Source organism: Rubinisphaera margarita, from assembly GCF_022267515.1.
GTDB lineage: Bacteria > Planctomycetota > Planctomycetia > Planctomycetales > Planctomycetaceae > Rubinisphaera > Rubinisphaera margarita.
On the sequence record NZ_JAKFGB010000014.1, the window covers coordinates 115,343 to 230,685 of the forward strand.

Annotated in this window: 103 protein-coding genes and 1 tRNA gene (2 of these 104 running past the window's edge); 64 read left to right on the forward strand and 40 right to left on the reverse strand. The window is 58.7% G+C overall.

Features of this window, described 5'->3' with window-relative positions:
- Both L1A08_RS13310 and L1A08_RS13315 read right to left on the reverse strand, forming a co-directional pair.
- Window positions 1–131, reverse strand: partial view of a substrate-binding domain-containing protein gene (locus L1A08_RS13310; RefSeq protein ID WP_238756930.1) — the beginning only. It extends 976 nt beyond the left edge of the window; the window shows 131 of its 1,107 coding nt (coding positions 1–131); the start codon lies at window positions 129–131; the stop codon falls past the left edge of the window.
- 212 nt (window positions 132–343) lie between these two features.
- The gene (locus L1A08_RS13315; protein ID WP_238756931.1) at window positions 344–1,546 is read right to left on the reverse strand and encodes a lactate racemase domain-containing protein; all 1,203 of its coding nucleotides are present in this window, start codon (window positions 1,544–1,546) and stop codon (window positions 344–346) included.
- A 206-nt stretch (window positions 1,547–1,752) separates the two neighbouring features.
- On the opposite strand from L1A08_RS13315, the gene L1A08_RS13320 reads away from it, so the two are divergent.
- Window positions 1,753–2,328, forward strand: coding sequence for an RNA polymerase sigma factor (locus tag L1A08_RS13320; protein ID WP_238756932.1), 576 nt, complete (start codon window positions 1,753–1,755; stop codon window positions 2,326–2,328).
- Window positions 2,329–2,691: 363 nt separating this feature from the next.
- Here the strand turns inward: L1A08_RS13320 and L1A08_RS13325 are convergent, their stop codons facing one another.
- Together L1A08_RS13325 and L1A08_RS13330 are read right to left on the reverse strand one after the other, a co-directional pair.
- Window positions 2,692–3,555, reverse strand: coding sequence for a fumarylacetoacetate hydrolase family protein (locus L1A08_RS13325; RefSeq protein WP_238756933.1), 864 nt, complete (start codon window positions 3,553–3,555; stop codon window positions 2,692–2,694).
- A 360-nt stretch (window positions 3,556–3,915) separates the two neighbouring features.
- Entirely contained in the window at window positions 3,916–4,728 is an 813-nt protein-coding gene (locus tag L1A08_RS13330; RefSeq protein ID WP_238756934.1) for an enoyl-ACP reductase FabI, read from the reverse strand.
- A gap of 354 nt (window positions 4,729–5,082) precedes the next feature.
- Between L1A08_RS13330 and L1A08_RS13335 the strand changes: the two genes are divergently transcribed.
- The 10 genes from L1A08_RS13335 (at window position 5,083) to ald (ending at window position 13,905) form a co-directional block, all read left to right on the forward strand.
- Window positions 5,083–5,388: a Dabb family protein gene (locus L1A08_RS13335; protein ID WP_238756935.1), complete on the forward strand. Its 306-nt coding sequence runs from the start codon at window positions 5,083–5,085 to the stop codon at window positions 5,386–5,388.
- Window positions 5,389–5,669: 281 nt separating this feature from the next.
- Window positions 5,670–6,764 carry a DUF1559 domain-containing protein gene (locus L1A08_RS13340; protein ID WP_238756936.1) on the forward strand — a complete coding sequence of 365 codons (1,095 nt, stop codon included), beginning with the start codon at window positions 5,670–5,672 and terminating at the stop codon, window positions 6,762–6,764.
- Between the two features lie 327 nt (window positions 6,765–7,091).
- Entirely contained in the window at window positions 7,092–8,180 is a 1,089-nt protein-coding gene (locus tag L1A08_RS13350) for a DUF1559 family PulG-like putative transporter (RefSeq protein ID WP_261362878.1), read from the forward strand.
- A 97-nt stretch (window positions 8,181–8,277) separates the two neighbouring features.
- Window positions 8,278–8,550: a hypothetical protein gene (locus L1A08_RS13355; protein ID WP_238756937.1), complete on the forward strand. Its 273-nt coding sequence runs from the start codon at window positions 8,278–8,280 to the stop codon at window positions 8,548–8,550.
- A gap of 26 nt (window positions 8,551–8,576) precedes the next feature.
- Entirely contained in the window at window positions 8,577–9,737 is a 1,161-nt protein-coding gene (locus L1A08_RS13360; protein WP_238756938.1) for a hypothetical protein, read from the forward strand.
- Between the two features lie 325 nt (window positions 9,738–10,062).
- Window positions 10,063–10,284, forward strand: coding sequence for a hypothetical protein (locus L1A08_RS13365; protein ID WP_238756939.1), 222 nt, complete (start codon window positions 10,063–10,065; stop codon window positions 10,282–10,284).
- A gap of 46 nt (window positions 10,285–10,330) precedes the next feature.
- Window positions 10,331–10,678, forward strand: coding sequence for a hypothetical protein (locus L1A08_RS13370; RefSeq protein ID WP_238756940.1), 348 nt, complete (start codon window positions 10,331–10,333; stop codon window positions 10,676–10,678).
- 66 nt (window positions 10,679–10,744) lie between these two features.
- Entirely contained in the window at window positions 10,745–12,001 is a 1,257-nt protein-coding gene (locus L1A08_RS13375; RefSeq protein WP_238756941.1) for a L,D-transpeptidase family protein, read from the forward strand.
- Between the two features lie 84 nt (window positions 12,002–12,085).
- The gene (locus L1A08_RS13380) at window positions 12,086–12,709 is read left to right on the forward strand and encodes an HAD family hydrolase (protein WP_238756942.1); all 624 of its coding nucleotides are present in this window, start codon (window positions 12,086–12,088) and stop codon (window positions 12,707–12,709) included.
- 86 nt (window positions 12,710–12,795) lie between these two features.
- Window positions 12,796–13,905, forward strand: coding sequence for an alanine dehydrogenase (gene ald / locus L1A08_RS13385; RefSeq protein WP_238756943.1), 1,110 nt, complete (start codon window positions 12,796–12,798; stop codon window positions 13,903–13,905).
- Window positions 13,906–13,999: 94 nt separating this feature from the next.
- Here ald and L1A08_RS13390 read toward each other — a convergent pair whose 3' ends face one another.
- The 7 genes from L1A08_RS13390 to L1A08_RS13420 form a co-directional block, all read right to left on the reverse strand.
- Window positions 14,000–15,379: a type II secretion system F family protein gene (locus L1A08_RS13390; RefSeq protein ID WP_238756944.1), complete on the reverse strand. Its 1,380-nt coding sequence runs from the start codon at window positions 15,377–15,379 to the stop codon at window positions 14,000–14,002.
- Window positions 15,380–15,502: 123 nt separating this feature from the next.
- Window positions 15,503–16,369 carry a type II secretion system F family protein gene (locus tag L1A08_RS13395; protein ID WP_238756945.1) on the reverse strand — a complete coding sequence of 289 codons (867 nt, stop codon included), beginning with the start codon at window positions 16,367–16,369 and terminating at the stop codon, window positions 15,503–15,505.
- 197 nt (window positions 16,370–16,566) lie between these two features.
- On the reverse strand, window positions 16,567–17,922 hold the full coding sequence (locus tag L1A08_RS13400; RefSeq protein ID WP_238756946.1) for a CpaF family protein: 1,356 nt from the start codon (window positions 17,920–17,922) through the stop codon (window positions 16,567–16,569).
- A gap of 86 nt (window positions 17,923–18,008) precedes the next feature.
- Window positions 18,009–19,256 (reverse strand): hypothetical protein, encoded by a 1,248-nt coding sequence (locus L1A08_RS13405; RefSeq protein WP_238756947.1) that lies wholly within the window; start codon window positions 19,254–19,256, stop codon window positions 18,009–18,011.
- A 193-nt stretch (window positions 19,257–19,449) separates the two neighbouring features.
- Complete coding sequence (gene cpaB / locus L1A08_RS13410; protein WP_238756948.1) at window positions 19,450–20,502, reverse strand: Flp pilus assembly protein CpaB; 1,053 nt, start codon at window positions 20,500–20,502, stop codon at window positions 19,450–19,452.
- A gap of 146 nt (window positions 20,503–20,648) precedes the next feature.
- The gene (locus tag L1A08_RS13415; RefSeq protein WP_238756949.1) at window positions 20,649–21,050 is read right to left on the reverse strand and encodes a TadE family protein; all 402 of its coding nucleotides are present in this window, start codon (window positions 21,048–21,050) and stop codon (window positions 20,649–20,651) included.
- Window positions 21,051–21,068: 18 nt separating this feature from the next.
- Window positions 21,069–21,641: an A24 family peptidase gene (locus L1A08_RS13420; protein WP_238756950.1), complete on the reverse strand. Its 573-nt coding sequence runs from the start codon at window positions 21,639–21,641 to the stop codon at window positions 21,069–21,071.
- A 639-nt stretch (window positions 21,642–22,280) separates the two neighbouring features.
- Between L1A08_RS13420 and L1A08_RS13425 the strand changes: the two genes are divergently transcribed.
- The gene (locus L1A08_RS13425; protein WP_238756951.1) at window positions 22,281–23,276 is read left to right on the forward strand and encodes an NAD(P)H-dependent glycerol-3-phosphate dehydrogenase; all 996 of its coding nucleotides are present in this window, start codon (window positions 22,281–22,283) and stop codon (window positions 23,274–23,276) included.
- A 357-nt stretch (window positions 23,277–23,633) separates the two neighbouring features.
- Here the strand turns inward: L1A08_RS13425 and L1A08_RS13430 are convergent, their stop codons facing one another.
- Window positions 23,634–24,437 carry a rhomboid family intramembrane serine protease gene (locus L1A08_RS13430; RefSeq protein WP_238756952.1) on the reverse strand — a complete coding sequence of 268 codons (804 nt, stop codon included), beginning with the start codon at window positions 24,435–24,437 and terminating at the stop codon, window positions 23,634–23,636.
- 261 nt (window positions 24,438–24,698) lie between these two features.
- Window positions 24,699–25,232, reverse strand: a complete 534-nt coding sequence (locus L1A08_RS13435) for a hypothetical protein (protein WP_238756953.1) — start codon at window positions 25,230–25,232, stop codon at window positions 24,699–24,701.
- Window positions 25,233–25,498: 266 nt separating this feature from the next.
- Here L1A08_RS13435 and L1A08_RS13440 point away from each other — a divergent pair, with 266 nt between their 5' ends.
- From L1A08_RS13440 to L1A08_RS13465, 6 genes are all read left to right on the forward strand, one after another.
- Window positions 25,499–25,777 (forward strand): RNA polymerase subunit sigma, encoded by a 279-nt coding sequence (locus L1A08_RS13440; RefSeq protein ID WP_238756954.1) that lies wholly within the window; start codon window positions 25,499–25,501, stop codon window positions 25,775–25,777.
- 64 nt (window positions 25,778–25,841) lie between these two features.
- Window positions 25,842–27,479, forward strand: a complete 1,638-nt coding sequence (locus tag L1A08_RS13445) for a DUF6798 domain-containing protein (RefSeq protein WP_238756955.1) — start codon at window positions 25,842–25,844, stop codon at window positions 27,477–27,479.
- A gap of 127 nt (window positions 27,480–27,606) precedes the next feature.
- Window positions 27,607–27,679 (forward strand) — tRNA-Lys (locus tag L1A08_RS13450).
- A 270-nt stretch (window positions 27,680–27,949) separates the two neighbouring features.
- The gene (locus L1A08_RS13455; protein ID WP_238756956.1) at window positions 27,950–28,873 is read left to right on the forward strand and encodes a DUF1559 domain-containing protein; all 924 of its coding nucleotides are present in this window, start codon (window positions 27,950–27,952) and stop codon (window positions 28,871–28,873) included.
- Window positions 28,874–28,875: 2 nt separating this feature from the next.
- Window positions 28,876–29,400, forward strand: coding sequence for a hypothetical protein (locus L1A08_RS13460; protein WP_238756957.1), 525 nt, complete (start codon window positions 28,876–28,878; stop codon window positions 29,398–29,400).
- Window positions 29,401–29,406: 6 nt separating this feature from the next.
- Window positions 29,407–30,636, forward strand: a complete 1,230-nt coding sequence (locus tag L1A08_RS13465; RefSeq protein WP_238756958.1) for a PepSY-associated TM helix domain-containing protein — start codon at window positions 29,407–29,409, stop codon at window positions 30,634–30,636.
- 24 nt (window positions 30,637–30,660) lie between these two features.
- Here the strand turns inward: L1A08_RS13465 and L1A08_RS13470 are convergent, their stop codons facing one another.
- The 6 genes from L1A08_RS13470 to L1A08_RS13495 form a co-directional block, all read right to left on the reverse strand.
- The gene (locus tag L1A08_RS13470; protein WP_238756959.1) at window positions 30,661–32,052 is read right to left on the reverse strand and encodes a hypothetical protein; all 1,392 of its coding nucleotides are present in this window, start codon (window positions 32,050–32,052) and stop codon (window positions 30,661–30,663) included.
- A gap of 280 nt (window positions 32,053–32,332) precedes the next feature.
- A complete protein-coding gene (gene bshB1, locus L1A08_RS13475) occupies window positions 32,333–33,022 on the reverse strand; it encodes a bacillithiol biosynthesis deacetylase BshB1 (protein WP_238756960.1) in 690 nt (229 codons plus the stop codon).
- A 68-nt stretch (window positions 33,023–33,090) separates the two neighbouring features.
- Window positions 33,091–33,594, reverse strand: a complete 504-nt coding sequence (locus tag L1A08_RS13480; RefSeq protein ID WP_238756961.1) for a DinB family protein — start codon at window positions 33,592–33,594, stop codon at window positions 33,091–33,093.
- 133 nt (window positions 33,595–33,727) lie between these two features.
- A complete protein-coding gene (locus tag L1A08_RS13485) occupies window positions 33,728–35,062 on the reverse strand; it encodes a dihydroorotase (protein ID WP_238756962.1) in 1,335 nt (444 codons plus the stop codon).
- A gap of 303 nt (window positions 35,063–35,365) precedes the next feature.
- A complete protein-coding gene (locus L1A08_RS13490; RefSeq protein WP_238756963.1) occupies window positions 35,366–37,096 on the reverse strand; it encodes an NADPH-dependent assimilatory sulfite reductase hemoprotein subunit in 1,731 nt (576 codons plus the stop codon).
- A 604-nt stretch (window positions 37,097–37,700) separates the two neighbouring features.
- Window positions 37,701–38,147, reverse strand: a complete 447-nt coding sequence (locus tag L1A08_RS13495; RefSeq protein ID WP_238756964.1) for a MarR family winged helix-turn-helix transcriptional regulator — start codon at window positions 38,145–38,147, stop codon at window positions 37,701–37,703.
- Window positions 38,148–38,288: 141 nt separating this feature from the next.
- On the opposite strand from L1A08_RS13495, the gene L1A08_RS13500 reads away from it, so the two are divergent.
- Both L1A08_RS13500 and L1A08_RS13505 read left to right on the forward strand, forming a co-directional pair.
- A complete protein-coding gene (locus L1A08_RS13500) occupies window positions 38,289–39,146 on the forward strand; it encodes an SDR family oxidoreductase (protein WP_238756965.1) in 858 nt (285 codons plus the stop codon).
- Between the two features lie 26 nt (window positions 39,147–39,172).
- Window positions 39,173–40,546 carry an alkyl/aryl-sulfatase gene (locus L1A08_RS13505; RefSeq protein WP_238756966.1) on the forward strand — a complete coding sequence of 458 codons (1,374 nt, stop codon included), beginning with the start codon at window positions 39,173–39,175 and terminating at the stop codon, window positions 40,544–40,546.
- A gap of 7 nt (window positions 40,547–40,553) precedes the next feature.
- Here the strand turns inward: L1A08_RS13505 and L1A08_RS13510 are convergent, their stop codons facing one another.
- Together L1A08_RS13510 and L1A08_RS13515 are read right to left on the reverse strand one after the other, a co-directional pair.
- On the reverse strand, window positions 40,554–41,246 hold the full coding sequence (locus tag L1A08_RS13510; protein ID WP_238756967.1) for an NAD(P)-dependent oxidoreductase: 693 nt from the start codon (window positions 41,244–41,246) through the stop codon (window positions 40,554–40,556).
- Between the two features lie 276 nt (window positions 41,247–41,522).
- A complete protein-coding gene (locus L1A08_RS13515) occupies window positions 41,523–42,530 on the reverse strand; it encodes a threonine ammonia-lyase (protein WP_238756968.1) in 1,008 nt (335 codons plus the stop codon).
- A 55-nt stretch (window positions 42,531–42,585) separates the two neighbouring features.
- Between L1A08_RS13515 and L1A08_RS13520 the strand changes: the two genes are divergently transcribed.
- The 3 genes from L1A08_RS13520 (at window position 42,586) to hflX (ending at window position 46,472) form a co-directional block, all read left to right on the forward strand.
- On the forward strand, window positions 42,586–43,752 hold the full coding sequence (locus L1A08_RS13520; RefSeq protein ID WP_238756969.1) for a hypothetical protein: 1,167 nt from the start codon (window positions 42,586–42,588) through the stop codon (window positions 43,750–43,752).
- A gap of 129 nt (window positions 43,753–43,881) precedes the next feature.
- Window positions 43,882–44,748 (forward strand): endonuclease/exonuclease/phosphatase family protein, encoded by an 867-nt coding sequence (locus L1A08_RS13525; protein ID WP_238756970.1) that lies wholly within the window; start codon window positions 43,882–43,884, stop codon window positions 44,746–44,748.
- Window positions 44,749–45,086: 338 nt separating this feature from the next.
- Window positions 45,087–46,472: a GTPase HflX gene (hflX, locus tag L1A08_RS13530; RefSeq protein WP_238756971.1), complete on the forward strand. Its 1,386-nt coding sequence runs from the start codon at window positions 45,087–45,089 to the stop codon at window positions 46,470–46,472.
- Window positions 46,473–46,616: 144 nt separating this feature from the next.
- Here the strand turns inward: hflX and L1A08_RS13535 are convergent, their stop codons facing one another.
- From L1A08_RS13535 to L1A08_RS13555, 5 genes are all read right to left on the reverse strand, one after another.
- Window positions 46,617–48,755 carry a hypothetical protein gene (locus tag L1A08_RS13535; protein WP_238756972.1) on the reverse strand — a complete coding sequence of 713 codons (2,139 nt, stop codon included), beginning with the start codon at window positions 48,753–48,755 and terminating at the stop codon, window positions 46,617–46,619.
- Between the two features lie 70 nt (window positions 48,756–48,825).
- Window positions 48,826–50,364, reverse strand: a complete 1,539-nt coding sequence (locus L1A08_RS13540) for a hypothetical protein (RefSeq protein WP_238756973.1) — start codon at window positions 50,362–50,364, stop codon at window positions 48,826–48,828.
- Between the two features lie 70 nt (window positions 50,365–50,434).
- Window positions 50,435–52,564 carry a type IV pilus assembly protein PilM gene (gene pilM / locus L1A08_RS13545; RefSeq protein WP_238756974.1) on the reverse strand — a complete coding sequence of 710 codons (2,130 nt, stop codon included), beginning with the start codon at window positions 52,562–52,564 and terminating at the stop codon, window positions 50,435–50,437.
- Between the two features lie 378 nt (window positions 52,565–52,942).
- The gene (locus tag L1A08_RS13550; protein WP_238756975.1) at window positions 52,943–54,034 is read right to left on the reverse strand and encodes a thiamine phosphate synthase; all 1,092 of its coding nucleotides are present in this window, start codon (window positions 54,032–54,034) and stop codon (window positions 52,943–52,945) included.
- 178 nt (window positions 54,035–54,212) lie between these two features.
- On the reverse strand, window positions 54,213–55,133 hold the full coding sequence (locus L1A08_RS13555) for an alpha/beta hydrolase (protein WP_238756976.1): 921 nt from the start codon (window positions 55,131–55,133) through the stop codon (window positions 54,213–54,215).
- A 461-nt stretch (window positions 55,134–55,594) separates the two neighbouring features.
- On the opposite strand from L1A08_RS13555, the gene L1A08_RS13560 reads away from it, so the two are divergent.
- Both L1A08_RS13560 and L1A08_RS13565 read left to right on the forward strand, forming a co-directional pair.
- The gene (locus L1A08_RS13560) at window positions 55,595–57,085 is read left to right on the forward strand and encodes a hypothetical protein (protein WP_238756977.1); all 1,491 of its coding nucleotides are present in this window, start codon (window positions 55,595–55,597) and stop codon (window positions 57,083–57,085) included.
- A 220-nt stretch (window positions 57,086–57,305) separates the two neighbouring features.
- Window positions 57,306–58,268, forward strand: coding sequence for a sugar phosphate isomerase/epimerase family protein (locus L1A08_RS13565; RefSeq protein ID WP_238756978.1), 963 nt, complete (start codon window positions 57,306–57,308; stop codon window positions 58,266–58,268).
- Between the two features lie 66 nt (window positions 58,269–58,334).
- On the opposite strand, the gene L1A08_RS13570 is transcribed toward L1A08_RS13565, so the two are convergent.
- Window positions 58,335–58,985 carry a hypothetical protein gene (locus tag L1A08_RS13570; RefSeq protein WP_238756979.1) on the reverse strand — a complete coding sequence of 217 codons (651 nt, stop codon included), beginning with the start codon at window positions 58,983–58,985 and terminating at the stop codon, window positions 58,335–58,337.
- A 187-nt stretch (window positions 58,986–59,172) separates the two neighbouring features.
- On the opposite strand from L1A08_RS13570, the gene L1A08_RS13575 reads away from it, so the two are divergent.
- The gene (locus L1A08_RS13575) at window positions 59,173–60,081 is read left to right on the forward strand and encodes an SAM-dependent methyltransferase (protein WP_238756980.1); all 909 of its coding nucleotides are present in this window, start codon (window positions 59,173–59,175) and stop codon (window positions 60,079–60,081) included.
- A gap of 7 nt (window positions 60,082–60,088) precedes the next feature.
- Here the strand turns inward: L1A08_RS13575 and L1A08_RS13580 are convergent, their stop codons facing one another.
- Both L1A08_RS13580 and L1A08_RS13585 read right to left on the reverse strand, forming a co-directional pair.
- Complete coding sequence (locus L1A08_RS13580; RefSeq protein ID WP_238756981.1) at window positions 60,089–61,123, reverse strand: WD40 repeat domain-containing protein; 1,035 nt, start codon at window positions 61,121–61,123, stop codon at window positions 60,089–60,091.
- An 18-nt stretch (window positions 61,124–61,141) separates the two neighbouring features.
- Window positions 61,142–61,633: a MarR family winged helix-turn-helix transcriptional regulator gene (locus L1A08_RS13585; RefSeq protein WP_238756982.1), complete on the reverse strand. Its 492-nt coding sequence runs from the start codon at window positions 61,631–61,633 to the stop codon at window positions 61,142–61,144.
- A 321-nt stretch (window positions 61,634–61,954) separates the two neighbouring features.
- Between L1A08_RS13585 and L1A08_RS13590 the strand changes: the two genes are divergently transcribed.
- From L1A08_RS13590 to L1A08_RS13680, 18 genes are all read left to right on the forward strand, one after another.
- A complete protein-coding gene (locus L1A08_RS13590) occupies window positions 61,955–63,952 on the forward strand; it encodes a DUF2079 domain-containing protein (RefSeq protein ID WP_238756983.1) in 1,998 nt (665 codons plus the stop codon).
- 260 nt (window positions 63,953–64,212) lie between these two features.
- Entirely contained in the window at window positions 64,213–64,959 is a 747-nt protein-coding gene (locus L1A08_RS13600; RefSeq protein ID WP_315860593.1) for a DeoR/GlpR family DNA-binding transcription regulator, read from the forward strand.
- A gap of 341 nt (window positions 64,960–65,300) precedes the next feature.
- Complete coding sequence (gene pduL / locus L1A08_RS13605) at window positions 65,301–66,011, forward strand: PduL/EutD family phosphate acyltransferase (RefSeq protein ID WP_238756984.1); 711 nt, start codon at window positions 65,301–65,303, stop codon at window positions 66,009–66,011.
- 164 nt (window positions 66,012–66,175) lie between these two features.
- On the forward strand, window positions 66,176–66,478 hold the full coding sequence (locus tag L1A08_RS13610; RefSeq protein WP_315860585.1) for a BMC domain-containing protein: 303 nt from the start codon (window positions 66,176–66,178) through the stop codon (window positions 66,476–66,478).
- Window positions 66,479–66,555: 77 nt separating this feature from the next.
- Window positions 66,556–66,828 (forward strand): BMC domain-containing protein, encoded by a 273-nt coding sequence (locus L1A08_RS13615; protein ID WP_238756985.1) that lies wholly within the window; start codon window positions 66,556–66,558, stop codon window positions 66,826–66,828.
- Window positions 66,829–66,888: 60 nt separating this feature from the next.
- Window positions 66,889–68,088, forward strand: coding sequence for an acetate/propionate family kinase (locus tag L1A08_RS13620; RefSeq protein WP_238756986.1), 1,200 nt, complete (start codon window positions 66,889–66,891; stop codon window positions 68,086–68,088).
- Between the two features lie 163 nt (window positions 68,089–68,251).
- Window positions 68,252–68,569 carry a EutN/CcmL family microcompartment protein gene (locus L1A08_RS13625; RefSeq protein WP_238756987.1) on the forward strand — a complete coding sequence of 106 codons (318 nt, stop codon included), beginning with the start codon at window positions 68,252–68,254 and terminating at the stop codon, window positions 68,567–68,569.
- A complete protein-coding gene (locus L1A08_RS13630; RefSeq protein WP_238756988.1) occupies window positions 68,569–69,063 on the forward strand; it encodes a hypothetical protein in 495 nt (164 codons plus the stop codon). Before L1A08_RS13625 ends, L1A08_RS13630 begins: the two co-directional genes overlap by 1 nt.
- A gap of 49 nt (window positions 69,064–69,112) precedes the next feature.
- A complete protein-coding gene (locus L1A08_RS13635) occupies window positions 69,113–70,540 on the forward strand; it encodes an aldehyde dehydrogenase family protein (protein ID WP_238756989.1) in 1,428 nt (475 codons plus the stop codon).
- 202 nt (window positions 70,541–70,742) lie between these two features.
- Window positions 70,743–70,997: a EutN/CcmL family microcompartment protein gene (locus L1A08_RS13640; RefSeq protein ID WP_238756990.1), complete on the forward strand. Its 255-nt coding sequence runs from the start codon at window positions 70,743–70,745 to the stop codon at window positions 70,995–70,997.
- 8 nt (window positions 70,998–71,005) lie between these two features.
- Window positions 71,006–71,680, forward strand: a complete 675-nt coding sequence (locus L1A08_RS13645) for a hypothetical protein (RefSeq protein WP_238756991.1) — start codon at window positions 71,006–71,008, stop codon at window positions 71,678–71,680.
- A 147-nt stretch (window positions 71,681–71,827) separates the two neighbouring features.
- Entirely contained in the window at window positions 71,828–72,115 is a 288-nt protein-coding gene (locus L1A08_RS13650) for a EutN/CcmL family microcompartment protein (RefSeq protein ID WP_238756992.1), read from the forward strand.
- 97 nt (window positions 72,116–72,212) lie between these two features.
- Window positions 72,213–73,163, forward strand: a complete 951-nt coding sequence (locus L1A08_RS13655; RefSeq protein ID WP_238756993.1) for a class II aldolase/adducin family protein — start codon at window positions 72,213–72,215, stop codon at window positions 73,161–73,163.
- Between the two features lie 301 nt (window positions 73,164–73,464).
- Window positions 73,465–74,400 (forward strand): malate dehydrogenase, encoded by a 936-nt coding sequence (locus L1A08_RS13660; RefSeq protein ID WP_238756994.1) that lies wholly within the window; start codon window positions 73,465–73,467, stop codon window positions 74,398–74,400.
- Between the two features lie 302 nt (window positions 74,401–74,702).
- Complete coding sequence (locus tag L1A08_RS13665) at window positions 74,703–75,206, forward strand: hypothetical protein (protein WP_238756995.1); 504 nt, start codon at window positions 74,703–74,705, stop codon at window positions 75,204–75,206.
- 311 nt (window positions 75,207–75,517) lie between these two features.
- Window positions 75,518–76,459 carry an AAA family ATPase gene (locus L1A08_RS13670; protein ID WP_238756996.1) on the forward strand — a complete coding sequence of 314 codons (942 nt, stop codon included), beginning with the start codon at window positions 75,518–75,520 and terminating at the stop codon, window positions 76,457–76,459.
- Between the two features lie 421 nt (window positions 76,460–76,880).
- Window positions 76,881–78,281: a hypothetical protein gene (locus L1A08_RS13675; RefSeq protein WP_238756997.1), complete on the forward strand. Its 1,401-nt coding sequence runs from the start codon at window positions 76,881–76,883 to the stop codon at window positions 78,279–78,281.
- A gap of 50 nt (window positions 78,282–78,331) precedes the next feature.
- Window positions 78,332–78,811, forward strand: a complete 480-nt coding sequence (locus L1A08_RS13680; RefSeq protein WP_238756998.1) for a hypothetical protein — start codon at window positions 78,332–78,334, stop codon at window positions 78,809–78,811.
- A gap of 288 nt (window positions 78,812–79,099) precedes the next feature.
- Here L1A08_RS13680 and L1A08_RS13685 read toward each other — a convergent pair whose 3' ends face one another.
- The 4 genes from L1A08_RS13685 to L1A08_RS13700 all read right to left on the reverse strand — a co-directional run bounded on the left by L1A08_RS13685 (window position 79,100) and on the right by L1A08_RS13700 (window position 82,723).
- Window positions 79,100–80,362, reverse strand: a complete 1,263-nt coding sequence (locus L1A08_RS13685) for a hemolysin family protein (protein WP_238756999.1) — start codon at window positions 80,360–80,362, stop codon at window positions 79,100–79,102.
- A gap of 158 nt (window positions 80,363–80,520) precedes the next feature.
- Window positions 80,521–81,315 carry a hypothetical protein gene (locus L1A08_RS13690; RefSeq protein WP_238757000.1) on the reverse strand — a complete coding sequence of 265 codons (795 nt, stop codon included), beginning with the start codon at window positions 81,313–81,315 and terminating at the stop codon, window positions 80,521–80,523.
- Between the two features lie 72 nt (window positions 81,316–81,387).
- Complete coding sequence (gene clpP, locus L1A08_RS13695) at window positions 81,388–81,987, reverse strand: ATP-dependent Clp endopeptidase proteolytic subunit ClpP (protein ID WP_238757001.1); 600 nt, start codon at window positions 81,985–81,987, stop codon at window positions 81,388–81,390.
- Between the two features lie 85 nt (window positions 81,988–82,072).
- The gene (locus L1A08_RS13700; protein ID WP_238757002.1) at window positions 82,073–82,723 is read right to left on the reverse strand and encodes a ClpP family protease; all 651 of its coding nucleotides are present in this window, start codon (window positions 82,721–82,723) and stop codon (window positions 82,073–82,075) included.
- 305 nt (window positions 82,724–83,028) lie between these two features.
- On the opposite strand from L1A08_RS13700, the gene xylB reads away from it, so the two are divergent.
- Window positions 83,029–84,570: a xylulokinase gene (gene xylB / locus L1A08_RS13705; protein ID WP_238757003.1), complete on the forward strand. Its 1,542-nt coding sequence runs from the start codon at window positions 83,029–83,031 to the stop codon at window positions 84,568–84,570.
- Between the two features lie 618 nt (window positions 84,571–85,188).
- Here xylB and L1A08_RS13710 read toward each other — a convergent pair.
- Together L1A08_RS13710 and L1A08_RS13715 are read right to left on the reverse strand one after the other, a co-directional pair.
- Window positions 85,189–86,427, reverse strand: coding sequence for a Gfo/Idh/MocA family protein (locus tag L1A08_RS13710; protein WP_238757004.1), 1,239 nt, complete (start codon window positions 86,425–86,427; stop codon window positions 85,189–85,191).
- A 5-nt stretch (window positions 86,428–86,432) separates the two neighbouring features.
- Window positions 86,433–86,873: a universal stress protein gene (locus tag L1A08_RS13715; protein WP_238757005.1), complete on the reverse strand. Its 441-nt coding sequence runs from the start codon at window positions 86,871–86,873 to the stop codon at window positions 86,433–86,435.
- Between the two features lie 136 nt (window positions 86,874–87,009).
- Between L1A08_RS13715 and L1A08_RS13720 the strand changes: the two genes are divergently transcribed.
- Window positions 87,010–88,032 (forward strand): D-2-hydroxyacid dehydrogenase, encoded by a 1,023-nt coding sequence (locus tag L1A08_RS13720; RefSeq protein WP_238757006.1) that lies wholly within the window; start codon window positions 87,010–87,012, stop codon window positions 88,030–88,032.
- A 592-nt stretch (window positions 88,033–88,624) separates the two neighbouring features.
- Here the strand turns inward: L1A08_RS13720 and L1A08_RS13725 are convergent.
- Entirely contained in the window at window positions 88,625–89,272 is a 648-nt protein-coding gene (locus L1A08_RS13725) for a hypothetical protein (protein WP_238757007.1), read from the reverse strand.
- Window positions 89,273–89,791: 519 nt separating this feature from the next.
- Here L1A08_RS13725 and L1A08_RS13730 point away from each other — a divergent pair.
- The 14 genes from L1A08_RS13730 to L1A08_RS13795 all read left to right on the forward strand — a co-directional run bounded on the left by L1A08_RS13730 (window position 89,792) and on the right by L1A08_RS13795 (window position 105,382).
- The gene (locus L1A08_RS13730; RefSeq protein ID WP_238757008.1) at window positions 89,792–90,565 is read left to right on the forward strand and encodes a flagellar hook-basal body protein; all 774 of its coding nucleotides are present in this window, start codon (window positions 89,792–89,794) and stop codon (window positions 90,563–90,565) included.
- 52 nt (window positions 90,566–90,617) lie between these two features.
- A complete protein-coding gene (gene flgG, locus L1A08_RS13735; protein ID WP_238757009.1) occupies window positions 90,618–91,424 on the forward strand; it encodes a flagellar basal-body rod protein FlgG in 807 nt (268 codons plus the stop codon).
- A 64-nt stretch (window positions 91,425–91,488) separates the two neighbouring features.
- A complete protein-coding gene (flgA, locus tag L1A08_RS13740) occupies window positions 91,489–92,697 on the forward strand; it encodes a flagellar basal body P-ring formation chaperone FlgA (protein ID WP_238757010.1) in 1,209 nt (402 codons plus the stop codon).
- A gap of 36 nt (window positions 92,698–92,733) precedes the next feature.
- Window positions 92,734–93,546 (forward strand): flagellar basal body L-ring protein FlgH, encoded by an 813-nt coding sequence (locus L1A08_RS13745; protein WP_238757011.1) that lies wholly within the window; start codon window positions 92,734–92,736, stop codon window positions 93,544–93,546.
- Window positions 93,547–93,666: 120 nt separating this feature from the next.
- Window positions 93,667–94,770 carry a flagellar basal body P-ring protein FlgI gene (locus L1A08_RS13750; RefSeq protein WP_238757012.1) on the forward strand — a complete coding sequence of 368 codons (1,104 nt, stop codon included), beginning with the start codon at window positions 93,667–93,669 and terminating at the stop codon, window positions 94,768–94,770.
- 65 nt (window positions 94,771–94,835) lie between these two features.
- Window positions 94,836–95,192 carry a rod-binding protein gene (locus tag L1A08_RS13755; RefSeq protein WP_238757013.1) on the forward strand — a complete coding sequence of 119 codons (357 nt, stop codon included), beginning with the start codon at window positions 94,836–94,838 and terminating at the stop codon, window positions 95,190–95,192.
- A 178-nt stretch (window positions 95,193–95,370) separates the two neighbouring features.
- Window positions 95,371–95,886: a flagellar export chaperone FlgN gene (locus tag L1A08_RS13760; RefSeq protein ID WP_238757014.1), complete on the forward strand. Its 516-nt coding sequence runs from the start codon at window positions 95,371–95,373 to the stop codon at window positions 95,884–95,886.
- Between the two features lie 12 nt (window positions 95,887–95,898).
- Entirely contained in the window at window positions 95,899–97,596 is a 1,698-nt protein-coding gene (flgK, locus tag L1A08_RS13765) for a flagellar hook-associated protein FlgK (protein ID WP_238757015.1), read from the forward strand.
- A gap of 52 nt (window positions 97,597–97,648) precedes the next feature.
- Window positions 97,649–99,880: a flagellin N-terminal helical domain-containing protein gene (locus L1A08_RS13770; protein ID WP_238757016.1), complete on the forward strand. Its 2,232-nt coding sequence runs from the start codon at window positions 97,649–97,651 to the stop codon at window positions 99,878–99,880.
- 109 nt (window positions 99,881–99,989) lie between these two features.
- On the forward strand, window positions 99,990–100,850 hold the full coding sequence (gene panC, locus L1A08_RS13775) for a pantoate--beta-alanine ligase (protein WP_238757017.1): 861 nt from the start codon (window positions 99,990–99,992) through the stop codon (window positions 100,848–100,850).
- A gap of 10 nt (window positions 100,851–100,860) precedes the next feature.
- The gene (locus L1A08_RS13780) at window positions 100,861–101,964 is read left to right on the forward strand and encodes a prolipoprotein diacylglyceryl transferase (RefSeq protein WP_238757018.1); all 1,104 of its coding nucleotides are present in this window, start codon (window positions 100,861–100,863) and stop codon (window positions 101,962–101,964) included.
- Between the two features lie 121 nt (window positions 101,965–102,085).
- A complete protein-coding gene (locus tag L1A08_RS13785) occupies window positions 102,086–102,691 on the forward strand; it encodes an RNA polymerase sigma factor (RefSeq protein ID WP_238757019.1) in 606 nt (201 codons plus the stop codon).
- Between the two features lie 59 nt (window positions 102,692–102,750).
- Window positions 102,751–104,481 (forward strand): anti-sigma factor family protein, encoded by a 1,731-nt coding sequence (locus L1A08_RS13790; protein ID WP_238757020.1) that lies wholly within the window; start codon window positions 102,751–102,753, stop codon window positions 104,479–104,481.
- Window positions 104,482–104,644: 163 nt separating this feature from the next.
- Window positions 104,645–105,382 carry a DUF3891 family protein gene (locus L1A08_RS13795; RefSeq protein WP_238757021.1) on the forward strand — a complete coding sequence of 246 codons (738 nt, stop codon included), beginning with the start codon at window positions 104,645–104,647 and terminating at the stop codon, window positions 105,380–105,382.
- A gap of 577 nt (window positions 105,383–105,959) precedes the next feature.
- Here L1A08_RS13795 and L1A08_RS13800 read toward each other — a convergent pair.
- From L1A08_RS13800 to L1A08_RS13815, 4 genes are all read right to left on the reverse strand, one after another.
- The gene (locus L1A08_RS13800) at window positions 105,960–107,183 is read right to left on the reverse strand and encodes a DUF1501 domain-containing protein (protein ID WP_238757022.1); all 1,224 of its coding nucleotides are present in this window, start codon (window positions 107,181–107,183) and stop codon (window positions 105,960–105,962) included.
- A 13-nt stretch (window positions 107,184–107,196) separates the two neighbouring features.
- On the reverse strand, window positions 107,197–108,564 hold the full coding sequence (locus tag L1A08_RS13805) for a DUF1800 domain-containing protein (protein WP_238757023.1): 1,368 nt from the start codon (window positions 108,562–108,564) through the stop codon (window positions 107,197–107,199).
- A 150-nt stretch (window positions 108,565–108,714) separates the two neighbouring features.
- Window positions 108,715–110,493, reverse strand: coding sequence for a hypothetical protein (locus tag L1A08_RS13810; RefSeq protein ID WP_238757024.1), 1,779 nt, complete (start codon window positions 110,491–110,493; stop codon window positions 108,715–108,717).
- Between the two features lie 207 nt (window positions 110,494–110,700).
- Window positions 110,701–111,726, reverse strand: a complete 1,026-nt coding sequence (locus tag L1A08_RS13815; protein WP_238757025.1) for a DUF1559 domain-containing protein — start codon at window positions 111,724–111,726, stop codon at window positions 110,701–110,703.
- 450 nt (window positions 111,727–112,176) lie between these two features.
- On the opposite strand from L1A08_RS13815, the gene rpsB reads away from it, so the two are divergent.
- The 4 genes from rpsB to frr form a co-directional block, all read left to right on the forward strand.
- The gene (gene rpsB, locus L1A08_RS13820) at window positions 112,177–112,923 is read left to right on the forward strand and encodes a 30S ribosomal protein S2 (protein ID WP_238757026.1); all 747 of its coding nucleotides are present in this window, start codon (window positions 112,177–112,179) and stop codon (window positions 112,921–112,923) included.
- 223 nt (window positions 112,924–113,146) lie between these two features.
- On the forward strand, window positions 113,147–113,980 hold the full coding sequence (gene tsf / locus L1A08_RS13825; protein ID WP_238757027.1) for a translation elongation factor Ts: 834 nt from the start codon (window positions 113,147–113,149) through the stop codon (window positions 113,978–113,980).
- A 200-nt stretch (window positions 113,981–114,180) separates the two neighbouring features.
- Entirely contained in the window at window positions 114,181–114,930 is a 750-nt protein-coding gene (pyrH, locus tag L1A08_RS13830) for a UMP kinase (protein ID WP_238757028.1), read from the forward strand.
- A 116-nt stretch (window positions 114,931–115,046) separates the two neighbouring features.
- Window positions 115,047–115,343, forward strand: partial view of a ribosome recycling factor gene (gene frr / locus L1A08_RS13835; RefSeq protein WP_238757029.1) — the 5' portion only. 264 nt of this gene lie beyond the right edge of the window; only the first 297 of its 561 coding nucleotides appear in the window; its start codon is at window positions 115,047–115,049; the stop codon falls past the right edge of the window.

A 115,343-nucleotide genomic window follows, 5' to 3' on the forward strand; every position in this document is an offset into this window, starting at 1 on the left:
TCGTCAGCCGCCTTCGTCGTTCCGCCAGAGCTGCCCGGACCAGGTTCACTGCATCCCGACAGAGACAACGACATTAGCGTGCAGGAAACGAAACAGCAGGCTATGAAACCGCGAACGGACGGAAACCGCATGGGACAGGACCTTGAATCAGAGAAGCCTCTTCGAGAACGACCGGACAGAACGTCCATCAATTTCAGTTGATGCAACGTACCAGAAGCGCAGGCGGATTTCCCGCGTGAACGGGAAAAATCTGTTGGAGAGGGCGTCACAACCTCAAAGTCCGGTGCCCTGCCTGCTTCGCGATGCAAGCATGGCACCGGGGATGATCCGCTGAAGCAATCAATCAGTTCTCGGTGTCGACCCAGGCGAACTGGCCGCCATCGAGAACGGCGTAGGTGGTTCCGCCCTGCAGGGCACTTCTGAGTTCGTCGGTATCAGCGAGCGGAATGCAGAACAGATTCTCGACGATGTCCTGTTCGAGTCGACTCAGCAGGTACACCCGATACCGGCTCGCCAGACCGGCCAGGGTAGCCACGGCTCGGCTCGCAGGGGACTTGCTGCGATTCAGATTCCGCATCACCTCGTCGCTGTCGCCGGACGATTGAATCGTCTCCTGCAGACCTTCCGGGAAGTCCTTGAGATCCGTCACGAGCAGTACGCGGCCATCCTCGGAGACCAGCTTTTCAGCCGCGCGACAGGCCCGAGCGGTGGAGAACCACGCGTCGCCGGCTTCGAGACTCGGTACGGAAACGATGACTGTTTCCGCAGGGGTGGAAATCGACGAACGCCAACTGGAGTTGAGTCGCGACACAGATTCGCGATACACAGAATCGCTCGCACCCGCAATCACGTGAGCCAGCTTGCCAGAGCCGGACGGGATGACCTGCACTGAAAACTGCAGGCCGAGCAGCCAGCCGATTTCATCGATCATCTGTCGCACACCGAACGATTCATCAGGCGAGAGTTCCTGACTTCCCGGTCCACTGAATCGGGTTTGAGCTTCCTCACCGCCAAAGGCCGGGTAAACGGTCGAGTTGGTGCCGCGATAGCCCCAGCGATCATCGAAGCCGAACCGTCCGATCGTGACGACATAGTCGGCTTCGCCAATCTCTTCGGGCAGATAAATTCGCTGTCCTTCGGCCGTCGAAGCCAGATAAACCGATCGGCCCTGCATCGCTTCGTCGAAGGCGATCACCTTATACGGCAACGAAGAGCTTTCCGCCGCGGCTGTTTCCGTGCCGACACCGTTAAGGACCACGTGCAGCTTGTCGGCTTCGACGCCGCGTGATTCGAGCTGGCGTCCCAGAGCGCGAATGATCTCGTCCCAGGCCGGAGTGCCGGCGTCGATGACAAGCGTGACCTTATCGCCCGGGACCACGGCATCGCCGACCGGGGGATAGTCGAGCGGCGTCGCCAGAGCCTCTTCAATCGCCCGGACTGCGTCGTCCTGAGCTTCCGGGCCGGACTGCTTCCAGAGAACATGTTCCTCGGGAAGTTCAAACTGAAACGACTCCCCAGTGCCATAATGAATTTCGAACTGTGCCACTCTTCGTTCCTGACTCTCTCTACACGTCGATGCGACCAAATACCGTGCCTTACCTGCAAGTGTGTGCACGGATTTTCGGGCTTCAATCGCAATTGTACTGAATTTCTGCGACACTGTCGTTTTAGCTCCGATCCGTGCACTACCGGCGTCTCCGAACCGATCTTTCAGCTCGCTGTTCTTCCATGACCGACGAAAACGATGAACTCATGATACGCCTCCAGGGCGGAGATAACTCCGCTTTCGAGGAGCTCGTTGAGCTGCATCAACGGCCGCTCATCGGCTACTTCATGCGGAACGTGAGGGACTGGCAACTGGCCGAGGACCTGTCACAGGAAACGCTGTTGCGGGTCTACAATCAGGCGTGGGACTACTTGCCCGTTGGCCGCTTCAAACCGTGGATGTACCGCGTCGCCCGGAACCTGCTGATCGACAACGTCCGCAAGCGATCGCACGATGCCCTGGTCCGTGCGTATCAGAGTCGCTCCGAAGATAACGACGCCGGCATCTCCCGCATTGCCGGGGAGTTTACCTCGCCGGAAGACAAGCTCGACGAACGCGAGTTCTGCAACATCGTCGACCGACTGCTTGATGACATCCCGGACGATCAGCGGCAGACATTCGTGCTGCATCACTACGTCGGCCTCAATCTGGCCGAAGTCGCCGAGATCCTCGAAGCCAACGTCGCGACGACCAAGAGTCGCCTGCGTCTGGCCCGGGAAAAACTGCAGGAGAAACTCCGCCCCTTCGGGATTCAACCGTCGCAGGACTCTGCCAGCGTGTAGGTGGGGATAGCGAAGCGTATCCCAGTAAATGCGAGCGGCTTCAGAAACCTCCCATGCCCGGGGGTGGCCCCGAAAGATTCTTTCGGGGCGGCGCAGCCGTGGGCGAAGTGCGATTTGACGCCTGATATAAGGGACGGTGTGGTTGCCGAAAGACAATGGATGGCCGCAAGTTGGAGGCTCGCGGCAGCTGCATTCTCCCATGGCTTCGCCGCCCTGATAGCAGAGCTATCACGGCCACCCCAAAGGGTCGGGGTGGGCGTTTCAGCGATTCACTTCGGGGCCACGTCACGCTTGAGACGGTCAACCAATTGCTGGGATACGCGTCGCTATCTCAGCCTACTACTGAGCCCTTGTAACACCGGCTTAGTCGATGATTGGGTTTCGCAGGGTGCCGAGTTTTTCGATGGTCACTTCGACCACATCGCCCGGCTTCAGGAAGACCTGCGGGTTGCGGGCCATGCCGACACCAGACGGCGTGCCGGTGAAGATAATATCGCCCGGCTCCAGGGTCATCAGCTGGGTTAGGTGAGCCATGATCTGGCCGATGTTGAAGATCAGCTCTTTGGTCGAGCTGTCCTGCATCACTTCGCCGTTCAGCTTGAGCGAAATCGACAGGTCGTGCGGGTCGCCGACTTCTTCGCTGGTCACAATCCAGGGACCGATCGGAGCGAAGGTATCGGGCGACTTGCCGAGCAGCCACTGACCGCCGGGACGGCCTTTCTGCCAGTCGCGAGCCGAGACATCGTTGCCGACCATGTAACCGGCGACGTAGTTGAGAGCCTCATCGGCAGAGACGTTGCTGGCCGACTTGCCAATCACGACGACCAGTTCGGCTTCGTAGTCGACCTTCTTCGCGACCGCTGGGAGACGCACCGGTTCATCGGGGCCGGTGATCGTGTTCGGGTACTTGCCGAAGCAGACCGGCTCGCTCGGAATCTCGGCTTTGGTTTCACGGGCATGGTCGCCGTAGTTGAGACCGATGCAGATGATCTTGCTCGGCTTCGCGATCGGAGCCCGCAGGGCCCCGTCGATGAACCGTTCCTGAGACACGCCGGTCTGAGCGGCTCGTTCGGCGCGGTCGACCAGTCCCTGTTCCAGGATCTCGTGAATCGTACACGGCAGTGAGTCATCGACGGCACACAGATCGACATAGCGAGATTCTCCGCCAGACAGTTCCACCGCGACCGGCTTCAGTTCTCCACCCGTTTCCAGCATCGCCAGTTTCATCGTTCACCTGTTCTCTAGTCTGGACCGATTCAAAACCGGTTGTTCAACCAATGTCTTCGCAGTCGCAGGCTGGGATCGCGAAGCGAATCTCAGCAAATGTGCTTGTGACTTCTTCCGACTCCGCCCCCGACAGGGGTGGCCCCGAAAGATTCTTTCGGGGCGGCGCAGCCGTGGGCGAAGTGGTATCTGACGTCTAATTCAGAAACGCTGTGGTTACCAGGAAGGCAGGCTGCAAGTTGAGGCCAGCGGAAGGTGCATTCTCCTACGGCTGCGCCGCCCTGGTGTTTCACCTACGCTGAAGACAAGCCTCTCGTTGCGATGCAACACAGAGATGAATCTCTGTGCCATCCCGTCTTCTGATTACTGATTGGCGATCTGCACATCGTGCGGCGGAGCGCCCATGATGTGGTAGCCGCCGTCGACGTGCAGGGTTTCCCCGCTGATGCCGCTGGCCTGATCGCTCATCAGCCACATCCCGGCTTTGCCGACTTCGTCCGGCGTCACATTGCGACGCAGCGGTGAGAACGCCGTGTAGAGCTTCATCATCTGGTCGAACTCGCCGACAGCCGAGGAGCTCAGCGTCTTCAGCGGACCGGCGCTCAGGGCGTTGACGCGGAATCCTTCCGGGCCGAGCTCGTTGGCCAGATATTCCACAGTGCTTTCGAGAGCCGACTTGCAGACGCCCATGATGTTGTACCCGGGAATGACCTTCTCGCCGCCGAGGTAGGTCAACGAGAGCAGGTTGCCGCCGGGAGCCAGGATTTCGCGACCACGATGCGCCAGCGAGATCAGGCTGTAGCAGCTGATTTCCATGGAGAGCTTGAAGCCATCGCGACTCACGGCGTGAACCGGGCCCTTGAGATCGTCCATCGGAGCGTAGGCGATCGAGTGCAGAATGAAGTCGACCTGACCGAATTCTTCCTTCGCCTTCGCGAAGACAGCGTCGAGATTTTCATCGTTCTGGACATCGCAGGGCATGATGAACTTGGCGAAGTCATCGACGAGCTTTCGCAGACGACGCTCCATACGGGGCCGTTCCGGATCCTTGTCGGGCAGGTGCGTGAAGGCCATCTCGGCTCCTTCGGCCTGCAGCTGCTGGGTAATCGCCCAGGCAATGCTGTGATCGTTGGCGATTCCGAAAACCAACCCTTTTTTGCCCGAAAACAGGCCCATGCTCGACTCCTTAAGTTCTGGCAGAAACCGCCCGCTGCGGTGCATTCAATTCGACAGGGTGCCATGCCCACGCTGGCCGTGGGCGTGCAATCGACTTCGACCCGTCGACCGCGATGATTTGTGATTCGTCCACTGGAAGCATGCCCACGCGAGCGTCGGCATGGCCCCCGATCATTCAGGATCAGGTCCGGATGCGAATCAGCCCAGAGTATCTGGCCACGTGCGGGCGTTCAAGGTTCGGAGACCTTTTCGAGCCGTGCATCAATGCGGTCCGATTGAAGATCGCCGTGAAACCGGGCAGAATGCGAATCACAATTCCATTTTTCACCACTTCGAATGACTCCGAGGATGCTCATGCTGGCTCACATCGTCTATTTCACACTCCACGACAACTCCGAAGCTGCCCGGACCAAACTGGTCGATGCGTGCCACAAGTACCTGAAGGATCACCCGGGGGTCGAGTTCTTCGCAGCCGGCACTCTGGGTGATGAATTCAGCCGTCCGGTGAACGACAAAACTTACGACGTCTCCCTGCACGTCTACTTCACTGACAAAGCCGCGCACGACGCCTACCAGACAATTGACGATCATCTGACCTTTATTGCGGAAAATAAGGAAAACTGGAAGCAGGTTCGGGTGTTTGATTCCTGGGTCAGCTGATTCGGCGGCCCCTCCATCTGGCGAAAGCCCCGGAAGCTTGCCAGCGAGACGACGGAGAGCGCCGGTTTTGTGCCACATTGCGCTCTGATCGTATGTTCTCGTTTGAAGAAATGGGGGGGTATACGCATTGACATTCTTCGATGTGGGCCTTATTCTGCTGAGTCCGATCGCCTCCGTAGTATTTGCAGTGACGATGTGTTCTCTATGTGTTTCCCCTATGACGTGATTTCACGTCTTTTTTAATTGCTTTCCCTTTTCTCTGTGAAGGAAGGACCGTCGTTATGTCTGCTCCAAGTCCCGAGGGCAACAGCAACCATGCGCGCGTCGGCTTTACGCTGATCGAGCTGCTCGTTGTTATTGCCATCATTGCTATTCTTGTTGCTCTGCTGCTTCCAGCCGTGCAGCAGGCGCGCGAAGCCGCCCGCCGTAGTGCCTGTAAGAACAACCTGAAACAGGTCGGTCTGGCTTTGCAAAACTACCACGATACGCACAGCGTCTTCCCTCCAGGGCGCGGTGGGCCCGGACACGGAAGCGGCGATCGCTGGAGTGCTCACGTTCACCTGCTCCCCTACATCGAACAGCCCGCCCTGTACGATGCCTGGATGGCACAGGCTGAAAACCCGGCTTATCCGACACTGGCCCCATGGTCGGAATGGACCGTGAACGGCATCGTTCCTACCGGGGCTGATATCAAGACCATCATCTGCCCTTCCGATCCGTACCAGAAAAACCTTTTCAACGGGCAGGGCGGAACGAACTACGCGTTCTGTGCGGGAGACAATGGGGACCGGCTGGACGACCCCGATGGACGCGGTTGCTTCTGTCGTATCAGCAGCATCAAGATGCGCGACATTCTCGATGGAACCAGCAATACCATTGTGGTGGGTGAAATCGTCCGGCCGAAGGGTGGCAGGGCGCTCGGAGACATTGCACGTCCCAGTTCTGGTGACTGGAACGCCATCGTTGTCAGCAACCCGTCTGCCTGTGCGGCGATGTACAATCGTTCGACTGGCCTGTATGTCAGTCCGCTTCCTTCCAGCGGGCATCACGGCGGTGGCGATCAGAAGCAGGGGTATCGTTATGGTGACGGCGGATCTGTCTTCACCCTCTTCACGACAATTCTCCCTCCGAACTCGGCCAGCTGCATGCGACTGAACAACGACAGCGGAGACGGCATCCTCAGTGCGGGAAGTCGACACTCCGGGGGAGCCCAGTTCTGTCTGGCTGACGGAAGCGTTCGGTTCATCAGCGAGAACATCGACACCGGTGATCTGACGGCTCCCGTTCCTCCGGCCAACTCGGCAGTTCCGTCGCCTTACGGCGTATTCGGTGCTCTCGGAACCCGTGCCAATGGCGAAGTGATCGGCGAGTTCTAGAAGCAAACTCAGCATGGCCGAGGATTCGTCCAAGGACTGCAGGAGAAGCATGAAAATGCTCTAAGCCTGAATTCAGGTTGTTGAAGATTGAAATCTGCACCCCGGTTGTCCATACAGCCGGGGTGCTTTTTTTCGTTGAAGCCCCCTCACGAAATTACTCTGCGGTACCGCATACGCATTGACATCTGTGGATGCTGGGTTTATTCTGAAAATTCACGGAATTCTCCGTCGATTTCTTAAGAGTGATACGTTTTCCGCGCGTTCGCGCGTGACGTGATTCCACGTCTCTATCTATTTTTCTCTAATCCAGAGAAGGAAGGACCGCCCATGTCTACTCCACAACATGTGGATCCCATCACCACGCGCCGAGGTTTTACGCTCATCGAGCTGCTGGTGGTGATCGCGATCATCGCTATTCTGGTCGCATTGCTCCTCCCAGCCGTGCAACAGGCTCGGGAAGCCGCCCGCCGCAGTGCCTGCAAAAACAACCTGAAACAGATCGGGCTGGGTCTGCAAAACTATCACGATACGCACAAGGTCTTTCCCCCGGGTCGCGGTGGCCCCGGACACCAGGGTGGTGACCGCTGGAGTGCTCACGTCCATCTGCTGCCCTATATCGAACAGGGCGCCCTGTACGATGCGTGGATGGCTCAGGCTGAGGCGACCGGGTATCCCAATATCCGTCCCTGGAACGAATGGACCAGCGCTGGCGTTCGTCCGACAGGTGCCGACATCAAGACAATTATCTGCCCGTCCGATCCCTACCAGAAGAACCTCTTCGGCGGCCAGGGCGGAACGAACTACGCCTTCTGCGGCGGGGACAATCCGCATCGCCTCGATGACGCCGACGCCCGCGGGACCTTCTGTCGCAACAGTAGCGTGAGAATGCGGGACATTCTCGACGGCACCAGCAACACAATCGTTGTCGGTGAAATCGTCCGGCCCAAGGGCGGCCAGGCACTCGGCGATGTTGTGCGACCGTCTTCGGGAAACTGGAACTCCATTATGGACAATCCGTCCCAATGTCAGGCGATGTTCAACAAGTCGACCGGCCTGTATGTCACTCCCGTCCCCTCCAGTGGCGAGTTCACAGGCGGCGATCAGAAGCAGGGTTATCGCTACGGGGATGGAGGAACGGTCTTCACCTTCTTCACGACCATTCTCCCGCCCAACTCGCCGAGTTGTATGCGTGCGCGGAACGACAGCGGTGACGGGATCCTCAGTTCCGGCAGCCGCCACTCCGGCGGTGCTCAGTTCTGCCTGGCTGACGGAAGCGTCCGCTTCATCAGCGAGAACATCGACACCGGCGATCTGACTCAGCCGCCGGGAGCAGCTAACTCCGCCGTGCCGTCTCCGTACGGTATCTTCGGTGCACTCGGAACCCGAGCTAATGGCGAAGTCATCGGCGAGTTCTAAGCCTGAGCTGACTCCACTGAGAATCTGAAAAATATCACCCCGGCTGGTCAAACAGTCGGGGTGATTTTCTGCGCGGCGAGCCATTGTCAGAACATGCGTGAAACTCGCCCGCTCGATTCGCTTCTCCCGCTCCCGCCGCCCGATTAAGATCAAACTCTGTTCCGTCCAATCCGGAGTCGATCTCATACAGCAGCCATCGCGGTTGTATTACTGGGAAACGGAAGCTCCTCCGACTCGTTGCGGCGGGTGTCGCTGGTTCTTTACGTATGTACTGAAATGCCTCAACGACGACTGCACGGCGACGTACCGGTGCCGACGTTGTCAGCATGAGGTGATCCGCCGCGTCCGTGATGACCACAATCTGTATTAAGCCGCTGTTTGACACCGAGACCAGCCATGACCACGGCTTCGCCTGAAGAGCCCGCCCTTCCGGAGGGGAATTTCGATTCCCGAACCGCGGAGGCGCATCGCAGTCAGGCGGAAGGACGGATCTTTCCCTGCGAAGCCTGCGGGGCGGATGTCGTTTTTCATATCGGCACGCAGCAGCTGAAATGCCCCTATTGCGGGCACGCTCAGGCCTTGACGCTCGGCGAAACCGAGCTGCAGGAACGCGATTACGAAGCGCAGCTGAAGTCGCTTCGCGAGCATCACGAGACCTTCGACTTCGAGACGGGCCTGAAGGAAGTTCGCTGCGACGGTTGTGGCGGGACAGTCGTCTTCGAGGGGAACCTCGCCAGCACCGACTGTCCCTATTGCACATCGCCGATTCAGCTTGAACACGTTCACGAAGTCGAGACACGGATCCGTCCCGATGGCGTGCTGCCGTTTCAGGTGGATGAGAAACGGGCCCGAAAATCGCTTCGCGACTGGGTGCAGGGACTCTGGTTCGCTCCCACCGATTTCCGGGCGGCTGATCTGTCGGGCCGTTTCAGTGGCGTCTATCTGCCTTTCTGGACGTTCGATTCCATGACTTACACGGTGTATTCCGGTCAGCGTGGCGAGACCTACACCGTTCGCGTTGGCACAGGAAAAGACCGACGAACGAAGACCAAGGTCCGCTGGTATCCGGCTTCGGGTGATTTCCAGCGGTTCTTCGATGATGTACTCGTGATCGCCTGCCGGGAGATGTCGCCCGACCTCATCGCCGGAATGGAACCCTGGCCCCTGTGTCGGGCGATTCCATTTACGCGGGAAGTCCTTGCCGGCTATCTGGCGCGGACGTACGACACGGAACTCGACGAAGGGTTCCGGGAAGCCCGTCCGCGGATCGAACGGGCCATCGAAAGCGATGTTCGCCGACGCATTGGCGGGGATCGGCAGAGGATTCACGAGATGAAGGTCGGCTATTCAGCCGTGACGTTCAAATACATGTTCCTGCCGGTCTGGCTGCTTTCCTACAAGTACAAGGACAAGGTGTATCAGGTGATGATCAACGCCGCGACCGGCCGCGTTTCCGGGCGTCGCCCCTGGTCGATGGCGAAAATTATTCTCACCGTGCTCCTGAACCTCGTCATCGTGCTGACTCTCTGGGGCCTGCTGAGCGCCTTCGCCAGTTGACCGACGAAAAGTCGCAGGCAGGGATTGTCGCGAGCCGAAGGCAGCCAGGCTCACGCGAGCGTGGGCATCGCATCGCCGAAAATTCATTGCGATGAGGGGACGTTCCGGTTGCTTTGGGCCCGAGACCTGGAGCCGAGTTTTCGCTGCTCGTTTCGAGCCGGAACGCCTCGGAATTGTCATTTTTTCCATCGGGCAACACGCATGGCGGAATCGGTGCGCTCCGCTTAAACTCCCGCCCTCGTCAAATTGCGGCCGCCTGCGCCGTCCTTTCGTATTGAATTCGTTCTCTTCTCCGATCCCCTCTGATTCGATGGAGAGTTTCTTCATGTCTTGGCTGAAACGCTATCCCCGACTTCTGGTAGCGACGCTGACGGTCTCCCTGACCGGCTGCCAGTTGATGCCTCATGCGCTGCAGGGGAACCAACTCCGCAAACTCAATCGCGGTCCCGCACTGGGGCGCGACGCCTATAACTTTTCGGTGCCCGATCCGCCGACCTACACGCACAAAGTCGATGGGCTGATTTCGCATGATCCGTTTGAAGAATAATCACTCGCGATCGTTGAGTTCGTGAACATCAAGAATGGATGCCGACATGTTCCCGTTAAAACCTCGCTGCTGGAGTGGACTCGTTCTTGCTTCCGCCATTGGCGTGAATACCGTGGTGACGATCGCCGCCGAGCCTCCCGTTCGGGATGCTCTATACCGGCCGCAGGAAGCACCGGTGCGAATTATGCATCTCCCTTCGCAGGGACCGGCTCCGGTCGATTACGCCATCATCCGCGGTTCAGAATCACGACCGAAGTCAGGGGCTCGCTGGTGGAGTGGACCGAAACCGATTCGCGTCCAGACCGTCACAACACAACGAGAGTTGAGTCCTGTCACGGCCGAGTCAAACCATTCGCTGGTCACCCGGCCCATCATGCCGCTGTTCGCCGAATAAGCGATTGCCAGAATGATCCCACAGTTCCCATTGTTCCCTTCGGGTGAAGACAGAACGGAAGCTCCCATGTTCGATGAACGTCCCTACCGTCAGCAGCCTAAGTCTGTCTGGTCGATCTGGTGGTTCGTGGCCATTATGGCTGCCGGGTTGACCGCCTGGCATCTGGAACTGGTGCCGTTCAATCCGTTCAAAGCCGAGCAGATCGCCCTGCGGGACCATCCCGTTGAGGAATTCCCGGACAGCTACTCCGAAGAAGAACTCGCCGCGAAATCGACCGACCGAAGGGCGGGCTACTCTCCAGACACGCCGGACTTCCGCCTCGAGCTCTCCGAATTCCAGCAGGAACCGCCGTCTGAATCCGTCGAGCCGCCAGCGGTGATGATCGACTCGGGAGCGGCTACTCAACTCGCGCTGCATCAGTCCGAACCGGACCAGGGCGCGCCGCCCCTTCAGCAGTATCGTCGCGATGAAACTCCGGCCAGTTCCCGGCTTCCGATGCGAACCGCCGCCGCTCCTCAACAGACCGCGATGCTCGAACCTCAGCAGAACAGCGGCGTCGTGAATGCAGCGGGAACCGTGACGCAGTCTCCGGAGCAGACACCACAGCCGATCGTGACCACCTCGGCTGCCGCCCGCGAACCGAATCAGCTTCCGTCCGCGTTCCAGTTGGCCCCGGAAGCCGAGCAGGATGTACTGCGATTGCGGGAACTTTCCTCGCTCTACTGGCAGAATCCCGATCAGCGAGCCGCGATTGAAGACGAGCTGATGGTGCTCTCGCACAAGATCTACTTCACCGATGCGGCTCATTATCTCCCGCCGCACACGGTGCAGCCGAATCAACATCTCGAAACCATTGCCGGCCAGTACGATGTCTCCTGGCAGTACCTGTCCAGCCTCAACGGTGTCTCTCCTGAGAAGCTGCGAGCCGGTCAGGAGATCAAGATCATTCAGGGCCCTTTCGACGCCGTGGTGGAACTGAGCCAGATGCGACTCACGATTCACGCTCACGGCTATGTCGTCGCGCACTACCCGATCGGCATCGGCACCAATGGCAGCACGCCAGCCGGCCAGTTCGCGGTTCTCAACAAGCAGGATAACCCGACTTATTACGGTCCCGAAGGAGTGATCAGCTGCGACGATCCCCAGAACCCGCTGGGTGAGTACTGGATCGACCTCGGCGACAGCATCGGCATCCACGGCACGAATGATCCGTCCTCGATCGGAAAAGCCGCCTCCAAAGGCTGCATCCGCATGTACGACGGCGACGTCGCCCAGGTGTTCGACCTGCTGACAACCTCCAGCCGCGTAGCAATTCGCCCGTAAGCCGCGACATGGCCGTCGCTCACGCTTTGGGTTGGGATGCTGTTCGCGACGCGAGTTGACGTTTTGAGGATCGAACCAGTTTCCATGCCTGATATCAAAGCCTGTATCTTCGACATGGGAAAGGTGCTCGTACATTTTTCTCACGATCAGATGCTCGACCAGATGGCGGCTCTCTGCAACTGCGAAGCCGCCTATCTGCGAACCGTGCTGTTCGATTCCGGTCTGCTGCTCGAATACGAACGCGGCGCACACACCGAAGAACAGATTCACGAACTGATTCAATCACGGCTCGGCTGCACGGTGGATCGCGATCATCTGGAAGATGCGGCGGCGAGAATCTTCAGCGAGAACGAAGACATCGTTCCGCTCATCCGCGAACTGAAGGCGGCTGGCTTTCCGCTCGTGCTGCTGTCGAACACGAGCCGGATTCATTTCGAGTTCATCCGTCGCGAGTTCTCGATTCTGCACGAGTTCGATCACTACGTCCTTTCGTACGAAGCGAAAATGCTCAAGCCCGATCCGGGCATCTACGAACTCGCCGTCGCCGCGACAGGCTACGCGGCAGAGAATTGCTTCTTCACCGATGACATTGCCGAGAATGTAATCGCTGCACGAGAGACTGGACTGCAGTCTGAAGTTTTCACCGACGCGGCGGCTCTCAGAAGTCACCTTCGATCGTTGGGACTTCCGCTCTCCTCCGGAATGTGAGAACATGAGGCTCTGGAATCGACGTTGTAGATTCAACGTCGGACTTTCATGATGAGTCGGGCCTCAGCTCAACCGATGGAGTGCACATGATTGTTGGCGTCCCCCGTGAAGTGAAGACCGACGAGTACCGTGTGGCGATGCTGCCGGTCGGTGTGCAGGAGTTGACCCGCCGCGGACATCAGGTCCTGGTGCAGAGCGGTGCGGGAGCCGGAAGCGGCCTGCCCGACGAAGCCTACGCCACCAACGGAGCCGAGATTGTTCCGACCGCGAAAGAAGTCTTCGCGAACGCGGAACTGATCGTGAAGGTCAAGGAGCCGCTCCAGGAAGAGTGGCCGCTGCTTCGCGAAGGACAGATCGTCTTCACGTATTTCCATCTGGCTTCGAGTCGCAAGCTGACCGACGCGCTGCTTGAGACAGGCTCGATCGCCGTTGCCTACGAAACACTGAAGGGGCCAAACGGAAACCTCCCTCTGCTCACGCCCATGAGCGAAGTCGCCGGACGGATGAGCGTTCAGGAAGGAGCCAAGTACCTCGAACGCCCCCAGGAAGGCCGCGGAATACTCTTGGGCGGAGTGCCCGGGGTGGCCCCCGCTCATATCGTGATTCTTGGTGGCGGCGTCGTGGGCAAGAACGCGGCTCAGATTGCCGCCGGCTTTCAGGCTGACGTGGTGATTCTCGACGTGAACGTCGACCGGTTGCGGTATCTCGAAGATATCATGCCGCCTAACGTGAACACGCTCTTCAGTGATCGGCACAACCTTCAGGAGCAGATTCAACGGGCCGACCTGATCATCGGCTGCGTTCTCATTCCGGGAGCGAAAGCTCCGCAACTTGTGCTGGCCGATGACCTGAAGCGAATGAAAGCGGGAGCCGTAATTATCGATGTCGCCATCGATCAGGGCGGCTGCATTGAAACGTCCCGTCCGACCACGCATTCCGAACCAACTTACATTATCGACGATGTGGTCCACTACTGTGTGGCCAACATGCCGGGCGCGGTGGGGCGTACGAGCACCTATGCGCTCTGCAACGTGACATTCCCCTACGTCGCCCAGATCGCCGACGGCGGCCTGCAGCGACCAGGCGAACTGTCACCAGAGATGAAATCGGCCGTCAACATCTGGCAGGGCAAGCTGACCAACCAGGCCGTCGCCGACGCCTTCGACCTTCCCTGCCAGGAGATTACCCGCCTGTAAGGGTTCCCTCGCGCCGGCATCCCGCCGTCGATGCCGGCGCATAGAAAAGCTCACGCGGTTGCGTGAGCTTTTTTCATGAATTCGTGGGCCGTCGTTACGGGGTAAACCGCTGGCCTTCCTGGACGCCCTCGACGTCCTGCTGGAACTGCTGGATTCCGCCCCCTTCGAAGAAGTCGGAGAGTTCAACCACGGCCGGGCCGAGCAGGAACAGGTACACAGCCGGCATCAAACAGAGCACGGTTGGGAACAGCAGTTTGAAGGTCGCGGCATTGGCCTTCTGGTCGGCTCGCTGCTGCAGGGTGGCCCGCATGGCGTCGGAGTACTCGGTCAGCGAGTCGCTCACGTTCGTTCCCATGCGTTCGGTCTGAATCAGCAGGGTTGAGAGCGAATGCAGTTCCGGCACGTTGACGCGATTGTTCAGGTTCACCAGGGCGTGCTCGGTCGTGCTCAAGTCGGCCTGTTGGGCCACGATGCGCAGTTCTTCCGCCATCGCCGGGTAGGTTTCCGAGATTTCCCACGAAACACGCCCCAGAGCGGCTCGCAAAGTCATTCCCTGACTCACGCACATGTTGAGCAGGTCAATCACGTCCGGCAGAGCCTGTTCGATCTCGCGGCGACGCTTAGCGGCTTTCGAACGAATATAGATTCGAGGAAGGGCCCATCCCAGGATTGCGCCAACAATCAGCAGGATCAGGAACACCGGTTCCAGAGCCGGCGGCCCGAGAACGAACAACGCACCGAAGAAGAGGATCGGAGCGATCAACGAGACGTACCGCAGAGCGGCGAAGTTTTCGTAGGCATGAGGCGTGTAGTGACCCGCTTCCATCAGGTCGTTCTTCAGCGACTTCTTCCGCTCTTCCGTTTCCGGCATCATTGCGGCCAGAGTCGGTGTGAGGTTGGAACCCCAGCGATAGTCCCCACGATCGGCGAAAGGAACATCACCCGGCTCGACCTGCGGCAGATCAACCTGTTGTCCAGTGATCGGCTTGCCGAACAAGGAACGAGAGGTCCAACTCCGCTGTTTGTCGGTATAACGATGAGCGGCTTCCGAGGACCGGACCACGAACTGTTCCTGACCGGAGGGCTGAGCCTCGGCTCGCATTGCTTCCTGCTGCTCGCGTTGAGCGTCGACGCGAGCGGGAGATTCCGCATCATCGCGTTCATCGTGAAAGACAGAGTCGACCGCGGGAGCGAGCGGATCGGTCGTCGACTCATCCCGCAGCAGAGACTTGCCACGATTCACGGCTGAGTCTTCTGACGACAGAACCAGCGAAGGTTTGTCCGTTTCGGTCGCCCGATCGGGTTTCGATCGTTTGCGATCGTCCTTCGATCCCGTTCCCAGCAGAGCCCGGAAAAGCCGGACTGCAAGCAGGATCGCGAGCAGGACGCTGGCGGCAATGAAGAGCCAGACCACGATCTGGAACAGGGAAACCCCGCCGATGATTGTGTCTCGCAGAAATTGTTGAATATCCATTGTCGTTCATCCGTCGGCTAAGCCGGTCAGTGTCGATTGAACTGGAGTTGACTGTCTTGGTATCGCTTCGGGTCACTCTCAGATCGAGTACTTCAAACCTGAGAGCTTGTGACCCGGATTCTATCAGGTGTTCTGTGTGTTCCCGAGGACTCGCCAGATCCAGATGGCCCCCACGATCTCAAGAACAATGCCGCTCATGGTGATGAAGAAGCCCCAGTTGGAGGCCATCAGCCGCGAGAGGTAGGTCGGATCGCGGAAGATAAAGAACGCCAGGATCGCGGGCGGCAGCAGAATCATCAGTACGGCTGTCGCACGGCTACCAGCCGTAATGGCTCGCAGGCGTCCCAGGAACATCGATCGATCGCGAAGGGTTTTGGCCAGACGTTCGAGCACGCGGACCAGGTCACCCCCGGTCTGCTGGTGCACGCTCAGAGCGGTCGCGAGAATTCGCAGGCCGTTCACGCCGGTTCGCTCCGGTAATTCGTAAAGAGCTTCGTTCATCGTCACGCCCATCTGCAGCTTGCGGACGCAGTTCTCCATCTCGGTTCCGAGCGGGGCAGGGGTGTCCTCGGCAACCATCGCGAGACACTGATCCAGACTGCGACCAGTACGGGCGGCCCGGGCCAGCTCGTCGATCATCGGCGGCAACTGATTCAGAATCTGCGACTGACGACGAGACCGCATGAACATCAGGATGCCGATCGGAATCCCGAATCCCAGCACGACGCCGATGGCGGTTGCCAGAGGATCTTCCAGAAGGACGAAGATCAGGCCGCCGACCAGGAGGGCGAACAGCATGCAGGACATGAGAGCCGCAACCGGCGACATCTCCACCCCCGACTGCACCATCAGCCGGTCGAACCAGCCGTTGACGCTGTTCGCGGCATTGGGCGGGGCATCGGGTTCGGCGAACCGGTCCTGAGGTTTCAGGATGTCGGCGAATTCCGGCCGGGGTGAAATTGTTGTCCGTTGTGGATATCCAGTGGCCATCGCGGCACCTTTTTGATTTTAAGAAGACCGGTTTCCCAGTCAGTTCAATCCATTCTGTCCGCTGTCAACTGTCGTTGAGTTCTCAGTCCGTCGGTCCGTCGGGAGCCGCTGGCTTCGCCAGTGCCCGACTTATGGGCGACGTGTAATCGCTTTCGAGAACGCACTGGCAGAGCCAGTGGCACCCTTTGTGGTCGTAATTACTTGCGGTCGTGAATCGTGTATTCGCCGCCGGCGATGAGTTCGCGGGCGGTGAACAGTTCCATCGGCACTTCGTGGCCAATCGTGGCCATGCGACGGATACATTCCGGTTCGTAACCTGTGGCGTAAAAGGCTCCCTCGGCGTAACCGTCGGAGCTGACGCCCGTCATCCGATAGACGAAGATGTCTTCCACGTTGTATTCCCCTTCACGGGTTCCGGCGACTTCCGAGATACGCATCACTTTACGCTCGCCCGTGCTGAGACGGGAGACGTGAACCAGGATGTGCAGAGCCGAAGCGATGTAGCGTCGGGCGACATCGGGAGTCAGATCTGCTCCGGACAGAGCGATCATCAATTCGAGTCGTTCCAGGGCATCGCGTGTATCGTTGGCGTGAACGGTGCTCATAGAACCGTCGTGCCCGGTGTTCATGGCCTGGAGCATGTCGAGGACTTCGCTACCACGCGCTTCGCCGACGATGATCCGGTCCGGCCGCATACGCAGACTGTTTCGGAGCAGCTCACGCTGGGTGATGGCTCCGCGACCTTCAACGTTCGGCAGTCGCGTTTCCAGTCCGACGACATCGGCCTGACGCAGCTGAAGTTCCTGAGTTTCTTCAATCGTGATCACACGCTCGGTCAGCGGGATGAAGCGGCTCAGCTGGTTGAGGAGTGTCGTTTTACCGGCACCCGTTCCCCCGCTCAGCAGGACGTTCATGCGACCTTTGACACAGGCGATGAGGAAGTCGGCCATCTCGCGAGTCAGCGAGCGACTGCGAACCATGTCTTCAAACTCGACGGCGACCGAACTGAATCGACGAATGGAAAGCGTTGGGCCCCGGTTCGTCAGCGGCGGAATGACCGCGTGCAGACGAGAGCCATCCGGCAGCTTGGCGTCGACCATCGGCGAGACTTCGTCGATACGACGACCGGCTCGACCGACGAGTCGCTGAATCAGGTGCAGCAGGTGATTGTCATCGGCGAAGCGAACGTCGGTTCGTTCCAGGCGACCGCGGCGTTCAACGAACACCGTGTCGGCTCCGTTAACGAGCACGTCGCTCACTTCCGGATCGTTCATCAACGGTTCGAGCGGACCGAAGCCGTACATCTCGTCCATAATCTCGTTGACCATCTGCTCCCGTTCCGATTCCGGAAGGTAAGCCGAGTGCATGTCGCAGAGATGAGCGGCGAGTGCCCGCAGCTGCTTGCGGAGTTCGTGCTCGGGCAGCTGACCGGCTTTGGAGAGATCCATCGCGTCGATCATCTGACGGTGCAGACGAGTCTTCAGCTGCTGAAATGCGCGCTTCGATTCGGCATTTGAATCCTGGTCGTAACCGGTGTCAGTCGCGAAGGCCATGATGAAAAATCCTCAAAAGTTCCTGGACTTCCCGTCATCTCGACAGGAGGACATGGGAGATATGGGGCGGCGAAATGCCGGGTCCCCTATCGACTGATATATAACTTGTAAACGTATGGGTTCGGTTGATACAGCACGGGTTCGCTGGCCTCAGTTGCCATTGTACCCAGTCCCGTCGTGGGAGAGTGGGCAAATTCCGCAGGAACAGCCGTCTTGGTCGTCATGACGGTTGGCTGCAAAATCACGGTTGCCGACTCTCCATCGGCTGGGAGAACCTTCAGAATCCGCACGGCGACGACGCCTTCACACTGAAGTGTCGTCCAGCCCGGAACGGTCATCGGTGCAGCGGAATTATACAGCAGACACAGTCTCTGTTGCCCGATCTGCGACTCAAGCGCCAGCTGGACCGGGGTTGTCACATTGCCCAGGGCGGTCATCTCGAAGGGAGACTGAGCCGGCAGGCGGTTGTTCAGCAAACGGAGATCATCCTGAGTGAGTCCCTGGCGGATCTGCCGATTGATGTTGTCTTCGTGGAGGTCGTTATTGAAGTCGAGCAGCTGCACGTTCGAGAGCAGCGGATCCTGCTTCAGGGGAGACGACTGCAGAACGACTTCCGGAATTCCGTCCGGCTGTTCGACGACAACATGGTTGATTTCATCGTAGCTGTAGTTGTCTGGTCCGAGTTTCTCTTCGATCATCGACGACCAGGTATCGAGTCGCTTCCCGGTCGGATCGTTGGCGAGAATGGCCAGAGGCAGCGCCGGAATCGGACGAGCCGGGGCGGCTGCGAAGTGATCGATCTCGTTGTTGAAGGCTGCCTCGACGATCGTCATGGCATCAGCCGTCGCACGGCCGGTCACTCCAGGATAGAACAACGTCACCGGGTTTCCCTGCTCGCGGGACCGACGGGTCCGCACTTCGACAACGGTGGGATTGTCGTTGGTGAGCAGAAAGGTTGTTTCTCCGCCGGCTCCACCAGGGACGCGTCGACCAAAGACGATATCGGTATCGTCTCCATCGACAACGAGTTCGACCCGATGGGTTCCGACGCGGTTCATATAGGCCACTTCCGCGGCCCGCACCTTGGCTTTGTAGACAGTCTCATCGGCATCGAAACCGGGGCGGAGCATGTCGTCGCTCAGATAGGCCCCCGCTGCAGCGAGCGCCGAAGCTTCGGCTGCGGTCTGCAGTTCGACTTCGGCGGCTTCGATCCAGAGTTTGTTCATCACCAGGGCCGAGGCGGCACCAACGACCAGGAGCGCGAAGGCGATGGCGGGCATCAGGGAGCCGCGTCGCCGTGCGTCTTTCAACTGGTAGGGTACGATCGATTTCACGTTCGCCTCGTGGTTGTCTGCTTGGATAAGTCTGATCCCGACTCTGCCATTACGAACGGCTTCGGGCCTTGCTCTCGACGAATGTCTCCAGACATCGCCTCTCTACTTCGGTAGACCCTCTTCCAACGCACTGCGGAAGGAAGGGGGGGATCGTGACGGCCGCCGAGATGACGGCCGTCACTGAGAACTCACGCTACGTGGCCGAGTTGAATCGACCCCGACTGTTCGGCGAAGGAGCCGCGTTCGGGTTTCCCTGGAACTCGGGGTTGTCGCTCGTCGGCGGACTCACCTGGGTTCCGCGATAGCCACCCCAGCCCCGTCCACCGTAGCCGCGACCGTAGCCCCGACCATAGTTTCCGTTGTTGCGAGGAGGTGCCCAACCCGGCGTTTCGATCCACGGAGTGGCTCCGTCCCAGTCGTTATCCCAGTCGTCGCGTTCATCACCATAATCGATGACCGAACGGGCACTGCCACGCCAGATCTCGGTAAGGAACGGCTTTTCGGCTTCCGGCGGTTCCGGCAGGCCGAGGATTTCGTCGAAGTAAGCCCGATCGGCTTCAGCAACATCGACTCCACCCGAGCCGGGTCCGTTCGGGGTGTAGGTCACCACGATCTCGCCATGCTTCTTGGCTTCGAGCAGAATGTTCGACTGTTCCGGGCTCAACTCGAAGGTAATCGTGTTGCTGCCACGCGACAGGTCGGTCTGCTGGGTCATCCGATTGATGGCCAGGACCCGCACACCTTTGAACATGGTCATTGTAAAGCCGCCACGATAGCGGCGATCGGCTCCGTTGTCGGCGATCGACAGATGAACGTCGACGAAGTCTTCCGGCTTGATCAGCCCGTCGACCAGGTCGGTGCTGTTCCCCAGTCCGATCGTCACAGCCCGCATGCCCGGATTGATTTCGAGCGGCGGACGAGTGTTCGGAGCATACAGCTGAGCCGTGCGGAACGGCTGAGCCTGAGTGATGTCTTCCAGAGCGTAACGTCCGACCACGGTATCGCGGTTCAGGATCGTGTCACGTTCGAGCTTCGATTCGTCGAGACGACCGGTCACGACGTGTTCCGAAGTAATCAGGGTTCCAGCCGGAATATCTCCGGCGGCCATCGGCACAAGACGGGTCGTTGCCGCCCGTTCCGGTTCTGGCTCCACCCAGAAGAATGACTTAAACAGGTAGAAGATTACCAGGCCGCCGATGACAAACAGCATCAGCAGCGTCAACAAGGCAGGTGTTAGAATTCTCACGATCCCCTCTCCGATTCCAAAAAGATCATCCGATCAGATTGCCGGACATTGTCCCCAGCGTGTTGCCGTTCGACGGCACGTTCACACAATTCCGTCCCTGCCTGAAATCTTCTCCACGTCCGTGGTGAAGAAGCCCTGTGTTCTCTCTACTCCCGCTGCATCACTGTTTCTGCAACAAGGTGCTTATCTTTCAAACCGAAACCGATCGGCCAGAGCATGTCCGGCGAAGCGGCTCGCATCGGAACCTTCACCACGACCAGAACAGGGTCGCCGGCAAAGGTGCCGATTTCCGTGATTACTTCCGCGTTCCGTGAAAGCTTCGGTCCCAAGGCTGTCAGGACCGACTCTTCGATGTATTCCTGCGAGGTTCCCGGATGGGTGGCGGCTCGCGCTCCCAGGCGGCTCGCCTCGACCACGGTCCCGCGGGCGAAGAACAGCATGGAAAACTCAAAGACCGCGAACAGCATCAGCAGTAGAATTGGCAATGTCATTGCCAGTTCCATGCTGGTGAAGCCCTTTCGGCGCGTCTGTTTTGGCTGTGTGATCATGCCTGCTTCCGGTCTGAGTTATGTCAAAGTCCACGGGAGTGGGGGCCAGTTGCCAAAGTAGGCAGAGGCCAGCAGTCCCCATGTCGACAATGCGATAGGTAGTGCGTAGGCCATAATTCGTCGCTGCTTCCGTTGTTCCACGGTTTCCGCAGCTGGTTTCTCTCCCGCCTTGCCCGGCTTCCCGGTGGCCAGAAGTTTCTTCTTCATTCGTTTCGGACCAATCGTGAGCACGTTGGCGAGCACGATTCCCATCGTCACGAGGATCACGATCAGCGTGCTGATCCCGAGGATGTAGAGCGTCCACTGGAATCCGATCCAGACAGACAGTCCGCCCAACAGTTTCACGTCTCCGCCGCCGGCCGTTCCGACCATCCACAGCAGAAACAGGATTCCGAATCCGACCAGAAATCCGAGTCCGCCCGTTGCCAGGCCGGCCCATTGATCGAAGACTCCCTGATAGATCCAGCCGGCGAAAAACATCGGCAGCGTGAGCTTGTTGGGAATCTTGTAAAACTTCTGATCCCAGATCGCCGCGGTGAGTGTGTACCCGATCACGGCAACAAGAAATACGATTGGCTGAATCTGATCCATCGCCGGCCTTCGATTCCGAGCGTGACCCGGCGTCAGCCGCGTTCACTGGTCCATCTGTTAATTAATGTTGAGCTTAAACCCCGGCAGATGCAGCCGGAAAAGTGTGAAATCTCAACCTGAATTCAAGATACTACGTTGAAATCATAACACACGTTTTCGTTGTCAAACGGAACTGTCTCCATTTTGATACACATCTCCACGAGGCCGCATCACCACCAGACTTCGCGACTCCCCGAGATGGATTTTCGTGATCAATCTGCGTCGCCGGCACAATCCGATCAGGTAAACCTCTGCAGCCTCATCCGGAGGAAGCCGACGGTCTTGTTCACGACGCTCGCTCTCTCTGCTCATGAATATTTCGAAGGTCAATAGGGTCCCCGGTTCGCTCCACGCGGGAAACCGACACGGTGACTTCTCCGGATTGCTTCCCGTTCACGAACCATCTATAAGTTAGACAGAGGCCGAAACAGTCGTTGAAGGCCCTCAGGAGCAGTTGCCGTGAAGGTCGAACTGCTCTGTCCGCGTCCGAAGGCAGCGTTCCAGATAACGTTCGCTCAAACGCGGACACACGGTCGGGCAATTTGCTCGAACAAGCTGACAGCATCAGTTGAATTCACGCTTACAGGGAGGAGTCTGCACATGGCCACGAAAATCGCGATTCTCGGCGGAGGAGCCATGGCAACGGCCTGCGCGATCCTGTTGGATGAATCGAGCGATCAACAGGTCGCCATGTGGCTTCGCAGTCCCGACCTGGCCAGGGAGATCGCGCAGACCCGGGAGAACCGCCGCCTGCTCGCTGGCGTGCACATCCCCGAGCGGATCGGCATTACCAGCGACATTGAAGAAGCGGTCGATGACGCCGAGTTTCTTGTCGTCGCCATCCCGTCGGCATTCCTGCGTGCTTCGCTCGAACAACTCGCCCCGGCGCTGAATCGGAATCGGCCGGTCATCAGTGTCGTCAAAGGCCTCGAACCGGAAACGCATCAGCGTCCCAGCGAGATCATCACTGAAGTGCTCGGCACCCGCGCCGTGGTCGCTGTCGGGGGACCGAGTCACGCCGAAGAAATCTCCCGGCGTCTTCCCGCCACTGTTGTCGCCGCCTGCGGAGATCTTTCGCTCGCCAAGCGGGTGCAGAACATCTTCGCGACCGATCGCTTCCGCGTGTACGCCAATGTCGATCTGATCGGCGTCGAGATCGCTGGGGCGGTGAAGAATGTCATCGCCATCGCAGCCGGAATCTGTGATGGGCTCGGCTTCGGCGACAATGCGAAGTCAGCCCTGATGACCCGCGGCATCGTCGAGATGTCCCGCTTCGGCAATTACTTCGGAGCCGAAGATGCCACGTTTGCCGGACTGGCCGGGATTGGCGACCTGATCACCACCTGCATCAGCCCCTACGGCCGGAATCGCCTCGTGGGCGAACGTTTGGGACAGGGCGAAAAGCTCAGCTCGATTCTCGAATCAATGGACTCGGTCGCCGAAGGGGTGAAGACAACCCAGGCGGTAATGGAGATTTCCGAAAAGCACGACATCGAAATGCCGATCGCCCAGGAAGTCTACCGCGTGCTCTTCGAAGACAAGTCGCCACTCGAAGCAACACAAACCCTGATGAATCGCCCGTTCAAGATCGAGTAACGCAAGGGGTGGCCCAGACGTGTACGTCGGGGTGACGAACTCACAAGAGGTCGGTATCCAGCAGAGATGAGTTGAGCCGCAACTTCTTCGGAGGGTGGCTCGGATCGCTCCGCGATCTGGGCGGCGAAGCCATAGGATGACGCGATCAGACGATCGATCAACCGCACCAGGGTTTTCCACTTATTGCGCTACCCCCGAGATGTGCACAAACAGGAATGTCGGTGCCACTCTGTCGGAGCTGCGAGTGTTACTCTCGGAGGATCACCGTCCGTTCTTGAACAGGGGCTGAAGACAGGCATCCTGTTGCTTTCGCAACACAGAGAGGAATCTCTGTGCCATCCTGTGATGCGGGCGGCTCTACGACTTCCGGTTCTTATAGCGTTCGCTGGCCTGTGTGAGTGTTTTTCGTTCCTTGCTCGTCAGGCTGGCTTCGCCCTTTTCGGCGATTTTCTGCAGGATGCGGTCGACTTCCTGTTCCATCACCTGCGGGTCTTCGTCGCGGTAGATCTTCAGCTTGGGGTTTCGGCGAGCACCGGATGAGCCGAACGATGTCGTCAGGGGAGCCAGGCGAAGGCGGAACTTGAAGTAGAGAAACGCGAACAGGATGCCGCCCAGGTGAGCCATGTGGGCAATCTGATCGGTGCTGCCCCGTCCGCCGAGTTCCGACAGAACCGGAAGCAGGTCGACGAGAAGAATGAACCCGGCCAGCCACCGCATCTGCACGGCAATCAGCCCCCAGAGCATGACCTGCTCTCGCGGAAAGTGCAGGGCATACAGGAACACCAGCGCCACCGCGGCTCCCGATGCACCGACCGCGGGAGTGAGATCCGCCATGGCCATCGACCAGGCGACATAGCAAAGCCCGGCGAAAATGGCGGCTGCGCAATAGAAGAGACCAAACTCCCGGCTGCCGTACATCGACTCCAGCCGGCGGCCGAAGAAGTAGATCAGCAGCATGTTGAAGAGCAGATGGAACAGGTTCCCGGGATCGTGCAGGAACGCATAAGTCAGCAGCCGCCAGATCTGTCCCTGCAGCACGGCTTCCGAAGCCAGATCGAACCAGATGTTGACCAGCGGAAAGAACAGCTGACCGACGAAGGCAATCACGGTGATCAGGATCAGCTTCTTCCAGACCGGCCAGTCTCCGCCACCTGATCCCATTCCGGAAAATCCGCCTGGAGGATCGTCGCGAATATAGTCCCGATTATGGATTCCCATCCTGACACCAATCTCTGCTGATCAACAAAAAGCCTCTGTTACCGCGCGCCAGCCGCGGATGCGTATCCCATTGTAGGGAGAACCGAAATGTCCCACGAGATGAAATTTTCGACTTCTCAGGCGTTTGAGCGGCCACGAGATCGACAATAAACAGGCTGGGATAAGCGGAGCTGTATCGCAGCACGACCACGCAAAGCGACACCCTTACGGCAAGAACCCCTTCTCGCGGAGTTCGGTCAGGTTCTCCGGGGCACTGCTGACGATTCGTTCCATGGCGTAGCGGATGAGAGCGACGCCGGCGAGTCGTTCCGGAGCGACCAGAATCGCGACGCGATCTTCGTCTTCCTGATCGAGCCGGCGGTTCAGTTTGTCGACCACTTCTTCGACTTCATCACTGATCAGTTCTTCCCGCAGAGCCGTGTTGGCCAGTTTCAAATTCGAGAACGCCGCGGTTCGGGCCATCAGGAACTGCACCAGTTGACTGTCTTCTTCCGACTCGAAGAAGTCCTGAAACTCCGGCGACTGATCGCCCGGCTGAATAATGACCGGACGGGTGATTTTGATCTCTCCGCGTCGAACCTTCACCGGCGCGGCGTCTTCTTCCGGCGGCAGCACGAGGTAATAAGCCAGATCGGAAGTGCCGAACGTGAACAGCGAATAGGGGACCGAACGGGCGATGGAAACGGAATTCCAGACCTGTTGCAGGAACCTCTCCTCACTGAAATCGTAAAAGTCCATAAGGCTGATTGCCGATTGTGTGAAGGTACGGGTTGGCGGACCCGGATGGTGAGCCGGCTGATTGCTGGCGGGCATGCGAATGGATGACTCGCTGGAGTCGTCTCTCCTCATTCTCAGGCATTGTGAGGCATCGCAGGGCCGGGAACAAGGTTGACAAATCATTGTCGCATTGAAATAGTGCGGCTCCTGCATGAAATCGCAGACTTTCCGGCATCCACGACGGATGCTGTTGCACGATTTATAAGACAGACACAGAGGATGGTTGTATGAGCGGACCAATTATCAGAACCGGCGCGACACCTGAGTTTTCAAAAGGGTGGGATCGCATCTTCGGCGATGGCAAGCCGGCCCGGAAGAAGTCGAGCAAGAAGAGCACGAAGAAGTCGACCAAGACCGCAGCCAAAAAGACGACGACCAAAAAGGCCGCGACGAAGAAAGCCTCCAGTCCCGCTGTGAAAGCGACCGCGAAGAAAGCCGCTAAGAAAGCGACCGCGAAGAAGTCGACCGCTGCCGGGTCGAGCGCCCGCAAGACGAAGAAGAAGTAGTCGGCTACGCTCGTTGATTTCCGAGCAACCCGCTGGTCTCACTATGAAACGGTGAACTCCTGCCGTGACCGACCTCAGCTCTTCATCGGTATCAGAAGACAATCACGAAACCGCCAGTCAGTCTTCGCACTGGCTGGCGATCCTCATTTTATGGGGACTGTTGATTGCCTGGTCACTGCTCCGATCGCCCATTCCCTCGGTTAACGAACCCCACTACCTGTGCAAGGCCCGGCACTTCTGGGACCCCACGTGGTGCGCGAACGATTTCTTCCTCACTTCGTCGAATCCGCACTGGGTCTACTACTTCACCGTCGGCTGGATGACGCAGTTTCTGTCGCTGGGCACAACCGCTCTCATCGCGCGGCTCGCTTCCCTGCTTATCTTCGCGACCGGCTGGATTCGCATGACCCGGGCCCTCCTGCCGCATCGACTCGCCCCCTTTCTTTCGCTGTCCGTCTTTCTCCTTCTTCAGGCGGTGGTGAATTTCTCCGGGGAGTGGGTGATTGGCGGGACAGAATCGAAAGTCTTTTCCTACGGTCTCGGCTTCTGGAGCCTGGGTTGCTTTCTGAATCGTCGCTGGAACGCGGCGGGAGTCCTGATGGGGCTCGCAATCGCCTTTCATCCTCTCGTTGGCATCTGGCTGACCGGCTGCCTGGTTCTCGGCGCGGTCCCCGTGCTCTATCAGCATCGAACAGAACTCCGCTCGATCGCGAAACGGGCTCTCGTACCGCTCGCCCTGTTGGTCCTTGCCTCGCTGCCGGGCATGATTCCGGCTCTGGGCATCATTTTCGATTCCGCCTCGCCGGCCGATCGTTTCGCGGGCGATTACCTGCAGGTCTTTTTTCGCCTGAAGCACCATCTCGATCCGATGCAGTTCAAGCCGTTGAATTACATTGTCTACCTGGGGCTGATGATCCTTTCCGTCGCGGGGTATCAGCGGCTGCGAAACGGCGGCGAGCGGATTGAAGGCTGGCGACTGTTGCTGGGCCTGATGTTCGCCTCGGCTCTGGTCGCCTTCATCGGGATTCTGATCGGACTGCGATTTACCGAACCCAACGAAATGCCGGCTCTGGCGTTGCGGGCCAAGCTGCTCAAATTCTACCCGTTCCGGCTGTACGACATGATGGTGCCGGTCTTCTTCAGCCTGATCATTGCCGCGATGACCGTTCGCTGGGCGTCCCGGGCTTCGAAGACGACACTCGCCTTGTTCTCAGCGGCCATCTTTCTGCTCGGAATGTCGTTCCCCTTTGTCGACCGGAATCCGTCCCGCCTGCCGAACGAGCGACTTTCAGACTGGTACGAAGCCTGCGAATGGGCTCGGACAGAAACGCCTCCCGAAACCCTGTTCGCCACACCCCGCAGCGGCTGGGCCTTCAAATGGTACTCCCACCGAGCGGAGTACGTGACCTTCAAAGACTGCCCTCAGGATGCCCGGGGCATTCTGGAATGGAACGAACGTCTGACGGTTATGGCCGACTGGAGAACGGCGAGCTACGAAGACAGCTTCATTTCCCGGGAGGAACTCGCCCGACTGCGTGAGTTAACAGGAGCAGAATACCTGATCGCCCGGCATGCGTATCTGTTCGACAGTGAACCGGTCTTTGAGAACGAGTTTTACCGGATTGACCGCCTTCCGGAGCCGAAAGTCGTGCCTGTCCCCTCGGCCAGACGTTCTGACAGTCAGGCAGCGAGTTTCCGCTGAATCCGGTAGAATCGGTCCCTGCGAACGCGAACAGAACTTCGGTTGGCCGTGTCCTCCGAGGGTTGCTTGCTTTTCAGGCCTGTGCCTGTAGAATTCGAAACGTCCGGCCTGCGGTCGCGACCAGTACGCCCCTATAGCTCAATTGGCAGAGCAACTGACTCTTAATCAGTAGGTTCAAGGTTCAAGTCCTTGTGGGGGCACTTGATCAGAGGCGAAAAGCCCTCGGAATCGCAAAGGCGGTGAGATGCATTTCTCACCGCCTTCCTTCATGCGCGCTGCGAAATCTCCATTCCCTCGAAGTTTCTTCTTCCTCCGTTGCAATCGATCAGAACGGAGACTAAACTGTGGAACCGTATTGAGATTGAGTCTCAATCGCATAACTGCCCCGGTAGTCCCGCCGTTTCGTTCCCGCCGTCCAGGCACTGTCCCAGCAGGCGGCCGAACTTCTCCTCCTTGCATAAAGGTGAACCATGCCTCACCGTACTCAACAACGACTGCGTCGAGCATTTACTCTTATTGAACTTCTGGTCGTGATCGCGATCATCGCCATTCTGGTCGCGTTGCTGCTGCCGGCCGTCCAGCAGGCCCGTGAGGCGGCTCGTCGTTCATCCTGCAAGAACAACCTGAAGCAGATCGGTCTCGCGATCCACAACTACCACGATACCCACAATCGTCTCGCTCCGGCCTGGGCCGATTGGGACGGGCTCTGGTCCGATGCGAATCAAACGGCTCACATCAACGTGTCGATCCTCCCCTTCCTCGAAGCGGGCAACACTGAAGAGCTGTTCGACTACAACGTCCGCTGGGATCATGCGAACAACGCCGACATGGCCACGCTGATGCCCGCCGCCTACCAGTGCCCGTCGACCCCCGGATCAGGCGATCCCGAACCGACCAGCGGATTTCAGACATCCGATTACACTTACCTGCGTAGTGACACGGGCTGGCTCACCGATTCGGCTCCCGGCAACTCGATGTTCGATCAGAACCAGTTCCGCCGCTTTCGCGACGTGACTGATGGGCTGACAAATACGATGATGCTCTACGAGTCGGCCGGGCGGGCTTCGCTTTACGTCGGCAACCAGACCACAACCGCCCCCGCCGGCTGGACGGGCGAGTACCGCAGCTGGGCCGGACACTTCAACTCCGGTTGGCTTTATAACTTCCAGGTCACCATCGATTCCGGCGGGGGACCTCCGACGGTCGATTACTACGTCGGCAACCAGGTGATCAACGTCAGCAACCTGTACGGGGCCTCCTTCTCCTTCCATACGGGCGGCGTGCAGTTCTGCCTGGCCGACGGTTCGGTCCGTTTTCTCAGCGAGAACATCGACCTGAACACGCTCAGTGCATTGACTTCGATCAACGGTTCCGAAGTTGTCGGGGAGTTCTAAGAATGAACCTGCGATGCTTCCAGAAAGACCGCTTCTCCCGTTCCACGCTGGCCTCTCTCCTGCTGGCGATCGCGATTTGCCCGCTCTGCATTGGATGCGGAGGAGAAGACTGGCAAGCCGAGACTTATCCGGCGCGGGGATCGATCACCATTAACGGGGAACCGCCAGCCGGGGCCTACATTCAGCTTCACCCAACGGGAGAAGCCACCGATGTCCGTGACTCCCGTTCCTGGGCCCTTGTAAAAGAGGACGGCACCTTCACGCTCACGACGTACGAGTCGGGCGATGGCGCTCCGGTCGGGAATTATGCGGTCACAATCCGCTGGTCTCCCGACGTGAATTCGCCGTCGATGGCGGATCGGCTCAATAACGCCTACTCCAACCCGGACCAATCGGAATGGAAGGTCGACATTGTTGAGGGTGAAAACGAGCTTCCCCCGATCGTGATCGAGGGAGCCACCGTCCTGGACAATGACAAAGCCAGCAAGTCGAAGAAACTACCTCCCGGGCCAGAGATGGGAAACTAGCCACCAATGAATCCGACGACCGGACAGGCAAGCAGCACTCCTTCGAGTGGTACGCGTTTTCGACTGCGGACGCTCTGGCTGAAGACGCACCGCTGGCTCGGCCTGACGGTCGGGCTGCTGCTCGTGTTGATCGGTCTGACCGGCAGCGTTCTCGTCTTTGACCACGCGATCGATGAATGGCTGAATCCGGAGCTGCTGCTGACCGAAGAAAGTGGGTCGCGACAAAGCCTTCAGAACGTAATCGAAGCCGCCGAGCAGTCGCAATCTGCCGATGCGATGTCGGTCACGAAGCCGCGGGTTGAAAACGGCGTCTGGTCAGTCTGGTTTTCGACCGGCACAAAGGAAGATCCGAAATTCACCGCCGTGTACGTCGATCCTTACACTGCCGAGGTCAAAGGCCAGCGGACGTGGGGCGAAGACTTAATGACCTGGATTTATCGGCTGCATTTCCGTCTGGTCGCCGGCTGGGTCGGAGGAGTGATCGTAGGAATCTGTGGTTTGATTCTGATGATCTCCGTCGCCACCGGAGTTTACCTGTGGTGGCCCCTCTGGATGAACAGCTGGCGAGCAGCGTTCGCTGTCCGGGGCGGACCACGCTTCAACTACGATCTCCACAAAACGGTCGGAATCGTGAGCACTGTCTTCCTGTTCGTGCTCGCCTTCACCGGGGTCTACATGGAGTTCCCCCAGTATGTGAAGCCGATTTTCACCGTGTTCTCGGAAGAAACGAAACATCCTCGGGGCCTGAAATCGGATGTGGTCGAGGACCGCGAAGCCCTCACCGCCGATGAAGCGATCGCGATTGCTCAGCGTGAGTTTCCGGATGCGATCTTCGACCATCTGCATCCCCCCGAAGACGAAGAGGGGACTTACGAGGTCGCATTCCGTCAGGAAGGAGAGGTTCAGAAAACCTTCGGCAGAGCACAGGTCTTTCTCGACCAGTACACCGGAGAGGTCCTCACTATCCGCGATCCCCGGCAATTTACAGCCGCCGATACGCTGCTCGCCTGGCAATTTCCCCTGCACAGTGGCGAAGCATTCGGTCTGGTCGGCCGCTGGCTGGTCTTCTTCAGCGGTTTGACTCCCGCCGCCCTGTACGCAACGGGAACCTTGATGTGGTGGCGGCGACATCGCTCCCGCAAACGAAAAAAGCTGGTTCAAACGTCAAAGACGCAAGAACCAGCTGAGACTCCAGAACTCGTTGCCGCCGCGACAATGGCGAGCTGCGAGACATAGTGTTTCGGGCTAACTACCCGGCAATCAATTCGCGAACCGCTCCAGTACGCGCAGGTTCTGTTCGGTGTCCCGGATGGGCTGGACGAATTGATGGCCATCGAGACCGCCGCGGATGGCGGCCCAGGAGTCGAGGGTCTGCCGAACCTGCCGGTGGAAACTGGCCTGGCTGCTCGACAACGCCAGTTCCAGATCCTGACAGTCCTGCGCGAACATCCACGCGTTGTATTCGTTGCGACGCCCTCCCTGCTGACGGACCAGCTGCAGAATCGTCTGAGCCTGGCCCTGCAGTTCGCTGATAAGCCGCGCGAGCTGAGTCGGCTGCTGCTGTTGCGGGGCCACCCGCAGTTCGTGCCGTAGATCGTGAATCACCTGGTGAATCATTCGGCCGGTCTGCCAGTCTCGGTACATCAAATCGGACCGATAAATCGCGTTGCTGACTTCCGCCCAGTGGGCATCGACTTTCCCGAACGACTCCACAACGTCGCTGTGGTCACCATCGCGGCGGACTGTCTGCGAAAATCGCTGCGTTTCTCGAGCGAGCTGCTCGACGGCCCGTCCCGGCTGGAAGCGAGGCAGATTCCCGCGGCGAATCTCGTCGGCCAGCCGCTCGGTCAACTGCACGAGACGTCCGGCCAGTTCAGCCACTTCGTTTCTGTTGTAAACGTCGGCCTGCTCGAAGTTCATCTCGGCATGAAAAAGATTGTCGAGCTGGTTAATCGATTGCACGACAGCGAGTGTCCGGTTCGAGAACTGCCCCTCGGCGAACAGGTAAGCCGCCGGGTGCCAGGCTTCATCGAACGCCGAGTACTCCGCGCGAACGCGATTGTAATCGCCCCCTTGAATGATCAGGTCGGCAAAGTGCGAAGCATGGGTACGGGCTTCCTGAAGCAGTTCCTGGTGTTCTCGAGTGATATTCTCGCGGCTCGTCAGTGCGTAGAGGTAGTTCAGCTCCGAACGGAATGATTCAGCCAGCCGCTGATACCGATTGTCGCCGCCATGTCGCGGAGGCCCCGGATCATTCGGATAGTAACCCTGCTGCGGGGGCAGACCAGGTGTCGGCAACGTCGGTGCCGGTTTGCGGGTTCCCCAGTCAAAATTCGGCGGATCGTATTCATCCGAGAACCCCGGCCCTCCGGGAAACACGGGACCTGCGACCGGGGGTGTCAGGACTGGACCATAACCCGGTGGAACCGGCTGAAAGCCCGGCTCATCGTAGACCCAGCGGTTCGTCTGTTCGTCGTACCGCAATCCCTTCGAAGGCTGATCTCGCGGAGCAGGCTTCTCATCGGCTCGATCTTTCAGCCGACCGCGAAAGCGATCCGAGTCGGACTGAGCCTGGCTGACTGCGATTGGCATCAGGCCGATCGCCAGCAGACAGAAAAATGGAACGATAAGTCGTCGGGTTGAATTGAACATCTACTTGTTTTCCTGAATCAAGTCGCGACTGCAGCCCACTGATGAGCCCCCTGTCGAATGCAGAGACTCCTGCAGACTTCGTGCCCTCTCTTGAGTATCCGCGATTCCAGACGCCCTTCAACAGAATTTCCGTCGGGACGGTGGAACAAACCGAACGGGCCGCCTGAGAACGCGGCGCAGTCAGTGCTTTAGTCCAAGCGGGACAAAGCCGCAGCGAGGGACGTGCGATTTCCAGTAACTGAGTTCGATCTTCCCGTCGAAGCCGTTTCAAACGGCACGATCAGAACAATCCCTTGACCGAACTGATGCGGATCTCTTCGCGGGAAAGCAGTGGTTCGCCGTATGCCGAGTGAATGGACCAGCCCCAGTAACGGGCCCGATCGCGTATGTCATCGAGCGGAGTCGGGAACGACGGATCACGGCCGGTCGTCACCTGAGATTCGTAACAGGCAATGGAGGCCATCTTCTGATCGATATAGTCGCTGACATCAATCACCACGCTCGGCTTGGGGTGAATCCGCAGATGCACGCTGAAGTAGTAGAACATCTGCGACGGCCAGTAGGGCTCGCCTTCGAGATCGGTTCGAGACAGCTTCGACCAGAACCGGGCGTCGTCGCAGAGCTGACTGGCCCGCACATGATCGGGATGGGCATCTTCCGGCCAGGGGGCCAGAATCATCTTCGGCCGCTGCGTGCGAAACACGTTCGTCAGTGCCCGCCGCGCGTCGAGCGTGTCTTCCAGCTGGCGATTCGGCAGGCCCAGATTGTCGCGCCAGTGGACGCCGAGCACCTTCGTCGCCGTCGCCGTTTCCTGACGACGAAGTTCGTTCGTTCCATGCGGGGTCGGTTCGCCGCTCGTCAGATCGAGAATGCCCACCTGCAGTCCCTCGGCAATCGCCTTGAGCATCGTGCCGCCGACACTGATCTCGGCATCATCGGGATGAGTCGCAACAACAAGCAGGTCGAGCATGATTCAAGATTTCGAGAACGAAAGGTGCCACGTGTGTGAAAGCGTGTCGGCTGGGACATCAACCAGTTCTACCCGCGGTCGGTCAGCGGGCGGTTCCCGAGGATGCGGTGAATGGTCGACAGCTGGCCGGTGTGAATGCCTTCGTGCCAGGCCGCCATCTGGAAGACGTGGCCAACATTCTTGAAGAACGGCGGCACCCCATCCGGCGTCGGCTCAACGAATCGCTCTTCCGGACATTCTTCCAGGGCGCGAAGGAACATCGCACGCATATCTCGCATCAGCTGACGAACTTCTTCGATCGGTGGATAGTCCGAAAGGTTGTCGAGCGGCGTGGTGCTCTTTGCGAACAGCGGGAGATACTTGGAGAGGTCGCATTTGTACTCGCGGCTCACAAACCGAGACAGGCGACCATCGACCACGGCGAGATGCCCGGCAATCCACATCGCATGATTCGTTCCCGGAGCCGGTCGACGGACCCAGTCTTCGGGGTTGGTGAACTCATCGAGAATCTTCTCGGTCGCGGCTCGGCTCACTTCCAGTCCGTGACGAAATCGCTGCTTGATATCTGACAAAACTTTCTCCCTATAATCGTCCCGCAGGGGTTATTCAACCTGTCGGGCAGGCTCTCGCCTTCATGCGTATTCAAATAACAGACGGGAGCAGCGCTCCCTGACGGCCATCGGCCTCGTCCTGACGACGTCTGGCTCAATCCGACTGGCCGCGGAACGTCGCTTCCCGGCCGCGGTGGTCGGTATTCACTTTCTCGCCATCGTAAACCAGTTCGCCCATGCACCAGGTTTTCACCGGCCAGCCGGTCAGCTCGACGCCATGCCACGGCGACCAGCCGCATTTCGTCTGCTGGTTCTCATTGAGCACGGTCTTCTTGAGATTCATGTCGACGAGCACAACGTCAGCATCATACCCGTGCTTCAACTGCCCCTTGTTGTCGATCTTCCAGACACGGCCCGGAGCTGCGGTCATGCCGTCGACCACGCGTTCGAGCGGAAGTTTCCCCTCGTTGACCGCGTTGAGCATGAGTGCCAGCGAGTTCTCGACCGCCGGCAGCCCCGACGGCGACTGCGGATAGGACTGCTGCTTCTCTTCCAGCGTATGCGGAGCGTGATCGGTCGCGATGACTTCGATCGTCGATTCCTTCAGCGCCTGCCACAGTCGGGCGTTGTCCTCTTTGTTCTTGATGGACGGGTTCATCTGCACCAGCGAGCCGAGCCGGTCGTAGTCGTCGACATGGAACAGCAGATGATGCGGACAGACCTCGGCTGAGACGACACTGTCGTCAATCTGTTTCAAACTCGAATAGTACGCATAGAGCAGATCGCACTCCGCAGCTGTGGAGACATGGAGCACATGGAAGTGGTGGTGATACTTGATCGCCAGATCCATCGCCCGCCGTGTCGCGATCAGAGCGGCTTCGTGGTCGCGAATCTTCGAGTGATCGCGAAACGTCTTGCCACCCTCCAGTTTCGCAGCGTTCGCCCGAACCGTGGTTTCATCTTCGCAGTGAGCACAGATCGGCAGATTCGTTTCCGCGAAGATCCGCTCCAGAGCCTTCTGCTCGTCGACCAGCAGATTGCCCGTGCTCGAACCGATAAAGATCTTGATCCCCGGCGTCCGCTCCGCCCGTTGCAGTTCCTGCACATTATCGGGGGTTGCCCCGATGTAGAAACCGTAGTTCACAATCGACTTCGTTGAAGCCAGTTCGAGCTTGTCGTGCAGGGCCTGCACACTCGTGGTCGAGGGCTTCGTGTTCGGCATCTCGAGAAAGGTCGTGACTCCGCCAGCCGCGCAAGCCCGGGAGCCGGTGTGCAAGTCTTCCTTGTGCGTCAGCCCGGGGTCGCGGAAGTGGACCTGGTCGTCGATCACGCCGGGAATCAGATGCAGCCCGGTCGCATCGATCACTTCGTCGGCTTCCACCTGCACGGCGGGATCGAGCTCGATCTTTCCGTTCCGCAACAGCACATCGGTTTGATGCAGCCGGTCCGGGAGCACACAGGTCGCATTCCGAATCAGAGTCGTCGTCATACCGCAGCTTTCAAATGTCGATTCAAAGTCGTCGAGCAGGCCCCGTCATCCCAACCCGAAGCGTCCTCGAGGGTAGTGGACGCTCCCGCGGAAAAGGGCGTAGATTTTGCTGTTTCGTCATCCGATCAATGTCACTCGCGGGGGGCGCCGACGTTCTTGCAATGTTGAACGCTCGCCGCTGTCCCCCCACCAACGAAAACAGTCTACCGGCTTCGTTCCCGCATCGACAGGCTTCCGTCCATAACGCGAAGAAGCCGCAGGTTTCCCTGCGGCTTCCTGCCGTTTTCATCGCTGCTGTTCGACTCAGGCTGCTGCCGCCGAGCGATTTTCCAGGTCATCCAGACCTTTGCGATCGCAGAAGTCGCCGAACGTTTCGTCGTCGTTGCGGGCTTCCTTGTAGTACGCGAAGATCGGTGCCAGTGTCGGCACGATGTCTTCGAACTTAACCATATCCTTGTAGAGGAAGGCCAGCCGCGTTCCCAGGACGTTGCCACCGAGGAACAGCGTATATTTGTTGACGGCTCGTCCGACCAGACCGATATCCGGCGTGTAAGGACGAGCACATCCGTTCGGGCAGCCCGTCATGTGAACACTGATGCGTTCGCCTTCGAGTCCCTGTCGAGCCAGTTCGGCTTCAATCTCATCGAGCAGCGAAGGCATCACCCGTTCCGATTCCGTCACGGCCAGACCGCACATCGGCAGAGCGGGGCAGGCGATCGCGAACCGGCGGGTCAGCGTGTAATCTTCCGCCAGCTTGATGCCGTTCTGGGTCAGGATCCGCGAAATCTCGTCCTTGTCGGCCGGGTTGATGTCACAGAGGATCATCGACTGCAGAGCGGTCAGACGGACCGGCATCTTGTACTTGTTGAGGACTTCCCGCAGACCGGTTTTGATCCGCAGCGAGCCTTCATCCTTGATGCGGCCGTTCTCGATATTGATGCCGAGAAACAGCTTGCCGTCTCCCTGCTCCCGCCAGCCCATGTAATCGTCGACGCCGGTGATCAGAGCCCCGTTCACCGGAGCCAGCGGCTTACCGTAATACTCAGCGACCTTGTCACGGAACTTCTCGATGCCCCAGTTGTCGACCAGGTACTTCATGCGGGCGACCTTCCGGTCTTCCCGGTTGCCGAAGTCGCGCTGAACCTTCACCACGGCTTCGGCCACGGCACAGGCTTCTCCCGGCACCACGAAAGCCATCGGCTTGCCGAGCGCGGGGTACGTTTCTTTCTTGGCGGGCGTGCGGCCCATGCCACCGCCGACGTAGACGTCGTAACCGATGACGGCGTCGTTCTCGACAATCGCGACGAAGCCGAGGTCCTGCGTCAGAACATCGATGTGATTGTCTTCCGGCAGCGCGACGCCAATCTTGAATTTGCGAGGCAGGTAGGATTCGCCGTAAATCGGCTCTTCGACCGGTTTGAACTCGGCAACCTGCTGCTTCTCGCCATCGGGATCGGTGACCCAGAAATCGAAGTAGGCGGTTGACCGCGGCTTGAGATGAGCGGCCAAGGCGTCGGTCGTTTCCTGCATCTGCTCCAGGACCGGGTTGTTCCTGTACGGAGCCGGATTGCACATCACGTTGCGATTCACATCGCCACAGGCGGCGTAGGAATTCAGCTTGATGCGGGTGATCTCGTGGATCGTCTTCTGCAGATCGGTTTTCAGAATACTGTGCAGCTGCAAGGCCTGACGGGACGTCAGCCGCAGCGTTCCTTCGCCGTACTGATCAGCCAGATCGAGCTCGGTCAGGAACTGATCGGCGGTCAGCTTACCGCCCGGAGGGCCGGTGCGGATCATGCAGCTGTAGGCTTTGCCCAGCCGGTTCCCCTCGTCGTCCTTGCGGTTGCGGAGGTCGCGGTTGTCCTGCTGGTAGGTGCCGTGGAACTTCAGCAGCTGGGCGGCATCACCGGAGAAGCTGTCGTCGCTGTTTTGCAGCTCTTCGCCAATGGTTCCCCGCAACTGGTTCGAAGCGGCCTTGATCCCTTCCATTTTCGACAGGGAGTCCGTGGAAATTTTCTGATCGGTATCGGACATCGATCCTTCGTCTTTCGCTTACAAAGCCGTGTGAAACAAACCGCGACCGCGGGAGCCGCCGGCTCATCCGCGTGAAAATGCTGTCAAAACCCGGGCACCGGCCCGCAGCCAACCGCCGCGGATTACCGGTTCTTCCCAGTTGTCCAGCAATTGTAGTGGGGACCAAAAATTTTGAGAAGGGGAAGTCACAACGAGCCTCAGAAGCCGTTTTCTGCACGAATTACAGCCTCCATCGGACGTTCGACACTTCACAAAACACCCAAGTTCACCCAGAGCGTCAACGTGTCGCAGGGGCGGTGGCATGGTGGACAGGTTTTCGGGTAGGATTCACGCACTCCTGGGTGCCATGCCCACGCTTGCGTGGGCATGCAATGCGGGTGGCACGCACGACCGGCCATCGCAACCAATAAGACGAACACTTGGAAGTTTCAGCAGGCAGGCGATTCGTTCGCGACTCCACGCCAGTAATAACCCCCGGATGTTCGATAACGAAACGGGTAAACTGAGATTCTTCGCACAGGACAGGCATGCCCACACAAGCGTGGGCATGGCACCCGGCACGCGGCCCGACAAGGAGGCAACGCATCCGGTGTCCTCACGCCCCTCACGCCTTCTCGTCCAGGGCGATCAGGTTGTCCATCATCTGGCTCATTACTTTCAGGCCGAGTTTCCATTCGTCGACAGTCAGTCCCCGTTTCAGACTGTTTCGCAGGGCCTTGAACGGCGGGAGCAGTTTACTGATCAGCTTCGTTCCGCGGGGGGTCGGGTGAATCAGGATGGCTCGTCCGTCGCTCGGGTCCGGTTCGCGACGGACCAGGCCCTTCCGCTCCAGACCATCGAGTTGCCGCGTGATGGTGGTCCGGTCGCGGAGCATGATCTCGGCGAACTCGCCTCGCCGCAATGGCTGGCCGGCTTCGACCAGCACCATCAGCAGCGCGGACTCTTCCGCCGAGAGCTCTGATCCATTCTCGGCCAGCACCTCTTCGATCCGCATCCGAAACAGATACGCCAGGCGGCTGATCACAAATCCGGGGCGTTCAGGATCGGGCATTGGAATTCTCCCCTGAGAACTATAATGAAATTTCAAGTGTTGACCGCCACCTATATGTACCATACACTCAATTGCGTGCATCGTACACATACCAGCGACGGAGTTCAAGGTCTTTCACTCCGCATCAGAGGAGGAAATCGAATGGCGAAGATCGCAGTAACGGCGGCCAGTGGCCACCTTGGCGGAGAGATTGTCAAAGCCGTGGTCGATCTGATCGGCTCGAACCATGTCATCGGGCTGGCCCGCACTCCCGAGAACGCGGCTTCCCTCGGCGTGGAGATTCGACCCGGCGATTACGAATCTCGAGAGCAGCTCGAAAATTCGCTCGCTGGAATCGAGACCGTGCTGCTGGTGTCCGGCATGGATGATCCGGCGAAACGCATCGAGCAGCATCGCAATGTCATCGAAGCAGCGAAGGCGGCGGGCGTCCGCAAGCTTGTCTACACCAGCGTTCAGGGAGCCGAGCAGGGGACCGCCTTCTCCCCGATCGTGCACAGCAACCGGCAAACCGAACAGGATGTCCGCGAAAGCGGCCTCGACTGGGTCATCGGTCGTAACGGGATCTACATCGAACCCGACATTGACTATCTCGACACCTACCGAACACAGGGCGAAATCGCCAACTGCGCCGGCGACGGAAAATGCGGCTACACCACCCGTCCTGAACTTGCCGCTGCTTACGCTCACCTGCTGACCGAATCGAAACACAACGGGCAGACGTACAACCTGCACGGCGAGCCGATCACCCAACAGCAGTTGACTCACTTTCTGAACGAGACTTTCGGAACGGATCTGAAATACCGTTCGATGTCGGTCGAAGAGTATCGGCAGGATCGCATCGCCGAACTGGGCGACTTTATCGGCACGGTCATCGCCGGCATTTATGAGGGCATCCGCAACGGCGCCCTCAATAACGAAAGCCATTTCGCGCAGGCCGCCGGCCGCGAGCACCAGAGTTGGACAACGTACTTCGACAATCTGGCAACAACGAGAAGATAACCGCCTCACTCGAAGGAGAACAGAAGATGTCTTTCATTTCCAAGTCGGCCTGCCTGACGCTCGCTCTGTGCCTGGTAGCCGGAGTCGCACACGCCGACACGCAGGTTGAACCGCAGACCGCGAAGAAGATGCTCAACACTCAGTCGCAGCAGTTCGAGCAGCAGGTGGTCAAAGTCGCTGACAACGTCTTCACCGCAGTCGGCTTCCACGGGGCGAACACCTCGATGATTGTCGGCACCGACGGCGTCATCATTGTCGATACGCTCATGGGACCAACCAGTGCCGGCAAGGCGATGGAGGCGTTTCGTGAGTACAGCGACAAACCGGTGAAAGCGATCGTCTATACGCACAGTCACGGCGATCACACCGGGGGAACCAGTGCCTTCATCGGAAGGAATCGCCCCGACGTTTATGCGGCCGAGAACTTCGGCTCGGCGGAGGGAGTGAACGAAGACCTGCGTCCCATCGCCGGGAAACGGGGAGCCCGCCAGTTCGGACGCTCGTTGTCTGACGAGGAGAAAACCAATCGCGGCGTCGCCCCCGCCAATACCTACGATCGCGACCGTGGCGAAGGCTTCATTCCTCCCAATCGTCTGATTCCCCAAGATGGTTTGAAAACGACTATCGCGGGAGTCGAGATCGAGTTCCATCGCGGCCCCGGCGAGACTGACGATGCCATCTACCTCTGGCTGCCCCGGGAGAAGGTGCTGTTCTCAGGCGATAACTTCTATCAGGCCTTCCCCAACCTTTACGCCATTCGAGGCACCGGCTACCGCAACGTGATGAAGTGGTCGGACAGCGTCGGAGAGATGGCGAAGCTGAAGCCGCACGCGCTCGTTCCCGGCCACACCACGCCGATTCTGGGGGAAGAGAAGTCCGTTGAGATGCTGAGCAACTACAGCGAAGCGATTCGCAGCGTCTACGAGCAGACGATCGCGGGAATCAACGCGGGGAAGGGACCAGATCTGCTGGCCCATGAAGTGGAGCTGCCGAAACATCTGCAGGACAAGCCGTATCTCACCGAATTCTACGGCTCGGTTCCTCATGCCGTCCGCGCCATCTATTCAGGACTGCTCGGCTGGTACGATGGCAATCCGTCGACGTTGAGTCCGTTGGAGCCGAAGCTCAAAGCGACAAAGATGGCCGAACTGGCCGGCGGCACCGCTCAGCTGACTGAGAAAATGGAAGCTGCCCTCGCGGCGAAAGACTACCAGTGGGCGCTCGAACTTTCGGACCATGTGAAGTGGCTGGAAGACGCCGACCGAAAACGGGCCCGCCAGGTCAAGATCGAAGCCCTGCGCGGTCTCGCTGCCCGCGAATACAATGCCCCAAACCGGAACTACTACTCCAGCTACGCCAACGAACTCGAGTCGGGGCAGCTGAGCGAAGTCTGGTTCTAGTGCATTGTCATGCGTCGGCGGCAGTCGCATGGGCCAGGGCCGATTCCGACTGGCAGCTGACGATCGCCGGGGCTTCGTGGATGAGGGTGTCGTTGGTCAGGGCGTCGACCATGAACAGGGCGAAGTCAATGCGGCGGGTGCGGTTGCTGGCAAGGATGGGATCGCCGATATGTTTGCTCCAGACGGGCAGACCTTCGCTTTCCCCTTCCTTGAGGTCGCTGCCGCGAACGACGGTCCACTTGAGAGGACTCGCAAAAATCCGGCGGCAGGCTTCGACTTGATCATCGATGTCAACCAGCCGGAGCGTCCGCGCGATCCAGCCGGCGACTTTCAGCAGCGTCAGAAACATCCGGGAGTAGACGTCCTGGCCATCCTTTGAAATGTGCCAACCGCAGGAGAAAATCAGCCGGGCGTCCGGCTCGGCATGATCAAGCACTGCCTGAGCGGTTCCGGACGCATAGTCGTTTACACCCCACGGCACGAGCACTGTCAACACGCCATCACACCCCGCCACGGCTCGTCCGATGACATCGCGATCATTCGTGAACCCCGGCTCAATTCGGATCTGATCCCGAAACGCCTCCAGCTTATCCACACTCTTCGGCCGACAGACCCCGACCACCTCGTAGCCCCGATCCAGACAATGCTGGACCATATAACGGCCCAGTTTCCCGGAGGCTCCGACAATGCATACTTTCATAGTTGAGTCGATCTACCCGGGTTGATCTGATCTGCAATCGCGAGGCGCGTTCCCTCGAAAGGATGGCCCGGAGGTTTACCTCCGGGTGACGCAGTCACAAGCAGTCTGCCGTTCTCGCCTGCACTGCCAGAGAACTCCGCAATTGTGAACGACTGAATAGATCCACCATCGCTTCCGATTTGCAGAACGACGGTCGCCCGATTGCTTGTTGCTTCGCAATCCGGAGGTAAACTTCCGGATCATCCCTATTGCCTTCATCGATGGAATCGAGTGGTCTCACGCTTCCCCGATCCATCCTCGAAACGCCTCTTCATCGACATTTCTCCCGCTGATGACCAGCACCACATCTCCGTCACCTTCCAGCGACATCTTCCCCTTCAACGCGGCGGCAACGGCGATCGCTCCGGAGGGTTCGGTTCTCAGGCCATGGGCTTCATAGAGCCAGCGCATCGCCTGGCAGGTTTCTTCGTCGGGAACGGCGCAGGCGGTGGTCACGTGCTGCTTGAGAATGGGCCAGTTGTATTCGCCGACGTCGTAAGAGAGCAGGCCGTCGCAGATGCTTTTCGGGCGATCGAGCCGGACGCGCTTCCCGGCTGCGAGAGAGCGGTTGAAATCGTCGGCTTCCGAGGGTTCGACGCCGATGATGGCTGCATCGGGGCAGCCGTCGGCAATCGCCAGAGCCAGACCGGCCATGAGTCCACCGCCGCTGACCGGGCAGAGGAAGTGCGACAGTGTTCGTTCCTGTCGCCGCAATTCGTCGACGATCTCCAGGCCGCCGACGCCATTGCCGGCGATGACGTAAGGATCGTCGTACGGCGAGGCCTGAATCGCCTGTTCTTCCTCGGCGATCTGCCGCGTCAGCCGGTCCCGCTCGCCGGTTTCATGATCGGTGGCGATGTTATACGTGCGGACCTCGGCTCCAAAGGATCGAGTCCGATCGAACTTCACTTTGGGAGCCGTATCGGGCATCACGACGATGACCCGCTTGCCATATCGCGAGCCGGCGAACGAAATTCCCGATGCGAAGTTCCCCGAGGAATGAGCCGCGACAGGCCGGTCGCCAATCCGCTCCGCATTTGCCGCCATCCAGTTCAGGGCTCCCATCAACTTGAACGATCCGACTGGTGTCCAGCCATAATCCTTCAGCCAGACCCGCCGGCCCGGCGACAGCCCCAACTCCTGCTCCAGCCGCCACGAACGAACGAGCGGCACCGGCGAAAGATGACGCCGGAGAACGGGGAGAGCCGCATGAACATCGGCAATCGTGGGCGGTTGAATCGACATTGCAGGGACCTCGCCGTGGAGATTCGCAGGGATAGTTTCGGCAGGAGAGCGGCTGGTGTATCTTGTACAAGCAGACGGCTTGCCACAAGCGATGGATGCGAAAGTGGCCGCCTCGCTGCTCGTTGCTTGTTCTTCTCCCGTGGAGTTCTCCATGCCGGAACAGATTGTCATCACGCGCACGGTTCCGAGGCCTCCCGCCGCGGTGAAAGATCTGAAAAAGGTCGTCAAACTGCTCGAGCAGGCCTATTCGAAGCAGGTGAGTGCGGTGGAGGGAATGTTCTCCATTGGAAAGGCGAAGCACGCCGGTCACGAAGATCCGCTATACCGGACCTACAAAACCGCTCCCCCTGATCTGGCCCCCTATCTGCTGCATCGATCGATCATCCTGGGGCGTTCCATCATCCTGAACGACACTGACATCGAATCATGCCTTATGACGCTACAGAATGCGTCCCGTTTCGCAATTCATCGTACTGTGAAGATTGGCATTCCCTGTTCTCATCCCTTCAATGTGAACCTGTCCGCTGTCGCTCTTTCCGATGACCGATATCAATTTTCGGTGAAGTGTCTCCCGTTTCAGGAGGATATTCCAGACTTCTGGCCTCTCAAAGAACATCCCGAATTCTGGACGATCCTGGCGACGTGGTGCAACTCCGTGCTCTGGCCCGCCCTTGGAATTGGTCGCGATATCGAAACCTCGACTGTTGTCACCCGAGAAGGGCCGCGATTGAAGCATGAGTCCAGCGAACGGTTTCGCACGCACTCCGCGGCACAGCTTCATGGAACACCTTACGGCGATTTCGCGTTACTGGTTCCGGACTTCGCCCAGGCACGGAAGTTTTTCGACGCCGCGTCGGCGACAGGTGAAGTTCAACACGAAGGCCTTGGTGTTGAGTTTGATGAGAAGTCGACGTACATGACAAATCAGCGAATGCTTGTCGCCCATGGGCAAGAATGGTCATCACGAGCGCTCGTCACGTTCATGAAGTCACACGATCCTTTCTCCCGTCCGAAACGAATCTCGGCCGACCATCCACTTCACTGGACCGTTTCTTCGTCCCTGTACGGGGCCGAGTCATTCCTGAATATCGTGCATGCGAAGAGCGAAAGCTATCTGGAGTTCTGTTCGAATCTGCCAGCTGAGACCGTGGACAGTCTCTGGACTGCGGCTGGGGAGTCTGCAGAAACGTGGACCGATTCCCCGCATAAACGTTGGAATTGAGGTGAAATCTTCGTGGGCGTCAACATGAATGACGATCGCCGGTTCGGTTCAAAGAATAATCGAAGGCGACCAGGATCGTTCAGAAGCCCGTTCGTATTCATTATAAATGCACCAGCTAAGGAGCCTCCCATGAATCTCTCTCGACGTCAGTTTTGCACTGCTCTCGGAGCAGCCGGAATCTCTGCGGCAACGCTGCCCGTCTTCGGGATGGAAGTGGCGCCGCAGTCACTGCGGGTGATCGCTTACAACATCTATGCTTGCAAAGGCTGGCCCGCAGATCGGCCGCTGGCGAAGAGAGCCGTAAATCAGGGTCAGATGGCGCGGCGGCTGGCGATGGAGCTGGCATTGTACGAGCCGGACATCATCAACTTTTCCGAGTCGCCCAGCGAAGAAATTACGAAGGAAATCGCCGGATATCTCGGCATGAATCACGTTCGCTTTCCGAGCGGCGGGAACTGGCCGGGCACGCTGCTCAGCAAATTCGAGATCACAGAATCCGCGAATGCTCCGCTCGGCTATGAACGGCCAAAGGATCTGTTTACCCGACACTGGGGACGCGGCGTGGTGCAGCTGCCGGATGGCGAGCCGTTGATTGTCCACTCGGCGCATCTCTATCCCGTGGCCGATCCAACCGTGCGGCTCAAAGAGATTCCCGCCATGCTGAAGTCGATGAAGCCTGATCTCGACGCCGGGCGTTCGATGCTGCTGATCGGCGATCTGAATCACGGGCCGGACACCGAAGAGTACAAACTCTGGACCGATGCCGGCTGGGTCGATACCTTCGCCAAAGTGGGAGCCGGAAAAGGGCTGACGATCAAAGCCGATCGCCCAGAGTATCGAATCGACTACGTGATGGCCGCCGGACCGATCGCAAAACGGATCCGCGAATCGCGTCCGTTGTTTGAAGGAAACTTCCGCGTGAACGTCGACGATCCGGAATCGTTTGCGTTGAGCGATCATCTGCCGCAGCTGGCAGTGTTTGATGGCAGGGAGTGAGCCCGCAGCGAATCACTGTAGAGCGAATCACTGCCGTTGAAAGTCCGCTCGACCGGGTGGTTCTGCAATCTGAAAGATCAGGTCGGCGGCAAGGAACCGCGAACCTGCGACTGTTCTCCGTGTCTCTCGTTCCACTACAAGAACCCCGGATCACTCACCGTCTGTCCAGAGGAGATTCATTCCCGATGATTCCGCTCGTCTAAATTTCCCGGTCGCGAATTGTCCCGGTCAGTTCCGGGCATACAATGGGAGTTGGAGTTCGGCGTTCGCATGAGCCGGGCTCTTCGTCCGTTGGAGCGTTTCCTGATGAATTGCGAGCATCCCTGAAGGGAGTGAATTTGAGTCAACCACTACGGGACACGTTAAAAGTCCAGGCCCGCCGAGCTGTGCTTGTAGGGCTGTTTGAACCTGGTATTTCCGCCGCTCAGAAAGAACACGCTCTGGATGAGTTGGCCGGCCTGGCGGAAACGGCTGGCTGCGAGATTGTTGGACGCCTGATCCAATTGCGGGATTCTCCCGATCCGGCGACTTTCCTCGGCAAGGGGAAGATCGAAGAGCTGCGGCTGCTCATGGAGCGGAATGACGCCGAGCTGGCCATCTTCGACAACAGCCTTTCGCCGTCGCAGGGCAAGAACATTGAGTCAGCCGTCAAGTCGATTGTGGTCGACCGCAGCGAAGTGATTCTCGATATCTTCGCCACGCATGCGCGAACGTACGAGGCCAAGCTGCAGGTCGAACTGGCTCAGCTGCTTTACATGCGTCCGCGACTGAAGCGGATGTGGACCCACCTTGAGCGTATTGAGGGGGGGATCGGCAGCGGGCGTGGTCCGGGGGAAAAGCAGCTCGAACTCGACCGCCGAATGCTCGACAAGCGGGTTTCGGAACTGCGGAAGAAACTGGAAAGCGTCGAGAAACGTCGCGAACGGCTCGTCGCCTCCCGCAACGAGCACTTCACCGTTTCACTCGTCGGCTACACCAACGCCGGCAAAAGCACGCTGATGCAGGCCCTGACCGGTTCCGAGGTTTACATCGCCAACCAGCTGTTTGCCACGCTCGATACCAAGACGCGACGGTGGAGCATCCCCAAATGGGGCGACATCCTCCTGAGCGATACGGTCGGGTTCGTGCGGGACCTGCCTCACCACCTGGTGGCCTCCTTCAAGTCGACTCTCGAAGAAGCGCTGCAGGCCGATCTGCTGCTGCATGTCGTCGATGCGAGTAATCCAGACGCGATGAAGCACATCGAGACCGTCGAATCCGTGCTCGAAGAAATTGGAGCCGGCAAGAAACGGACCATTCTCGTGCTCAACAAAGTCGACCGGGTTCCTGGTCACGAACAGTTCTTCGGCGATACCGACGGACATCCGACCGAGCCGATTGAAGATCGCAGCTGGTACGACATCGTTCGTCACAAGTTCCGCGATGCGATCAGCGTGAGTGCTGTGACCGGAGAAGGACTGACGGCATTGCGGCAGGCGGTCATTGACGAGCTGAGCCGAAAGTTCAGCACGGTCGACATCACGGCTTCCGTTTCCGATGGAAAGCTGCCCGCCATTCTCGGACGGCTGACCGAGATCGAGAAGACGACCTACACGGATTCCGAAGCGGTGTTCCGCTGCCGGCTGCCCGATGGCGTTATCGATCGACTCGAACGCGAGCACCAGATTCAGGTGAACCGGATCAACGATCTGGCGGAAACGTACTCGCATCCTTCGGATCAATAACGCGAGCGGTTTCCGTTTGCTTTCTCAGAACCTGTCGTCTCATTAAATAAAGACGCCCGGCCAGACCAGCCGGGCGTCTTTTATTTTCACTCAACAGTCGCCGAGGAGATCACGATCCCCTCAGTCCACTGGGGTTGCTGTGGCTTACGGCATGGATGACGACGACCCGCCGGTGGCTCCACCCCGTCGACTTGGATTACGACGACGGCCACGGAGTCGGGAGGCACCGGCGTCCATTTCCATCATCATCTCCATCTCGTAATCCATGCCCGAACCTTCGCCGAGCAGAGCATCAAGTTCGCTGCCCGAGCTCCGCTTTGTGGCGGCGTCTTTGATCTTGTCGAACGGTCCCTTTTCAGCCACGTAGTAGTCCTCATAGGACTTCTTCGTGCCGCCCGTCGAGTACGGATCGAGCACATTCAGCTTGCCATCAGCATCGACCACGAGAACTTCGGCCGTGACGCCAACGTCTCCACGAGTCAGCGTATTTGGCAGTTTGAGGTCTCCATGGAGATTGTAATCGAGCTTGTCGAGCACGAGGGCGTCGACCATGAGGTCGTCGGTCTGGAAGACCACGCTCTCCTGTTCGTATTTCAGCTCAGCTGGCCGAAGGACATGAGTCTTTGCCGTGCCGCCGATGAAATCTCCGGGTTCCATGGTCAGGTTGCTCTTGATCATCGTGCCCGACTCGTACCACTGGAAGACGGTCATGTCGGCCATCTCGTTGTTGATACCTCGTGGCGGCGAGACACGGGACACGAAGTAGGCGTAATCGGGTGACACGGTGGCCACGTTACTCGGCTCGCTGATCGGAGTCTCGCGAATCTGTCCCATGGCAACCGAAGGTTCGACCACCTGGTCGATTGGCTGATCGAAGTTCGGATTTCGCAGGACGAGACTGACGCGATACCGGTATGCCTTGCCGGCTTCCAGATCGAAGTCGATGTAACGGAACAGGACCAGGTTGCCGGCTGCGGTGACTTGAGCCTTGATCTTTTCAATCAGCTTATTGCGAACTTCCGCGGTCGTTCCCTTGAACTCTTCATCGAAGGTCTTGGTCAGCTGGCGGGCATCGGTATTCATCAGGTAATCCTGCTGCAGCTGGGTCACGTCCACCTGCACCCGATTGAAGCCCTTGGCTGTAGCGAGCTGTTTGATCTTCTGATTCTTCTGGGCCATTTCGTCCAGAATCTTGCGGTTCAGTGCCTGTTCGGCTTCGATTTCCTCCGGCGAAAGTTCGAAGTTCTTTACGCTGGGATGGTTCACCTTGTTCCGCCAGACTCCGATCAGACGAGCCGGGAGAGGCATCGTAATCACGGGATTGCGAACGCCGGACGAAACCACATCGGGGTCGAAGTCAACCGTCTGATTGAGATAATCCAGGGCGACATCGACATCGACCGGTTCCCACTCGCTGTCCCAGGGGCCCTTCGATGAATCCGCCTTCTGACGTTCAAGTTTGAAGTCGAGGAATTCGACGAGCCGCTCGGCTTCGGTTTCCGGGATGCTCAATGCTCGACTGTAGTTGACCACCTGTTTACGGAGGTTGAAGATACCGCGGACAGAGATGTAACGGACGGGAACACCCTTCACATTGGATGGCAGCCCCATGCCCATTCCGGACTCTTCGCCGCTGTAGTCTTCCATGATCATGTCATCGTAAGAATCATTGACCGTATATTCTTCGTAGTACCCACCGGCTCCATAAGGATTCTCTTCGCCCAGCATTCCCTCTCCCATCTGAGGAGCGATGGACGTTCGATCGGCTACGTCGTCGAGACCAAGGTCATCGGGAGCGTCGGGGGTGACCGGAGCATCTGCGACCGCGGTTTCTTCGGTCGACATTTCTTCTTCCGGCACGAGCGGATCGGTGCTTTGCGCCAGAATGGTGCGGCCCGATTCAGCAATCACATTGGCGACGGCGACGAACTCGGGCTCACGTCGCGGATCGTCCCGCCCGGTCGGGTTAAACATCACTTCGGTCCCCAGGGCGTACGGCCCCGGATTGATTCCAGCCAGCATCTGGTTGACTTCTTCGTCAACTTCGACCGGCGGGAACTTAGCCTTCTCTTCTTCCGTCCACACCGACGTCGCGATCATCCGCTCCGCCTGCTGAAGACTCTGGTCCAGTTCCCCGGGGGTTCGCTGGAAGGTCGACCACTGCGTTCCGACAAGGGTCAGCAGAACGAAGAGGCAGACCAGGCCGAAAATCAGCTTTTCGGTGTGCTTCAGGAAGAAGCGCTTCATGTTGTCGCCTGAGAATGCTGCTTTCATATTCGCCATCTTGATCGACTCCCTAAGATCTGAGTCGCCTGTCTATCGAGTTCAGTGAACCGTGGGAATGCCTGTTCGATTATTCGAGTGCCGGAGCTTCCAGTTCCGGCGTTTCCAGTTCTGGAGTCTCAGTCGCCGGGGCGGCTGGTGCAGGTGTTTCGTCGGGAGCCTCCAGGGACAGATCGTCGAGCGGAACCTCAGGGGTTTCAAGGCCGGGCTCTTCCGGAGCGTCCATTTCCGGGGCTTCGAGATCATCGATCGGCGGAAGCGGAACGTCCTCGCCCGTTGCCGGGGCCTCGGTCGTGCCGACTGGATCGGCAAGATCGGTCGCCGCCGGGGCTGCTGCCGGCGTCGCGGGAGCAGCCTGTGTCGTCACGGCTGGCGGTTCAACTGGATTGTAGATGAAGATCATCCCACTGATGGCGACATTCGCCAGCGAGGGCCCCGCAGTGGCTGCCTTCGCAAGAGCAAGGTTCTCCGGCGTGCCACCCACGAGACCGGGAGCAGCCCCTCCGCCGTCGTAGCCCGAACCGCCATCGTTATAGAGCGATGGGTCCTCGGTCATCTCGCCGGCAAACGGATTCCCGCCGGAGCTGTATTCATTCTGAAAGCCGCCCGGGTTACCGAGCAGCGCACTGGCGGCAGCCGACTGTGCCATCTGCACACGGACAATGGAAACCGGCCAGTCGCCGTTGGTCAGTTTGACCAGAAGTTCCGGCAGCCGCTGATGTTCAATCACCGCTTCCATGTAGAAGCCCCGCTTCTTGAAAACGGTGCCATCTTCGTAATTGATATATCGCCCCTGTTCGACTCCGAACTCGTCGGACGGATCGAACGCGGCTGTCGTCGGAGCAGCCATGCCTTCCCCGAACGCCTGATCCATTCCCGGGTCTATTCCCAGGTCGGAGTACTCATCCATGCCGTATTCGTCACTCATACCGTATTCATCGGTAGCGACCGGTTCGGCGTCTGGATAGTTGCCTTCACCCCCCACGAGGTTGAGCACACTGACTTTCCGTACCAGCGAATCGACCAGGGTATTGGCATCAGAATTGGCTGAGCGAATCGACTTGAGCAGAGACTGCAGCAGCCATAAATCTTCCTGGGCTTCCCACACTTCTTCAGTTGTCGGCGGCAGGTCTCCGAAGGTCACTCTGGGAAGAACAGCTTCCGGGAAAACCACGGTGCCCTTGCCGGTCACGGGATCGAAGGGGTCGACTGTCTTCCACAGATTGGTGACATCAATCTGGTAACCGTTCCGGTAGATGACGCGGGCCTTGGAAGGAATCTCGCCCATGTAGCTGGTGGGACGCAGATCGCGACTGATCCGGTTCGGCCAGGTCATCATCTTTTCCTGACGTCGCCAGAGATCGTACTTCTCCTGCGCGTTCTTCTCTTCGGTCACTTCGGCGATCTTGTTCACGCCGACACTCCACGATTCGTTCGGCTGCGGTCCGTTGGGAACCTGCTGAAACGCCGTCTCAATCTCGGAGATCTTCTGTTCGCGTTCCGTGTTGAACTGCCCAACGGCAGGCCACCACCCGACCAGCGGCAGAATCAGGACGATGCCGCAGACGATCCAGAAGTGATGTTCAATAACCGGCTTTAACTTATCCATAGCTGGACTCTTCGGTTGTCAAAAGACGTTTCAGAAACTCTTGAATGTTACAACTGACGTGGACGGCTCGTCAGGTCGCTTCGGGATCAGCCCCATCTTCGCCGCTGCCCTCTGCATCCGCCGGGGCCAGCGGGTCGGCTTCGAGTCGTTCCTCTTCCGGAATCGGCTTCCAGATGAACTCAATCTGGAACAGGGTCTGATGGACTTCCCGCAGGTCCATTGGACGTGCACCCGGCTGGACCTGACCATCTTCATAGCCCAGTCCCGTCTCCGGCAGACTGCCTTCGTCCATCGGCTGATCGAATGTGTTTTGCGGATTCGACCGGGGATCAATCACGTTGATTCGAGGCTTCTCCCGGAAATTCTTGCTCCGCTGCTGCAGATTCACGATCTGCTGTTTCGCCATCGTGATCACCGGGTTGGAGATGCCCATCCGACGGACGTCGACCCGAGGGCCGTCTTCCTGCTGGTAGGTCCACGCCTGCAATGCGGGAATGACCCGGTCGACCAGGTAGTTGATTCCCTGATCGGTTTCCGGTTTATCGGGAATATGGTGATAGTGCTCCCCGTTGAGGGTCACGATATAGCCTTCCCCTTCCGGAGCCGGCAACGGCTGCAACCCCGCTGATGCGGCTGCCTCGTGGCTGAGGTCGATGTAGTGAGAACTGAGCCCCTCGTACCAGCCGGCCAGATCGTCCGAGTTCTCCATCGTGATCGCTTTGATCAGGACGCGGTTGCGGTATTCGATGTTGTCCTCGTCCAGTGCCGCTCCGATGTCTCGCGGCAGGCATTCGCTGATCGACTTGTAGAACTCAAGCCAGATCGTGTCCTTCATGCCGTCGACCAGGGTGGCTCCCACGGCTTTGGCGGAGTTGTACCGTCCGGTCGCCGAATCATAGCCACTCTTGTAACCGCTCCAGGTCTGCTGAAGTTGCTGGGACTGCGAAAGAGTTTGATCCCACGGTTCGGTGTGAACGGTCCGCCACGCATTGGCTGTTCCGATGGTCGACAGAGCCAGCCCGGTTAACAACGTCGCAGCTGTAATGGCGGCCCACGGCTTCTTCCGTCGAATCTCCCGAGCGCGGGCAATCTCGGGCGGAAGCAGTGTCGTTTCCGCTGTCGAGAGTCCCATTGCCTGCACGGCCAGGCCGTAGGCGACGGTGAATGTCATGATGTTGTCGCGGAACAGCTGCGCTTCCAGAACAGACGTCCCGACGAGCTGCTTGAACTCATCGGCCCGGACAACTGGCAGCTCGAGGTTCTGCTCCAGAAACTTCTGCAGACCGGCCATGCGGAAGCCATTCCCACAGCCGACGACTTTGTTGATTTCGCCACCCTTGGAGACGCTGCTCCAGTAGCCCAGCGAACGCTGCACTTCCGAGAGATAGTCGTTGAAGACCGGTTTGAGAGCCTGGAAGACAGCCTTCGGGTCCGGCGACTTGGTCGCATTGCACTTCAGGTGCTCGGCCTTGGCGAAGGTTAGTTTCATTTCCTTCGTCAGAGCCCGAGTGAAATGATTACCGCCGATCGGAATGTTGCGGATCCAGATCTTTTCGCCGTTGGTGACCATAATGGTCGACTGATCGGCTCCCATGTCGAGCACAGCGGTATGCTCGTCGGCAGCCGGAGTTCCATCTCCATCGGGGCGAATCCCCAGCTGATCAAACGACAAATACGAGAACAGCGCCAATGGCGCCATCTGCATCAGTTCGATTTCAATCTTGTTGTTCTGGAACGGACGCAGCTGATGCATGACCTGGTCACGCTTCATGGCGAAGATGCCGACCTCGGCGTCGATCATGAAGCCGCCAGCCTCATCGCCGCCCCCCATCTGCTGGTAGTCCCAGATGACGTCTTCCAGCGGGAAGGGGATCTGCTGCTTGGCTTCGTACTTAACGATTTCCTTGACCTTGCCGGCTTCGACCGGAGGCAGCTGGATAAATCGGGCCAGCGAGGTCTGAGCCGGCAGACCGACCGCGATGATGTCTCCCTCCAGCTTGTTGCGGGAGAGGAACTTGGTGATTGCTTCGTTGATCAGCTCATCGGGAATCGCGTCCGGCTGGCTGAGAATCTTGGCGTGGGGGATGTAATCGAAACCGACGGCAACAACCTGGTGGGCGGCCTCGGCGTAACGGAGCTTGATCGCCTTCAAGCCCGCCTGACCGATCTCAATTCCCCAGACAGCTCGCGTTTCAGGCATAATGTTCCTCAACTCTTTTCAGCGAATGCGACCGCATGACAGCGGTACCACGGAATGATGATATCCCGCTCGATGTGCAGTGTTTTGATTGTTCGTGATCAGCTTCAGGATTAAGGACCAGTCGTTGAACATCGCAATAGGAGACAGGAAAAGGAACGATGTTTCGTGATCCAGACCCGGAATCGGCCCGTGTCGATTATACGTTGCAATAAACGCAACGTAAACAAATTAGCGGACTTCGATCCATCGATTTCCCAACCCATGATGTATCTTGCCGTTGCTGATCCGGACTGAGCAAGTCCGATCTGGAGGGGAACTCCGAACTCGCAGCCGAAAAATCGGGATCCGCAGCACAACTGTTCCCTTTCGTCCAACCCTTTAGACGTTGTCGGCCATCGAATTGTTCCCGGCCAGCAGAAGATTTCTCATTTTCTCGACCGTCCCCCGCAAATTCACCGACTGGCTCAGCACCTGGCAAACCGCCACCCGTGTCGCGCCCGCTTCCACAGCCTGAGGCAGCGTTTCCAGATGGATTCCCCCAATAGCGAACCACGGGAGTTCGATTTTCGTGGCCTGCTGCACGAAAGCCGGACCCGCGAACTGATCAAAGGTTTTGGTCCCGGAGACGAAAACGGGGCCCACTCCCAGATAATCGGCTCCCTCTGCGACCGCGGCCCGGGCCTGTTCGAGATCGTGGGTCGAAACCCCAATCAGCCGGTCGGCTCCCAGCAACTGCCGCACTTCACGTGGCGGCAGCTCTTCCTGCCCGACGTGCACTCCGTCGGCCTCAGAGAGCAGGGCGATATCGGGCCGATCGTTCATAATGAACAGCGTCTCGGTTCCAGCCGTAATCTCCCGGACCCAGCGGGCCCGCTTGAGCAGCTCGCCATCATCCAGCGATTTCTCCCGCAGCTGGATCACATCCACCCCCGCGGCGACCGCTTCGCGAGCCGTATCCTGCCAGTTTCGGGCACACGTTTTTTCCGTCAGCAGAAAGTAAATCGAAGCCTTCGCCAGCAACTCGTGCCGCCGGTTCCAGAGCAGCACGCTCTGTTCGATCGAGTAAAAGCGATACCGCAGCTGCTCGATCTGAGCCGAGACGGCTGGCGAAATCAATTTGGAGAATTCCTCCAGCGTCCGCAGTGATTCCTCCACCCGCTTGCAGTTGGCGGCAATCACATCCTGCAGCGTCGACCGGGATCGCTCTGCCGAAGTTGAAATCGTCGTCCCGACATCCCCCGGGGTATCGCGACTGGCGACCAGCTGCCAGGCGTCGAGCTGGCTCCAGGCGGACTGGAAATCGTGCCGCAACTGCTTCAGCTGACCGCTGATGCGGGGATCGTTCCGCTGAAACCGCACGAAGTCCTCGACGACCCGCAGACCCTCGCGCAGACGATTGGCGGCGGCATCGAGAATCCGCCAGATGGCCCGCTCGTCGACGGAAGACCGGGATGGAGAGACATCAGACATGGAAGACTTCTACGTCGCGGTGAATCACCGCAGTTAATCAGTTGACACGATTTCGGAAGGCAAGAGGCCCCCGCTAAGAAACAGCAATCCTAACCCGAAGCGTGAGCGAGGGAGATGGACGTCGCTGGAACAATCGGCCCTCGCTGACGCTTCGGGTTGGGATCGCAGCAGTCCTCGGCTACTTGATGGCTCCCGCATTCCGGAGATTCTCGGCGTGAAACTTCAGCAGGACCAGGCCTTCATTCTCGTAGATTCCCTTCGCGCTGTGCGGCACGTCGGGGACGATCAGCTTTTCGAAGGGGATATCGAGCTCTTCCAGCAGATCCATGTATTCGAGGTTGGCTTCGTAGTTGAAGTCTTTGGTGCCGACGTGCACGAGGATTCGCGGCAGTTCTTTGGAACCTTTCGCAGCTTCCCGGGCCAGATCCCAGGTGTTGTCGCCCGGGCCGAACTGCAGTTTCGGATTCTCAAAGCCATCGTTCTCGCTGATCCGCTTCTCGGTCGCATATCCCGACCCGCCGGGAGCAGCCGAGACGAACAACTCCGGATGCCGGAACATGATGCGTGTCGTGCCGCGGCCGCCCTGCGAAAAGCCTTCAATTCCGCGACCTTCCCGCTTCGCCACAGTGCGGTAGGTGGCATCGATATGAGGAATGAGTTCCTTCACAAAGACGTCGGCTCCCTGAGCTTCCGGACGATTCGGCATGTTGTAATGGCTGACCGGGCCGCCGTTGACGAAGACGTAAATCATCGGCGGGATCGTGCCGGCGGAGATGTGCTCATCGATGATCGAGACCAGCTGAATCGACTTGGTTTCCGACCCGGGCCGCCCGCCATGCAGGTAGTAAATGACCGGAAAACGAGCGTCTTTCGCCTGCTGATACGCTTCGGGCAGATAAATACAGTAGCCGACCTCCTGATTCATTGACGGGCTCGTGAACGTGTGATGTTCGAGCCGCTTGTGCTGCAGGCGGGTCGGAATCGGATTCACCCAGCTGAACTCCTTGCTCGCAGCTGGCTTCGTCGACTGAGCCGCAGCCGAAAATGGAGTTGCGAGCAGAAGTCCGAAGAACACCAGACAGTAAAGCGAGCGAAGCATGGCGAAGGCCTGTCGATAAGGGGAAAGGGGCAAACGTCCGGAATCGATGTGTGGAAAGGGTGAGTGCCACTGGCTCCGCCAGTGCGATTACAGGCTTTGACACTTATGGACCAGCACTGGCGGAGCCAGTGCCACCCAAGAAGGATCATCCCTATCGCTGATGCACCCGATGATCCGTTAACGCCCTGTTCTCACACAGTCATTAAGAGTGTCGCAGAACGCGGAAACAGCCGCAATCGAGTCTGAGGATCGCGGCAAACTTGCCTCCTTTTCCCGGTTTGACGATACTGGGGTCTTTAACGGCTCGTCCGAGTAATCCTGTTTTCCGAAGACGGGGTGCTTTTTCGGACCTTCCGGCCAGGAGTCGTCGGGATCCAGATAGTTCCGAAGCCTGCAGCCGTGGCAATTTACGCGCGGGCCGATGAGGCCACGGCGTTCAGATATTCTTGCGGAAGCGAATCATGAAGATCTCCCAGTTGATGGAGCACCATGGCATCACGTCCAACCCCTTCTCTCAGGAGGATGCCAGTACCGACCATGTCTTCGCCGATCACTGTGTGAATGGCGTTCATCACCCCGGTTGGGACAAGATCTACGGGCATCCCGATCATCCCTCCACGTCGGTCGTTTTCGGCGAGAAGGGAAGCGGGAAGACGGCTCTGCGGATGCAGATGCGGAATGAACTGCGCTCTCACAACCGCACGACGCCCCGCGAGCGGTCGTTCATCATCGAGTACGACGACTTCAATCCGTTTCTCGATAACTTCCGCGAACGCATGCTCGGCCGGAACCGGCAGCCGGAAAAGATGCTGAAGAAGTGGCGGCTGTGGGACCACATGGACGCGATCCTGGTCATTGGCGTCACCAAAATGGTCGACCGCGTTCTGAATTACAAAACCGAAACCGATGCCGCGGTCGCGATCTCCGAAGAGCAGCTGACGAACCTGACCCGCAACGAAAAGCGAGATCTTCTGCTTCTCGCCGCGTTTTACGACCGCTCATTTGAGGAATCGCCGCTGATCCGCTGGTCGGCCCTTCGTCGCAAGCTGAAGTACAACAACGTCGGCAGCTGGAAGCTTCTGGCCGCGGGCATCCTCGGCACGGCCGTCGTTCTGGGAGTCGCCTTCTGGCAGCAGCTGTTTACCAACTACTTCTGGTGGGTGATGGTCGCACTTCTGCTCGTCTGGCTGCCGCAGCTGTGGAAGCTGTTCCGTCTCGCCTGGAGTTCCTGGGATGTCGCCCGGCAGATTCGCGTGATCGATCGACTGCCGAACTCTCTGCGAAAGATTCTGGGCCGCTTCCCGAGCCAGGAACTGATCGGCCAGCCGATCCCGAGCCGCAATCGCAGCGACGACCGCTACGAACTGCTCGCCAAGTTTCAGTCGGTCCTGAAGACGCTTGGCTTCAATCACATCGTCGTGCTGATGGACCGGGTCGATGAGCCGCATCTGATCAATGGTTCGGCCGAACGGATGAAGGATCTTGTCTGGCCGATGTTCGACAACAAGTTTCTCAAGCATCCCGGCTTCGGCTTCAAGATGCTCCTCCCGGCCGACATGGCTCCTTATCTGCAGAAACAGGGTCGCGACTTCTACGAACGCAGCCGGCTCGACAAGCAGAACCTGATTCTGTCACTCGCGTGGAGCGGTCAGGCATTGTACGACATGACCAACGACCGCCTGAAAGCCTGCTCGGAAGATCCGAACAATCCGGTCGTGATTCCGAAGCTGTTCGATGAGAGTGTTTCAAAGGACATGCTCATCGACACGTTCGGCAAACTGCGGGTCCCTCGCCATCTGTTCAAGTTTCTGCACCGCCTGATGCTTGATCACTGCAGCAAATACACTGATGATGATCCGAACTGGCAGATCGGTCGCGAAACGATCCAGACGACTCTCGCGCTGTACTCGCGAGACCTGGAGGCCTTCGACCGGGGAGCCGGTACACTGTAGTGGAGATGCCACACGCATTCCCCCTCACCCTAACCCTCTCCCCCAACGGGGGCGAGGGAACTTGATGGGTCGCCCGTGTTGTTGGAAACCAACGAACGTATCTCCAAATTACCGGGACACGGCTGTGCCTGTCCCCGCCTGCGGATGTTGCTGACTCCACCCGATTCACCCCCACCAGACGCGGGCAAATGCCTGTCCTGTTGATGAAAGCGAAGTTCGCATGAGCCTGATCTCTCGTCGCGGTTTTCTCTCTACCGGTCTTGCAGCCACGGCCGCAGCCGGGCTGACTCACGGCTCCAGCGTGCTCGCGAAGAACGCCGAAGCGAAGTCCTCCGAGGTGCCGAAGTTTCGCTATTCCTTCAATACGAGCTGCGTCCGCAAAGCCAAACGTCCGCTGCCAGAACTGATTGACCTCGTTGCCGACGCCGGCTACGACGGAATCGAACCGTGGATCAGCGAGATTGAAACCTACACGAAGTCGGGGGGAACACTTTCCGATCTCCGTAAGCGGCTCGATGATCATGGTCTGCAGGTCGAATCGGCCATCGGCTTCCCGCGCTGGGGCGTCAATGACGAGACCGATCGCAAAGCCGGCTTCGAGCAGGCCAAACGCGAGATGGACATGCTGCAACAACTCGGCAGCAAACGCATCGCCGCGCCGCCGGCCGGGATCAATCGTGGAGATTATCCTGTCATCGATCTCGATGCCCTCGCCGAACGCTACGCGGCTCTGCTCGATCTGGGCGTCTCGATGGACGTCATCCCGCAGCTCGAAATCTGGGGGTCAAGCAAGAATCTCTCGAAGCTGCCGCAGGCGGCTTATGTCGCCATGGCGGCCAATCATCCCCAGGCCGCCATCCTGCCCGACATCTACCATCTGTATCGCGGCGGCTCCGACTTCAATTCGCTTCGGCTGCTCTCCTGCGAAGCGATCAACATCTTCCACGTCAACGACTATCCGCTGTCGATCCCGCGGGAAGAGATGAAAGACTCCGATCGCGTTTACCCCGGCGACGGCGATGCTCCGATGAAGGCGATCCTGCAGGCCCTGCACAGCACCGGGTTCGCCGGGGTGCTTTCGCTCGAACTCTTCAACGAGACCTACTTCGCTCAGCCGCCGGTGGAAGTGATCAAGACCGGCCTGGCAAAAATGAAGGCCAGTGTCGAGCAGGCATTTGCCTAGAGCATTCGCATACTTCACCGGCAGTCGCATTCTGAATTTGCTCGAGAACGCGGCTCAAACCCGTTGCTAGTACACGCAGCCGTTGCAGATCAATAGCTGCTGCAACACAACGCGGTGCGTGCATTCGCGGCTGGCGATATTGAAGTGACTGATGCGCCGAGCCGGCAGGTCCGTGGTACTGAGCTCGTTATTGGTCATCACCGTGGCGGGACTGCTGGCATCGACCGGCACGCCGCGAAATGCGGGGAAACAGTCTCTCACTCCCCGCTCCTCATACAGGTTGTAGCAGTAGCGAACGTTCTCGGGCACCTGATTCTTTTTGAAGGTGGCTTCGATCAGAACCAGACAATCGACGGTAATGCCCTGTTCCTGCAGCTTTTCGCAGAGAACGAGCGCCGCATCGGCCCCCAGGCTGTAAGCCACTACGCTCACCTGGCAGCGGGTATTTTCACGGCAATAGCAGGCGATTTCGTCCGCACTCCGAATGGCGCTGAGGGGATTATGGATCGAGGTCGTCATTCCATTCGCCATGATCGCCTCGGCCAGATGATCCACATTGGGCCAATAGCCGACGACGCCTTTCACCATCACCACGTGGCGTCCCGGACAGGGCGGCGCGAAGTAATCGTTCGCCTTCAGACCACTCGACATCGTGGTCAGTCCAATCGCCAGAACCATAAATAGCGAGAGAATCCGGCCAGTTGGTTTAATCGTCATAGTTTTTCGTCCGGGACCCTGAACCCTACAAATCGAGCAACTTCTTTCCTCTCCAATCGACACTCCCCTGAACTGGCGATTAGGCTCAACGATGAATGGACTGCATCACTCGGTCTTTCCCATCGGTCTTATCGGGTGTAGCGATTTCCCCTGCTGTTCGACTTCTAACTATGCAGATGGTGCCGATATGCCCGTTTCGCCGCCCGTGTATGAACATCCTCCGCTGCCGCGGCGAATCTCGATGCGAACCATCGGCTGGATCCGCACGAACCTCGTGCCGGTGTCGGTGATGAAGCGTCGCATGAATTCCAGCAGCAGCCCGCTGATTCAGGAGTTCATGCAGAACCCGGGCGGCTGGCGAGCGATGGAAATCATCTACGAAAACGCCCGGCCGAAAAGTCTCTGGGACTGGTACGTGCTTCGTGGACTCCCTCTGAGTATCGAAGCCCGCAATCGACGGCGATACTTCGTGCATACTCTCAGTAGGTGGATGCAGGAGAAGGCTGCGGCCCGACCTTTGCGAATGCTGATTCTCGGGTCCGGACCGGCTCTCGATGTGCTCGAAGCGATGCAGTCCCAGAATGGCCCGTTCGACGTCGATGCCGTTGACCTTGATGAAGGAGCCGTCATCCGAGGTCGCGAGGAAGCTTCGCGGCTGGAGCTCAGCGATCAGATCACCTTTCATCACGGCGACGTTCGATCGGCTCTGGGCGAACTGGCCGGCAAGTCCTATGAGATCATTTCATTAATCGGACTGGCGGAGTATTTAAGCGATGAAGAGCTGACCGACGTGTTGCAGGAATTATCGGAACATGCCGCCTCGGGATGTCGGATCATCACTCACGCGTACGAAGACACGTTTCATTCCGAATCGACGCTGAGCAGAATGTTCGGCATCCGGATTCATTCGCGAACGGCAGTTCACATTTCGCGAATGCTCAATGATACCGGGTTCTCCGTGCAGGAGATTGAGGCGACTCCGCTGGGAATCTACCCGATGATTCTCGCCTCTCCGATGATTGAGCCGGCGTCGATACCGGTCCCCGAATCGCTGCCGGTCGAGCGGGCGACAACCAATCGCGTGAGTCCTCGATAACGGCGAATCACTCGGCCTGATCGGCAGGGGCTTTTTCCAGGGTCGATAAATCCCAGAGAATCGCCGCTTCATCCTGACCGCCGGAGGCCATCCACTGGTTGTCCGGCGAGACCGCAACTGAAGTGACCTTGCCAGCGTGGGGTTCGACTTTCATCAGAATGCCGCCACTGCTGAGCTCCCAGAGAATGAGCTCGTTCTTCTCTTTGAATCGCCCGCCGCTACCGGAAACCACCAGGCCCCGCTTCGGCAAATAGGCAATGCAGTTCACGGGCCGCGAGTGCCCCTTGAAGATGCCGGTCTGCTTCTTCTGCTCGACGTCGGTCGCAATGATCATTTCGTCGTACGAGCCGGACAGAACAAGCGGGCTGTCCGGAACCACAGCGACCGCGATCGCGGCCGACTTGTGAATCGTATAATCCTGCTTGAGCTTCAGCGCCTCCAGTTCGACGACGGCGACCGTGCCGGGGCGGGTTACGCGGGTGTCGTCGCCCAGAGCCAGCAGCACCTGACCGGCTGGCTGATCGAGCGCCAGTTCCATCACCGGCTCATCAAACTCCTGTTTCGCGGCGACAGCCCACTGGCCGTCTTTCAGTTCCCAGCGGGCGACCGTGCCATCGTCGGAGCAGCTGACTATCCCCGTCTCGGAGACGAATGCCGCCCCCGTAACCTGACCGCGATGATGCTTGAGCGTATGGACGGTATCCCCCGTCTCGGGATCGATCAGCAGGATGGCCTGATAGACTCCGGCGAGAATCAGCTTTGAGTCCGGAGAATAATCCACCGCGGTGATGTCGCCGCGCAGCTTCTCAATGGTTCGGGTGATCTCTTTCGCAGAGATGTCGACAATCGAGACCTGACCGTAACCACCAATCAACAGCTGTTGACTGTCTGTGCTGAAGGCGAGTGAGGCGACCGAGCCGCCGGCGTCGTCGAATTTCGAGACCGGTTGCGGTAACTGAGCGTGCAACGGGGCAGGAGTCGCTAAGAGCGCGGCGAAGAGCAGCGTGATCCACGTCAGTTCTGAGATGCGAAGACGTTCCATCGAGGCCCTCCTTCGAGACTACGGTCGCGGGGTGCGGGTCGGAGCCAGAGTTTCGTCGAAGTCGACTCTGGTATCTTCCAGGCTTTCCGAGCGATGCTCTTCCTCGGTCTGCTGCTGTCTGTTGTGATACAGATCGCGGGGCAGGTGACCAAATTCTGTGCAGTCGCGAGCGAGATTATCGCGGATCTTTTCGCAGGTGCTCTCGAGTTGAGACAGCTCGGCTTCGCTGAGATTTAGAATCGCGCGGTCTTTCACCCGTTCGCAGCACGCCTGCATATCATGCCAGATGCGTTCGGCTTTCCTGCTCGGGCTGATGAGCTTTCTTCGGCGATCTTCGCTGCAGTACTTTCGCACCAGCAGACCGTCTCGCTCCATGCGAGAGAGAATTCCGGCCAGGGTTTGTGCTTCCAGCCCCATCTTTTCCGCCAGATCCGACTGAGGCTGCTCGCCATCGGCATTCAGATGCCGAAGCACTTCCCACTGACGGAACGTCACGCTCTGCTGAGCCAACTCGCATTCGAGCGCTTGACGAAACGCGTGGGCCGTACTGACAATCCAGGAGCCGACGCCAACGCAGACCTGGTTTGATTTGGTCTGAGTGATAGATTTGCGGTCTGACAACGAAAACACCTCAGCTCGGGGACACTGATCAATTCCTGCATACCTGAAATCAGGGAAGAACTGATCAGGCCGACTCGCTTCTAGACGGACAGACTTCGCAGCTGTCCCGGTTTCCCGCCGGCAGAATTCTTTTTTGTGATCGACTTCATGAATGATACCCACTCCTTAGACGAGAGAAAAGAAGTTCCGTCGCGACTCCCTGTATTTCAGGTGATTGCAGCTCTCCTTGTGGCCCTGCTGCTTGCCAATTCGCTACAGATTATCGCGGAAACACCAGCTTTGCGGGGCTCGTTCTTCAGTCCGACAGCCGGGCAATGGGGAGCCGAGCAACTTCTGGCGGGCGAATGGTCCGATCTCGGCGACGGCTCCCACTCGCTGCGGGTCTCATTTCTCGCCTGCCTGATCTGGTCCCTCGTTGCGATGGCCATCCCGGCTGGCGTGCTGATCGTCCGCAAACAGTTCGCCCGTCTGCCACGACTGCTCATCTGGTTCGGGATCTCTGGATTGTGGGGACTCCTGTGGGTCATCGCGCTGGTCGGGCAGTTCCTGGGACTGGCCACTTTGCTGCAGGCGACCGTACCGTTCTGGATTGCGCTGACAATGTCCGGCTGCCTCTATGAAATCGCGACAGCCCTGTTCCCTCTACAGGTAAACGATGACGAGACCGGGAAGCCGAATCGCCGGGTGCCGCTCGCAGTGCTCCTCTTTATGGGGATCTACGTCCTGATTTATACTTCCATGAACTGGGGACTCTGGTTCAACCTTCGGCTGCCGCACGGCGACTCGGCCATGTACGAGGAACACCTCTGGAATGTGCTGCACGGCAAAGGATTCCGCAGTTATCTCGATCAGGGACTCTTCTGGGGCGAGCACATTCAGTTCGTGCATCTGTTTTTGCTCCCCCTGTATGCCCTCTGGCCGTCTCAGTTGTTTATGGAGCTGAGCGAATCGCTCGCTCTGGCGTCGGGAGCGATTCCCGTTTACTGGCTCGCTCTGCGTTCGGGTGGCAACCGGCGGGCGGCTCTTCTGTTGAGTGCCGCGTATCTCTGCTATTTCCCGATGCAGTTTCTCGATATCGCGATCGACCTGAAGACGTTCCGTCCGATCGCCTTCGGCATCCCGCTGGTCCTCTTCGCACTCGATCAGCTTGAGCGGAAACATTACGGCTGGGCGGCGTTGCTGCTCGCGTTGTCGCTCACCTGTAAAGAGGACTACGCCATCGTCGTCTTTTCGATCGGGCTTGCGCTGCTGGCGATGTCGGTTCGCGATCAACCCTGGAAATTGAGGACGGCGGCCAGTCGATTCGGCCTCGCCTGCGTGATCATCGGGCCGGTTTATCTGCTGGCGGCGTTGAAGGCGATTCGCTGGTTCCGCAGTGGCGTCGAGGTTCATTACGCCGGCTACTTCTCGAAATTCGGCTCCTCGACCTCTGAAATCATCTGGACCATGGCGACTAATCCGCTGTTGCTCATCCAGGAACTGGCGACGGTTAACACGTTGAACTATGCCCTGGCGATTCTGCTGCCGGTCGCGTTTCTGCCGCTGCGTTCTCCCGCTCGTCTGCTGAGTTGCCTGCCCATGTTCGTGCTGCTCTGCCTGAATGAGCTCGCCCAGGATCCCCGGCATCACTTTCATGCGCCACTCGTCCCGCTCCTGTTCTGGGCGGCAGCCGGCGGTTTGATCAATGGCGGATGGACGTTCCGCAAGACGAGCAAAAACGAAGAGACGCAACCAGTCGATACCAGCCTCGCAACTCAGCGGGCCCGGTTCGCTTTCTGCTGCAGCCTCGGGACGGCGATCTGGTTTTCGATGTCGCCGCTCGGCGTCGCCTTCTGGGATACCGGCTCGCAATGGCACTGGCGGACGCTGTATGTCCCGGACAAGCGAGCCGAGATGTGGTCGCGGGTGGAAGGAACGATTCCGAAGTCAGCCCGGGTCGCGTCGACCGATTTCGTTCATCCGCGTTTTACGCATCACGAGCGTTCTTACGATTACAGCGACTACAAGCGCCGCGTCGCCGGCAATACGACCAATGTTCCCGAGGACACGGAATATATTGTGATCGACACCCGGCATCCCTACAGCGAAATCCGCTCGCCGGAACAGATCCGCGAGTTGCAGGAGTCGCCGGAGGAGTGGGATCTGCTCGACGATCCCACAGACGGCTATTTCCTCGTTCTGAGGCGCAGATCGCAGCCCGGAACTTGAGGAAATTTTCGCGAGCCGGAATCGCAGACAGAGGTGGCATGCCCTGACTTCCGGCCGAATGATCCACAGGAAATGAGCCGGAATTGCCGACTTGTTCCGCATCAGCCGATCTGGTGTGCTATTTTTCCAGCATTACCTCTCCTGCGCAATCAGTTTTGATGAATTTTGCATCAACATGATCCGTTATGATTGAAAGTGACGGAAGTTGAGGGCATAATTCGGCGTTACTTGACCGATTGTGAAGGAACGAACTGGTGCTGGTGGATCAAAGACGAGCCATAATCCTTGATTTTGCTGAACGAAATGGGTTTGCCACCCTTCAGCAGCTCATGGAGGCGACGGACGCCAGTGAATCAACGATTCGAAGGGATCTGGAAGTTCTTGACAGGACGGGACAGATCCGGCGAACCCGAGGTGGGATCGCTTACAGCGGCGAATCGCTGATGACTTTTGAAGATCGAACAACCCGAGGACTATCCGAGAAGCAAAGGATTGGGAGAGCTGTCGCCGCATTGGTGCAGCCGGGAGAGTCGATTCTGCTGGACGGCGGAACGACAACGCTCGAAGTGGCTCGTCATCTGATGTCGATGCCGCTGCAGATCGTGACCAACTCGCTGCCGATCGCTCAGCTTCTCATTAACGCCCCTCAGATCGAACTGATTCTGATCGGGGGCTACCTGTATCCGAAAACGGGCGTCGCCCTGGGACCGCTGGCGGTTCAGGCGTTGAGCACGATTCGGGTGCAACGACTGATCATGAGTGTGGGAGGCATCACCGAAGAGGGGATGTTCAACAGCAATACGCTGCTGGTGGAAGCCGAGCAGAAGATGCTGGAGACAGCCGAAGAGGTCATCGTGGCAGCCGACAACGGAAAGTTCGGCCGCAATGCCCTCGCCAAAGTCTGCGAACTGAGTCGGCCTGACCGGCTGTTCGTCGACAGCTGCCTCGACCCGCACTGGCAGGAAACGATGAAGTCGGCCGGCGTGAACCTCACGCTCGTCGAATAGCGGCGGAGCCGCACGGAATGGATCAACCACGAAGGATGGCACAGAGATTGATCTCTGTGTTGAACGCCTGTCGTGAACAAGTCGAAGTTGCACGGCAACAAGAGGCTTGTCTTCAGCGTCCTTCGAGAAAACGACGTCGAATCGAGCCCAGACAGGAATGTCTGGGCCACCCTGTCGGAGTGCTTTCCCACTTCCAGGACAGGGCAATGAACCAGGGTTGGTCGTAAATCGTGTGCCACTGGCTCCGCCAGTGCATCGAAGAGCTCCCGGAGCCCCACTGGCAAAGCCAGAAGCCCACTTGAGTGGAGCTTGATCGACAGATAACTAACAAAGTGAGACAGATGACAGCAACACTTCAGCGCAACGATGTTGAGCAGATTGTCCGCCGGGTTCTGGAGTCGCAGTTGAACGGCGCTCCGAAGTCGGAAACGCCCGTCAAACCAGCCGGCCAGCCGAATCCGCTCGTCGTGAATATCTCGGCTCGGCATATTCATCTCACTCAGGAACATGTCGAGATCCTCTTCGGAGAGGGCGCGACACTGACCGAGATGAAGTCGCTCTATCAGGACGGCTACTACGCCGCCGAAGAAACACTGTCCGTCATCGGTCCTCGCCGCCGTGTCCTGAACAACGTCCGCGTGCTTGGACCGTGCCGGGATGATTCGCAGGTCGAACTCGCCTTCACCGACGGCATCTCGCTCGGCATCGATCTGCCCGTTCGCATCAGTGGCGACATCCAGGGTACTCCTGGCTGCATTCTGGTGGGTCCGAAGGGGGTCGTCGAACTGAAGCAGGGTGTTATTCGGGCCATGCGTCACGTTCACATGGGACCGGAAGACCTCGAATATTACGGCGTCAAAGACAAAGACATGATGCAGCTGCGAGTCGAATCGCCGGGCTGCACCACGGTGCTCGAAGACGTCGCCGTCCGAGCGGGCAAAGGCATCAAACTGGAAGTGCACATCGACACGGACGAAGGCAACTGCCTGAATCTGGAAGCCGCGACGAACGTCGAACTGCTCAAAGCCGAACCGTGTGGCTGTAAGCACTGATTAAAAGACGGCGTTCAACTGCAGTCTCCGCCGCACTGGCAGGGCCACCCGACACAAAAATACGAAACACAAAATCAATTCCGCACAGACGAAGATGTCTGTGTCACCGTACGAGTTTCAGGCCTCGCCTGATCAACCTTTTTTCTTTTGGGGAGTAACGAGAAATGGCAAAAACGATGGAAGCTCTGGGCATGATCGAGACCAAGGGCCTGATCTGTCTGATCGAAGCAGCTGACGCCATGATGAAGGCCGCCAACGTGCAGATGATCGGCTGGGACAAAGTCGGTAGCGGTCTGGTGACTGCTTTCGTCGTCGGCGATGTCGCCGCTGTCAAAGCCGCCATCGACGCCGGTGCCGCTGCTGCCAGCAAGATTGGTGAAGTCATCAGCGTGCAGGTCATTCCTCGTCCGCACGAAGAACTTGCCAGCGTTCTGCCGATCCGCAAGAACTCTGCTCCTGCCAAGTAAATCCGCTCACGGCACTCTTTTGAAGTTGCCGCCCGCATTCAAAGTTACAAGACAATTTATCCCCGGAGTTAATCTCGATGAACGATGCAATTGGAATGGTGGAAACAAAGGGTCTGATCGCTCAGATCGAAGCTTCCGATGCCATGTTGAAGGCCGCCAACGTCTCTCTGGTTCAGCAGATCCAGATCGGCGGAGCCTACATCACGACCGTGATTCGCGGTGATGTCGGTTCGGTTCGTGCCGCTGTCGACGCCGGTGCAGAAGCCGCTTCAAAGATCGGCGAACTGGTTTCGGCTCACGTGATTCCTCGTCCGCAGGGCGATCTGATGGAACAGTTTCTGAAGAAGTAAGCCGTCGAACTGTCTGCTCGGTTGTCGGACTCACTCGTTGTTTTGTCAGGGAAGAACCTCATGAAAATCCTCGTGGCTAATCTGGGATCGACCAGCTTCAAGTACCGGCTGTTCGATATGGAAACCGAAGCACAACTCGCACGGGGCGGGATCGATCGAATCGGTCAGCCTGGTGTCGAAAGCTGCTGCGTCGTCGAGATCGGATCGCACAAAGCGGAGCGGAATCAGGTTGTGCCTGACCATGCCACCGCCGTGCAGATTTGCCTGGAACAGCTGACTGATGCCGAGACCGGGTGTCTCAAATCGGTCGAGGAAGTGGCGGCGATCGGTTTCAAGGCCGTGTTCGCCGGAAAGCTGAGTGGGGTTCGACGGGTCAACGACGAACTGCTGGAGATGATGGAGGTTCTGTCCGACGTCGCTCCGGCTCACAATCCTCCGTACGTGAAAGCGATGCGGGAACTGCAGTCGGCCTTTCCGAACATGCCGCTCGTGGCTGCCCTGGAAACCGGGTTCCACGAAACGATTCCGGAAGCCAACCGACTGTACGCCGTGCCGTATGAGTGGAAAGAGGATTACGCCATCCAGCGGTGGGGGTTCCACGGAGCCAGCCACCGGTTCATCGGCCAGCGGGCCGCGGAACTGCTCGGACGCGAGGACCTGAAGATCGTCTCCTGTCACCTTGGGGGCTCCAGCTCTCTGTGTGCACAGAAAGGCGGACAGTCTCAGGCCACGACCATGGGCATGACTCCGCAGACCGGACTGCCGCAGAACAATCGGGTAGGCGATTTCGACGCGTTCGCACTGCCTCTGTTAATGAAGTCGACCGGCAAGTCTCTCGAAGAACTGCTGGCCGATCTCAGCAAGAAGGGCGGGCTCTTCGGACTGAGCGGCGGACTGAGCAGCGATGCCCGCGATCTGGAAGAGGCGGCTGGCAACGGACATGAAGGAGCTCAACGGGCTCTCGATGTCTATGTCGCCAATATCCGTCACTACATCGGGGCGTATATGGCGACTCTGGAAGGGATCGATGCGATCGTCTTCACCGGCGGCATCGGCGAGAACAGCCAGTACATTCGCGAGCACGTTTGTGCGGGATTCGAATGGGCCGGCCTCAAGCTCGATGCCGACAAGAATGCAGCCGGTCGCGGCAAGGAAGGTTCACTGGCCGCAGCCGACAGCGAAATCGACGTGTGGATCATTCCCACGAACGAAGAGCTGGTGGTCGCCCGACAGTCACTGCAGTTGATTAACAACGGATAAGAACGACGCACTGCTGGATCAGCCGGCAGGAGCACCTGGCGAGATTACGGTTGGGTGGCACTGGCTCGGCCAGTGCAAAACGTAAGGCTCGCGAACAGATCGCACTGGCGGAGCCAGTGGCACACACGGGTAGACAGTTCACAGGTATTTCGGAGACGCGGACATGTTCATTGGGCGAATTACTGGCAGCATTGTTTCGACACACAAAGTCGATTCGATGATCGGCCAGACACTGTTCGTCGTCGAGCCACTTCGTGTCGATGAACAGACCAAAGACAAGCTGAAGCCAACCGGACGAACCTTCATCGTGGTCGATACCGTGGGAGTCGGTGTGGGCGAGATCGTTCTGTGTGTCCAGGGATCGAGTGCCCGTTACACCGAACAGACCAAGAAACTGCCGATTGATGCCGCGGTGATTGGCATCGTCGACAAGGTCAGCATTCACGAATCACTGATCTACGACAAGTCGGAGGATGAGTGATGGACGAGCAGAACTCACCGCAGGCACAGAACACCAAACGGACGATCCTGATCATCACCTTCAGCATGATCATGGGCGTGGTGATGTTCGCCGTGGTGACGTTTCTGATCGCCGAACCCAAGGCTCAGCCGGATGACAATCTGATCTCCTACGTGATGGCCGGACTTGCCGTGCTCTGCCTGGCAGCCGCGACCGTCGTTCCGGGAGTGATCGTAAGTACGCTCGAAACGCAGAAGTCTTCTGCCGACGAGCAGCCGGATTACATGACGTATCTCGGCATCTACCAAACCAGGACGATTATTCAGTACGCACTGCTCGAGGGAGGAGCGTTCGCGAATCTGGTGGCCGTCTTTGTTGAAGGGAATCGCTGGTCGCTGATGGTCGCCGGAGCCCTGCTCTTCGTGATGATCATCCAGCTGCCCACCCCCGGACGAATCGACAACTGGATTCGACATCGTCGGGAGATGAATCAATTCGGGAACTGGAATCAGTAAGCACGCCGTGACTATCCGGCGATTCACATAACGACAAGGATTCTTTTCGATGCAGAACACCGAAGCCACAATTCGCACGGTCGTCCAGGAAGTCCTGGCACAGCTGCACAAGCAAAACGGGAAGGCTCCCGCGAAGTCGGAACGTCAGAACGGCGACTGGGGTGTCTTCACCGATACCGACCAGGCGATCGCCGCTGCTCACGAAGGCTTCGAAGCTCTGCAGAAGTCGACGATGGAAGCCCGGGCCAAGATCGTCGAGATCGTCAAGCGGATCTGCAACGATCAGGCTGAAGAACTCGGTCGGCTTGAACTCGAAGAAACCAAAGTCGGCCGCCTCGAACACAAAATCGAGAAGCTGCAGATCATCAAGAAGGTTCCGGGCGTCGAATGGCTCAAGTCGGACGCCATGAGCGGCGATCACGGCCTGACCGTTGTCGAGTACGCACCGTTCGGCGTCATCGGAGCGATCACTCCGGTCACCCACTCTCTGCCGACTCTGGCCGGTAACGTGATCAACATGGTCGCCGCCGGCAACACGATGGTCGTCAACCCGCACCCGAGCGGCAAGAAGATCGCCTGCGAAGGGGTTCGCCGCTTCAATCGGGCCATCTACGCCGCAACCGGACTGCAGAACATCATCAACATCGTTTCGGAACCGACTCTGGAATCGGCCGAACGCATCTTCGCTCACCGCGATGTCAAAGTCCTCTGCGTGACCGGTGGACCGGGCGTTGCCCGTGCCGCCATGGCGAGCCGCAAGAAGGCGATCGTTGCCGGCCCGGGGAATCCTCCCGTCCTCGTCGACGAAACCGCCGATCTCGATAACGCCGCCCGTTCGGTCATCGCTGGCGGCGGATACGACAACAACCTGCTCTGCATCGGCGAGAAGGAAGTCTTCGTCGTCGAGTCGGTCTTCGATGAGTTCATGGCCGCCATGGACCGAGCCGGAGCCAAACGACTCAACTCCTCTCAGGTGGACCAGCTCAGCAAGACCGCGTTCAGCCCGCCAGAGAATGCCGACGACCACTATCACTTGAATCGCGACCTGGTCGGCAAGCATGCCTCGTTCCTGGCTCAGCAGATCGGACTTTCGTTGCCGGAATCGACTCCGCTGCTGTTCGGCGAAACCGATGAGAGCAACCCGTTCGTCCCGGAAGAGCAGATGATGCCCTTCGTGCCGATCGTTCGCTGCCGCGACTGGGAACACGGCGTCGACCTGTGCGAGAAGTACGAACACGGCTTCAAACACACCAGCCTGATTCACACCCGCAACGTCCGCCGCATGTCGATCATGGGCCGTCGGATGGATACGACCCTGTTCATCAAGAACGGGGCCTCGCCAGCTGGTCTCGGACTGGGCGGCGAAGGGTATCTGTCCTTCAGCATCGCAACGCCAACCGGAGAAGGGGTCACCAACCCGCTGACCTTCACCCGCCAGCGTCGGTGCACTCTGGTGGATGACCTGCGTGTCATTTAGTCAACAAGACAGGAAGACCGAAGGGTAGCCCCGAAAGTTTCTTTCGGGGCGGCGCAGCCGCAGGAGGCTGCAGTTCCCGCGAGTTACAAGAACTGAATTGGAGCCTGGAGAACGCGATCATAAGTATTCTCCCACGGCTTCACCCCGCACAGACAGGAATGTCTGTGCCACCATTTTCAAGTACGAGACAGACAACACTCCCATGCAACTGGCCCGGGTCCACGGAAAAGCGACTGCCACGGTGAAGGCTCCTGCCCTCAAGGGGTGGCGATTGCTGCTGGTCCAGCCGTTGATGGTCGATGGTTCGCCGGACGGTTATCCGATGCTGGCCATCGACAATCTGGGAGCCGGTGTGGGCGACACCGTGCTGCTGACCACGGACGGAGCAGCGGTGAAAGACATCATGAAAACCGATGCCTCGCCTGTGCGGTACGCCATCATTGGCATTGAAGATTGAAGTACGGAATGAACTGGAACAACGTCGATATCGAATCCATCGTGGGCAACGTGCTGGCTGAACTCCAGCAGCGGGGTCACACCGTGTCGACAGCGGTCCCGTCCGTTCCTCAGAACGAACAGAAACGCAATCAGTCGCCCCTGTTGACCGACCGGGTCATCACCGCGGACCTGCTTGCCCAGAACGTCCAACCCGCAGCCACGATCTCCATCCCAGCCGGCTCGATCATTACGCCAGCCGCCCGGGACTATCTGCGGGAAAAGAAGATCCAGATTCAGCAGCGACAGCCAGCCGGCACCACGAAAGCAGCTCCAGCCGCGATGAAATGGCGGGGGCTGATTGTCACGGCCGGCGACACCCTGAAGTCCTCGCTGGCGAATCTCGAGAAGAACACAAACATCGGTTGGTCCCAGGAATCGAGTGACTCCACGGAAGCGGCTGCCGAAACGGCGAAACACGAACTGGCCCGAGGCGGAGCGCACGGCTTCGTGATCTGTACCGATCGCGTTGCCACGGCGTGCTGCCTGGTCAACCGCAGCGAGTCGGTCCGCGGAGTTGCGATCAATTCGGTGAAAGACATTCCAGCCATTGCAGAACTGAAGGCGAACGTCATCTGCCTCCCCTGCAACGGATTGAGTTTCATCGACTACCGAACAATCTTCCGGGCTCTGGCCAGCCACTGAATCAAACGAACCAGGAAACAACAGCGACGTTCCGAAGCCAGTTGAAACCAACGGCCCACGAACACGGAACCCGCATTTTTCCCTCACCCTAACTCAGGGGAGACGAGGGAACTGAAAACAGACAAGCACGAGTAACAGGATCGAATCATGCGAGTCGGAGAAATCGTCGGGAAGGTGACGCTGTCGACCTGGCATCCGCAGTTGCGGGGTGCCTCATGGCGACTCGTTGTCCCTTTCAACCTCGACAACCTGAGCGATCCCGATGCGAAACGAGACGAACCGTTCGTGATCTACGACGAACTGGGAGCCGGCAATGGAACGCTGGTCGCAATTGCCGAGGGACCGGAAGCCTCTGCTCCGTTTTATCCGGAACAGAAACCGATCGATGGCTACAACGCCGCCATCATCGACGAACTGAGAGATGAACTGAAGTAACCGCCGCCGAATCCCTCGCGGCTTAATGAATTCAAAACGATTCACGCAACCTTTTTGAACAGCGGCTCCTCTTGAGTGGAGTCTGATGGAGAGAATCATGGAAAATCGCTGGAACAGTGGCATCAACGACCGCAAACTCAAAGAAGAAATCTGCGAGATCGGTCGCCGCGTCTACGACAAGGGCTTTGCAGCCGCCAACGATGGCAACATTTCGATCCGCGTCGGCGAGAACGAAGTGCTCTGCTCGCCCACGATGATCTGCAAAGGCTTCATGACTCCCGACGACATCTGTGCCGTCGACATGGAAGGCGGACAAATCGCCGGAAAGCGGAAGCGAACCAGCGAGATCCTGCTGCACCTGGCCATCATGAAGGAGCGGCCGGACGTCAAAGCGGTCGTCCACTGCCACCCGCCTCACGCGACTGCGTTTGCTGTCGCCCGCGAAGCCATTCCGCAGTGCGTGCTGCCGGAAGTCGAAGTCTTCATGGGTGAAGTGCCGCTGGCTCCGTACGAAACTCCGGGCGGAAACGAATTCGCCAGCACGGTCGTGCCGTTCCTGAAGGCAACGAACACGATCATCCTGACCAACCACGGCACCGTCAGCTTCGGCAAGACGCTGGAAGAAGCCTACTGGAAGACCGAGATCCTCGATGCCTACTGCCGCATCCTGATTCTGGCCAAGCAGATCGGTGGCATCACCTATCTCAACGAACAGAAGAGCCGCGAGCTGATCGACCTGAAGAAGCGACTCGGCTTCGACGATCCCCGCTTCCACAACGAAGACTGTGACCTGTGCGGCAACAGTGCTTTCCGTGAAGGCTACAAAGAAGCCGACACGCCGGTTCAGCGGGCCTTCGAAAAGGCTCCGGACTATCCGGGTTACCTGAAGGCTCCTTCGTACTCTCAGAACAACGGTAGCAGTAATGGCAGCAGCAACGGAGCCTGCAGCCTGAACAACGGAGCCGCGAAGAAGGACAGCTATGTCGGCATGGACGAGCTGGTCAAAATGATCACCGACCAGGTCCTCGCCTCCCTCAACGGCAAGTAATAACAACGGGGTGCCATGCCCACGCTCGCGTGGGCATGCATTTCCTATCGACAGAGAAATGGGATGGCCCGGAGATTGATCTCTGGGTGACGCAGTCACAAGAGCCTTGTCTTGAGCGACCGGTTGCAGACTGGAGTTGGCAGATTCAATCGACGCCAGCTCAAAGGAATCGGTGAAAGAACGTTCTACGTTGTTGCCAGGCCTCCTGTTGCGTTGCACACAGAGAGGAATCTCTGTGCCATCCGGTTCGCATTCACACATATATCCGACAGACCTATCTGCGATTGATTCGAGGTTATCCATGAAAGTCAGCATCATTGGTGGAGGGGGGCTCGTTGGCTCCTGTGCGGCGTTTGCTCTGCAGGCCGGCGGCATTGTTCGCGATATCGCTCTCGTCGACGTGAACCAGGATCTCGTGGAAGGCCAGGCTCTCGACCTGATCCACGGAGCCGCCTTCATGGCCGACCAGACTTTCACTTACGGCGGCCCCGAGCTGTCGAAGGATGCCGATGTGATCGTCATCACGGCTGGACTCCGCCGGAAGCCGGATGAAAGTCGTCTCGACCTGATCAACCGCAACGTCGCTCTGTTCCGCAACATTCTCGCCGATCTGAAGAAGACCGGCATGAAGAAAGACGCCATCGTCTTCGTCGTCTCCAACCCGGTCGACGTGCTGACCTATCTGGCGATTCAGGAACTCGGACTGCCTCCTCATCAGGTCCTCGGACTCGGTACGGTGCTCGACACGGCTCGCCTTCGCGGGATGCTCGCTCAGCGGATCGATGTCCCGGCGACTCAGGTGCAGACGCTCATTCTCGGCGAGCACGGCGACAGCATGGTGCCAATCTGGTCGGCTGCTCAAATCGCCGGCCTGCCGCTTGAGAAATGGCCCACCGTCACGTCAACGCTGATCAGCGAAGTCGAGAAGAAGACACGCGGCAGTGGAGCAGAAGTCATTAAGAAGAAGGGCGGAGCCGGTTTCGCTGTCGGAGTATCGATCGCCGAAGTCGTCCACAGCATCGCTCTGAACCAGAAGCGGGTCCTGCCGGTCTCGTCGCTCCAGAACGGAGCCTACGGCCTGCGGGACGTCAGCATCTCGGTGCCGACCGTCGTCGGTCGCGTCGGCGTGCTCGGCCATGTCGAAATCGAACTCTGGCCCAAAGAACGCATGGGTCTGCAGAACTCGGCCAACGTGCTCCGCGGCACCATCGACACGGTTCTGAAGGGCCTGAAGTAACCGAAACGTCGCTCTCGATTCTCGCACGTTTGAGCGGACTCCCCGGAGTTGGCTCAAACGTGCACGTCTGAGTCATCCTTCTTTGCACGCACTGACGGAGCCAGTGGCACTCTTCCATGCGGTTCGCGGGCGATCTGGCACAATCGCTACGATCCCGGGATTCTTTGCAGAACATCGGATTTTACCCGATCGTTATCAATCGGGCGTGCTTCCGCTGTCGATCCTCGTCATAATCGGTTTGCCCGAACACGGGCACGGAACATGTCTTAGAACGATACCGCACTCCAGGGAATGATGGTTTCATGGGCAAGTGGAGCGCATTTCTGATCTCGCTGATTCCAGCTGCACTGGCTGGCTACCTCGGCTATCTGCTCGTCACGATCGGCCTGCCGGTCGTTGAGGATCGCGGTGCGATGTTCTGGGTGCCTCTCGGAGCCGGCCTTGCGGCCTGCCTGATGAGCGTACTGGCTCCCTTCGGGATTGCGATTTTCGCCCGGTCAGAACCGAAGATGGTCGCGGTGACCAAAGAGCCGCGAGAAGATCTCGAGCTTTCCGGAGCGGATGAAGAGTTCATGAGCGACGATGAAGTGGTCGCCGACAGCGAATTCGCAAGCGACGATGAACTCGATGCCGGCGGCTACGACGATGAAGATGACTTCTCGGCCGAAGACTTCGCCTCCGATGACGAAATCGATTCGAGTTCCAACTACGAGACCGCTGAAATTGCTTCCGATGAATTCAGCGAAGAGTTCGACGAGTTCGAACTGACCGACGAGAACGACGAAGACGACGACCTGTTCAAATAACGGCTCGCCGTCGAGAAACGTCCCTCCGCTGCCTTGTCGACGCATCGGGCTTGTGGAATGTGAAATCCTCGGCAATTCCGAGCCGGGTTGCTTTGACGAACGAAATCCGTTCTCGTTAGTGTTAAACTCCCACGCAGCAGCCTGAACTGATTGCGGCTGCTTCGACAATTGATCAGTCTCCAGGAATTCTCCAAGTTCTCTGTAGAGAATTCACTTTTCGCCGTTTCCATACGTATTAGCATGGAGAAGCAGGCCAGAAGCACCGGGGCTGCAGTCGGAACACGACAGGTGCGGAACCAGCGGAGAGTCGAGTGAACAGTTCGAACGAGACGGCGATTGAACAGCTGATTTCCAACGTGAGTCAGGTGCTTCTGGGGAAAGACAAAGCGGTTCGTCTGGCCGTCACAGCACTGGTCGCCCAGGGACACCTGCTCATCGAGGACGCTCCGGGAGTCGGTAAAACCTCACTGGCCAAAGCTCTCGCGCTGAGCCTCGATGGCGAGTACAAGCGACTGCAGTTCACGCCCGATATGTTGCCGAGTGATATCCTCGGGACGAGCATTTATCTGCCGGGATCCGGTGAGTTCGAATTCCGTCAGGGACCGATCTTCACCAACGTGCTCCTCGCCGACGAAATCAACCGGACCACACCTCGAACGCAGAGTGCCCTTCTTGAGGCCATGAGTGAGTTTCAGGTCTCGATCGACGGTAAGACCCATCGCCTGAAGCGACCGTTCTTCGTTTTGGCGACCCAGAATCCGCACGAATTCGAGGGAACCTACCCGCTGCCGGAAAACCAGCTGGACCGGTTCATGCTTCGGATCGAAATCGGCTATCCGTCCATGGACGTGGAACGGGAAGTCCTGCGAACGCATCGACTTGGGGAGCCTGTTAACCAGTTGCAGCCAGCCATGAATATTGAGAATCTGCTCAAGATTCAGGACGAAGTCCGCGAAGTGAAGATGGACGAGAGCATTCACGATTATGTGCTGCAGATCGTCCATGCGACGCGGGATCACGAAGAGCTGTCCCTGGGAATCAGCACCCGGGGTGCTATTACGATGATGCATGCTCTGCAGGCGTACGCGTACGTGAACGGCCGGGATTATGTCGTTCCGGACGACGTGAAGGAGCTGGCCGTTCCCGTGTTTGCCCATCGTGTGGTGGTCGGCGGAATTCTCCGCGAAACGAATCGCGAACGGGCCGCGAGCATCATTCGCGGTATGCTTTCGACAATCGCCGTCCCCGTTTAGAACATTTTCATGCTTCGCCCGCAGTCGCCTGGACGCGAATCCCCTGCCATACTGAGTTTGCTCCTGCAAACGCCTGCAGACGAATTCTAGATTTGCTCCAGGTCGGGCTGTAGCGTGCGAAACAGAAGCTTCGGTGGTAACGGATTTGATCCTGTGGGTGCCCGCCTGTTGTGTCTCTGTTCAAGATGTTCAGATGGATGTTCACTGGTTGTGCTGTCGTATAAAGAAACAGTAACCCGTTGAAACTCCACCGCTTCCGGCTGGATTTTGTTTTTGCTGCGCGTCGTTTTCTGGTACCATACGTGATCGGACATGGGTGCGGGGCGGCCGCTCTGCGCCCGTCCGGAGCTGTCAACGGACTGGCCAATTCAGCATCACGAGAGATTCTCCCGACGCCATCACCGGCCGAAGTTCATCATCTATGGATGCGATTCTTTCCGGTTATTATGTCAGCCATACAGCCTGGCTCTATCTTTCAGCCATGCTGATTATCGCTGTCTTCTATCGATTCCGGCGGCTCTGGTCGTTGCGGAACTTCGATATCCTTTTGCTGCTTTCGCTTTCGCCCGGACTGCTGATGGTCCGCGACGAATCGAGCTACGCGATCGGCAACACCTGGCTGTTTGTCGTTACGGCACTCTGCCTGACCCGCCTGTTGCTTGATCGACATCTGACCAAACGCAGCCGGCTTGAACCGAACATGAGTACCCCTGGAATTACCTTTCTGGGAATCTGCGCGCTCGCGTTTCTGATGACTGAAGCAATCACGCGACCGGCTCCGCCCGGTTCGGTCACCACGGTGCTGCACGGTGAGAGAATCCTCAACGCGGCGACGCAGCAGGGCGCCCGGGAATCGACCGAGCGACTTCCGATTGATCGCAGCGAGGCCGAGAATCCGTCGTCCGACGAAGTCACGGCTGGGCCAACCGCGTCACTTTTGGCAATGCCAGCCGTCGCGACATCGAGACAGTTCCTGGCCGATCGTGGCCGCGGGGCTTCGAATCTGCATTTCGGGATCGTCGAAGAAACAGCCGCCCGGATCGTCGCCATTCTGGCCCATCTGGCAATTGTCTTCGGACTGTTCTGGATCGGTCGCAGCCATTTCAAGGATCGAACTCAGGGACTGGCGATGGCCACCCTCTATCTCTTGATCCCCTGTACGTCGTTCGTCGTCGGAGAGGTGAATCAGGTGTTGCCCAGCGCGTTCATTCTCTGGGCGCTAATCTGTTATAACCGGCCTCTGACCGCCGGCGTCTTGATGGGCTTCGCGTGTGGCTCGATGTTTTTCCCGGTCTTCCTGCTGCCAATCTGGGCCTCGTTTTTTGGCTGGAGGCGGTCAATTCGCTTCTTCCTCGGCGTGGCGATTGTCGCGGCGGTCCTGGTTGGCACCGTTGCTCTGATTTCGGCGGATGCCTACGCCTTCACCCAGCAGACGATCAACCGCATCGATTTCCGCGTCCTGAGCTTCGACGGAGCCCCGAATGAACGGGGCTTCTGGAACAGTCTTCATCCGGCTTATCGCATCCCGGTGATGGTCGCCTTCCTCATTCTGGTGATTACCCTCACCGCCTGGCCATGGAAGAAGAATCTGGAAGTGCTGCTGTCGTACAACGCCGCGATCATCGTAGCGACGCAATTCTGGTATCCCCAGTTGGGGGGCGTCTATTTGCTCTGGTATCTGCCGTTGATGATTCTCGTCGCCTTCCGACCGCGTCTGCTGGCTGAGAAAGACTATCCCCAGACGCAGCCCTCCGTTCGCAGCAATGCCTTCGCCAATCAGCCGAGGAGTGCCAGCAGCATCTCGGCTCCTCTTTACCGCTGATTTCCGGCGTCCCTCTCCGCATGTCGAACCCCGCCGTGAAAACCAGTGCCGTGAAATCATCTCGCGTTCCGAAAGCCGTGTTGCTTCTAGTCTGGCGAATCTGTGCAACCGGGTGGACCGGAGCGGCGTCCCTGTTCGTCCTGATCACGGTGCAGGAGATTCTCAGTGCGAAGTTTGAATCGATCGTACTCGATCAACTCGTGCTGATTCGCTTTCCGCTCTATTACGGGTTCTCGCTGACCGTGCTCGGTCTTGCCGCCGTATCGTCTGCACTGTACTGCGTGCTCGTTCAACGAACCTGGCGCTGGCTGACGGCGGCCGCTCTTTCGGCGACCGCATTTCTGGTGCTGACCGGCGACTATCTGCTCGTCTACTCGCAACTGGTCGACATGCTGACGCCGCTCGGCTCCCCGCGTCCACACACATTTCCGTTCTATCATCAACTCACGGAAACCCTGAACGGCATCGCGCTTATTCTCAATCTCGCCGCAACGATTCTGGTCTGTCTGCCCCTTCGCGAAGATCGTTAGCACTGACGGCTATCCCGACCTACAGAACAGCGAGTAGCGCCAAGGGGGGGACCCTGATAGATGTGCTATCAGGTCGGCGAAGCGGTAGGAGGATGCCGTTTGGCGAAGGCGAAATTCAGACCTTCCCCTTGACAGAAGTTTCTCACCAAGACCTCTGTCCAATCCCGTACTCCCACGGCTGCGCGGCCCCGAAAGAATCTTTCGGGGCCACCCCCTGCGGGGAGACTCATGAGCCGCCTGACGGGTCTCCCAGTCGACAGAACGTGCGATTCCGCCTGAGCAGGCGCTTTACGCCGTCACGGGGATCGTCTCATCCCGTTCGATGCGGAGCTTGATGAGCTTGCGTTTGTCGGCTTCGAGGATGGTCAGCCGCAGGTTCTGCCAGGTGAGCGTTTCCCCTTTGGTGGGGATCTTTCCGAGCTGGGTGAAGACAAAACCGCCGATCGTTTCGTAGTCTTCGTCCTCGGGAAGCGCGAAGGCGAACTGTTCGTTGAGGTCATCGATGTGGACGCGGGCATCGACGTCGACCGTGCCGGGGCGAACCTGCTTGATCTCCTCTTCGTGCTCCTTGTCGAACTCGTCTTCGATGTCGCCGACGATCTCTTCGAGGATGTCTTCCATCGTGACCAGTCCGACGACCCCGCCATACTCGTCGAGGACGATCGCCATGTGAACGTGTTCGCCCCGCATGCGTTCGAGCAGCGATTCAATCCGCGTCGATTCCGGCACATACAGCGGATCACGCAGGATGTCGATGAGGACGATGTCTTCCTCGCTCGAGTTGCCAAGCTGCTGCAGCAGATCTTTCGCGTACAGAATCCCAACAAGGTCATCGTGCGATTCCCGGAAGACCGGAACACGCGAGTGACCGGCGTCGATCACTTGCTGACGCACTTGCGGGACCGGGGTATCGACCTGAATGCAGACCATGTCGGTCCGTGGAGTCATCACGGCTGTCACGTCTTCGTGCTGGATCTCCATGAGCCGTTGAATAATTCGACCGGCTGAGGACTCAATGACACCTTCTCGTTCGCCCTCGTCGATCACGGTCCGCAATTCTTCGGAGATGAGCGTCGGATCGTTTTCGTTCGGCGTGATGCGGCCGGCCATGCGATGGAACAGCGTATCAAGAGCATCGGCCAGCATGACGACCGGCGTGAAGCACCAGGTCGCTGCGGCAATCGGCGGCCAGGCGATGAACACGAACATCTCTCCGCCGACCTGGCCAATAGCTTTCGGCAGCAGGAAGCCGAAAAGGAAGACATTCACCGCCGTAATCGTATAGCCGAGCGGCGTGGCATCGCTGGAAATGCTGACCAGACAGAATGCAAACAGGCTGGCCAGGAATAGAAGCTCTGCCGTGAACGTAGCGGCTTCGTCGCGACGAAGAATATGGCCGAGCCGCTGTTCCTTCTTGTACTGCTTGCAGATGGATTCGAGGCGACTTCGACTGTATTCGCGAAGGCTGTGAAACGTCAGAGAGAGAAGGAATAGACAGACGCCGACGGCGACTTGGATGATCGGGGGGACCACCTCGGTAGTTGACCTCATTCATGAATTAAGATGGACTCACAGGGCGGAGCATCTCGCCGGTCCGGGGCTGTGGTCGTCAAATCAAAGGCTATCCCGTGGCGCCCTGCAGTACAAGCCAGATTCGCAACCGAACAGGGCGAAAACGATCACTTCCCGACAATTCGTCGGAGGCTTATTCAGCGGTAAATCGGAAATTCATCGATCGTACGCCGGTCCGAGGTCTCGATCCGATCATTCTGAGGACGGACGGTGAGGGAATCGTGCGGCGGCGGTGCGGAGACCGGCTCACGCGGAGTCGGGACTTTGGTTTCCATACCCGGCGGGTCCGGGACCTTATCTTCGAACGACACCTGTTCGATGACTCCCGCGGATACGCCGGTCTCAAGCCGGGCTTGATGCGAGAACTCGCGGCCATCCAGTGATCTCAAGGTCACGACCACATTCACAGGAGAGGTCGGCAGCAGCGAAGCATCGAGCGGAAGTTGAATCACATAGCCCGAGGTCACCCAGCCGGTCGACCAGTTCTCGGCCAGTTCAGCGGCCGGGATGTCGAAACGGGCCAGTTCGGTGGACTCATCCAGCAGCTTCAGTTCCAGATTTCCGGGGATCTTCAGCGCCTCGTTATACTGGTCAACGGGAGTAACCACCACATTGAGCAGTCGTTGATCGCTTTCGCTCGCCGGAAGAATGGCGGATTGCAACTGATCGATCTTCAGGCCAGAGAGACGATAGAGCACATTGGCCTGTTCGGGTTGGAGCACAGGTTGACCGGTTCCAGCGAGCTGCGTGCGCAGATCAGCGGCTTCTTTTTGCGAGAGCGCCAACTCGTTCTCCGAACGTTCCAGCTGCTGAGAAAGTTGATGCAGGCGATCTTCGTGTTCCCGCAGACGGGATTCGAGCAGTTCGGTGTTGCGACTGGTGCCGCACCCACAGCACAGCAACACAAGCAGCATTCGCGTTAAACCAGGCATTACGTCATCCATGACAGCCGGGGGAACAGGAAACCAGCCTCCGGTATCGTGACCGGAGGCTGGGATTCAAACTTATTTCTCGGGCATTGGCAGCTTCTCGAGAATCTTGTCGACCAGACCGTACTCCATCGACTCTTCAGCCGAGAGGAACTTGTCGCGGTCGGTGTCGCGTTCGATCTCATCGAGCGTGCGGCCGGTGTGCTTCTGCAGAATCTCGTTCATGCGTCGCTTGACCTTGAGGACCTCGCGGGCGTGAATCTCGAGTTCGGCAGCCGTTCCTTCCATGCCGGCGAGCGGCTGGTGGATCATCACGCGGCTGTTGGGCAGAGCATACCGCTTGCCGGGCGAGCCAGCGGTCAGGAGCACGGCTCCCATACTGGCGGCCTGGCCCATGCAGTAAGTGGCGACATCGCAGCTGATGAACTGCATCGTGTCGTAAATCGCCATGCCGGCGGTGATCGAACCACCTGGCGAATTGATGTAAAGGTGCACGTCGGACTTGGGGTCTTCGAACTGCAGATAAAGCAGCTGAGCGACGATGCTGTTGGAGATGGCATCGTTCACCTGGGTGCCGAGGAAGACGATGCGGTCTTTGAGCAGACGGCTGTAGATATCCATGGCCCGCTCTTCGCGGCCATTTTTCTCCACCACATAGGGAACCAGAGTTGTCATGGTATTTCTCAATCCTGCTTGAATTGTCTCGTTAAGAACCGGTGTCAATCTTGGAGGACACTTTCCGAAATTCCGTTCGCGTCACTCAGGACTTTCCGGGTTCTGACTTTGTCTTTTTGATCTTCTCGACAACTTCGTCGACCAGGCCGTACTCTTTGGCTTCTCGAGCCTTGAGGTAGCGGTCGCGTTCCGTATCGCGGGCAATCACGTCAATCGGCTGGCCGGTGTGGTTGGCCAGAATCTCGTTGAGAGTTTCGCGGGTGTCGATGATCTCCTTGGCCTGGATCTCGATGTCGGAGACCTGTCCGCCGACCTGTCCGAACGGCTGGTGAATCATCATCTTCGAGTGCGGCAGGCAGTACCGCTTGCCCTTGGCGCCACCGGCCATGAGGATCGCTCCACCACTGGCGGCCAGACCGACACAGTAGGTCGCGACATCGCAGTCGAGGAACTGCATCGTGTCGTAAATGGCCAGAGTCGCGGTAACCGAGCCACCGGGCGAGTTGATGTAAAGGTGCACGTCCTGATGCCGGTTCTCCGACTGCAGGTACAGCAGCTTCATCACGATCAGGTTCGCGCTGGCATCGTGGATGGGTCCATCCAGAAAGATGATGCGGTTTTCCAGCAGCAGGTCGCCAATGCCCATTTGGCGCTGACGGGTATAACCGCCTGAGGAATTCTGCGTGCTCGCCAGTTGATAGTCCCTGGCTTCAGGGAGGAATGGCATGGATGACATGCGGGCTGCTCCTTCACGGCATGGCTCGTCGAGGGTGTACGTTTTGTTCGATCTCCGGACTGTATCAGATCGGGTTTGACCCGTCAGCCCGAGTTCCTGTCTGTCAGGGGAATAGTCGATTATAGGCGCAAGCGTCAAGGAAGTAGAGCCACGGTCCTGATCAGTGGCACGCGGAACTCGCTCCAGCTAAATTGAGCATCGAATCGGCATCGGTGCATGTCTTCACCCGTCGCCGTTCGCTTTTGCAATTCTCATCGCCGCAATCGCGGGTTTTCAACGCAATTTCAGCTCGTCCAGGAGTCAACGTGAGCGTATTTCTCGGCATCGACATCGGAACAAGTGGCACGAAAACCCTGGCTATGCGCGAAACGGGCGAGATCCTCGCCACGTCGACGTTTGACTACCCGCTCTCGAATCCGCGTCCCGGCTGGTCGGAACAGGATCCGGCCGACTGGTGGGCTGCATCGATCAAGGGGGTGCGAGCCGTCCTCAAGCAGGGGAAGATCAAACCAGCCGAGGTGAAGGGGATCGGACTCTCCGGACAAATGCACGGCTCGGTCTTTCTCGACAAGAAGTCCGAAGTCATCCGCCCGGCGCTGCTGTGGAACGATCAGCGAACCGTCGCCGAGTGTGCGGAGATCGAAAAACGAGCCGGCGGACGCAAGAAGCTGATCGACATGGTCGCCAACCCGGCCCTCACCGGGTTCACCGCGCCGAAGATCCTCTGGCTGCGGAACAACGAGCCGAAGAAGTTCGACAAAGTCGTGCAGGTTCTGCTGCCGAAAGATTACGTCCGTTTCTGTCTGACGGGCGAGTTCGCCACCGAAGTGAGCGATGCGTCCGGCACGCTGCTGCTCGATGTCGCCAAACGCAAGTGGAGCGATGCCCTGATCTCCAAGCTCGATCTCGATTCGAGCATTCTTCCCAAGGTTTACGAATCTGAAGACATCACCGGGAAACTGACTGCCGCCGCAGCTGAGGCGCTGGGGCTTCCGGAAGGCATCGCGGTTGTCGGAGGCGGCGGCGACCAGGCGGCCGGGGCAATCGGAAACGGGATCGTCAAATCGGGCGTGGTCTCGGCCACAATGGGAACGTCGGGCGTTGTCTTCGCTCACAGCGATGCGATGCAGGTCGATCCGCAAGGCCGCGTGCACACCTTCTGCCATGCGGTGCGGAACCAGTGGCATGTGATGGGCTGTGTTCTTTCCGCCGCCGGTTCCCTGCAGTGGTATCGCAACCAACTCGGCCAGGCCGAAGTTCAGGCCGCCAAGAAGCAGAAGATTGATCCCTATGAACTCCTCACCGAACAGGCAAAGGAAGTCGGCGCGGGTTGCGAAGGACTCTTCTTCCTGCCGTATTTAACCGGCGAACGGACGCCACACGCCGATCCGCACGCTCGCGGCTGCTGGATTGGTCTGAGCCTTCGCCACGGTCGCGGACATCTTGTGCGTTCGATCATGGAAGGCGCGACGTACGCGATGCGGGACACGCTGGAGATCATTCAGGAAATGGAAATTCCGGTCCGACAGGTTCGACTCTCCGGCGGCGGCGCCCGCAGTGAATTCTGGCGACAGATGCAGGCCGACATCTACGGCAAGACGGTCGTGACCATCAACGCCGAGGAAGGCCCGGCCTACGGAGTCGCTCTGCTGGCCGCAGCCGGAACCGGCGCGTACAAGAACGTGGTCGAAGCCTGCCAGAATACGATCTCGGTCGTCTCCGAACTCAAGCCGGACGGCAAGACCCGCAAGGTCTACAACAGCTACTACCCGCACTACAGAAATCTGTACCAGTCACTGAAAACCGACTTCGCAGAGATCGCCGCCACCGTGGATAAGGTCGGGTAGGACGCGGTGTCCAAGGGGTAGCCTCTCTTCTCAAGGGTGGCCCGTCCGGCACGGGCGGGTGGCGAAGTCACAAGAGGCCGCGCCATCCGCGAGATGTCTGCGAGGGCCGCACGATTTCAGTAGAGAACGTGGATGGTTGCAGCCTCTCGTCGCTGTCGCGACCCGCTCCGACGGACGGGCCACTCTTGCCAGGATTGCACTCCGCCCGTTGCTTCCCAAAAACTTTTTCAGAATTCAGAGGAAGATCTGTCCCCTCGTCGCGTTCCTTTTCGCTGGAAGGGTAGAACGATGCTCACAACGAGTGTCACCCCTCAAAAAAACACGAAAGCGAGACGAACGATGACAACTTTCACAGCGAACACGAATACCAGCCTGGTCAAAGAAGTCAGCAAGCTCCGTTCTGCCAAGCAGACCCCGCAGGGACGCTGCTGCAGCTCATGTCGCTCCTGCCGTAGTTGTCGGTCTTGCCGCAGTTGCCGCTCGTGCAACAGCTGTCGCAGCTGCCGCGGCGGCGGTTGCCACTGATCAGGAATGAAACATGTTGTCTCATTCGCCTCGACAGCCGGCGAGACTTCGGTCTCCGCCGGCTGTTTGTTTTTGGCGGCCTGAAGAAGCGACTCAGGCGAGGCTGACTGGCTGGCGGTTGCGATATGCCTGATTGCCGAGATGGCACAGTTCCGAGCTGATGCGGCCGGTTTCAAAGTCGGCTGCGACCGGCTGGCCGTGCAGAATGGCATCGATGAAGTTACGGGCGTGAGGCTCCGGCGTCTTACTGGCCGGCTGCCCGGCAGAAATTCGGCTGTCGTAAACTTTCCAGCCGCTGCGATCGAGAATCAAAGTGCCCCGCTCGCCGTAGAAGGCCACGCCATGCGGGCGGCCTTCAATGCCCCGCTGCGTCCACTGCCGATGTTCCCACGTAATGGCCGAATCAGCGTAGTCGTACTGCACGTGCAGCGTGTCGGGAGCTTCGCGACCATCGTTCAGGGAATAACACCCGCCGGCTGCGGTGACACGTTCGGGAAGTGCGACCTGCAATCCCCAGCGAGCCAGATCGAGCAGCGTCACCCCCCAGTTGCCGAGTTCGCCCGAGCCAAACTGCCACAGACAACGCCACTGGAAGTGCCAGTCGGCAAACGCGAGCGGACACTCTTTCTCCGGCCCCAGCCACAACCGCTGTTGTTCGGTCGACCAGCTGGCATCGTCGTTCGCTTCAGTCGACCGCAATCGCTGCCGCGGCACGCACGCCCAGGCCTTAGCGTACGCGACCTTGCCGAGTTCCCCGGCATGGAGGAATCGCATGGCCGACTGATAATGCGAACCGCTGCGATGCTGCAGACCGACCTGCACGGTCACATCCGACTTAGCGAGCATTTTCTGGAGATGAACGCCCTGTTCGCTGGTGTGTGTCGTCGGGATTTCGAGATAGATGTGCTTCCCGGCGTCGGCAGCCAGAGCGGACATCCAGGCGTGATGATGATCGGGCGTGGCGATCACCACGGCATCGACTTCCGGATTGTCGAGCAGGCGGCGGAATTCATCGGTGACCGTCAGTGAGTTCGCATCGAGTTCGAGTTCCCGCATCGCTCGCGTGCGGACCGCCGCGTCGACATCGCAGATCCCGGCAATCTCGCAACCCGGAGTTTCCTGAAAAGCCCGCGCGAGGGCCAGCCCCTGATTTCGTACGCCGATCATGCCGAGCCGCACGGTTTCATTGGCGGAACGGGACGTCGGACGCCCAGCGGCGACGGTACTCAGTCCGACAACGCCGGCTGCGGCTGTGGCTGCATTCCGGGCGCCTTCGCCGAGAAACTGGCGACGATTCAGCGAAATCGGAGATCGGGGGTTCTCGTGACTCATACAACTCAATCAGCGTCGTGACGCCGTAAGACCAGCACAGGACAGTGAGCATGGCGGATGACCCGCTCTGCAACCGAGCCCAACAGGGCCCGCTTGATGCCGTGATATCCGTGCGAAGGAATGATAATCAGATCCGCGTTAATGTCGGCTGCGTAATCGGCAATCTCGGTGCCGGGATCTCCGACCCGATTCAACACCGTCACCCCGGTGAAGTTGTGCTCTTCGATGTACTTCGCGGTATGCTCTTTGGTGACCGTTTCCCGCTCCGCTTCATCGACCACGCCCCAGGCAACGCCGGGACTGATGATATCGAGCGGAAACATCACATGAATCGCATGCACGTGCTCCGGTCGGGCCACCAGTTCCAGAGCCGTTTCAATCGCGGGCCGCGACTCTTCGGAGAAGTCGATCGGCACGACCACAGATTTCTTGGGAAGCCACGTCATCGGTGTTATCTTTCCTCAAGTGAGCGGCAAGGGGACTCGGCGGATCCACTATCATTCTGCTGATGTATAATGACTTTTCAATGAGAACACCTCCGCGAGCCCCGCTTTTTGCTGAAATCCAGGAAGGCAGCCCGTAATGTCGACGTCGGCCGAACGACTGAAATTGCTGATTTTCCCGGCGATTGACGCCGACCGTCTGCAGAGAATCACGGCAATCTCGCCCCGCCTGACCGTCGTGAACGCCGAAACTGCGGATTTGGCACGAACGGAGATCGCCGATGCGGACGCCTTTTACGGAAAGATCACTCCCGAACTGCTGTCCGCTGCCGGGCAACTTCGCTGGATCCAGTCGCCGACCGCCAGTCTGGAACACTATCTGTTTCCGGAACTGATCGCCCACCCGGCTACACTGACCAACATGCGGGGGCTCTTTTCGGATGTCATTGCCGACCACGTGCTCGGCTACATCCTGATGTTTGCCCGGAATCTGCATCTCTATCGGGATGCCCAATGGCAACGCCGCTGGGCTCCGGTGGGGGATGCAAACGCGAAGACCGATTTCGTTTCCTCCCCCGGCATCGAAACTCCGATCGATCGAGCGCATCGGCATCTGAGTGACTGCACGATGGGCGTCGTCGGTGTCGGAGCGATCGGAGCCGAGATTGCCCATCGGGGAGCTGCGTTCGGTATGTCAGTCCTCGGCGTCGATCCGCATCCGGTCACGGTGCCGGGGATCATTGAAGAAGCCTGGCCACTGGATCGTCTCCCCGAGTTGCTACGTGCGTCTGACTTCGTCGTCATTGCCGCCCCGCATACGCCGAGTTCGGAAGGGCTGTTCGAAGCCGAGATGATCGCCCACATGCGCCCCGACAGTTTCCTGATCAACATCGGCCGCGGCGCCATCGTTGACCTGGCTGCACTCACAGAGGCCCTGCAACAAAACCGCATCGCCGGGGCCGCTCTCGACGTCGTCGAGACCGAACCTCTGCCAGAATCGCATCCGCTATGGACCATGCCGAACGTGCTGATCACCCCGCATGTCGCGGCTGCATCCCCCCGAGTGCCACAACGCCATCTGACCACATTGCTGGAGAATGTGCGCCGGTTCGTAGCCGGGGAGGAATTGAGGAATGCGGTGACGAAGGAAGAGTGGTGCTAGCTCCCCGTACCGGCGGCAGTTCGCTCACGTCTCTCCAGCCCCAAAGGGGTGGCCCGTCCGACACGGGCGGGTGACGAAGTCACAAGAGGCCGCGCCATGTGCGAGCTTTCTTCGGGGGCCGACGATTTCAGTTCAAAACGCGGATGGTGCGGCCTCTTGTCGCTGTCGCGACCCGCCCGCAGCGGCGGACGGGCCACCCTTGACGATTGCGTTTGTTTCTGCAGCGCCGTATCCGTATTGGACGTTCGACGTGCTGTTCCTCGTCGAAGAACGGGCGTAGACAGATCGCTCACGTCGAGCCCTATGCACGGTTCTCCCACGAACACGAGTCAGAGATGTCTCCACAACCAACGCCGGGTGGCCCGTCCGTTACGGGCGGGTGACGAAGTCACAAGAGGCCGCGTTATGTGCGAGGTTTCTTCAGGGGCCGGATGATTTCACCGGACAACACGCGGATGGCGCTGCCTCTTGTCGCTGGCGCGACCCGCCCGCTGAGGCGGACGGGCCACCCGTCCCGGCCACGCCGATACGCCCGCTTCACGCTTCGGGTTGGGATTCCCTGGCAGTCTACGACTGTGACCTACGTAGCAGTTCACACCGTGTAGCGGCCGGCTTTCTTTTTCGGTTTCGTTTTCACGCGACCGACGTGCGGCGGATTGGGTTTCCTGTGGGCGGCGTGGTGCAGGTATCGGCGGCGAAAAGTGCTCCAGAGGCGGCCGGTGACTTCGATCTTCGTTGTTTGCGCGAGGCCGCGGAGGGAAACGGTGCCGGAGATCAGGATGAGCAGCGAAGCGATGAGCAGGCCGCGACGAACATCCTGCGAATCGGCAATGCGGCTGGCGGTCTGCAGCAACAGCGTGGGTTCGGCCTGCTCGGGGGGAGCGGCATCCGGGAACGCAAGTGGCTCGGCAGTGGCGTCGGCCTGGAGCATGACGTCTGGATGGATCGCCAGTTCGTAGGGGATCTGAATCTGTTGCAGTCCGACTTCTTCGGTTGGCTGCTGTCCGCGATTGAGCCAGGCGATCAACTGCGGTTCGTTGGCGACCGCTTCGATGAACCGGCCCCGTTGCAGGTTCTGCGATTCCAGATCGAGCAGTTCCCACTGCTGCTCGTGACAGAGCAGCCGCATGCGTTCATTGCGAACGTAAAGCGGAGCCAGCGTCGCCGCCGCGAAGAGCAGCCCCGCCAGAGAAGCGGCCAGCGGGAACTGCAGGCCGTGCCACCAGTTCTCGTTGTGCATGATTGGCTCCTCGTCGAGGCACTTGTGCAAGTCGTTGTTCAGAACCAGGGTGGCTCCCGAAAGATGTTTTCGGGGCGGCGCAGTCGTGGGAGTAGTGGGATTCAGCGAGTCATCCGCAGGACGTCGGCTCGGGAGTTGGCGGCATGGATCTATGTCTACCTGCGGCCTCCTGCGGCTTCGCCGCCCTGATAGCGGAGCTATCCGGGCCACCCTGGGGGACGCATTTCTGTGAAACACTCGACTGCTCGACGACAAGCCTCCTGTTGCTTTGCGACACAGAGATCAATCTCGGTGTCCTCCGGTTCTCTTGAGAGAAAATCGTCATCTGCGGAGAGGAAGCTGAGAATTCGTTGTCGTTCGGGGCCTCGGGGCGGGAATTCAGCGAGCAAAACCGGGGGCAGGGGGCTGAGGCAAGGTGGGGTGTTTGCATGAGTCTTTCCGATTTTAACGGTTTTACTCAAGAGGCAGGCTGTAACGGTCGATCTCGAAGAGGGACCTTTCATTTTCGGGAATTGATTCATGTTGTACGGACTTTACCAATCTGCCGTCGGAGCCGACCTTCAGGCTCTGAAGATGGAGACGGTGTCGAACAACATCGCCAATGCCGGAACCTCGACCTTCAAGCGGGATCTGGCGATTTTCGCCGTCCGGCAGCAGCAGGCCGAGATCGATGGTCACCCCGAACACATTCCTCCCGGCATGGAGGGCCATCCCGGCTCGGCCATCGCCGTCGATACCTTCACCGATTTCTCGCAGGGCCCCCTGGCAGAAACCGGAGCCGCCCTCGATGTGGCTCTGCTCGGTCCCGGATTCTTCAAAGTGACCGACGGAGAGAACGACTTTCTCACACGTCGGGGCACCTTCACCGTCAACGCCGATTCGCGGCTCGTGGAATCGGACACCGGTTACGAAGTCGTCGATGATCGCGGTGAGCCGGTGATTGTTCCGCCCGGCTCGACATTGCAGATTCTGGAAGACGGTTCGATCTCGGCTGTCGATCCGGTGACCGGACTGCCGTTGCCGCTGGCGAAGTTCGAGTTGCTGCAGGTCGACGATTTGAACCAGTTGGAGAAACAGGGCGACAGCCTGTATGTCGCTCCCGAATCGGCCCAGCGACTGGCTGGTCCCGACCTTCGCGTGCGTCAGGGATATCTGGAGCAGTCGACCGTGAAACCGGTTCACGAAATGCTCTCGATGATTCAGACCTCCCGGGCCTTCGAAGCGAATATGAATTTGATTCAGCATCAGGAACACACATTGGGACAGCTGCTGCAGGCCGTCGGTGGCCGGTAGTTTTCCGGCTGACGGTGTAACTCCCTGAAGACGCTGAAACGAAGAGGTAACAATGAGTTTGCGAACACTCAACACAGCCGCATCGGGCATGGAGGCCAACCTCTATCAGCTCGACGTGATTGCGAACAACCTGGCCAACTCCAGCACGACCGGCTTCAAACGCAGCCGAGCCGACTTCGAAGATCTGTTCTACGAACACTTCAAACTCCCCGGCGTGATCAACCCGGCTACCGGCACCGAAACGCCGACCGGCATTGCCGTTGGTCTCGGAACGAGTCTCCGGGCCACCCAGGTCGACTTCCGGACCGGATCGCCTCAGGAAACCGGCAATGCGCTCGACTTCGCGATTCTGGGAGACGGCTTCTTTCAGGTAGTCGATCCGACCGGCGTGACCGCGTACACGCGAGCAGGCACATTCAGTAAGAACGCGAACGGCGATCTGGTGATGTCGTCCGCGAATCTGGGACGACTGCTCGAACCGGCGATCAACATTCCGCAGAACGCGACGGACATTACCGTCACTGCCGATGGACAGTTGGCCTACCGGGAAGCGGGGAGCGCCTCGCTGACCACAGCCGGGCAGATTCAACTGGCGAGATTCATCAACCCGGAAGGACTGATTCAGGGCGGCGAGAACCTGTACTACGCGTCGGATGCTTCAGGAGCCGCGATTCAGGGATTCCCCGGAACCGAAGGCTTCGGCGAGCTTCAACAGGGCTTTCTGGAAGCCTCGAACGTTGAACCGGTCCAGGAACTCGTGCAGCTCATCAAGACACAGCGAGCCGTCGAACTGAACAGCGAAGCTCTGAAAGCGGGCGATCAGATGCTGCAGCTGGTGAATAACCTGCGACGGTTCTAATGAGCAGGTCTGGTAACTAACCGGTCCTACAGCCCCCACCTCCTTCCTCTCTCCGAGTTTATTCATGCGGACCATACTTTCCATCCTCTGTCTGTGGTGTCTCGCTGTTCCGGCGTGGGCGACCACGGTCCGCCTGAAGCCGACCATCACGATTGAGGGCTCACTGGTCACGCTGGGTGATATCGCCGAGCTCAGTGAAGCCGATGAAGCAACGTTGGAGCGATACCGAAACGTGACGGTCAGTCCCGCTCCGGCCGCGGGCCGCGAGACGCGGATCACGATTGACACCCTGCGTCGCGAGCTGGCTCTCCGCGGGATCGATCAAACGCGTCTGCAGTTCACCGGATCGACAGAAACCGTTGTGAGTCGAGCAGCCGAGCCTCAGCCGGTTGCGGCACCGGTTTCGACCCGCGCCAATCCGCGCGTCCTGAGCAACATCTCCGACGCGATTTCCAGTTACATCACACGGACCGGCCAGATCGCCGGTCCGCTTCAGGTTGCCATCCATGAATCGAGTCAGTCGACTTGTCCACCGGAGTTGACAGTGCATTCCACGTTGTCGGTTGCCGGCGGGCAGAGTCCGTTCACTGGCATGCAGCAATTTACGATCGGCTTCACGCAGGCGGATGGAACGCTTTCGCAGTTCGCAGTTTCCTGCACGGTCAGCCAGAAGCCGCAGGTGCTGGCATTGAAACACGGTCTCCCCCGCGGCCAGGTGATTCGCGATGTCGACCTGATGTGGATCGAAGCCGAATCCGCGACGGCGGGGTTCGCCGATCCGGCGGAAGTGGTCGGAACGGAAACGACCCGAACGGTGCGGGCGATGCTTCCGATCAAACCTGAAGACGTCCGTCTGCTGCCGCTGGTTCGCCGGAACGATATCGTCGCGGTGACTGCCAATGTCGGATCGATCTCTGTGAAGCGGTACTGCAAAGCCCTCGAAGAAGGCACGATGGGGCAGTTTATTTCGCTGTCGCCTGTTGACAGCACGGAACGGATCACGGCTCGCGTGTCAGGCTATCGCGAAGCGATGATTTCGATGGACAGCCGCCCAAACCCTGCCTCTCACAACGTGCCGCAGCCCGCAATGACGCCGGCTCCGGTCGCGCCCTCATCGGGTCTGCAACTCATTCTCCACGAAGAGCGGAACGCTGCTCCGAAGCGAGTGGCTCCTTCCCACCGAATTGAAGTCCGGTCGAATCCACAACGTCCGGCCTCGTCCCCCTCATCATCTCCGCGTGTTCTCGCCAATCAACCTGCAGTCCTTCCCTAACCGGAAGTGCTCCGGCAACACAAACTGGATCCTGCAATGATTCTTTCCAACCGCCTGTTGATTCTCGCGCTATTCGGTGCCCTGTTGGGGACCGGATCGTTCGCGATTGCGCAGGGGCCTTCTCCGTTCGATCAATATCAGGAAAACAACGGCTACCAGAGGAACCCGAACGCGTCTCCGCCGGGTTATCCGCCGCAGCGGCCGCCTCAACAGCAGATCCCGCAGCAGCCGGCCCCTCCCGCACCGGGGCCGCCACTAGCTCCGATGTACGGGTATGCCGCTCCCCCGTTGCCGCCCCCGTCGATTCGCGATTTCTCGCTTATCTACATCCCGGAAGAAGATCCACGGCAGTTTCACGTTAACGATATCGTCACAGTGCTGGTGAGTGAAAAGTCGGAAGTGACGCTCAATTCGCGATTCAATCGTCAACGGACCTCGACCTTGAAAGCTGAGCTCAAGGAATTCGTACGGCTCAACGACGGATTGCGCCTGGAGAACTCCGCTGGGACGAGTCCGACGATCGACGCCAATCAACAGGAGCGGATCCAGAACACCGGGCAGGTCACCGACGCCGAGGGCATCACGTATCGCATCGCGGCGACCATCGTCGATATCCGCCCCAATGGAAACCTGGTGCTTGAAGCCCGAAAGGAGATCAACGCCAGCGATGATCTCTGGGAATACACTCTGCACGGAGAAGTTCGCTACGAAGACGTCCAGCGGGACAACACCGTTCTGAGTGAGAACATTGCCAACCTGAATATCGTGAAGCGCCAGGACGGACGGGTTTACTCCAGTGTGGCCCGCCGCTGGGGAACCAAGATCTTCGATACGATCTGGCCGTTCTAACCGATCCCGAAAGCGAACGCTGAAGACAGGCCTCCTGTTACTTCGCACACAAAAATCAATCTCTGTGCCATCCTTTGATCTCCCCATCCTCACGTTCTCCTCACCCGAGGAATCCCCGCCATGTTTGCTCTCCTTCGTTACTTCCGCCTGCTGACTCTTGTCCTTGTCGTTATCTGTATGTCCCGCGAAGCCGGGGCTCAGATTCGGCTGGAGAGCATCTGCACCGTGCACGGACACAAGGAAGTCCGGTTGACAGGCATGGGGCTGGTGGTCGGTCTGAATGGAACCGGAGATGGCGGCAATGCCGGACCGACGATTCGGGCTCTGGCCGCGGCCATGAAGAACATGAATGTGCCGATCACCGATGCCCGCGAACTGCGGGACGCCAAGAACGTGGCCATCGTGATGATCGAAGCGACGATTCCGAAAACGGGTCTGCATCAGGGGCAGCGGCTCGACTGCTACGTCAGTTCTTATCTTGGATCGGAAAGCCTTCGTGGCGGACGACTGCTGATCGCTCCGATCCAACTGGCCGACATGCGAAGCGAACTTCTCGTCGGAACCGCGTCTGGAGCCACCGTCATCGAGGATCCGGTTACTCCGACACGCGCTCGCATTCCGGGTGGCGTCGTGCTGGAAACCGATCTGTTCCGCAGTGCCGAGTACCTGCATCGCATCGTTGACACTTCCACGGGCGAGCCGAAGATTCGCCTGCTGCTGAATGAGTCCCACTCAAGTTTCATCTCGGCTCGCATGATCACGGAAGTCATCAACGAGGCGTTCGAGTTCGAATCATTCGATCAGCAGCATGCCAAAGCCGTCAGCCCCAGTGTGATCGACATCTCCATTCCCAAGACCTGGCAGGAAACGCCGGTCGACTTCATTGCCGAAGTGCTCGACCTCAAAATTACTTCGCCGCACAGCATGTCGCGGGTGCAGGTGAACGCCCAGACCGGCGTGGTTATTCTCTCGGGCGATGTCGAACTCAGCCCTGTGCTCATTAACCATCCGAACTTGCAGATCAGCATCGGCAACGTGCCGAACCTGGTCGACGGGGCACAGTTCCGTGTGCTGTCGGATGAACAGTCGGTCCGAACCAATTCCCGTCTCGACGAACTCGTGCAGGCTCTCAACCAACTGGGAGTCCCCCGGGAAGCGATGATCGAAGTGCTTCGCGAACTGGCTCGTTCCGGCAAGCTGCACGCGATCTACGAAGAAATCTAACCGCTGAAGCGAAGACCCTGCTGCTCCCTCCACTCTGATCTCTCCCCTCCCTCCTGGAGATCGCCATGAATATCTCAGCTGCTTCCAGCACCAGTAACGATATGCTCCGCATGAGCCAGCTGGCTGGTTCGCCCAATGTGTCCGCGAAGGATGTGACGGCGAAACAGGCCTTCCAGCAGTTCGTGGGGAGTACGTTCTATCAACAGATGCTCAAGGCGCTGCGGAGTACCGAACAGAAGGTGCAGTATCTGGACTCGGGCCAGGCCGAGGAGGCGTTCCGCAATCAGCTGGATCAACAGCTGGCTCAGGATCTGGCCGCTTCCCACGGAGCCGACTTTAGCGATTCCCTGTATGAGGCGTTTGAAGTCGGATTGAAAACACGAATGGCGGAAAAAGGCGCGCAGATTGACCAGCTTGCCTGATCGTTACGACCGGACCGGTTCAGCGGTTCCGGTCCCCGGTGGAGCATCCGCTCCGATGCCGAGTGGTAGAATATTCCGATTTTGAGGATAGAGCCAATCCTGACGATTCTGCGCAGACGCGGTGTCCGATCAGAACCGTTTGTCCGGGAGCTGGCTTTCTTCTCAAAAGAGGACCGGCATGGAACGCCCCGCTTCGCCCCCGCTGACAGGATTCCAGCGAGAGATTGAAACGCTGCTGATCGATCTGGTCACCGTACAACGTCAGTTGTCCGACGTGCAAACGGCCAAGAAGCAGGTGCTGATTTCGCGGGAACTGGAACAACTTGATCAACTTCAGCAGACAGAACGTCAGCATCAGCAGCGACTGAACCAGCTGCTGGGGCTGCGGCAGCATTTGATGGAGAACATGCGGAGAGGGGGCATCATCGGCAACTCGCTGTATCAGCAGTGCCATCATCAGGGCTGGCTGCAGGAAGGGCGACTTGCTTCGCTGTTTCGTGAAGCCAGGCAGTTGGGTATGGAATTGCGTCAGCAGTCCTGGTCGTTGTGGACACTGGCCCAGAAAGCATCGCGTTATTACACAGCTGCACTTGAACTGATTGCCCAGGGGGGGAATCAGCAGCCGACTTACGAGCAACATCCCCAGAACAGCGGAGGCTCCACCGGCGGCGCCCTGCTGGATGCGTCTATCTAAAGCAGACCAACCATGGGACTTAATGCCTCACTTTATACGGCTGGCCGTTCGCTCGAAATGTATTCCGCCGGAATTCAGGTCGCGGGCCAGAACGTCGCCAACGCAAACACTCCGGGATATGTCCGGGAAGATTTGCAGGTTGGGACCGCTGCACCATACAAGCAGAACGGACTGCTGTTCGGCACCGGAGCCACGATCCATGGTATTCGACAGCAGCTCGACTATCACCTCGAACAGCAGATTCACGCGGCCAATGCCGATTCCTCCGGAGCCGCCGCCCGTGTCGATGGCTACGCTCACCTGCAGTTGATTCTCGGCGAACTCAGTTCGGGCGATCTTTCGAGCCAGCTCAATGCATTCACCGCCGCGATGCAGGAAGTCATCAATCAACCGGAGTTGCTGGCCAACCGTCAGTTCGTGCTGCAGCAGGGCGAACAGATGGCCAAGTCGCTGAACTCGATGCGAACCCAGCTCGATCGGGCCCGGGATTCGGTCACGGTCAGTATCAACGGCCTGGTTGAAGAAGCCAATTCGCTGATCGATGAGATCGCCACGCTCAACACGCGAATCGTGCGGGCTGAATCGGGCGGACTACTGGGCAGCGATGCCGGCGGGCTCCGCTCGCAGCGCCTCAGTGCTCTCAACCGTCTCTCGGAGATCGTTCCGATTCGTACGAACGAGCAGCCGAATGGAATGATCGACATCTTCTCCGGCACCGAGTTCCTCATCATCAACGGCAACACGCAGCATCTGGAGTCCCGAGTGATTCCCGATCGCGGCGTGCCGGTCAATCATCTGGTCTTTTCCAAGACTCAGGCGGTCTTCGAGACCTCTGTTGGAGAACTGGGCGCCTCCATGGAGGTTCGGGACAACGTTCTGGGCGGATTCGCCGACGACCTCGACCTGTATACGCAGGCCATCATCCAGGAAGTCAACCGCATTCATGCCTCGGGAGAAGGGCTGGAAGGGTATCAGTCTGTTACCGGAACGTACCGCATGGAAGATACCTCCGTCGCGCTGAATCAGGCGGGACTGGCCGCGACGCCCCAACACGGCAGCTTCGAAGTCAAAATCTACGACAAGAATACTGGGACGACTCAGACCACGCTGGTCGAAATCGATCTGGACGGACTCAACGGCGACGACATGAGCCTGGATGACCTGCGGGCTTCGCTGAATGGAATCGCCAATTTGTCGGCGAGCGTAGATGTTCGGGGGCGACTGTCGCTGACGGCGGACTCCGGCTACGAGATCCGGTTCTCCAACGACACCAGTGGAACTCTCGCCGCTCTGGGGATCAACACGTTCTTCCAGGGAGATGACTCCAACAACATCGCAGTCAATCAAACGCTGAAAGCCAACCCCAATCTGTTTGCCGCCGGACAGGGCGACGGACCGGGAGACAACTCGAACGCGAAGCTGATGGCGAAGTTCATCGACAGCCCGCTGGAGCTGCTGGGTGGAGCCAGTCTCGATCAGTTCTACGAAGGGGTGACGACCAGAATCGCCTCCGGAGCCGCGGCGGAAACTGCTCTCCATGAGGGGTACACCTCCTTTCAGGACACACTGGCCGGACTGCGACTGCAGCGTTCCGGCGTCAGTCTGGATGAAGAAGCGATCAAGATCATGGAATACCAGCAAGGCTACGCAGCGGCGGCTCGAATCATCAGCACGATCGACGAACTCTACAGCGTGCTACTCAACATCTGATTGCGGTTGAACGCAACTCACTAAAACTCATTAAACAGGATTACGACAACCCGTGTCACTGGGACCGATTCTTCCGGGTAGAATCCCGAACTCGCTGATCTACAACCGCGCGCTCCAGAACCTGGATTCGCGAACGCGGCTCTTCAGCCAGTTGCAGGATCAGATTGCCACAGGGCAGAAGTTCCAGACAATCGGCGAAGATCCGACCTCGGCCGTGAAAACGATTCTGCTGCAGCAGACCGTGGAACGACAGACGCAGACCGCCATCAATGTCGAAGTGAGCCGCTCGCTGCTCTCGGCAACCGAAGGGAGCCTGTCCCGGATCAGTGACGTCTTCAACTCGCTGCAGTCGCACATTCTCTCGGGCCTTGGCGATGCCACGTCGGAATCCGAGAAAAAGCAGCTGGCGACTGAGATTGGCACGATGATTCAGGAACTGGTCAACGTCGGGAACACCAAGTTCCGAGGCCGCTATCTGTTCGGCGGCACCGAGAACACGGGAGCGCCGTTTGCTCCCGCTGGCAACAACGACGCCGTCCGCTTCTCCGGCTCGCTGACGACCATCGAATCGTTTGTCGCGCTGGAGGGTCTGATGGCCAACAACGTGAGTGCCGACTCGATCTTCAGTCCAACGACCGACGTCAACGGCAGTAACCTCAATCCTTCGGTGACGGCTCAGACGCGCATTAAGGATCTGTTCAGCGGGTCCGGGGTCGAACTTGGCACGATTGAAGTGACGGTCGATACCGGTGGCGGCCCGCAGACCGAACAAATCGATCTAAAGTCGGCCAGTTCCATTCAGGATCTGATTACGCGCATGGAAGCTCCGTTCGGCGGCGATCTGTCGGTCTCGATCACCTCCACCGGAATCACGCTCACGCCAGCTGCCGGTACGGTCGCGGTCACGGATCTGGCCAAGAGTAATGTCGCCGGAAGACTCGGCATCGCGTCCACCGCGGCGGCTTCCATCAACTCTACTGATCTCGATCCGCGTCTAACGCGGCTCACTCCGCTGGCGGCCCTCAACGGAGGCACAGGCATCGGCCCGACGGCTGGCAACGGGATTCTGGTCACCAACGGGATCAACTCAGCCACGGTTGACCTGGACGGACTGACGACAGTCGAAGACTTCTTCAACGCCCTGAAGACCGCCAACATCGACGTCGAAGGAGGTTTCACCGCTGATGGACGCGGGCTGAAGATCACAAGTCGCCTCAGCGGCGTCGGCGTTTCCATCGGCGAGAACGGCGGCAACAATGCTCAGCTGCTGGGAATCAAGACCTTCTCGGCGAATACCTCACTGGCGGAACTGAACGACGGTCGCGGCGTCCCCGTCGACAGCCCGTCTGAGTTGCAGATCGTTCGACGCGACGGCTCGGAACTGAACATCGAACTCGACGGCGCCAAAACCGTTCAGGATGTGCTCGATCTGGTCAACGCGGCCGATCCCGGCGTACTCACTGCTTCCCTGAATACGACGGGCAATGGCATCGTCCTCAGCGATACCTCGGGCACCGGTGCGTTAACGGTGATCGACAACGCGATTTCGGAAGCTCTGAAAGTCGCCGGCGTCGACGACGGCAACGCCAATCTCACCGGAACCTCTGTCGGGGCGACATCGACCACGACCACGCTGGCCAGTCTCAATGCAGGAGCCGGGGTGCCAGTCGGAGCAGGGACACTCGACATTACCCGTCGCGATGGGTCCGTCGTCAATGTCGATCTGTCTACAGCCGTAACCGTGCAGGACGTGCTCGACCTCGTGAATGCGGTCGATCCCGGCAACCTCGTGATGACCCACAACGCCACCACGAAAGGCTTCGAACTGAACGACAACTCTGGCACCGGCAGTCTGACGGTCGCCGAGAGTACGCTCTCGACGGGCCTGGGAATCGCAGGCACGGAAGATGGTGTCAACGATCTGGTCGGGTCGGATCCGAACACGAAGCGTTCAAATGGACTGTTTGACCTGATGTTCCGACTGCGGGATGCGCTCGACACCGGGAACAATCAGGAGATCGAACTGGTATCCGGACTGCTGGAAACCGAGATGGCTCAGTTCAACATCGTTCGCGGCGATGTCGGCGGCCGCCTGCAGATGCTCGATCGACAGGCGACGATCCTGGCCGATGAAGACATCCTGCTGCAGGAGTCGATCTCGAACGTCTTCGATGTCGACATGGCTCTGGCGATTACGCAGTTCGCCAATCTGCAGGTCACGATTCAGGCCTCGCAACAGATCGCCGCTCAGACGCTGCAGTTGAACCTGTTCAACTATCTGTAGGTCGAGAGACCGCTGGAAATCCGCCCGACTCCTCCCTAAGATCCCCCGCAGTTGGCCTGCCTCTCGAATTGGCAAGGCCTCTCATATTGCGGGATCGAAGGTGCAGAGCATGCAGACGGCCACCACTATTGCGGAAACCCGGCGGATCGTCCGCGATGCCCGAGTTGCGGGAAAGATCGTCGGCTGCGTCCCAACCATGGGCGCGCTGCACGCCGGGCATGTCAGCCTGATTGAAGCTGCCCGCCGGGAGTGCGATTTCGTCGTGGTAACGATCTTCGTCAATCCGACACAGTTCGCCCCTCACGAAGATCTCGAGAAATACCCGCGGCCTTTCAAGAATGATCTCGAAAAGTGTGAAGCGGCGGGAGCCGATCTCGTCTTTCACCCGAGTGTCGACGAGATGTACCCGGTCGAACGGCAGGTCAATCTGCACGTTGGCGATCTGGCGAGCCGCTGGGAAGGAACAAGCAGACCGGATCACTTCGATGGCGTTGCCACGGTCGTGCTGAAGCTGTTCAACATTACGCTGCCGGACAAGGCATTCTTCGGAGCCAAGGACTTTCAGCAGCAGGCGATCATCCGCTGCCTTTGCCGCGACCTCGATGTCCCGGTTGAAATCGTCACCTGCCCCACGGTCCGGGAAGAATCTGGCCTCGCCATGTCGAGCCGGAATGTCTACCTTTCTGACACCGAACGTGAGACCGCGCTGGCAATCTCACGGGCGTTAACGAATGCCCGGGATCGCTTTCAGAATCCGCAGTCGACTGTAGCCGAGGTGCGTCAGCAGTTGCGGCAGGACCTTGAAGCCGTCGACGGCCTCGAACTCGATTACGCCACGGTGGTTGAACCGGTCGAATTGACGGAGTCCGACGACGAACAGCCCGAGATGGTCGCTCTGGTAGCGGCTCGGGTCGGGAAGACGCGGCTCATTGATAACATGCTGCTCCACAGCAGTGAGCAGGGAAGCTGAGGAACGACGGATGCGACAGGTTCTGTTTTACATTTCACTGGACGCGCCCTTTTCGATCCTGCCGAACGGGCTTCCGGATCATCCTCTGCTTACGGTTGGAGCCGGGTATATTCTGCTCGCCCTGCTGATTCTCCTCGGCTTCTGGCAAACCTTCTATGGCCCGAAGACGCTGCAGGGCAAGGATGGCAAACCGGTTTCGCCGGGCATGATGTATCTCAACACGGTGTTGCCGTTCGTCATCGCCGCTGCAGCTGCCTGGTTTCTTTCTCCTGTCCGCATCTTCCCGGTTTTTGGCTACGGAATGATGCTCCTGATCGCGTTTCTCGCCGGGGCGACCTGGGCCGGGAAGCGAGCGGAAAAAGTCGGCCTGCCCAAAGAACTGATCTGGGACGTGGCGATGTGCATTCTGGTTTCCGGAATCGCCGGGGCCCGGATTTTCTATCTCGTTCAGAAACGGGAGTACGTCTTCCGGGACGTGAACGGAGCAGGGGACTTCTTCTATCGAGTGATCAATCTCACCGATGGCGGGCTCGTGTTCTACGGCGGCCTGATTCTGGCGACGATCACCTATTTCGTCTTCTGTGCGATCCGGAAAATCCGTCCGCTCGAACTGGCTGACGTGGTGGTGCCGTCGCTGTTTCTCGGCCTCGGCTTCGGACGGATCGGCTGTCTGCTCAACGGCTGCTGCTACGGCGACCGCTGCGATCTGCCGTGGGCGATCACGTTTCCCGCCGAGTCGGTCCCCTGGTCGGCTCTGGTGAATCTCGGGTTTCTGAGTCCCGATGCAGCCATCAGTTTCCCGCTGCATCCCTCGCAGATATACAGCTCGATCGGTGGCTTTCTGCTCGCGTTCGTGACGGCGATGGTGTTCAAATATCGTCAGCGAACCGGCGAAGTGCTGGCCGTCGGAGCGATTCTCTACCCGATCAACCGGTTCCTGATCGAGTTCGTTCGCGGCGATGAATTCACCGTCCTGAACACGGGCCTGACGCCCTCGCAGAACACGAGCATCCTCGTGGTGGCAGCCGGCGTCGCGTTTCTGATCTGGCTCGAACTCAAGGGACAGCCGCGTCCGGAGGCATCTGACCTCGCAAAATCGTCTCCGTCGACGTAATCTGAAGTGCACCTGCGGACTCGGCGATTCTTCCCGCAGGAACTTTCTGCTGCTTCGTCATCAGTTCAGGGAATTTCCGGGAACTGTTGGCCCGGCCCCTGCGTCTTAACGTGCGAATGCCGTGAAAAAGACAGACCTTGAACTTATCGCAGAATCTGTCCGAGGACAGACACCCGCCTTCGATACGCTCGTGACGCGGTATCAGGATCGGCTCTTCAATGCGCTGGTCCAGATCGTGCGGGATCGGGAAGAGGCGCGCGATGTGGCTCAGGAGACGTTTGTCACCGCGTGGAGCAAACTAAGCTCCTTCCGTGGTGATGCTGAGTTTTACTCATGGTTATTCCGGGTCGCCTACAATACGGTCATCAGTCGCCGACGAAAAAAGCGAGTCGCCACGGTTACTCTCACTCCCCCCGACCAGACAGGTCTTTCCTTTCCCGAAGACGGCCGGGCTCCTTCTCCCGGCGATCGACTGGAACGTCAGGAACGTCAGCAGATGGTGCACTCGGCTCTCGACGAGCTGCCGGAGGAATTCCGGTCGGTGCTCGTTCTGAAGGAGATCGAGAATTTCAAATACGAGGAGATCGCTCAGATTCTGGATCTTCCCCTCGGCACGATTCGCAGCAGAATACATCGGGCGCGAATCCTGTTACGGGAAAAACTGACGCGACTTCTCGACGAACAGGAAAACCCCGGTCCGGTCAACTCCCGGGCGGCTAACAGTTGAATACGGAACACGAAGCAGATTCAGCAGAGGACTTTGAGACACCCACAGGGTGATCAGTTATGGGCAGCGAATTTCACGAAGAATTGATCTCGGCTTACCTCGATGACGAGGTGTCGCCCGAGGAACGCGCAAGCATTCGGCAGCAGATCGATTCCGATCCAGCCGCCGAAAGGATGCTGGCCGATTTTCAGGAGATGGGAAACCTGCTCCGCAGTCTGCCGTCGGAAAAAGCTCCGTCCGGCATGGTGGCCGCCGTCCATCAGCAGATCGAACGCCAGACACTCCTGCCCGCCTCCGATGCGAAAGCCGGGAAGAATCGCCGTCGTCCACTCTGGTTGACCGGATCAACCGCGGCTCTGCTGCTGATCGGCTGCTGTTCGCTCTTCTTCTATCGCTGGACAGCCTCGCTGGACCAGACGGCAAACACCGGAGCCCTGGACGATCAGGCAATAGCTCGAACCGAAGGGCTCGAAGCGTTGAAGACAGAGCTCCCCACGCTCGAAGACGACACTCTCAACGGCCACCTGGCCATGGGCCGGGCTGCGGGTGGAGATGGAGATTCGGCCGCTCCTGCAATGATGATGTCGTCGACAGAACTGAAGCTCGATGCTCCCATCGACTCGATTCCCGCGCCGCCGATTTCTCAAGCACTCGAACAACGGGTGCTGGCTCAACTCAACGATTCCCGAAAGCTGGCGGAGCACATCCAACCCGGCGACCTGGTTCGGTTTGTGAGCGAGAGTGGACAGGATGTCGCCGTCGTGGAGTTGAGTGTCGTCGATGTCGCCGATGCCTGCGGCCGCCTGCAACTCCTGCTGGTCAGCAACGACATTCAGGGGGTCGGCGTCGTTTCATTGCCCTCTGCGAAAGACAGAAATTCGGGACGATTCGAGCCAGAACCGGCCGCCCCCGGCGAACCGGTCCCGCTCCAGAAGGGCACCAGTGAGAAACTGGCCGGTGAACCGAGATCAGGCGGAGACGACGAACTGGTGGCCCTGTACGTCGATGCCTCCGTCGATCAGGTGCTGAATTCCCTGTCCGCGATGACCACCCTGGAAGGGGTTCAGAAAGTCCACTTTGGTGAAGCTCCGAATCTGATGCACGACGCCTATGCCGTCGTCCCTCTCGGAGCCGATTCACCGAGTGAGACGGAGTCGCTCGATCGCGCAGCTGCGGTCCCGAGCGATGAAGAGCGCAAGACGAACGAGGAGAAATTGGGCGAGGTGATTCACCAGAATGCGATGGTGGCCACCGAGCGGTTCTACATGGCGCCCAACGAGGTCTCCGTGAACTCCAAAGGCCGCGCGGTTCGATTCATCTATACTCCGCAGGACCATTTTGCGGCGAACATGGCGAGCAACGAACCGTTTGGCGACGGAATCGCTGGCGTCCCACTGAAGCCGGAATCAACTCCGTCCACGCTTTCCTTCTCTGACGCTCCCCTTCCCGATGCCGCCGCGGATCTTCCAGAAGCAGATTCCGCCAACGCGGCACTGCGGGCCAGCGAGCCGAAGGATGCGACGAGTTATCAGCTCGCCTGTACTCTGCGGCCTCTGAGCGTGGCCGGGGAGAAGCCTCAGGGGATCGCGAAGATGAATGTCCGCTCTGGCTCGGCTCCCGTGAGCACGAGCGAGCCCGATCTTCCCGAACCGTCCGCGCCAGCGGCGACGGTCGCCCAGAGTGAACTTCAGGCCCCCGTGGAGAGTTCGCCCCGGCGGCAGGGGAAAAAGGTTGCGTCGCCACAGCGCAGCCGCGTGATGATCGTTCTCTCTCCTGCCCGTTCAGATTGACTCTTAGCCTCGGCCGATCATTTTCACAGCCTGCCCGAAAGAGATTTCGGTCGGGCTGTTGTCATTTTCCGAACGCGGTCTTGTGTCGGTTCCGATTCCGATGACGATAGGGAAAGGCCCACGATGCCAATTCGCCCAGAACTCACACAGGACGCGGCTGCTGATGATCGTTACCAATATCGAATCGGGTTGGGAAATCGTTTTCCAGCCCTCCCATGGTGTGCTGGCCGGATCGCTGGCGCTGCAGTTCGCGGACGAATGGCGAGGGCGTTTCTGGGTCGAGACGGTCGCGGCGATCATCGGACATGATGACGACAAAGAGGAGTTCGGAGAGAACCACTACCTGACCGAACTCGGTGCCCCGCGCGATTTCACCCTCATGTCGATGGACGACAAAGCCAGGTATCTCGAAGCGAAGCGGCGAATCGGCAACGCGTACCGAAAGCACACCTGGATCGGGCTGCTGCAGGGGATGCACGTCGAGTTCCTCTACGACGACAAGGACGTTCTGCCGGAACTTCTTGAACTGATGGACGAAGAGAAGAAGCAGCGCACGCGCGAACTGCGGCTGCTCGGGTTAAGCAAGTCGGAACTGAATCGGGGCTACGACCTGCTCCGCTGGTGCGATCGCTGTTCCCTCATACTCTGCCAGGGGGCTCTCCCGGTCGGGGGGCGTCGACTGGAAATCATCTCCATTAGCGACAAAACCCGTTACGAGATCTGGCAGCGCGATGACGAGTCCATCGGCGTAGACCCATGGCCGTTTGCTACGACATCCTTCAATGTCGGCGTCGAAGTCCGCATCGTGGAACAGCTCGCCTTCGAGGACGATCTGGAACTCGCCGACGCCCTCGAAGCCGCCAAACGCAATCAACGCGAGTGGACAATCCGCAAGAACTAATCGGTCATGCCACCCTTACAACCTCCCGATTCTCAGAGGAAAGCGGATGACTCAGACGCGTGCGTCTGAGTGGCGCGGAATGTGGGATCTGTTGTGGCGAGGGTTTCGCAGATTTATGCGACCCAGGGAGATTGTCGAGCAATGATTAGAAGGCGCCCGGCGACGTAAGTTCCCTCGCCCCCTTGGGGGAGAGGGCTAGGGTGAGGGGGAAATGCGGGCGACATGCTCCACAGGCCATTGATTCTTACTTGTAGGGAGCATCGCTGGTGGATCGCCCCCTCATCCGCCCTTCGGGCCTTCTGCTTCTGGCAGACTTATCAAGCCGCTCCCCCTAAAGGGGGCGAAGGGACACGATCCGCCTCGCTACGAGAAATGACCTGTCTATTGCATCATCTGGTCGAAACCTTTGGAGTCATACATTCCACATCCCGCGCCACAAGAGGTCGGTTACCGACGGTCTGTGGTTCTGTCGACGCTTTCAGCAGAGAGCAGGGCCGCAGTTGCATCAGCGGTTCACAGCTTCTTCCTGTGACTGCGTCACCCAGACGTGCACGTCTGGGCCAGCCGGTCTTCATCCTTAACTTTTGCGGATGACGCTCACCGGATCGAAGTGTTCTCCGAGGACTTTGTCGCTGTCGCACTTCAGCCATTGCTGCAGCAGACCGGCGTAAACCTGGCGGAAGTCGGTGTGGTATTTGAGGTCGCCCTGTTCGAGGTCGTCCAGACTCGGATGCTTTCCGATCAGACCGGATTGCACCTGCCCACCGATCAGGAACATCGGAGCGGCTGTGCCGTGATCGGTCCCCTCGCTCGCATTCTCCGCAACGCGGCGTCCGAACTCACTGAAGCAGACCGTGGTCACGCGATCCAGATTCCCGGTCGCCTTGAGATCTTCCACAAACGCGGAAACCGCCTCGCCCAGTTCGCGGAGCAGCCCGGTATGAGCCCCCGCCTGCAGGGCATGCGTATCAAACCCATCGATCTCGGCGTAGAAGATCCGCGTTCCCAGATCGGCGGAGATGAGTTGCGAGATCGATCGCAGTTTGCGTCCGAGGCCGGTCTGCGGATAGTCCACCGCCGTGGAGCTATCCTTGAGTGACTCCTGAATCTGCCGGCTGACATCGAGAGCGGTGACTGTGCTCGTTGTCAGGAAGTCGAGCATCGATCCTTCTCCGGCGGTCGAATGACTGGCCATGCGACGAAACGCCTGCACAGACTCCTCTTCTTTGGCCTTCAGGTGGAACTGGTCCATCGACTGAATCGAAGGAATTCGTTGACTGCGGGAAACCAGGGCCAACGGCAGGCGGTCGTTGCCGACATGCACTCCAGGGATCTCCTGGCGTTCCGCGCCCTGCAGCTGATCGACGGCTCGTCCCAGCCAGCCTTCGTTGCGATCCTCGGCTCGACGGTGGCAGGTGTGCCAGATATCCATCGATTCGAAATGGGATCGGTTCGGATTGGGATATCCGACTCCTTGAACGATGCCTAGATGGCCCGCTTCGAGCAGATCTGCGAAGCCTCTCAAGACCGGATTCAGGCCGAGTTCTTTGTCAATTTTGAGAACGTCGCTGCTGCCAATCGCCAGTTTCGGCCGGGCTTTGTAGTACCGGTCTTCAGCGAACGGGACGACGGTGTTGAGACCGTCGTTGCCACCGCTCATCTGGATCACGACCAGAATATTGCTTTGTCCGCTGGCTTCACGGGCGGCGGCCCGCAGAAACGCGGGAGCCAGCCCCTGGGTTCCCAGCGTGACGGCACCGGCGGCGGCCAGTTGCAGAAACTCACGACGATTGGACAACATCTCTGCACCTCACTCAGGCGAGTTGGTAAACGGGAAGTGAAACGAATAGAGCGAGCGCCCGACGCAGCCGTTTTTCCGGATCGCCGGTCCCGCTCTCGAGCAACTGCGTCAGCTCGGCGGCGGCTTCGGAATTGAGCGGCAGCGCCAGAAGGAGTGTGCTGAGCCGCTCAATCATTTCCCCCGACTCGTGCCAGCCATTCGATTCACAGTACTCCAGAAGAGCGCCGCCGCCAAATCGAGTTTCCGAACGCGACAGCAGCTCGTGCATCATGTTGGCCCGGGCCAGCAGCGTTGACGAATTGATCCACTCGCGGCCGCCGTTCCAGCCTTTCACGTTGGGTGGGAAGAACAACAACTGTCCCAGATCCTTGAGCGAGTTACTGAAGGCAATCAGATTGGTCGAACCGTCGAGTGTTCGCAGGAACCCAACGGCGAATTCAATCGGCGAGCGAAACTTTCTGGCTCGGGCGTGCTCGGAATAGAACAAATTGCTGCTGAGGATCCGCTGCACGATGGGGGCGATGTGCAGACCGTTCTCGCGGAACTCAATCGTGAGTGGTTCGATCAGGTCGTCTCCACTCAGTCCTTCATCCGCCACGAAGTAGCGAACGAGTTTCGAGGTAATGAACCGGGGACAGTCGTCCCGTTCCAGGACGATATCGACTCCCTCTTCGCCGCCGAACGGACCACGCTGATCGAAGACCCGTTTGGTGCCGTCATCGTGCTGATAGGGATTGAAACGATACTCGTTCCGCCGCACTTCCCAGCCGGTAAAGCAACGGGCCAGCTCGCGAATGTCCTGCTCGGTATAACGGCCCTCGCCAAGAGTGAACAGCTCCATCAACTCGCGGGCAAAGTTCTCATTGGGATGCACCTTGCGATTCGAATCGGAATCGAGATACATCAGCATCGCCGGATCTTTGGCGACTTCGTGCACCATCAGTCGGAAGTCGCCGAGAGCATGCTCGCGAAGCAGTCGATTCTGTCGCAGCAACAGCTGAGGATCGCGAACCTTGGCTCCACTGGTCGCGAAGTGACCGTGCCAGAAGATCGTCATCTTTTCGCGGAGTGTCGCTGAGCCTTCCAGCAGTCGATGAATCCACCACGCCGGCAACTGATTGAGTCCGCCAGCTGCGAGTATGCTGGAAACCAGAGCCTGCGAAGAAGACTCGACTGACGTCGACTCCACTTGAGCGACCGCCTGAGTCGCCAGGGTTACCGGACTCAACGGCAGCGACTCTTGTAGTGTCTGCCAGTTCGCCCCGAATCCCGCCCGCCGATGAAAGTGGGCCACATGGGCGAGTGACCAGTCATCCGGCCCGGCCGGTTCATACGGAGCCCAGGCCCACTCAGGATCGATCGGATTGGAAGCCGGTTTCATCACGCCAGTACCTCGCATTCCGTCGCAGTTGTTTGACAGAAAAGTGGCGACAGAGACTGTCTGCAGGAAAAGAGAATCGTCGAAGACGTACCGAAAGCGCCGATCGTTGCCTGAGCGACGACCACTGCACGAACCCGGGAACGGAACGGCTTATTCCGCCGTGCGAATCCGGTCCCAGCTCACGCTGATATCGAGATCGAGGGTATCGTCGGAGGTTGAGAGTTCCAGACGTCCCTTGTCGAACAGTTTGATGATTTCGATGCCAGAATCGATTTCCGTTTCGGCTTCGACCCGCGTATGGCCTTCCTTCAGCATGTTCTGGGCAATCAGATGCTCGCGGTTGGCCAGCAGCAACTCGAAGATGCCATCGGTCGAAAATTGAACGATCGTGTTTGCTTTCGCGCCACCCTCTGGCTTTGCTTCCGCTTTGGCATCCTCCGAGACCTGGCCGAGAATCTGCCGGGCCAGTTCGCCGGTGGAGGAGATCACCATCAGCCGGTCGTTGAATCCCATCGCCGGGGCATAGTTGTAGGTGAGAGGGACAACTTCCTGGTCCTTCCTGTCCGCCGGCGTCACGATCCGTGTGCTGATCAGCTCGCCGTCATCGATGTCTTCGAAGTCGAGTTCGAGCTGCGGATTCCCCTTCATCGCTCCAACAATGTTGAAGAAGCCGACCGCGTTCATGAAGTTCCGACGAAATGCCCCACGAGTCGCTTCGGGATCGCGCATCTCGGCGACCAGAGCGAAGGCGGGCAGCTTGATTGACGGTTTCGTGTCGAGCCGATCGTACGACTGCTGAGCCACCACGAGCTGCAGCTGCGGACTGAAGGCCCCGAGAATATCTTCGGAAAAACTGCGTCCGCCGAATAGTGTCGACAGACCGGTTTCCGCTTTTGCGAGACCATCGTTGGCGCTCTCACTGAAGAGGTCGCCGGCTCGCTGCAGCATGAGCGCCAGATCACGATATGTGGAGATGGTCAGAATGTTTCCCGGAACGTGGATGGGAGCAGCGGCCTGCCCTTCTCCGTCGGGGCCGAAGTAGTGGACTCGTTCTTCCGAAATCCTGCTGCGATCGAGCGGAATCGAGAACGAAGCCGAAACGGACCGGCGACCGGGCGTGACATCAGCCGTCAGATACGGAGCCTTGCTTAGCCCTTCCAAAACGCCTCCCAGAATGATCTCTCCACCCGGATCATCGGCTTTCCCCTGGAGCAGTTTCTCGTCGGGGCTGGCCGAGCGGATCGTGGCCAGATCGACGTAGAGCCACCCAATGGAATCCTCCGACCGCTCTTCGCGGGCCTGCTTGAAATTGGGGCGAACGGCCAGACTTTCCGTCGGCGTTTCGAAAATGGCGTCGATGACCCGGCGTCCGAGTTCACTCTTGTTGGTTAACACGAGCCGATCGGCGGCGATACCGAACGCGAACTTGTCACCACGGAAAACGCGGGCGTCCCGGTACTCCGATTCCTGAAAGGGCGCCTTCTTTCCTTTGCTTTCGGCATCGGCCGTGGCGAGTTCGAGCAGCCCGTCGACGATCTCGTTGAGAGACTCTTCACTTTCTGCATGCAGAATGAGCACAGCTCCCTGGCTGAGCGGATCGAATCCGAACGTGATGCCGTTCTCGACCAGAGCAGTCAGCACATCCTCCCATTCGCGGCCGAGTTGCGCTTCGATGATTCCCAGCGCCTCACGGGCTTTGACCGAGCCATCTTCCTCAAGTGCCTTCCCGATCGCCGGGATCTGCTTCAGCTGCTCGACAAGAGCCGGCACGGCCGGATCGTCCCGAAGACCACGAATCAGGTCGCCCGGATGATCGATTTCGGCGTAGATGACCGTCGAAATCGGCAGCAGATGCGGTCCGCTATCCTCAGCCATGAGGGGCGAAACGCAGAAGACAGAAAGAACAGCAGCCAGAATTGGAACTCGCATCGATATCGATCCTGTGATTGACGTATTTGACACTTCTGCATACCTCTCCATCGGTGATGCAGGTTTCATTTTAATTCCGTCAATCCGGAACGGAACGTCAGGAAACAGAATTCCAGGGCTCAAACTGCGTGATTTGAGGTTCCAAGAAAAAAGGACGACGCCCCGAAAGGCGTCGTCCGAATTCAATCCGTGTCGTGATTCGATCGACTAGAACTCGCCGATCACATTGCCATCGTCCCGGATGCTGAGATTCTGCCAGGTGGGAAGATGAATGTTCTCGCTGATGCCTCGAATGCTGCCGTCCATCAGCATCGCATTAACCAGCCCCTGATGATAAGAGCGGGACGTCACTGCAGCGTAAGTCGGCTGGGTGCACGATTTCGACTCGCGGCAGTTGGTGAAGTCCCCATCATCGGCTGAACCGCCGCTGCCGCTGATCGCGACTTTGGTGTTCGGCGTGAAGGTCGTGGTGAAACCGGTCTGATGAACACGTCCATCGACCCATTCGGTATGCCCCGTATCGGTTTTGAAGTCCCCTGCGGTGTACCCGGAAATCGTGCTCACGGAGACGCCGGAGACGTTATTCCCCAACCCGCTGATGTCGTCTCCGTCGCGGACGTATGGAGTGAAGGCTTTCACTTCCGCGAACCCGAGCGTGTTGCTCAGGCCGTCGGTAAAGGAGGCGTCGGTGAAGCTGCTGTTTGGGGCAAAGGCTCCCGATCCCTTCTGCTGGGTGTTGTTATCCCAGACAAACCATGGCCCGGCACTGTAACCATAGGAGGTCGGGTAGTAATCGGTCCCGCGGGGTTTGTCGTTGACATCCGAAGGGCAGACGTAAATGGCCACGCGAACGTTCGCCGGAGGAGATCCGGCTGAGTATGCCGTTTCGAAATCAGCGACATCGAACAGCGAACCCTGCTCGACAAAGGGCAGGATCCGAGCATGAACCGACCACTGTCCGCCCGGGGTTCCAGCCGGATCGTGGCAGATGGAAGGCGGCAGCTTGGTGTAAGTATCGAGGTAATTGTGGAGAGCCAGGCCGATCTGCTTCAGGTTGTTCTTGCAGGAGGAACGCCGGGCGGCTTCACGAGCCTGCTGGACGGCCGGAAGGAGCAGGGCCACCAGAATCGCGATGATGGCGATCACCACCAGCAATTCAATCAGCGTGAAGGCCGTACGACGCAGTGGACTGGAGGGGGTAGAGGTCTGGCGGGATACCGTCGGATCGATCATGGACGCTCTCTAACTGGCTAAAGACTGAACTGACTTAGGCTGGCTGACGGAGGTTGGCTGACCTGTTGCTGCAATTGAGACTCAGTGTCAATTGTGAGCTCCAGTCTACGCCGTCAGCGCCTGCCGTCAATCTTGCATCAACCATCAATGTTCGTTTTCTCGAAAGTTCCTTCCGCTGGATTGGGACGACCTTTCTGGTCACCTGTTCATGTTCGCCGCCTTCCTTCCGTCGCCTGGCGATGAAAAACGCATGAATCCGCCGGAAATCGCCGAGAACCCTGTGTATGGAGCGCGGAGCGGTCGTTGACCATTCGATGCCGAACCGCTACTCTATCTGACTGAACATTTTCATGTCCGGCCGTTTGGGCGTCCGATGAGAGGACTGCTCATGAAACCACGAAACCGCCAGTGGAGGCGTGCGACGGGTTCGGCCCACTCGAGGAACGTATGATGGCAGACATTAACGTCAAGGAAATTCTGGACGCAGGCGTCCACTTCGGTCACCCAGCCAGCCGCTGGAACCCCAAGATGCGGCCTTATATCTACGGCCGCCGCAACAAGATTCACATTATCGACCTGAAGGAAACGGTTCGCGGCCTGATTCGGGCCCAGCGTTACCTCGAAAAGGTCTCTTCGCAGGGTTCGCTGATCCTGTTTGTTGGAACCAAGCGTCAGGCAGCCGGCACCATTCGCGAGTGTGCACAGGCCTGTGGAATGCCCTTCGTCAGCGAACGCTGGCTCGGCGGAATGCTGACCAACTTCCGCACGATTCGGAACCGCATCAAGCGTCTCGACGAGATGGACAAATTGCGTGAGTCGGGTGAAATGGCCACCTTCTCGAAGAAGGCTCAGTCGAAGCTGTCCCGCGAATACCGCAAGATTGACCGGAACCTCGGCGGGATCCGGGAAATGAACCGATTGCCAGAAGCGATCGTGATCATCGACCCGACGAAAGAGCACAACGCCGTTCACGAAGCTCGCCTGCTGGGCATCAAGATCGTGGCTCTGATCGATACCGATTCCGATCCGGACCTGGTCGATCTGCCGATTCCGGGCAACGACGACAGCATGCGTTCGATCCGTCTGATCGCCACGCATCTGTCCAACGCCGTGCTCGCCGGTAAGAACAAGTTGCCGCAGAAAGAAGAAAAGATTCCTGCTGATGAATCGATGAAGCCGGTTCCCAGCATTTCGTAAGTGACTCTGAATGACAACATCGCAACCCGGTTCCGGTGAACCGGGTTGCCGATTTTCAGGTCCAGATTCCGATCAACAGGGATTTCAGCGACCGCCAGTTGCGGGGACAGGTCTTCCCGAATCGTACCGGTTTCGCGCTGCAGAGTTCTCAGCGCTCAGAGTACGGGCCCGCTGAATCATCCCTCTCCGAATGAGACGCTAACTTTTACAGGAGATGATAAAGATGGCCGAAATTACGGCTGCCGCAGTTCGTGCTCTGCGGGAACGTACCGACCTTCCGATGATGCGGTGCAAGCAGGCTCTCGTCGAAGCCAACGGCGATGAGGAAAAGGCAATCGAGATCCTGTCTTCGCAGACCGCCAAGATCAAAGCCAAGCGTGCCGAAAACGCCACCACCGAAGGTCGTATCTTCGTGGCCATGAAAGAAGACGGCAGCGAAGCGGCTCTGGTCGATTTCCAGTGCGAAACCGCCCCCGTGGCCGGCGCTGAGGGCTTCCTTAAGCTTGGCGAACTGATGGCCGAGCAGCTGCTCAATGGACCGGGAGCCGAAACTCCTGCAGAGCTGATGTCTCAGGAAGCTCCGGGACAGGGTGGCAAGACCCTGCAGGATCTGCTCGACGATCTGGTCAACAAGATTGGCGAGAAGTTCGATGTCGCCTTCATTTCCCGTCGCAAAGGCCCAGTCGGCTACTACGTTCACCACGATGGCAAATCGGGAACGCTGTTCCAGGCCGAAGGTGAAACTGCCGATCAGGACATTCTTCGCGATGTCGCCATGCACATCACGGCTCTGCGTCCGACGTACGCCACGACCGATGAAGTTTCCGACGAAGCCGTGAAGGCCGAGCGGGATCGCCTGACTCAGGAAGCTCTGGCGACCGGCAAGCCGGAAAACATCGTCTCCAAGATCGTTGATGGACGGATGAAGGTCTTCTACCAGGAACAGGGTGTTCTGGAAGCTCAGGCATTCGCCAAAGACGAGACCAAAACGGTGGGCCAGATTCTGGCCGAGAAGAAGCTGAAGGCGAAGGGGTTCGATACCCGCGTCATCGGCTAAGCAGTACGATTGCCGGGCGGCCCTGGTTTTGCCAGTGTGTTGAGAAATGAACCTTCCCGAGTGCAGCGCTGGCAAAGCCGGTGGCATCCTTGAAGACTCTCGCCGGTAATCTGAATTGTGATACGCTTACGGGCCGATCAGAGACTCTTTCTGACGGCCCGTTTTCATTTCCATACGATCCATTCTCACCGGGGGTGACGATGTCCGCTGATTCGTCTGATCTTGTTTATAAGCGCGTCCTGCTGAAGATTTCCGGCGACAGTTTCTGCCGCAATCGACAGGGCGGCATCAGCATGACGGAGATTTCGCGCGTCGCCGAAGAGATCCGTGATGTCGTCAATAGCGGGGTTCAGCTGGCCATCGTCTGCGGTGGCGGAAACATCCTCCGGGGCAAGCAGTTCTCTGAAGGCAGCAGCGCCATCAAGCCGGCAACTGCTCACTACATGGGAATGACGGCCACGGTCATCAACGGTCTCGCTCTACAGGATGCTCTCGAACACATTGGTGTGGCGACCCGGCTGCAATCGGCCATCCGCATGGACAGCGTTGCCGAGCCATTCATTCGCCGTCGCTGTGTACGTCATCTCGAAAAGGGACGCGTTGTCATTCTGGCCGGCGGAACAGGCAGTCCTTACGTGACGACCGACACCGCCGCGGCTTTGCGGGCCCGCGAGATCGAAGCGGATATCCTGATGAAAGCCACACGCGTGGACGGAGTCTACTCCGACGATCCGGAAAAGAATCCGCACGCGATCCGCTACAATCACATCAACTTCAACGATGTGATTTCCCAGCGGCTGCAGGTGATGGACGCTCAGGCGTTTCACCACTGCATGGAGCACGACATTCCCATTCTCGTGTTCGATTTCCAGAAGTCGGGGAACATTGTGAATGCCGCCCGTGGAATTCGGGTGGGAACGCTGGTGGACTCCAAGGCGGAAGAAAGCTGACACCCGGTCGCTGGCGAGAGTTTGGCCGAATTCGTTAAGCTGCAGCGTGTGGGACCTGCATTCATGTTCTGGCAGTCCGCGAATCTGACTGTCACTGGATTAGAAGAGAATCAGTTATGGACCGTGATGAAATTCTTCTCGACTGCGAAGAGCGTATGGAGAAAGCGGCAAGCGTGCTTGCCGATCAGTTGAAAGGGCTCCGTACCGGACGGGCTAACCCTGGTCTGGTCGATTCGATCCGCGTCGACTATTACGGCTCCCCGACTCCGCTGAAGCAGCTGGCCAATATCGGAGTGCCCGAGCCTCAGCAGATCGTGATTCGTCCGTTCGATGCCTCGGCTCTGGGCGAAATCGCCAAGGCGATTCAGGCCAGCGACGTCGGTCTGGCTCCGAACAACGATGGCAAAGTAATT

Bases quoted from the DNA above. Each gene is read 5' to 3' on its own strand.
- L1A08_RS13320 (WP_238756932.1), top strand. From the start codon at position 1,753: ATGATACGCCTCCAGGGCGGAGATAACTCCGCTTTCGAGGAGCTCGTT.
- L1A08_RS13325 (WP_238756933.1), bottom strand. From the start codon at position 3,555: ATGAAACTGGCGATGCTGGAAACGGGTGGAGAACTGAAGCCGGTCGCG.
- L1A08_RS13330 (WP_238756934.1), bottom strand. From the start codon at position 4,728: ATGGGCCTGTTTTCGGGCAAAAAAGGGTTGGTTTTCGGAATCGCCAAC.
- L1A08_RS13335 (WP_238756935.1), top strand. From the start codon at position 5,083: ATGCTGGCTCACATCGTCTATTTCACACTCCACGACAACTCCGAAGCT.
- L1A08_RS13340 (WP_238756936.1), top strand. From the start codon at position 5,670: ATGTCTGCTCCAAGTCCCGAGGGCAACAGCAACCATGCGCGCGTCGGC.
- L1A08_RS13350 (WP_261362878.1), top strand. From the start codon at position 7,092: ATGTCTACTCCACAACATGTGGATCCCATCACCACGCGCCGAGGTTTT.
- L1A08_RS13360 (WP_238756938.1), top strand. From the start codon at position 8,577: ATGACCACGGCTTCGCCTGAAGAGCCCGCCCTTCCGGAGGGGAATTTC.
- L1A08_RS13365 (WP_238756939.1), top strand. From the start codon at position 10,063: ATGTCTTGGCTGAAACGCTATCCCCGACTTCTGGTAGCGACGCTGACG.
- L1A08_RS13370 (WP_238756940.1), top strand. From the start codon at position 10,331: ATGTTCCCGTTAAAACCTCGCTGCTGGAGTGGACTCGTTCTTGCTTCC.
- L1A08_RS13375 (WP_238756941.1), top strand. From the start codon at position 10,745: ATGTTCGATGAACGTCCCTACCGTCAGCAGCCTAAGTCTGTCTGGTCG.
- L1A08_RS13380 (WP_238756942.1), top strand. From the start codon at position 12,086: ATGCCTGATATCAAAGCCTGTATCTTCGACATGGGAAAGGTGCTCGTA.
- ald (WP_238756943.1), top strand. From the start codon at position 12,796: ATGATTGTTGGCGTCCCCCGTGAAGTGAAGACCGACGAGTACCGTGTG.
- L1A08_RS13390 (WP_238756944.1), bottom strand. From the start codon at position 15,379: ATGGATATTCAACAATTTCTGCGAGACACAATCATCGGCGGGGTTTCC.
- L1A08_RS13395 (WP_238756945.1), bottom strand. From the start codon at position 16,369: ATGGCCACTGGATATCCACAACGGACAACAATTTCACCCCGGCCGGAA.
- L1A08_RS13400 (WP_238756946.1), bottom strand. From the start codon at position 17,922: ATGGCCTTCGCGACTGACACCGGTTACGACCAGGATTCAAATGCCGAA.
- L1A08_RS13415 (WP_238756949.1), bottom strand. From the start codon at position 21,050: ATGATCACACAGCCAAAACAGACGCGCCGAAAGGGCTTCACCAGCATG.
- L1A08_RS13420 (WP_238756950.1), bottom strand. From the start codon at position 21,641: ATGGATCAGATTCAGCCAATCGTATTTCTTGTTGCCGTGATCGGGTAC.
- L1A08_RS13425 (WP_238756951.1), top strand. From the start codon at position 22,281: ATGGCCACGAAAATCGCGATTCTCGGCGGAGGAGCCATGGCAACGGCC.
- L1A08_RS13430 (WP_238756952.1), bottom strand. From the start codon at position 24,437: ATGGGATCAGGTGGCGGAGACTGGCCGGTCTGGAAGAAGCTGATCCTG.
- L1A08_RS13435 (WP_238756953.1), bottom strand. From the start codon at position 25,232: ATGGACTTTTACGATTTCAGTGAGGAGAGGTTCCTGCAACAGGTCTGG.
- L1A08_RS13440 (WP_238756954.1), top strand. From the start codon at position 25,499: ATGAGCGGACCAATTATCAGAACCGGCGCGACACCTGAGTTTTCAAAA.
- L1A08_RS13455 (WP_238756956.1), top strand. From the start codon at position 27,950: ATGCCTCACCGTACTCAACAACGACTGCGTCGAGCATTTACTCTTATT.
- L1A08_RS13460 (WP_238756957.1), top strand. From the start codon at position 28,876: ATGAACCTGCGATGCTTCCAGAAAGACCGCTTCTCCCGTTCCACGCTG.
- L1A08_RS13465 (WP_238756958.1), top strand. From the start codon at position 29,407: ATGAATCCGACGACCGGACAGGCAAGCAGCACTCCTTCGAGTGGTACG.
- L1A08_RS13470 (WP_238756959.1), bottom strand. From the start codon at position 32,052: ATGTTCAATTCAACCCGACGACTTATCGTTCCATTTTTCTGTCTGCTG.
- bshB1 (WP_238756960.1), bottom strand. From the start codon at position 33,022: ATGCTCGACCTGCTTGTTGTTGCGACTCATCCCGATGATGCCGAGATC.
- L1A08_RS13485 (WP_238756962.1), bottom strand. From the start codon at position 35,062: ATGACGACGACTCTGATTCGGAATGCGACCTGTGTGCTCCCGGACCGG.
- L1A08_RS13490 (WP_238756963.1), bottom strand. From the start codon at position 37,096: ATGTCCGATACCGATCAGAAAATTTCCACGGACTCCCTGTCGAAAATG.
- L1A08_RS13495 (WP_238756964.1), bottom strand. From the start codon at position 38,147: ATGCCCGATCCTGAACGCCCCGGATTTGTGATCAGCCGCCTGGCGTAT.
- L1A08_RS13500 (WP_238756965.1), top strand. From the start codon at position 38,289: ATGGCGAAGATCGCAGTAACGGCGGCCAGTGGCCACCTTGGCGGAGAG.
- L1A08_RS13505 (WP_238756966.1), top strand. From the start codon at position 39,173: ATGTCTTTCATTTCCAAGTCGGCCTGCCTGACGCTCGCTCTGTGCCTG.
- L1A08_RS13510 (WP_238756967.1), bottom strand. From the start codon at position 41,246: ATGAAAGTATGCATTGTCGGAGCCTCCGGGAAACTGGGCCGTTATATG.
- L1A08_RS13515 (WP_238756968.1), bottom strand. From the start codon at position 42,530: ATGTCGATTCAACCGCCCACGATTGCCGATGTTCATGCGGCTCTCCCC.
- L1A08_RS13525 (WP_238756970.1), top strand. From the start codon at position 43,882: ATGAATCTCTCTCGACGTCAGTTTTGCACTGCTCTCGGAGCAGCCGGA.
- L1A08_RS13535 (WP_238756972.1), bottom strand. From the start codon at position 48,755: ATGGCGAATATGAAAGCAGCATTCTCAGGCGACAACATGAAGCGCTTC.
- L1A08_RS13540 (WP_238756973.1), bottom strand. From the start codon at position 50,364: ATGGATAAGTTAAAGCCGGTTATTGAACATCACTTCTGGATCGTCTGC.
- pilM (WP_238756974.1), bottom strand. From the start codon at position 52,564: ATGCCTGAAACGCGAGCTGTCTGGGGAATTGAGATCGGTCAGGCGGGC.
- L1A08_RS13550 (WP_238756975.1), bottom strand. From the start codon at position 54,034: ATGTCTGATGTCTCTCCATCCCGGTCTTCCGTCGACGAGCGGGCCATC.
- L1A08_RS13555 (WP_238756976.1), bottom strand. From the start codon at position 55,133: ATGCTTCGCTCGCTTTACTGTCTGGTGTTCTTCGGACTTCTGCTCGCA.
- L1A08_RS13560 (WP_238756977.1), top strand. From the start codon at position 55,595: ATGAAGATCTCCCAGTTGATGGAGCACCATGGCATCACGTCCAACCCC.
- L1A08_RS13565 (WP_238756978.1), top strand. From the start codon at position 57,306: ATGAGCCTGATCTCTCGTCGCGGTTTTCTCTCTACCGGTCTTGCAGCC.
- L1A08_RS13570 (WP_238756979.1), bottom strand. From the start codon at position 58,985: ATGACGATTAAACCAACTGGCCGGATTCTCTCGCTATTTATGGTTCTG.
- L1A08_RS13575 (WP_238756980.1), top strand. From the start codon at position 59,173: ATGCCCGTTTCGCCGCCCGTGTATGAACATCCTCCGCTGCCGCGGCGA.
- L1A08_RS13580 (WP_238756981.1), bottom strand. From the start codon at position 61,123: ATGGAACGTCTTCGCATCTCAGAACTGACGTGGATCACGCTGCTCTTC.
- pduL (WP_238756984.1), top strand. From the start codon at position 65,301: ATGACAGCAACACTTCAGCGCAACGATGTTGAGCAGATTGTCCGCCGG.
- L1A08_RS13610 (WP_315860585.1), top strand. From the start codon at position 66,176: ATGGCAAAAACGATGGAAGCTCTGGGCATGATCGAGACCAAGGGCCTG.
- L1A08_RS13615 (WP_238756985.1), top strand. From the start codon at position 66,556: ATGAACGATGCAATTGGAATGGTGGAAACAAAGGGTCTGATCGCTCAG.
- L1A08_RS13620 (WP_238756986.1), top strand. From the start codon at position 66,889: ATGAAAATCCTCGTGGCTAATCTGGGATCGACCAGCTTCAAGTACCGG.
- L1A08_RS13625 (WP_238756987.1), top strand. From the start codon at position 68,252: ATGTTCATTGGGCGAATTACTGGCAGCATTGTTTCGACACACAAAGTC.
- L1A08_RS13630 (WP_238756988.1), top strand. From the start codon at position 68,569: ATGGACGAGCAGAACTCACCGCAGGCACAGAACACCAAACGGACGATC.
- L1A08_RS13635 (WP_238756989.1), top strand. From the start codon at position 69,113: ATGCAGAACACCGAAGCCACAATTCGCACGGTCGTCCAGGAAGTCCTG.
- L1A08_RS13640 (WP_238756990.1), top strand. From the start codon at position 70,743: ATGCAACTGGCCCGGGTCCACGGAAAAGCGACTGCCACGGTGAAGGCT.
- L1A08_RS13645 (WP_238756991.1), top strand. From the start codon at position 71,006: ATGAACTGGAACAACGTCGATATCGAATCCATCGTGGGCAACGTGCTG.
- L1A08_RS13650 (WP_238756992.1), top strand. From the start codon at position 71,828: ATGCGAGTCGGAGAAATCGTCGGGAAGGTGACGCTGTCGACCTGGCAT.
- L1A08_RS13655 (WP_238756993.1), top strand. From the start codon at position 72,213: ATGGAAAATCGCTGGAACAGTGGCATCAACGACCGCAAACTCAAAGAA.
- L1A08_RS13660 (WP_238756994.1), top strand. From the start codon at position 73,465: ATGAAAGTCAGCATCATTGGTGGAGGGGGGCTCGTTGGCTCCTGTGCG.
- L1A08_RS13665 (WP_238756995.1), top strand. From the start codon at position 74,703: ATGGGCAAGTGGAGCGCATTTCTGATCTCGCTGATTCCAGCTGCACTG.
- L1A08_RS13675 (WP_238756997.1), top strand. From the start codon at position 76,881: ATGGATGCGATTCTTTCCGGTTATTATGTCAGCCATACAGCCTGGCTC.
- L1A08_RS13685 (WP_238756999.1), bottom strand. From the start codon at position 80,362: ATGAGGTCAACTACCGAGGTGGTCCCCCCGATCATCCAAGTCGCCGTC.
- L1A08_RS13690 (WP_238757000.1), bottom strand. From the start codon at position 81,315: ATGCCTGGTTTAACGCGAATGCTGCTTGTGTTGCTGTGCTGTGGGTGC.
- clpP (WP_238757001.1), bottom strand. From the start codon at position 81,987: ATGACAACTCTGGTTCCCTATGTGGTGGAGAAAAATGGCCGCGAAGAG.
- L1A08_RS13700 (WP_238757002.1), bottom strand. From the start codon at position 82,723: ATGTCATCCATGCCATTCCTCCCTGAAGCCAGGGACTATCAACTGGCG.
- L1A08_RS13710 (WP_238757004.1), bottom strand. From the start codon at position 86,427: ATGAGTCACGAGAACCCCCGATCTCCGATTTCGCTGAATCGTCGCCAG.
- L1A08_RS13715 (WP_238757005.1), bottom strand. From the start codon at position 86,873: ATGACGTGGCTTCCCAAGAAATCTGTGGTCGTGCCGATCGACTTCTCC.
- L1A08_RS13720 (WP_238757006.1), top strand. From the start codon at position 87,010: ATGTCGACGTCGGCCGAACGACTGAAATTGCTGATTTTCCCGGCGATT.
- L1A08_RS13725 (WP_238757007.1), bottom strand. From the start codon at position 89,272: ATGCACAACGAGAACTGGTGGCACGGCCTGCAGTTCCCGCTGGCCGCT.
- L1A08_RS13730 (WP_238757008.1), top strand. From the start codon at position 89,792: ATGTTGTACGGACTTTACCAATCTGCCGTCGGAGCCGACCTTCAGGCT.
- flgG (WP_238757009.1), top strand. From the start codon at position 90,618: ATGAGTTTGCGAACACTCAACACAGCCGCATCGGGCATGGAGGCCAAC.
- flgA (WP_238757010.1), top strand. From the start codon at position 91,489: ATGCGGACCATACTTTCCATCCTCTGTCTGTGGTGTCTCGCTGTTCCG.
- L1A08_RS13745 (WP_238757011.1), top strand. From the start codon at position 92,734: ATGATTCTTTCCAACCGCCTGTTGATTCTCGCGCTATTCGGTGCCCTG.
- L1A08_RS13750 (WP_238757012.1), top strand. From the start codon at position 93,667: ATGTTTGCTCTCCTTCGTTACTTCCGCCTGCTGACTCTTGTCCTTGTC.
- L1A08_RS13755 (WP_238757013.1), top strand. From the start codon at position 94,836: ATGAATATCTCAGCTGCTTCCAGCACCAGTAACGATATGCTCCGCATG.
- L1A08_RS13760 (WP_238757014.1), top strand. From the start codon at position 95,371: ATGGAACGCCCCGCTTCGCCCCCGCTGACAGGATTCCAGCGAGAGATT.
- flgK (WP_238757015.1), top strand. From the start codon at position 95,899: ATGGGACTTAATGCCTCACTTTATACGGCTGGCCGTTCGCTCGAAATG.
- panC (WP_238757017.1), top strand. From the start codon at position 99,990: ATGCAGACGGCCACCACTATTGCGGAAACCCGGCGGATCGTCCGCGAT.
- L1A08_RS13780 (WP_238757018.1), top strand. From the start codon at position 100,861: ATGCGACAGGTTCTGTTTTACATTTCACTGGACGCGCCCTTTTCGATC.
- L1A08_RS13790 (WP_238757020.1), top strand. From the start codon at position 102,751: ATGGGCAGCGAATTTCACGAAGAATTGATCTCGGCTTACCTCGATGAC.
- L1A08_RS13795 (WP_238757021.1), top strand. From the start codon at position 104,645: ATGATCGTTACCAATATCGAATCGGGTTGGGAAATCGTTTTCCAGCCC.
- L1A08_RS13800 (WP_238757022.1), bottom strand. From the start codon at position 107,183: ATGTTGTCCAATCGTCGTGAGTTTCTGCAACTGGCCGCCGCCGGTGCC.
- L1A08_RS13805 (WP_238757023.1), bottom strand. From the start codon at position 108,564: ATGAAACCGGCTTCCAATCCGATCGATCCTGAGTGGGCCTGGGCTCCG.
- L1A08_RS13810 (WP_238757024.1), bottom strand. From the start codon at position 110,493: ATGCGAGTTCCAATTCTGGCTGCTGTTCTTTCTGTCTTCTGCGTTTCG.
- L1A08_RS13815 (WP_238757025.1), bottom strand. From the start codon at position 111,726: ATGATCGATCCGACGGTATCCCGCCAGACCTCTACCCCCTCCAGTCCA.
- rpsB (WP_238757026.1), top strand. From the start codon at position 112,177: ATGGCAGACATTAACGTCAAGGAAATTCTGGACGCAGGCGTCCACTTC.
- tsf (WP_238757027.1), top strand. From the start codon at position 113,147: ATGGCCGAAATTACGGCTGCCGCAGTTCGTGCTCTGCGGGAACGTACC.
- pyrH (WP_238757028.1), top strand. From the start codon at position 114,181: ATGTCCGCTGATTCGTCTGATCTTGTTTATAAGCGCGTCCTGCTGAAG.